Annotated in this window: 100 protein-coding genes (2 of these 100 cut by a window edge); 7 read left to right on the top strand and 93 right to left on the bottom strand. The window is 35.9% G+C overall.

Going from position 1 to position 115,343, the window contains the following annotated elements; genetic code table 11:
• The 7 genes from FG384_RS03310 to FG384_RS03280 form a co-directional block, all read right to left on the bottom strand.
• On the bottom strand, positions 1 to 295 hold the 5' end (the start) of the coding sequence (locus FG384_RS03310) for an ABC transporter permease (RefSeq protein ID WP_142641140.1). 605 nt of this gene lie to the left of the window's left edge; the window shows 295 of its 900 coding nt (coding positions 1–295); the start codon lies at positions 293 to 295; its stop codon lies off the left edge, out of view.
• Between the two features lie 28 nt (positions 296 to 323).
• Entirely contained in the window at positions 324 to 1,244 is a 921-nt protein-coding gene (locus FG384_RS03305) for an ABC transporter permease (RefSeq protein WP_142641139.1), read from the bottom strand.
• Between the two features lie 30 nt (positions 1,245 to 1,274).
• Complete coding sequence (locus FG384_RS03300; protein WP_142641138.1) at positions 1,275 to 2,846, bottom strand: ABC transporter substrate-binding protein; 1,572 nt, start codon at positions 2,844 to 2,846, stop codon at positions 1,275 to 1,277.
• 523 nt (positions 2,847 to 3,369) lie between these two features.
• A complete protein-coding gene (locus FG384_RS03295; protein ID WP_420849938.1) occupies positions 3,370 to 3,927 on the bottom strand; it encodes a hemoblobin-interacting domain-containing protein in 558 nt (185 codons plus the stop codon).
• Between the two features lie 114 nt (positions 3,928 to 4,041).
• Positions 4,042 to 4,284 carry a hypothetical protein gene (locus FG384_RS03290; RefSeq protein ID WP_142641136.1) on the bottom strand — a complete coding sequence of 81 codons (243 nt, stop codon included), beginning with the start codon at positions 4,282 to 4,284 and terminating at the stop codon, positions 4,042 to 4,044.
• Positions 4,285 to 5,132: 848 nt separating this feature from the next.
• The gene (locus FG384_RS03285) at positions 5,133 to 6,479 is read right to left on the bottom strand and encodes a DUF1542 domain-containing protein (protein WP_142641135.1); all 1,347 of its coding nucleotides are present in this window, start codon (positions 6,477 to 6,479) and stop codon (positions 5,133 to 5,135) included.
• 202 nt (positions 6,480 to 6,681) lie between these two features.
• The gene (locus FG384_RS03280) at positions 6,682 to 9,015 is read right to left on the bottom strand and encodes a cadherin-like beta sandwich domain-containing protein (RefSeq protein WP_142641134.1); all 2,334 of its coding nucleotides are present in this window, start codon (positions 9,013 to 9,015) and stop codon (positions 6,682 to 6,684) included.
• A 223-nt stretch (positions 9,016 to 9,238) separates the two neighbouring features.
• Between FG384_RS03280 and FG384_RS03275 the strand changes: the two genes are divergently transcribed.
• The gene (locus FG384_RS03275; protein ID WP_166462366.1) at positions 9,239 to 11,740 is read left to right on the top strand and encodes a winged helix-turn-helix domain-containing protein; all 2,502 of its coding nucleotides are present in this window, start codon (positions 9,239 to 9,241) and stop codon (positions 11,738 to 11,740) included.
• Positions 11,741 to 12,372: 632 nt separating this feature from the next.
• Here FG384_RS03275 and FG384_RS03270 read toward each other — a convergent pair.
• The 25 genes from FG384_RS03270 to FG384_RS03150 all read right to left on the bottom strand — a co-directional run bounded on the left by FG384_RS03270 (position 12,373) and on the right by FG384_RS03150 (position 48,174).
• Positions 12,373 to 14,976, bottom strand: a complete 2,604-nt coding sequence (locus FG384_RS03270) for a bifunctional 2',3'-cyclic-nucleotide 2'-phosphodiesterase/3'-nucleotidase (RefSeq protein WP_166462365.1) — start codon at positions 14,974 to 14,976, stop codon at positions 12,373 to 12,375.
• Between the two features lie 971 nt (positions 14,977 to 15,947).
• Positions 15,948 to 17,522 (bottom strand): BCCT family transporter, encoded by a 1,575-nt coding sequence (locus FG384_RS03265; protein WP_142641132.1) that lies wholly within the window; start codon positions 17,520 to 17,522, stop codon positions 15,948 to 15,950.
• A 68-nt stretch (positions 17,523 to 17,590) separates the two neighbouring features.
• Positions 17,591 to 18,706 (bottom strand): mandelate racemase/muconate lactonizing enzyme family protein, encoded by a 1,116-nt coding sequence (locus FG384_RS03260; protein ID WP_205961735.1) that lies wholly within the window; start codon positions 18,704 to 18,706, stop codon positions 17,591 to 17,593.
• A gap of 157 nt (positions 18,707 to 18,863) precedes the next feature.
• On the bottom strand, positions 18,864 to 20,000 hold the full coding sequence (locus tag FG384_RS03255; RefSeq protein ID WP_142641130.1) for a mandelate racemase/muconate lactonizing enzyme family protein: 1,137 nt from the start codon (positions 19,998 to 20,000) through the stop codon (positions 18,864 to 18,866).
• A 70-nt stretch (positions 20,001 to 20,070) separates the two neighbouring features.
• Positions 20,071 to 20,727 carry a GntR family transcriptional regulator gene (locus tag FG384_RS03250; RefSeq protein WP_142641129.1) on the bottom strand — a complete coding sequence of 219 codons (657 nt, stop codon included), beginning with the start codon at positions 20,725 to 20,727 and terminating at the stop codon, positions 20,071 to 20,073.
• A gap of 583 nt (positions 20,728 to 21,310) precedes the next feature.
• On the bottom strand, positions 21,311 to 23,551 hold the full coding sequence (locus tag FG384_RS03245) for a hypothetical protein (protein ID WP_142641128.1): 2,241 nt from the start codon (positions 23,549 to 23,551) through the stop codon (positions 21,311 to 21,313).
• 220 nt (positions 23,552 to 23,771) lie between these two features.
• Positions 23,772 to 26,024: a hypothetical protein gene (locus FG384_RS03240; RefSeq protein WP_142641127.1), complete on the bottom strand. Its 2,253-nt coding sequence runs from the start codon at positions 26,022 to 26,024 to the stop codon at positions 23,772 to 23,774.
• A 309-nt stretch (positions 26,025 to 26,333) separates the two neighbouring features.
• Positions 26,334 to 27,143 (bottom strand): hypothetical protein, encoded by an 810-nt coding sequence (locus FG384_RS03235; protein ID WP_142641126.1) that lies wholly within the window; start codon positions 27,141 to 27,143, stop codon positions 26,334 to 26,336.
• A gap of 85 nt (positions 27,144 to 27,228) precedes the next feature.
• Entirely contained in the window at positions 27,229 to 27,717 is a 489-nt protein-coding gene (locus tag FG384_RS03230) for a hypothetical protein (RefSeq protein ID WP_142641125.1), read from the bottom strand.
• A 209-nt stretch (positions 27,718 to 27,926) separates the two neighbouring features.
• Positions 27,927 to 28,490: a sugar transferase gene (locus FG384_RS03225; protein WP_142641124.1), complete on the bottom strand. Its 564-nt coding sequence runs from the start codon at positions 28,488 to 28,490 to the stop codon at positions 27,927 to 27,929.
• Positions 28,491 to 28,503: 13 nt separating this feature from the next.
• Positions 28,504 to 29,412 carry an NAD-dependent epimerase/dehydratase family protein gene (locus FG384_RS03220; RefSeq protein ID WP_142641123.1) on the bottom strand — a complete coding sequence of 303 codons (909 nt, stop codon included), beginning with the start codon at positions 29,410 to 29,412 and terminating at the stop codon, positions 28,504 to 28,506.
• Between the two features lie 58 nt (positions 29,413 to 29,470).
• On the bottom strand, positions 29,471 to 30,520 hold the full coding sequence (gene galE, locus FG384_RS03215) for a UDP-glucose 4-epimerase GalE (protein WP_142641122.1): 1,050 nt from the start codon (positions 30,518 to 30,520) through the stop codon (positions 29,471 to 29,473).
• A gap of 6 nt (positions 30,521 to 30,526) precedes the next feature.
• On the bottom strand, positions 30,527 to 31,642 hold the full coding sequence (locus FG384_RS03210; RefSeq protein ID WP_142641121.1) for a glycosyltransferase family 4 protein: 1,116 nt from the start codon (positions 31,640 to 31,642) through the stop codon (positions 30,527 to 30,529).
• A 195-nt stretch (positions 31,643 to 31,837) separates the two neighbouring features.
• The gene (locus FG384_RS03205) at positions 31,838 to 33,082 is read right to left on the bottom strand and encodes an O-antigen ligase family protein (RefSeq protein WP_142641120.1); all 1,245 of its coding nucleotides are present in this window, start codon (positions 33,080 to 33,082) and stop codon (positions 31,838 to 31,840) included.
• A gap of 4 nt (positions 33,083 to 33,086) precedes the next feature.
• Positions 33,087 to 34,148 (bottom strand): glycosyltransferase, encoded by a 1,062-nt coding sequence (locus FG384_RS03200; RefSeq protein WP_166462364.1) that lies wholly within the window; start codon positions 34,146 to 34,148, stop codon positions 33,087 to 33,089.
• A 234-nt stretch (positions 34,149 to 34,382) separates the two neighbouring features.
• Positions 34,383 to 35,570 (bottom strand): glycosyltransferase, encoded by a 1,188-nt coding sequence (locus tag FG384_RS03195; RefSeq protein WP_142641118.1) that lies wholly within the window; start codon positions 35,568 to 35,570, stop codon positions 34,383 to 34,385.
• Positions 35,567 to 36,898, bottom strand: coding sequence for a flippase (locus tag FG384_RS03190; RefSeq protein WP_142641117.1), 1,332 nt, complete (start codon positions 36,896 to 36,898; stop codon positions 35,567 to 35,569). Before FG384_RS03190 ends, FG384_RS03195 begins: the two co-directional genes overlap by 4 nt.
• A gap of 173 nt (positions 36,899 to 37,071) precedes the next feature.
• Complete coding sequence (locus FG384_RS03185; RefSeq protein WP_142641116.1) at positions 37,072 to 38,901, bottom strand: polysaccharide biosynthesis protein; 1,830 nt, start codon at positions 38,899 to 38,901, stop codon at positions 37,072 to 37,074.
• A gap of 17 nt (positions 38,902 to 38,918) precedes the next feature.
• Positions 38,919 to 39,833 (bottom strand): Wzz/FepE/Etk N-terminal domain-containing protein, encoded by a 915-nt coding sequence (locus FG384_RS03180; protein ID WP_142641115.1) that lies wholly within the window; start codon positions 39,831 to 39,833, stop codon positions 38,919 to 38,921.
• Positions 39,830 to 41,377 (bottom strand): O-antigen ligase family protein, encoded by a 1,548-nt coding sequence (locus FG384_RS03175; RefSeq protein ID WP_142641114.1) that lies wholly within the window; start codon positions 41,375 to 41,377, stop codon positions 39,830 to 39,832. Before FG384_RS03175 ends, FG384_RS03180 begins: the two co-directional genes overlap by 4 nt.
• 14 nt (positions 41,378 to 41,391) lie before the next feature.
• Positions 41,392 to 41,898: a tetratricopeptide repeat protein gene (locus FG384_RS03170; RefSeq protein WP_142641113.1), complete on the bottom strand. Its 507-nt coding sequence runs from the start codon at positions 41,896 to 41,898 to the stop codon at positions 41,392 to 41,394.
• 464 nt (positions 41,899 to 42,362) lie between these two features.
• Positions 42,363 to 44,582: a hypothetical protein gene (locus FG384_RS03165; protein WP_142641112.1), complete on the bottom strand. Its 2,220-nt coding sequence runs from the start codon at positions 44,580 to 44,582 to the stop codon at positions 42,363 to 42,365.
• Between the two features lie 1,325 nt (positions 44,583 to 45,907).
• Positions 45,908 to 46,636, bottom strand: a complete 729-nt coding sequence (locus tag FG384_RS03160; protein WP_142641111.1) for an amino acid ABC transporter ATP-binding protein — start codon at positions 46,634 to 46,636, stop codon at positions 45,908 to 45,910.
• Positions 46,637 to 46,656: 20 nt separating this feature from the next.
• Entirely contained in the window at positions 46,657 to 47,316 is a 660-nt protein-coding gene (locus FG384_RS03155) for an amino acid ABC transporter permease (RefSeq protein WP_142641110.1), read from the bottom strand.
• Positions 47,317 to 47,346: 30 nt separating this feature from the next.
• Positions 47,347 to 48,174: a transporter substrate-binding domain-containing protein gene (locus FG384_RS03150; RefSeq protein ID WP_142641109.1), complete on the bottom strand. Its 828-nt coding sequence runs from the start codon at positions 48,172 to 48,174 to the stop codon at positions 47,347 to 47,349.
• Between the two features lie 275 nt (positions 48,175 to 48,449).
• Here FG384_RS03150 and FG384_RS03145 point away from each other — a divergent pair, with 275 nt between their 5' ends.
• A complete protein-coding gene (locus tag FG384_RS03145) occupies positions 48,450 to 49,004 on the top strand; it encodes a helix-turn-helix domain-containing protein (protein ID WP_142641108.1) in 555 nt (184 codons plus the stop codon).
• A gap of 443 nt (positions 49,005 to 49,447) precedes the next feature.
• On the opposite strand, the gene FG384_RS03140 is transcribed toward FG384_RS03145, so the two are convergent.
• From FG384_RS03140 to FG384_RS03010, 28 genes are all read right to left on the bottom strand, one after another.
• Positions 49,448 to 49,828 carry a DUF1761 domain-containing protein gene (locus FG384_RS03140; RefSeq protein WP_142641107.1) on the bottom strand — a complete coding sequence of 127 codons (381 nt, stop codon included), beginning with the start codon at positions 49,826 to 49,828 and terminating at the stop codon, positions 49,448 to 49,450.
• A 2-nt stretch (positions 49,829 to 49,830) separates the two neighbouring features.
• Positions 49,831 to 50,298, bottom strand: coding sequence for an SRPBCC family protein (locus FG384_RS03135; RefSeq protein ID WP_142641106.1), 468 nt, complete (start codon positions 50,296 to 50,298; stop codon positions 49,831 to 49,833).
• A 186-nt stretch (positions 50,299 to 50,484) separates the two neighbouring features.
• On the bottom strand, positions 50,485 to 51,435 hold the full coding sequence (locus FG384_RS03130) for a nuclease-related domain-containing protein (RefSeq protein WP_142641105.1): 951 nt from the start codon (positions 51,433 to 51,435) through the stop codon (positions 50,485 to 50,487).
• A 46-nt stretch (positions 51,436 to 51,481) separates the two neighbouring features.
• The gene (locus FG384_RS19700; RefSeq protein WP_166462363.1) at positions 51,482 to 51,649 is read right to left on the bottom strand and encodes a hypothetical protein; all 168 of its coding nucleotides are present in this window, start codon (positions 51,647 to 51,649) and stop codon (positions 51,482 to 51,484) included.
• Between the two features lie 85 nt (positions 51,650 to 51,734).
• Positions 51,735 to 52,859, bottom strand: coding sequence for an acetylornithine transaminase (locus FG384_RS03125; RefSeq protein WP_142641104.1), 1,125 nt, complete (start codon positions 52,857 to 52,859; stop codon positions 51,735 to 51,737).
• The gene (argB, locus tag FG384_RS03120; protein ID WP_142641103.1) at positions 52,856 to 53,635 is read right to left on the bottom strand and encodes an acetylglutamate kinase; all 780 of its coding nucleotides are present in this window, start codon (positions 53,633 to 53,635) and stop codon (positions 52,856 to 52,858) included. The genes FG384_RS03125 and argB overlap by 4 nt, the downstream gene beginning before the upstream one ends.
• Complete coding sequence (gene argJ / locus FG384_RS03115) at positions 53,598 to 54,812, bottom strand: bifunctional ornithine acetyltransferase/N-acetylglutamate synthase (RefSeq protein ID WP_205961738.1); 1,215 nt, start codon at positions 54,810 to 54,812, stop codon at positions 53,598 to 53,600. Before argJ ends, argB begins: the two co-directional genes overlap by 38 nt.
• Before the next feature lie 101 nt (positions 54,813 to 54,913).
• Complete coding sequence (argC, locus tag FG384_RS03110; protein ID WP_142641101.1) at positions 54,914 to 55,948, bottom strand: N-acetyl-gamma-glutamyl-phosphate reductase; 1,035 nt, start codon at positions 55,946 to 55,948, stop codon at positions 54,914 to 54,916.
• Positions 55,949 to 56,171: 223 nt separating this feature from the next.
• A complete protein-coding gene (locus FG384_RS03105) occupies positions 56,172 to 57,185 on the bottom strand; it encodes an anti-sigma factor domain-containing protein (protein WP_142641100.1) in 1,014 nt (337 codons plus the stop codon).
• Positions 57,182 to 57,937, bottom strand: a complete 756-nt coding sequence (gene sigI, locus FG384_RS03100; RefSeq protein WP_142641099.1) for an RNA polymerase sigma-I factor — start codon at positions 57,935 to 57,937, stop codon at positions 57,182 to 57,184. The genes FG384_RS03105 and sigI overlap by 4 nt, the downstream gene beginning before the upstream one ends.
• Positions 57,938 to 58,023: 86 nt before the next feature.
• A complete protein-coding gene (locus tag FG384_RS03095; RefSeq protein ID WP_142641098.1) occupies positions 58,024 to 58,776 on the bottom strand; it encodes a hypothetical protein in 753 nt (250 codons plus the stop codon).
• Between the two features lie 227 nt (positions 58,777 to 59,003).
• Positions 59,004 to 59,684, bottom strand: a complete 681-nt coding sequence (locus FG384_RS03090; RefSeq protein ID WP_240793333.1) for a DUF4956 domain-containing protein — start codon at positions 59,682 to 59,684, stop codon at positions 59,004 to 59,006.
• 23 nt (positions 59,685 to 59,707) lie between these two features.
• Positions 59,708 to 60,412: a polyphosphate polymerase domain-containing protein gene (locus FG384_RS03085; protein WP_240793332.1), complete on the bottom strand. Its 705-nt coding sequence runs from the start codon at positions 60,410 to 60,412 to the stop codon at positions 59,708 to 59,710.
• Position 60,413: 1 nt separating this feature from the next.
• The gene (gene pelG / locus FG384_RS20120; RefSeq protein ID WP_166462362.1) at positions 60,414 to 63,509 is read right to left on the bottom strand and encodes an exopolysaccharide Pel transporter PelG; all 3,096 of its coding nucleotides are present in this window, start codon (positions 63,507 to 63,509) and stop codon (positions 60,414 to 60,416) included.
• A gap of 6 nt (positions 63,510 to 63,515) precedes the next feature.
• Positions 63,516 to 64,928, bottom strand: coding sequence for a GT4 family glycosyltransferase PelF (pelF, locus tag FG384_RS03075; protein WP_142641096.1), 1,413 nt, complete (start codon positions 64,926 to 64,928; stop codon positions 63,516 to 63,518).
• A gap of 1 nt (position 64,929) precedes the next feature.
• Positions 64,930 to 66,765: a DUF2194 domain-containing protein gene (locus FG384_RS03070; RefSeq protein WP_142641095.1), complete on the bottom strand. Its 1,836-nt coding sequence runs from the start codon at positions 66,763 to 66,765 to the stop codon at positions 64,930 to 64,932.
• Positions 66,740 to 67,657: a hypothetical protein gene (locus FG384_RS03065; RefSeq protein ID WP_142641094.1), complete on the bottom strand. Its 918-nt coding sequence runs from the start codon at positions 67,655 to 67,657 to the stop codon at positions 66,740 to 66,742. Before FG384_RS03065 ends, FG384_RS03070 begins: the two co-directional genes overlap by 26 nt.
• 1 nt (position 67,658) lies before the next feature.
• Entirely contained in the window at positions 67,659 to 69,833 is a 2,175-nt protein-coding gene (locus tag FG384_RS03060; protein ID WP_142641093.1) for an NAD-dependent epimerase/dehydratase family protein, read from the bottom strand.
• Between the two features lie 41 nt (positions 69,834 to 69,874).
• On the bottom strand, positions 69,875 to 71,218 hold the full coding sequence (locus FG384_RS03055; protein ID WP_166462361.1) for a right-handed parallel beta-helix repeat-containing protein: 1,344 nt from the start codon (positions 71,216 to 71,218) through the stop codon (positions 69,875 to 69,877).
• 975 nt (positions 71,219 to 72,193) lie between these two features.
• Positions 72,194 to 73,108, bottom strand: coding sequence for a DMT family transporter (locus tag FG384_RS03050; RefSeq protein WP_142641091.1), 915 nt, complete (start codon positions 73,106 to 73,108; stop codon positions 72,194 to 72,196).
• Positions 73,109 to 73,124: 16 nt separating this feature from the next.
• A complete protein-coding gene (gene panF, locus FG384_RS03045) occupies positions 73,125 to 74,570 on the bottom strand; it encodes a sodium/pantothenate symporter (protein ID WP_142641090.1) in 1,446 nt (481 codons plus the stop codon).
• Complete coding sequence (locus FG384_RS03040; protein ID WP_142641089.1) at positions 74,567 to 74,833, bottom strand: YhdT family protein; 267 nt, start codon at positions 74,831 to 74,833, stop codon at positions 74,567 to 74,569. Before FG384_RS03040 ends, panF begins: the two co-directional genes overlap by 4 nt.
• A 161-nt stretch (positions 74,834 to 74,994) precedes the next feature.
• Positions 74,995 to 76,299 carry an efflux RND transporter periplasmic adaptor subunit gene (locus tag FG384_RS03035; RefSeq protein WP_142641088.1) on the bottom strand — a complete coding sequence of 435 codons (1,305 nt, stop codon included), beginning with the start codon at positions 76,297 to 76,299 and terminating at the stop codon, positions 74,995 to 74,997.
• Positions 76,296 to 76,973, bottom strand: coding sequence for a hypothetical protein (locus FG384_RS03030; RefSeq protein ID WP_142641087.1), 678 nt, complete (start codon positions 76,971 to 76,973; stop codon positions 76,296 to 76,298). Before FG384_RS03030 ends, FG384_RS03035 begins: the two co-directional genes overlap by 4 nt.
• 15 nt (positions 76,974 to 76,988) lie before the next feature.
• The gene (locus FG384_RS03025; protein ID WP_240793331.1) at positions 76,989 to 78,365 is read right to left on the bottom strand and encodes a S41 family peptidase; all 1,377 of its coding nucleotides are present in this window, start codon (positions 78,363 to 78,365) and stop codon (positions 76,989 to 76,991) included.
• Between the two features lie 226 nt (positions 78,366 to 78,591).
• Positions 78,592 to 79,404, bottom strand: a complete 813-nt coding sequence (locus tag FG384_RS03020; RefSeq protein ID WP_142641086.1) for a flagellin N-terminal helical domain-containing protein — start codon at positions 79,402 to 79,404, stop codon at positions 78,592 to 78,594.
• Positions 79,405 to 79,793: 389 nt separating this feature from the next.
• Positions 79,794 to 80,252 carry a transcriptional regulator gene (locus FG384_RS03015; protein ID WP_142641085.1) on the bottom strand — a complete coding sequence of 153 codons (459 nt, stop codon included), beginning with the start codon at positions 80,250 to 80,252 and terminating at the stop codon, positions 79,794 to 79,796.
• A 133-nt stretch (positions 80,253 to 80,385) separates the two neighbouring features.
• Complete coding sequence (locus tag FG384_RS03010; protein WP_142641084.1) at positions 80,386 to 80,763, bottom strand: hypothetical protein; 378 nt, start codon at positions 80,761 to 80,763, stop codon at positions 80,386 to 80,388.
• 167 nt (positions 80,764 to 80,930) lie between these two features.
• On the opposite strand from FG384_RS03010, the gene FG384_RS03005 reads away from it, so the two are divergent.
• From FG384_RS03005 to FG384_RS02995, 3 genes are all read left to right on the top strand, one after another.
• Positions 80,931 to 81,323: a helix-turn-helix domain-containing protein gene (locus tag FG384_RS03005; RefSeq protein WP_142641083.1), complete on the top strand. Its 393-nt coding sequence runs from the start codon at positions 80,931 to 80,933 to the stop codon at positions 81,321 to 81,323.
• Between the two features lie 164 nt (positions 81,324 to 81,487).
• On the top strand, positions 81,488 to 83,068 hold the full coding sequence (locus tag FG384_RS03000) for a hypothetical protein (RefSeq protein ID WP_142641082.1): 1,581 nt from the start codon (positions 81,488 to 81,490) through the stop codon (positions 83,066 to 83,068).
• A complete protein-coding gene (locus tag FG384_RS02995; protein ID WP_142641081.1) occupies positions 83,065 to 85,776 on the top strand; it encodes a DEAD/DEAH box helicase in 2,712 nt (903 codons plus the stop codon). Before FG384_RS03000 ends, FG384_RS02995 begins: the two co-directional genes overlap by 4 nt.
• A 109-nt stretch (positions 85,777 to 85,885) precedes the next feature.
• Here the strand turns inward: FG384_RS02995 and FG384_RS02990 are convergent, their stop codons facing one another.
• Positions 85,886 to 86,284, bottom strand: coding sequence for a single-stranded DNA-binding protein (locus FG384_RS02990; RefSeq protein WP_142641080.1), 399 nt, complete (start codon positions 86,282 to 86,284; stop codon positions 85,886 to 85,888).
• Positions 86,285 to 86,554: 270 nt separating this feature from the next.
• Between FG384_RS02990 and FG384_RS02985 the strand changes: the two genes are divergently transcribed.
• Complete coding sequence (locus FG384_RS02985) at positions 86,555 to 86,992, top strand: YwpF family protein (RefSeq protein WP_142641079.1); 438 nt, start codon at positions 86,555 to 86,557, stop codon at positions 86,990 to 86,992.
• A 48-nt stretch (positions 86,993 to 87,040) separates the two neighbouring features.
• Here the strand turns inward: FG384_RS02985 and FG384_RS02980 are convergent, their stop codons facing one another.
• The 9 genes from FG384_RS02980 to spoIID form a co-directional block, all read right to left on the bottom strand.
• Positions 87,041 to 87,433 (bottom strand): hypothetical protein, encoded by a 393-nt coding sequence (locus FG384_RS02980; protein WP_142641078.1) that lies wholly within the window; start codon positions 87,431 to 87,433, stop codon positions 87,041 to 87,043.
• Between the two features lie 163 nt (positions 87,434 to 87,596).
• Positions 87,597 to 88,037 carry a 3-hydroxyacyl-ACP dehydratase FabZ gene (fabZ, locus tag FG384_RS02975; RefSeq protein WP_142641077.1) on the bottom strand — a complete coding sequence of 147 codons (441 nt, stop codon included), beginning with the start codon at positions 88,035 to 88,037 and terminating at the stop codon, positions 87,597 to 87,599.
• A gap of 21 nt (positions 88,038 to 88,058) precedes the next feature.
• Positions 88,059 to 88,319 carry a DNA-directed RNA polymerase subunit beta gene (locus tag FG384_RS02970; RefSeq protein ID WP_142641076.1) on the bottom strand — a complete coding sequence of 87 codons (261 nt, stop codon included), beginning with the start codon at positions 88,317 to 88,319 and terminating at the stop codon, positions 88,059 to 88,061.
• 26 nt (positions 88,320 to 88,345) lie between these two features.
• Positions 88,346 to 89,185 carry a flagellar hook-basal body protein gene (locus FG384_RS02965; protein WP_142641075.1) on the bottom strand — a complete coding sequence of 280 codons (840 nt, stop codon included), beginning with the start codon at positions 89,183 to 89,185 and terminating at the stop codon, positions 88,346 to 88,348.
• Between the two features lie 70 nt (positions 89,186 to 89,255).
• Complete coding sequence (locus FG384_RS02960) at positions 89,256 to 90,092, bottom strand: flagellar hook-basal body protein (RefSeq protein ID WP_142641074.1); 837 nt, start codon at positions 90,090 to 90,092, stop codon at positions 89,256 to 89,258.
• Between the two features lie 213 nt (positions 90,093 to 90,305).
• Positions 90,306 to 91,298, bottom strand: a complete 993-nt coding sequence (gene mreB / locus FG384_RS02955; RefSeq protein ID WP_142641073.1) for a rod shape-determining protein — start codon at positions 91,296 to 91,298, stop codon at positions 90,306 to 90,308.
• Between the two features lie 223 nt (positions 91,299 to 91,521).
• The gene (locus FG384_RS02950) at positions 91,522 to 91,797 is read right to left on the bottom strand and encodes a sporulation transcriptional regulator SpoIIID (RefSeq protein ID WP_142641072.1); all 276 of its coding nucleotides are present in this window, start codon (positions 91,795 to 91,797) and stop codon (positions 91,522 to 91,524) included.
• A 69-nt stretch (positions 91,798 to 91,866) separates the two neighbouring features.
• The gene (locus FG384_RS02945; protein ID WP_142641071.1) at positions 91,867 to 92,526 is read right to left on the bottom strand and encodes a M23 family metallopeptidase; all 660 of its coding nucleotides are present in this window, start codon (positions 92,524 to 92,526) and stop codon (positions 91,867 to 91,869) included.
• A 10-nt stretch (positions 92,527 to 92,536) separates the two neighbouring features.
• Entirely contained in the window at positions 92,537 to 93,499 is a 963-nt protein-coding gene (gene spoIID, locus FG384_RS02940; RefSeq protein WP_166462360.1) for a stage II sporulation protein D, read from the bottom strand.
• Positions 93,500 to 93,742: 243 nt separating this feature from the next.
• Here spoIID and FG384_RS02935 point away from each other — a divergent pair, with 243 nt between their 5' ends.
• Positions 93,743 to 94,690 carry a nuclease-related domain-containing protein gene (locus tag FG384_RS02935; protein ID WP_166462359.1) on the top strand — a complete coding sequence of 316 codons (948 nt, stop codon included), beginning with the start codon at positions 93,743 to 93,745 and terminating at the stop codon, positions 94,688 to 94,690.
• Between the two features lie 422 nt (positions 94,691 to 95,112).
• Here FG384_RS02935 and murA read toward each other — a convergent pair whose 3' ends face one another.
• From murA to prfA, 23 genes are all read right to left on the bottom strand, one after another.
• Positions 95,113 to 96,408: a UDP-N-acetylglucosamine 1-carboxyvinyltransferase gene (gene murA / locus FG384_RS02930; RefSeq protein WP_142641068.1), complete on the bottom strand. Its 1,296-nt coding sequence runs from the start codon at positions 96,406 to 96,408 to the stop codon at positions 95,113 to 95,115.
• A gap of 325 nt (positions 96,409 to 96,733) precedes the next feature.
• Positions 96,734 to 96,970 carry a DUF1146 family protein gene (locus FG384_RS02925; RefSeq protein ID WP_142641067.1) on the bottom strand — a complete coding sequence of 79 codons (237 nt, stop codon included), beginning with the start codon at positions 96,968 to 96,970 and terminating at the stop codon, positions 96,734 to 96,736.
• Positions 96,971 to 97,034: 64 nt separating this feature from the next.
• On the bottom strand, positions 97,035 to 97,439 hold the full coding sequence (locus tag FG384_RS02920) for a F0F1 ATP synthase subunit epsilon (protein ID WP_142641066.1): 405 nt from the start codon (positions 97,437 to 97,439) through the stop codon (positions 97,035 to 97,037).
• Positions 97,440 to 97,463: 24 nt separating this feature from the next.
• Positions 97,464 to 98,879, bottom strand: coding sequence for a F0F1 ATP synthase subunit beta (gene atpD, locus FG384_RS02915; RefSeq protein ID WP_142641065.1), 1,416 nt, complete (start codon positions 98,877 to 98,879; stop codon positions 97,464 to 97,466).
• Between the two features lie 33 nt (positions 98,880 to 98,912).
• Positions 98,913 to 99,773, bottom strand: coding sequence for an ATP synthase F1 subunit gamma (gene atpG, locus FG384_RS02910; RefSeq protein WP_142641064.1), 861 nt, complete (start codon positions 99,771 to 99,773; stop codon positions 98,913 to 98,915).
• 45 nt (positions 99,774 to 99,818) lie between these two features.
• Positions 99,819 to 101,327, bottom strand: coding sequence for a F0F1 ATP synthase subunit alpha (gene atpA, locus FG384_RS02905; RefSeq protein ID WP_142641063.1), 1,509 nt, complete (start codon positions 101,325 to 101,327; stop codon positions 99,819 to 99,821).
• Between the two features lie 27 nt (positions 101,328 to 101,354).
• A complete protein-coding gene (locus FG384_RS02900; RefSeq protein ID WP_142641062.1) occupies positions 101,355 to 101,891 on the bottom strand; it encodes a F0F1 ATP synthase subunit delta in 537 nt (178 codons plus the stop codon).
• Positions 101,888 to 102,412, bottom strand: a complete 525-nt coding sequence (gene atpF, locus FG384_RS02895; protein ID WP_142641061.1) for a F0F1 ATP synthase subunit B — start codon at positions 102,410 to 102,412, stop codon at positions 101,888 to 101,890. Before atpF ends, FG384_RS02900 begins: the two co-directional genes overlap by 4 nt.
• Before the next feature lie 130 nt (positions 102,413 to 102,542).
• The gene (gene atpE, locus FG384_RS02890; RefSeq protein WP_142641060.1) at positions 102,543 to 102,767 is read right to left on the bottom strand and encodes a F0F1 ATP synthase subunit C; all 225 of its coding nucleotides are present in this window, start codon (positions 102,765 to 102,767) and stop codon (positions 102,543 to 102,545) included.
• 66 nt (positions 102,768 to 102,833) lie between these two features.
• A complete protein-coding gene (gene atpB / locus FG384_RS02885; protein ID WP_142641059.1) occupies positions 102,834 to 103,544 on the bottom strand; it encodes a F0F1 ATP synthase subunit A in 711 nt (236 codons plus the stop codon).
• 26 nt (positions 103,545 to 103,570) lie between these two features.
• Entirely contained in the window at positions 103,571 to 103,945 is a 375-nt protein-coding gene (locus FG384_RS02880; protein WP_142641058.1) for an ATP synthase subunit I, read from the bottom strand.
• Between the two features lie 6 nt (positions 103,946 to 103,951).
• Complete coding sequence (locus tag FG384_RS02875; protein WP_142641057.1) at positions 103,952 to 104,170, bottom strand: AtpZ/AtpI family protein; 219 nt, start codon at positions 104,168 to 104,170, stop codon at positions 103,952 to 103,954.
• Positions 104,171 to 104,442: 272 nt separating this feature from the next.
• A complete protein-coding gene (gene upp / locus FG384_RS02870) occupies positions 104,443 to 105,072 on the bottom strand; it encodes a uracil phosphoribosyltransferase (RefSeq protein ID WP_142641056.1) in 630 nt (209 codons plus the stop codon).
• A gap of 1,936 nt (positions 105,073 to 107,008) precedes the next feature.
• Entirely contained in the window at positions 107,009 to 108,244 is a 1,236-nt protein-coding gene (gene glyA / locus FG384_RS02865) for a serine hydroxymethyltransferase (RefSeq protein WP_142641055.1), read from the bottom strand.
• 20 nt (positions 108,245 to 108,264) lie between these two features.
• Complete coding sequence (locus FG384_RS02860) at positions 108,265 to 108,810, bottom strand: TIGR01440 family protein (protein WP_142641054.1); 546 nt, start codon at positions 108,808 to 108,810, stop codon at positions 108,265 to 108,267.
• A 26-nt stretch (positions 108,811 to 108,836) separates the two neighbouring features.
• Positions 108,837 to 109,277 (bottom strand): ribose 5-phosphate isomerase B, encoded by a 441-nt coding sequence (rpiB, locus tag FG384_RS02855; RefSeq protein WP_142641053.1) that lies wholly within the window; start codon positions 109,275 to 109,277, stop codon positions 108,837 to 108,839.
• A gap of 96 nt (positions 109,278 to 109,373) precedes the next feature.
• Positions 109,374 to 110,684: a methyl-accepting chemotaxis protein gene (locus FG384_RS02850; protein ID WP_142641052.1), complete on the bottom strand. Its 1,311-nt coding sequence runs from the start codon at positions 110,682 to 110,684 to the stop codon at positions 109,374 to 109,376.
• Between the two features lie 2 nt (positions 110,685 to 110,686).
• On the bottom strand, positions 110,687 to 111,127 hold the full coding sequence (locus tag FG384_RS02845) for a low molecular weight protein arginine phosphatase (protein ID WP_142641051.1): 441 nt from the start codon (positions 111,125 to 111,127) through the stop codon (positions 110,687 to 110,689).
• Between the two features lie 59 nt (positions 111,128 to 111,186).
• Positions 111,187 to 111,690, bottom strand: a complete 504-nt coding sequence (locus tag FG384_RS02840; protein WP_142641050.1) for a manganese efflux pump MntP — start codon at positions 111,688 to 111,690, stop codon at positions 111,187 to 111,189.
• A 169-nt stretch (positions 111,691 to 111,859) separates the two neighbouring features.
• Positions 111,860 to 112,888: an L-threonylcarbamoyladenylate synthase gene (locus FG384_RS02835; protein ID WP_142641049.1), complete on the bottom strand. Its 1,029-nt coding sequence runs from the start codon at positions 112,886 to 112,888 to the stop codon at positions 111,860 to 111,862.
• A 68-nt stretch (positions 112,889 to 112,956) separates the two neighbouring features.
• Entirely contained in the window at positions 112,957 to 113,490 is a 534-nt protein-coding gene (locus FG384_RS02830) for a stage II sporulation protein R (RefSeq protein ID WP_142641048.1), read from the bottom strand.
• A gap of 44 nt (positions 113,491 to 113,534) precedes the next feature.
• On the bottom strand, positions 113,535 to 114,392 hold the full coding sequence (gene prmC / locus FG384_RS02825) for a peptide chain release factor N(5)-glutamine methyltransferase (protein WP_240793330.1): 858 nt from the start codon (positions 114,390 to 114,392) through the stop codon (positions 113,535 to 113,537).
• Positions 114,385 to 115,343: the 3' portion of a peptide chain release factor 1 gene (gene prfA / locus FG384_RS02820; RefSeq protein WP_142641046.1), read on the bottom strand. The gene runs 121 nt beyond the window's last position; the window shows 959 of its 1,080 coding nt (coding positions 122–1,080); the start codon falls outside the window, past its right edge; it ends in the stop codon at positions 114,385 to 114,387. The genes prmC and prfA overlap by 8 nt, the downstream gene beginning before the upstream one ends.

Genomic DNA, 115,343 nt, shown 5'->3' with positions numbered 1-115,343 from the left:
CACCGTAAAGCATCCTCGTCCAAATATCTCTTCCGAATTCATCCGTACCTAACCAATGTTCTGTGCTTGGTCCTTGTAGGCTATCTTCAAAATTCATTTCGTTAACCGGATACGGGGCAATAACTGGTGCTAATGCCGAAGTCAAGATGAAAAAAAGTAAAATCATTGATCCAATTAAAGCACCTTTATTTTTCTTTATTTTCTTTAAGAAATTCATAATAGATGATTTTGAACTAGTTTCAATTTCTATTGAATCAGGATATACAAGTGAAGAACGATTGTTTTCCAGTGTCATCTCTCCTCTCAAACGACCATATTGTTAGCTATTCGTATTGAATACGAGGATCTAATTTTGTATATAAGAGATCTACGACAAAATTTACGATTATTATCATTGCAGCCATAAATAAGAGTAATCCTTGTACCGTCGGAATATCTCTAGTAGAAATCGCAGAGACGATTAAACTACCAAGCCCAGGAAGTGCAAACACAGTCTCTGTAACAACTGCTCCTGCCATTAAATAGCCAAATTGCATGCCGATTAAAGTAACTACAGGTATTATCGCATTCTGTAAACTATGCATAAAAACTAACCGAAATAGACCTGCTCCTTTTGCTTTAGCAGTGCGAATATAATCCTGTTTAATCACGTCAAGCATGCTAGATCTAGTCATCCTAGCAATACTACCAGCAGTACCTAATCCCAAAGTAATCGATGGAAGAATGAGCGAGTAAAATCCACTATATCCCGAAATCGGAAAAATACTCAGTTGATACGAAAATAGAAGTATTAAAAACAAAGCAATCCAAAAACCCGGGGCGGATATTCCAACTAATGCGAGTAGCATTGCAAGCTGGTCTAAAATAGTATTTTTTTTAACTGCAGCAATAACACCAATTAAAATTCCTATAATAGAGCCAAAAATAATACTATATAAAGCTAATTGAGCTGTTATAGGTATTCGATTTAAAATCTCTTCCACTACTGTATAGCCTGTAATAAAAGAAGTTCCAAGGTCGCCTTGAATAGCATGAAACATATATGAAAAATATTGGACAAGAATAGGTCGATCTAATCCTAATCTCATCTCCAATTCCTTAATCGATTCCTCCGTTGCATAATCTCCTAGTATATGACTAACAGGATTACCAGGAATCAAATGGATAATCATAAAAACTAGTACAGATACTCCAACAATAGTTATTATCATAGTGGTAAATCTTTTGAATAAATAGGATGACAAGTAAACGCCCCCTTTGCTTTATATAACTATTCATTCACTTACTTTCACACTAGTCCATTCTATTGAATTGTTAATTGGATGTATTTCAAAACTGTCAAAATTTCGAATGGCAGTAACATTTTCTTTCACATATAGTGGTACAAAAGGAGATTCTTCCACTAACATTTCCTGTGCTTTTTCATAAAGCATTAATCGAGCTTCTTGATCCATCTCAATAGCCCCTTTTTCCAAAAGGCTGTATATTTTCTCATTTTCATAATGTAATCTTTTTGATTTGTCTTTACCAAAGAGTAGGAAATTCAATACATCTGCATCTGGCCAACCAAAGCTCCAAAGTAACATTTCATGCGCACCCTTTGGTGTTTGTTCAATGATCGTTGCAGATTCTTTAACTGAAATGGTTATTTTTAATCCTATTTCCATCAACTGATTTTGTATTACTTGCGCTGCTCTTTGATTGGCTGGATCATCATCAACCCATAAGTCTACTGAAAATTCCTCGCCATCTTTCATCACAACTCCATCTTTGTTCGTTTCGCTCCAACCTGCTTCAGATAGAAGCTTTTTCGCAGCTTCCGTATTCCTTGTATATTTTTCGCGAGCCATCGTTTCTATTTTTTCACTGTAACCGAAAACTGTTTTTGGTAATGGTCCAAATACCGCCTGTGCTTCACCCTTTAATGTATTATCAATAATGGAATCTCGATCAATAGCAAGTGCAATTGCTTGTCTTACTTTTACATCCTGAAAAATAGGTAGCTTATTATTCCAACCCAAATAACTTAATGTATCACTTTGGACCCTCTTAATTGTCACTTCAGAATCTTTTTCAAGATCTTCAATATATTGATAAGGAACATCTAATAAGACATCCACATTTCCTTTTTTAAATTCTAAAATTCTTGTCTCTTCATCAGGAATAAATCTGAACTTCACACTATCAAATCCAGGTTCTTGACCGTCCCAAAAATCTTTATAAGGCTCATAAACGAGCGAATCTCCACGATTAATTTTTACTAACTTCAGCGGTCCTGATCCACTAGGATTTTTCTCAAATCCTTCTCCTTTAGCATCCAAAACTGAAACATCTAAAGGTGCTAGGAATGGAGTCGTTGCATTAATGAAAAATGGTGCAAACTGATCCTTCCATTTTATTTTAAATGAGTATTCACTTAACACTTCTATACTTTCTACTTCACCAGCATTTGTACTAAAAGGAGAGGAAGAAATTAATCGTTCAAAAGATAGCTTAATAGCTTCTGCATTGACCGGTTTTCCCGAATGGAATACTGCATCTTCTTTCAAATTGAAAATAACTTCTTTCCCATCACCAATCAATTCATAATCTGTGATTAAATTCGGAACAATGTTACCGTCATTGTCTAATTTTAATAATGTATCGTATAGCGGTATATTCGCTTCACCCGTAGATGATGTTCTATGAATATCTACAGAATCTGGCTCAGAAACCAAGCCAACTACTATTTCTCGGTCATTGCCTTTTTTAGAACTAGAATCTGAATTCCCTGCATTATCGCATGCCGACACTATCAAAGCTAAAATGAGTGACATAATGAAAACTACATATGGTTTTCTTTTCATTTTTAGGTAACCCCCCTTATTTTTTGCATTCAACTTTATTGAATATTTCGATGAGCATTATATATACATAGTCATTCCAACTTCCCCCTGTCGATTTTAAAGCTAGACTTTTATCAAAGTATTTCGAATTATTAAATAATATATTAATTGTTTTATGAAGTTATGTTTCAGTACTGAATTAAATAATATTAGTTACTTCTAAACTTTCGCAGTGAGAAGTCCGTAAGCCTTGAAATTCAAATCGATACTAAAAGAAAAGTCCTTCAATCGATTTCTCGATTGAAGGACTTTTTTCTTTGGACCATTATTCTAGCTCACTGGTTCAGGGAAGACGATTCCTTGAAGTATATCCAATTCTTTCATTAGTGCTTTATAGAACGCATTTACACTAGATAGTTTTGTTACTAATTACGGGATGTCTTCTATCGCGTTTTTCGTCTGCTGACTTTAATTGCTAGTTCATTGTACAGTCAAAACTGTCACTAGAATAAAAACTTTGTAGAGATTTCTCTCCACAAAGTTTTTATTGATTAATAAGTATTGTGTAGTAGCCTATCGTTGAACTATCTTGGGACTTTACATGCAAGGCAACAGAAAGATTTGGATTTATTACACTCCCTGGTGCATATTCCATCATATCATCTCCATCACTATAGACAATCTTATAAGTTTGAGTAGTACTATTATAAGAAATAAGACTTAATAGGATATCGCTCACTTTAGCGTCTTTATTGACGAAAACTAGTGCTCTAGCTTCCTCTACTTCAACTACCTTGCTATTTGTCGTTTTTACCCTTACTTCAGCCGTTGGTCCAATAACAACTTGATTTACAGTAGCGTCCAAATAACCGGTCGCATGAAACTTGATAGTAATTGCTCCTGCAGACATACCAGCAAGTGTGATTTTTCCAGAGCTAACCTGTGCAGGATTAATCGCTGTAGTAGTGAAGCTTATTCCACCGTCTACACTTACTGACATGGAATATAGTTTAGATTCCCAATCACTGTTAGAAGAAAACGTTATCTCTAATTGTTCATTTGTATATTCATTTGTTGAATCTGCTGTTAATGGTGTGGCTATGCTATTCCCGTCTTATACTGCATATTAGCAGCTTTCGGTTCGGGCCTTCACCATGCAGGCGACTTTCATCGCACACGGCGATCTGTCAGTGATGTTGTTTTTATTTCCCTGTTTTTATTGAAAAGTAAATGTCCAAGTCATCTTACCAGTAGCTCCATTACTTCCTGTATAATCGAATGAAACATCAACTGTCCCAGCCGAAACTTTATAAACATTCAAAAATACATGACCTGAAGGGTTTGGACCTGTAATTGTAACCGTTGATATGGATAGATTGCTACTTACCGGATTTGAATAAGTTGCAGTTGTATTATTTTTTCCAGGCAATGCAACAGTCAGGTTTACATTTGTGGACAATTGAAATCCTCCAAAAGTTGCCCCATCTAAAAACGGTGGTGAAATGTTGATATTTGGAATGCTATTCCCGTCTTATACTACATATTAGCAGCTTTCGTTTCGGGCCTTCACCATGCAGGCGACTTTCATCGCACACGGCGATCCGTCAGCTTTTCTCTATTTGACTTATTCCCTGAGAAACAATAAAAGATTTTATACAACTAATTAATATTGGTAGGTATTCAGATCAAGATTTTGTACTTATTTAGGGAAATAAGTTTCATATAAGAAATACCACTGACTGGGTTCCTTCGCTCCTGCTAGTTTTATCCTTCTCACATGTTGCCATACAAGTCCAAACGGCTAGCTATCGACACTACTATGAACCCGCTGCCATCTTGTCAGAGTCATCGGTGCTGAAACACCTCTTCTAACAAGACTTCAAACGTTCCGCTATGTTCATCCCTCTTTTTGATTTCCTTAGGTTCCCACTATCCAGGTGTAAGAACGACCGGTTTAACAGTCAATTCGTCGATCGCCGCTATAGTACTTCGACTATAGGGGAATACAGTGAACTCCTAGCTTCACATTTCACACTGTACACTAGCTTACCCTGCCTACATGGATTCGTCTTCCTAACCATAGAAATCTTTTAAAGAACCCCGCCCCGGTACTACCGGGTACGACTTCACCAGACTTAGCCCCTTCTACGTATCAGCGTATCATTGGACCCAGGAGGATTAGGTACTTGTTATTTAGACTGTTTAACAAGAGTAGGAATTCCACCTACCAATTGAACATAGCAGTTAGAATGGTTTTCATTCCACGCATTTCACTGGTTTTACTCAGCTTATAGCGTAACGTTTCGTTTAGTTTTCTTGAGGAGTGACTGTTACGTTTATAGTATAGGTTGTAGTCGTCTTACCGTCTTCTGAGGTAACCGTTACTTTCCATGTTGTACCTCCATTAGTTGTTGTTACAGTTCCTATTACGGCGTGCATATCTGTTGGCGTAGCCATTATATCCGTAGCTTCTATATCTGCTAAAACAGTTCCTGCTGGTAGTTCCACATTGTACAAGGTTGGATTTGCAGGATCTGCTATCGCAGCTATGCCTTTCACTGTGATTGTACTAACCGTAGAAACTTGTGATTTTGTTTGGATTAGATTAATAGCTGCTTTAGCATCATCTAATGCTTTTGTAACCTCTGTTGTTGTTTTTGCGGCATTGATTGCTTTGTTTCCTGCAGTTTTTAAAGAAATGATTTGCGCCCAATTCGCTGTACTATAATTGTCTTTTACATCTACTTTATAATTCTCTAGCTCTGTATTTGCATTTGTTTTTGCGATTCGTAATGCTCGTTGTACCGAAGTTTCGGATGGCCCTTCATTCTCCCCACTACCGCTAGTTGGAGGCTGTATTACTGGCGGGGTCGGATTTACTGGTGTTACTGGTGCAGGAAAGACGATTGCTAGAAGTCTATCCACTTCTTTCATTAGTGCTTTATGGAACGCATTTACACTAGATAGTTTTGTTACTAATGATGGAATGTCTTCTATCGCTTTTTTTGCTTCTGCTTTTTTTCCTTCAAGAAGTAACTGCTGTGTATTTGTTATCTTCATTATTATAGTTACTGGAATAATCAACTCATAGCGTTTTTCATCTGCTGGCTTTTTATACTTTTCTAGCAATAAATCCCGTGGTGCCTTTCCTGTGAATCGATACAAAATGGATGTTCTTGATTTTAGTTGGACAGATAGCTTGTGATATGCTTTTTCGACTGCCTGAAAGTCATTTTTCGCTTCCGCTTCTTTTATTTCCTTTAGTAAGGGATCTAAGTATTTCGTTGCGTAGTTATAAGCATCGATGTATGGGATAAGCCCTTTTACGATTTTTTCTTCATACAATGCATCTATTTCTTTTAGTTTTGTCTGCTTATCTTTTTCTGAAAGATTAGATGTGAGAATGATTTTTCTTGTTTCTTGATAGTTTTTCTTTACACTGTTTAGCACTGGGTCTAGCGAAGAACTCGGTACAAGATCCCCTTCAAGAGCAGTTTCAATGTAGTACAAAGCGGCTTTTTTCATTTCCATTTTTATGGCGTCGATCGACTGCTGGACGGAAGATGTTTTTCCGTAAGCAATTGGTGAAAACGACCAAATGGACGAAATGAATAAAACGACTACGACTATTTCTTTCCATAGCTTTCTTTTCATATTTTCTCTCCTTTGTTGTATATCTTCTAACATATACAAATTCTTTTTCAGTTTAAATTAATTTCGAACTTTACCATATTGAGGAATGTTAATAGTGGTTGAAATTTTTAACAATTTAGAAAAAGAAAATCCCCTTAAGTAGTAACGAAGGACTTAAGAGGATTTTGTCAGAACTGTGTTTAGCACAGGAAACAGAAATTATTCAGTTTTTCACAAATGTATACAAGGAATTATCTCTCTTCACTGTGTAACCGCCACCTAGATGTAAGGCATCTATATCTGCTTGATATAAACGATATTTCTCTCCTATATTCAACGTGCGCTCAACTGTTCCATCTGGTTTGTAAAGTGGCATTCGTTCCGTAAGTGTAATCCAGCCAAATACATACGTGACTCCATCTTGTACATCAATGAATTCACCGCCGCCAATTGCGTAGCGGTTATCGTCGTAGGAATATACTTTGTATTCCTGTCCTTTTTTAATTGTTCGAATAAATCGTCCGTCTTTATCGTATACATTTACTTCGTCTTTACGAACTTCCCCTTTTCCAATATGTAAGCTTATAGTTGGTGATGGGATAGCGTATAAATTATCGGCTAGTTTATAATAGCCTTTGTAAATATCATAGACTAATAAAGACGTTCCTTTTCTCACTAGTTTTGCTTCCACTAAGTTACTTGCATCGTCTAGTTGATATAATTTAATATCCTCATTAACAGTTAAAGTTGCGACTGGTAAGCCATGTGGATTTGGCAACATTGTATTTGGTATTGCTTTGACTGGTGTTGGATTTTCTGGTTGAACAGGTATCGGATTTACTGACTCTGGGTTAGATGGCTTAGCCCGATTCACTGTAACCGTATATGTCTTCTTTGTCCTACCGTCTTCTGCTGTTACATCTATTCTAATTATATTGGCTGCATAGCTAAGTGGAATTGTTTTTTTATTTCCACTAATCACATCTACTCCATTTACTTTCAATGTAGCTTTATTAATCTCCACAATTGGATACAAATCTATACTACTTACTTGACTAGCAACACTCAATGTATAAGACAATATATTTGGTGTAAATGTAGGAGTAAGCGCTCCTTTGGAAAATGCGATACTTTTTAAATCAGCATTAGAATTTAAAGTTGTATTCAATATGATTGTATCGCTATATTGCGCTGAGTTTCCTGCGCTATCTGTTAGTTTATAGTAAACCGTCTTAATACCGTCCCCATTCGTTAACATCCATGTTTTATTGTTTGTAAAAATTTCCTCTTTACTCCAGGTGGAACCATCGTTAGAAAACTGCATTAGTAATGAGTTTGCATCTACACCTGTGAGATTAAGTGTAACTAACGGAGTATTAGTCTTCCCCGCACCATTTAGAATAGATATACTTCCTTGTGGTGGTGTTTTGTCTATTGAAAAGTTGACAGTTGTTTGATTCGTTGCGTCATCCGTGACTACTAATGTATAGTTACCTTCTTGGGATACTGTCGATCCTGATGTAAATTGGGCTCCATTTAGTGTAGCTGCTCCTTCATTAAAGGTTATTGTTATGTCGTGTTTATACGCTCCACCATTCGTGACTCCAGTTACAAAGGGAAATGTAGTATCTAACAAAATTTCATCATCATAGATCACTGATTGTTCTCCAGTTAAATCTTTTAGCCTCATATAGACTGTCTTCTCTCCATCTCCATTGCTCAGACTCCAATCTTTCATTAAACTAAAGGACTCCCAGCTGCTCCAAGTTGTATTATCATTCGAAAAACTCATTTCAATCCGATCATTATCGGGATCACTTGCCACAATGTTCAACTTAACATTTGTAGAATTTGTAAGTGACGCCCCGTTGTTTATACTAACCGTGCCAGTTGGCTGTGAATGAGGAGAATATATATATTCTAAATATGGCACACCATTGCTTTGTGATTCGCGTTCATCTAACATAATTATATTTTGTTTTATTCCAGTTCCATTATTAACATTAATATCATTTACTGTCGGACCTGTTAAAATAAATGTCGCCTGGTTATCAGTTGCTCCTAGTTGATTTTTAATCATATTTGTAACGTCAAACCTCACCGAAACTCCTCCAACAGCACTAATGGATTGTCTGCCTAAGAAGTCATTGACTTCATCATATTTAGGTATATCACTTAATGAAGTTCCCGCTTCCTGCCAACCATCCATATTCGAGCTATATAGATTAATATAAGGCTCTATTGTCGATTGAGACCGGCTAACATAACCTGGAAGAATAGGTATAACAAGATTTACATTTTCCATTTTTTTACTTTCATTAAGATCTGTCAACGTAAAATGTAGATAAGTCGTGTGCTGTCCATAAGCAGCATCATACCCTATATAATTCAATCCATTTTCTCCATTAAGAATGAAAGTTCCATCATAAAATTTATCCTTGGTGGGGTAAATAGGTGCCTCTATAGCTGAAGCGCGCACAGATTCTAAGAAGTACTTCGGTTGGACTATTGAAACTACTAGCGTTATTACTAAAAGTGTTATTATTTTCTTTTTCATCCTCGTTTCCTCTTCTCTTTGATTTTTTCCTCCATATTTAGCTGATTACAGCCTGCAATGCTATCCAGTTTATATGAATTTTGAACTTTACAATATTGAGGAATGTTAATAATTTCATTGAAAGTTATCTATATTGTCTATATTTTTCAGAAAATTATATAGTCTATAATTATTTAATAGTATAATAGGGATAGCAGAATTCTAATTCGACGGAGGTAAAATGATGCAAATGGTTTGGTTGAGTTCTAAAACAAAGGTACCTCGAACTATGGTTGATGCTGTCGACAGAGAACGTTTATATGAGTTGCTTCGATATGATGAGTCAAAAAAGGTAACAATTGTACGCGCACCTGCAGGATATGGAAAGACCACACTTCTAAGTCAATGGTTTACTCAAAGTAATGAGCCTGTTGCGTGGCTCTCCCTTGATGAAGCTGATAATGATCCTATACGATTTTGGAAATATGTTGTCCACATGGTGTCGAGTATCTCCCAAAGTAATATAGCTCAAGAACTCTCCTCTCTGTTCAATTCGCAGGAAGCTTCTTCATTGGAGTTTTTGATAGACTCTTTTTTGAATGAACTAAGCTTGACCTCGAGCTCTATAAATATTGTTATGGATGATTATCATTTAATAGAAAATGACACAATCCATCAAATGATTATTCAATTTATAGAGTACTTACCAGACAATGTACAAGTCTATTTAACAAGTAGAACTGTTTTACCACTTCCTATTGCCAAGTGGAGAGTAAAATCATGGCTGAAAGAAATTAGCACGGAGCAATTGCGCTTTACCCATGAGGAAACACAACAATTTTATGAAAATAAAAATCTTCACTTTAACGATGATAAATTGCTGCAGCATGTGTTGAAAATGACAGAAGGATGGGCAACTGGCATTCAATTAGCTGGACTTTCGATAAATACTTCCCAAACTGTGGACATAATGGATAGTGCTCATCCGTTTATTACGGAATTTTTATTACAGGAAATTCTAAACACGCTTCCTCCATCTACACAGGATTTTCTTCTTCATACTTCACTTTTACATTCTTTGGAGCCAGCAGTATGTGATAAGCTCACAAATAGATCAGATAGTTATTCTGTTCTATTAGAGCTTGAAAAAAAAGGATTATTTATTGTTCGTTTAAATTCCAATCAGCCTGTGTTTCGATACCATCATTTGTTTGCGGAAGCTCTGCAAATCGAATTAAAAAAACGTTATTCACAAGAAATGGTATCTTCCATTGTTATTGAGACTGCAACTTTACTACAAGATAAGGGAGATTTTATTGCTGCTATTGAAATACTTTTAAACGAGCAAGCCAATGAGTTAGCAGAATCTTGGATTACAACCCATCTCGTTGACATATTTACCTCTGGACAAACATCGACTTATGTACGCTGGGTACAAACGTTACGAAACAATCATTATTCAGTTAGTTTTGAAGTACTCGTTATGTACATTATTACATTAATTTCTGTACAACAAATGGAAGAAGCGGGTAAGTTAATCTTCGAATTAGAACATAGACAGGTTACTGAAAAGTGGATGGATGCAGAGGAGAATCAAGGGATAGCAAGCATTTTTGAAACAGTAAGGGCATATGCCATCATTGCAATTGGCGATGACATTGAAAAAGCGACAGAAATTATCCAACGACAACTTGAGAATGGCCGAGTAAGTTCTAGATGGGATAACATTCCTATGCAATATAATCTATTCGAGCATAAAATTCTTCGTACAAGTATAGGATCAAAGGGCAAGTTTTGGCCACTGGAGAAAGCGATTCCTTTTGCCAAATTATTTCGAGAAACAGAACTCAAAGATCAAAATATGACTGCTTTTAGCTACGGTGCATCAGCTGAAACATTGTATGAAAAAAATTACTTAGAAGTAGCGGTAGTTGAATTAGAAATAGCTCTTCAATATGGGCATAGCTATAATGACCCCGGTCTATTTATTCCTATGTACATACTTAAAGCTCATATTCATGCAATGAACAGTAATTTTGTAGTGGCTCATGCATTATTAGATAGTACGATAGATATTGTCAAAGAAAAACATTGGATTAACTCGTTACGTACAATGAAAGCTCGCTGTTATTTACTAGAAGGTGACATTTTACAAGCGGAAACCGAGCTTTGTAAAGCCGAATCGAGACACCCGTTTTGGTTACTAGTAAATGCCCGTTTGTTATTGGCAAAAGGGAATGCAGAAGAAGCGTTAAAAGCGACTATTCAAGTAAAAACGAAAGCATTACAGGAAATGCAAGTTTCCACGATTATAGAAGCTGCTGTGCTTGAGGCAATTTGTGAAATGGAATTGGATCATGAAGATGCTGCAATGATGGCGTTGCACGAAGCACTAGGTCACGGCGCACCTTATGGATATGTCCGTACCTTTCTCGATGAAAAAGCCATTATTCCTTTGTTGAAAACATATTTGAACGTACAGCAAACGAATAAAAATCTACATTGGAATTTCGTTCCGGCATCTTACTTAGAACAGCTGATAGCTCAGGAACCTACACAAGGAAGTTTACTCGACTCACTTACCCCTCGTGAAAGAGAAGTCTTTAGATTGCTTGTAGATGGTGCGACTAATCGTGAAATTGCGAATCGCCTCTTCCTTACAGAAGGAACGATACGAGTCTACTTAACAACTATTTACAGTAAACTTGGTGTCAATTCCAGAGCAAAAGCGGTGTTGATTAAGTAATCAGGTTCTCTGGGTTACACATAACTCTCTATCCCAATAAATAAGAAAATCGTTGAAATGGCTCCCTTTCCGCGGGCGTTGCCTCAGCCTCCTCGCTTCGCTGCGGGGTCTTCGGCTAACGCTATTCCCGCAGGAGAGTCGCCTTTTTCAACTATTTTCTAGGAATGAAAAAGTATTTATCATACAAAATGATAGTTCTTCAGTGCTCTCGTCTGCCTCGTTTATCCCGCAAGTCGAGCGGACGTTTCTCCAAAACCAATAGAATGCTTCTTTCTACTATTCTATATACTCATTCATTTTTTACAGAAGTACCTTTTGTCTTCAAACTTTTTTATTTTTATACAGGATAGATCAGTTTTCCGAAGCTTACCCCTCGCTTTCCGCGGGCGAGCGTCGAGCCGCTTCGTCGCTACACTCCTGCAGGGTCTCGTCTGTCTCGCTTTTCCCGCAGGAGTCGAGGGGACGCTTCTCCAAACCAATTAAGAGCCTCCTAGTATCGATCACGTTTACTTAATTAAGATTGCGTATATTCAGGATGTATTGGGAGTTCGCTCCATAAGTCAAACAATTAAATAAAAGGCAGTTGGAATGAGATCATTCCAACTGCCTTTTATCTTTAATCTGAAAGCATATTATTTAATAGAGTATTTACCAAATCCATCAGTGCCATCACCAATGTACTTGATGCTTCCATTTGCAGGAATAACTTTCTCTGCTTGTTTAGATGATTCGAATACAACATTTGCATTAGCAGGTAATGCTGAGAACTTCCAGTTGCCATCTGCTGAAGGGTCAATTGTTTTTTCTTCTAAAATGAAGTCAATAATCGCTTGACGGTTTTCATCTGGATATATTTCTATTGCAGTAGCATTACGTACACCTGGGAATGTTCCATTTGCACGATAGTTATTAGTTGCTACGATGAATTCTTGTTTTAAGTCAATTGGTTTTCCGTTGAATTGTAAGTTTTTAATACGTGATGACTTTTCATTTTTCACGTTACCATCTACATCGTATTTAGCAGGTTGTGTTACATCAATTTCATAAGTAACACCATCGATTACATCATAATTGTATGAACGGAACTCTGTATTGATAAGTTGTTGTTCACCTGTTTTTGCTGCATCGATTTGATTGAATTGACCAGCAGACATTTCCAGCCATTCTTTTACGTCTGCCCCTGTTACTTTAACTGTTGAAATCGTATTGTCGTATAGATATAGATCTGCTACGTTTTTGATAGCTAGTTCACCTTTTGGAACAAATGTGTAATATTCTGAATCACTTCTTGTTCCCGCTTTGAAAGGAGCACCAGCTGAAAGAACAGGTAACTTTTCGTTCGCTGTGCCTTTTAGTTTCGCTTTCACATATGCTGTTTGAGCGTTTGTTACGATTTGGATGGATGGGTCATCTTGTACTTGAGAGAAGTAGCTATGAATGTCAGCTGTTGTTGTTCCAACTGCTTGACGAACGTATTTAATCGTCCCTTCATGTGCTTCCTTCACTGCATTGACAACTGTTTGATCTACGTCTGTAGCATCTTTTGCAATCGTTCGCACTTCTGCTTTAGAAGAGGCTACATTCCAGTCGTTTCCTTTTTTCTCAAGAGTTAAATCAATAACACCTAAATGGCTACCGAATTTACCTGGCATCACAACTGGAACTCCATTGATCGTTCCATTCTCCACATCTACATTCGTTAAAGAAGCATCTACTTTACCAGGGAACACTTGGTGAGCGTGACCTGTAATAATCGCATCTACCCCTTTAACTTTCGTTAATAAGTATGTTACGTCCTCTTCTCCAACCTCATGTTTCGTATCTCCAAGTCCAGAGTGAGAAAGAACAACGATTACGTCTGCTCCAGCTTTTTGCATGTCAGGAATGACTGCTTCCACCGCTTGAACAGAGTCATCAACCGTAACTTTTCCTTCCAAATGAGTCTTGTCCCATTTTAAAATTTGAGGAGGAACAATTCCAGTAACTCCAACTTTAATTGTTGTTTTCTTGCCTTTTGCATCAACCACTTCTTTGTCAATTAACACATATGGCTTATAAAGTAATTTCTTTGTAGCTGCATTGCGAACATTAGCATTCACATAAGGGAAGTTCGCATCATCCATGACTTCATCTAAATAATCAAGCCCGTAATTGAATTCATGATTTCCAAAAGTTGCACCATCATATTTTAGTAATTCCATTGCCGTTACAGAAGGATGCTCTTCTCCATCAACAAGCTTGTCTACTGCTTGTTTGTAAGTGCCTAGTGGAGTACCTTGAATTGCATCTCCATTATCAAATAGAAGAGTATTGCTATTTTCTGTACGTGCATTTTTTATTAATGTAGCTGTCTTAGCAAGCCCTAAGTTATTAGACGCTGTATCTTTATAATAATCATAGTTCACTATATTCGTGTGAATATCTGTAGTACCTAAGATTCGTAGAGAAACCGTTTCTCCTGTTGGAGATGGTGTTGAACCTACCCCAGCTGCTTTCATAGCTGCCTCTACTCTTTCAAGTAACTCTTTCACCATTGGCAAACTACTAGTAGAAGGTAGCTTATTTAACAAAGGTTTAATCGTTTCTAAAACTTTTACTGCCTCCGCTTTTTTATCATCTGCTAATAATTTTTCAGCTGCAACTACTTTCATATAAATTGTAACTGGTACTCTTAATTGATCACGCTTAAGATCTGCTGGTTTTTTGTATTGTTCTATCAATAAATCTCTCGCAGCTTTACCTGAAAATCTATAAAGAATAGCTGTACGACTCTTTAATTGGACGGATAGTTTATGATATAACTTTTCTACTTTAGCCCAATCTTTTTCTGCTTCTGCCTTTTTGATGTCCGCCATAATTGGATTCAAATACTTGTCCGCATAGTTGTAGGCATCAATATATGAAATAAGTCCTTTTGAAATGCTATCGTTATATTGGTTGTTCAGATCTTCTAATAATGCTGCTTTATTTTTAGCATTAGATTTAGAAATATCATTTTTTGCTTTTTCGTAATTTGCTTTCACCTTGTTTAGCGCAGGATATAAGTCCTTACTTGCAGCAATGCTCCCCTTTTGAGCAGGCACTACATAACTATAAGCCGCAGCCTTCATGTCTTTTCTCGCCTGATCCACTACATCTTGCACTGAGCTACTAGCAAAACTTACATTTGCAGAAGCCAATAAAGATGTGGCAAGAGCCGCAGCTACTACTGATTTTTTAAACGAATTCTTTCTCATAATTCCCCTCCTGTTTTTCGATCTCTATTTAAAGATAATCAATATAAATATTAAGTACAATGTGAGTTTTGTAATATTTTAGTAAATTTATTATGTAACATTTTACATGGAATACATTACTAAAATATCAATTAGTAGGTATTTTCAACTTCACTATCGTTTGAGAAAGTAGCAATGGTACTTTAGGCAAGTTGCAATTACATAAGAAAAACAGCGCAAAAAGACGCCCGGTCCTTTTAAAACAAGTAGCCGCAGAAGTACGGTTGATTTCCGCTCCTGCGGACGCTTTCCGCCGGCATGGCTTCAGCCGCTTCCCTCGCGTCGCTCAGTCCAGGGTCTTAAGCTCATGCTATTCCGGCTGGAGTCGCCGCCTGCGCTCCAATCAACTAGTATGTAGCTATTCATCATGCAGCTGTTTATTAATAGAATGAGCGAAACTGATAAAAATAGTAGGAATAGCACAACTACTTCTTTTTCTCTATTTCTAAAAAGTGAACGGCTTGTTTTAGGAGATTGGATTGATCAATAACTGTCTACAAATCTTCACTTTATAATGCAGTAGCAAGTACTCCATTCAAACAATGAATAGAAAGCACATGATTACTTTTTTTGTAGAATGGATGGATGCAGTGAAAAGCGGCGACTCCTGCGGGATTAGCGAGACAGACGAGACCCCGCACGAAGCGAAGCGAAGGAGGAGGCTCGTCGCTCGCCCCGCGGAAAGCGTCCGCTTGGAACGGAATCCATCCTATAAACTTTTATACTTTCTTATTCTTTAAAAAAGTCCTACAGAGATTTTTCATCTCCGTAGGACCTCACAACTTTCTTTCACTTAGCATATTTTATTATAACTGAACCATTAGATTGTGATTCTTCTACATCGTGTGCAAGTTGATCTTGGTTTACTATTCCAGAAGTCGCTACAATCATGAGAGAGGCAGAGTTGTGTGCAAAGTTCTATTGAAGCAACACTATTTTTCTTTTAATTCACCTACTTCGGACTTAATATTTCCAGCAGCACTTATTTCTTCAATTTTGTCAGCCGGAACATGCCCAAAGTCTTTAACCATCCATTTCATCCATCCAACAATCATGATAATCATGATAAAGATGACTGGTACACCCGTGATAATGGCACTCGTCTTAATCGTATTCAAATCTGCCCCTATAAAAATCATTGTCAATGGAACTAATGCCAACATAACACACCAGAAAAGTCGATGCATTGGATGTGGATCTTCATTCTCCTTTAACTTCGGAGTTGCTGTAGAAGCCATTGTAAATGCAGCTCCATCCAATGTAGTTGCAAGGAATAAAACAGAAACCGTACAGAATAATAACATGAAAATACTACTTAACGGTAAGGTTTGTAACACTTCGATAATCGCACTATTGTCTTTGCCAGCCCCTAGCATACCCACGACATCAACCATTCCTCGTAATTGACGATCAATCGTCAAGCTTCCAATAACACCAAAGAAAAAGAAACAGCCAACACTTCCACTAACCAATGTATTGGTAATAACAGAACGGAGCGTTCGACCTTTTGAAACTTTTGCAATGAAAATTCCTGTAAATGGCGCGTACGTTATCCAATATAACCAATAAAATATTGTCCATGCTTGTGGAAATCCAGATTGACCGATTGGATCTGTAAATAAACTCATTTGTAAAAAGTTTTGTAACATTAAACCGATGGCATTCGTGCTATTTGCGATGATAAAAAATGTTGGTCCCAGAACTAGAACTCCTATACATAAAACAATCGCCAATTTGGTCGTCCAATTTGAAATCCTTGCCATCCCTTTTTGTAATCCTATATATGAACTTAACGAATACACGATGGAAATGATAAGGATTAACACAATATTCATCGTAAATGATGGTTTAATTCCAAGAACAGAGCTTAATACTTCATTCACCAATGGTACAGAAACACCTAATGTGATACTTAAACCTCCAAAACAGATAAAGATAAACATGATATCAACAATTCGTCCAATAATTCCGTTTTGTTTTAATCCTGTAATTGAGCTAATGATAGAACTTAGACTAAGCCCTTGATTTTTTCTTATATAAATATGGTAACAAATCGGTATACCAACTAATGCATATAAAGTCCAAGCGCTAAAGCCCCAGTGGAACATATTGTAAGGTAATGCCATTTCAAAAGCCCTTTGGGAATTTGGCTCAATACCAAGTCCCGGGGTACCAATATAATAAGCCCATTCGATAAATGCCCAATAGACTGTAGCGGATCCTAGTCCACAAGCGATCATCATGGAAACCCATTTAAAAGTGGAGTATTCCGGTTTTGTATTTCCTAAACGGATTCTGCCGAATTTACTAAATGCAACAAAGACAAGAAGTAAAACTCCAAAGAATGTAAATAACAGCGATACAGAACCAAACCATTCTGTCATTTTCCCAAATATCTTATTGGCTACAGCTTGTGATTGGGTCGGCTGAAAATATAAAACACTAACGACAACAAGGACAAGTGCAACGCTTAAAGAGATTAATAATTTATCGACTTTCTTTGTCATAATTATTCCCCATTCTAGTATCTATTAATCTTAGTGGCGTCACTAAGGTCTAAATCTGGTTATCTTCCTTACACTCTATACATTTCTATTATGGTTTCATCTAACTCGACACCTAGTCCAATTACATCAGGAACTTTTACGTAACCGCTTTCAATTGGAATTAAGTTTTTTACTAGTTTTGTAAATAACGGACTCGTACTTTGCGAATACTCCATTAAGTCACCGTCTTTTGTTGCCGCAAGAAATTGAACCGTAGCAGCTAAAAGTATTCCGGTGCTAAATCCATGCGGAACCAGTTTAATACCGTTCATTACAGCGATATCGTTAATGATGCGCATTTCACTAATCCCACCACAACGAGTAATATCTGGTTGTATAATATCTGGTTGAGCCTGTTTTATAAAATCATCAAATTCAAACCTTGTAGTTAATGATTCCCCTCCAGCAAGTTTTGCTCCTGATAAATTCGCTAACTTGCGATACCCTCTCATATCATCAGCTAATACTGGTTCCTCAATCCAATTTAATTGGAATGGCTCAACTTTTTTAAACATATGAGCTGCATGACTATATGTTCGCCATTTAGAAGCTAAATCAATTTGTAATTCAAAATCATTTCCTAATTCTTCTCTGACTGCTTTAATAATTTCATAATCGGTTTGAGCATCATCACCTAAGATTCCTCCACCGAATTTCAAGCTCGTAAAGCCCTTTTCTTTTAGTTGTCGTGCAATTTTCTTATTCTCTTCAGGGGTATCTGCAGGGATAAATGTACCATATGCTCGAATTTTCTCTCGATATTTTCCTCCTAATAACATATAAATAGGAACTTGATAGAATTGAGAGGCTATATCCCATAAAGCAATATCAATTGCACTCATCGCATGAATCCCTGCTCCACGTCTACCTAAATAATTCGAAGACCAATACATTTTATCCCAAAGTTTTTGAATTTCTAAAGGGTTTTCTCCAATTAATAGAGCCTTTAATCCCGAGCAGTATAGATTTGAGTTCGGTGCTTCGATAACCGCTTTCGCTACTAATGGAGAGGTATCGCTTTCACCAATCCCTACAAATCCATTATCTGTGATTACTCTAACAATAAATGCATCTTCTCCCCACTCACAAGCTTGGTCGATTGGAGGAACCCTAAGCGTAATTACTTCTATATCAGCTATTTTCATTATTAAACTTCCTTATATTAAGATTTTCTCAATCCCTATTGAAATCAATTTTTCTCCATAATAGATTCAATAAATTACAAATTATGTTATAATGCATAATGCAGAATCCTTTAAAGTACGTATGGTTGCCCCCATCTATTTTAATGTGGATTCTGTTTTATTCTGTCCAACCAGTTTCATCAAAAGCCAACTTTAGTACTGCATTTTTACTGATCAGTTCCCAATCCATTTCAATCCCCAATCCATTTCCTTTTGGAGCATGAACGTAACCATCTTTATCCGTTCTGATTGAAGTGATTGCTCCAAATTCCAATGGCTCTACCGGAACCGCTTGCTCAAAATACTTACTATTGTTGCAAGCTAGCATCAAATGTAAATTTGCGGCTTGTGATAAAGTGTACCCCCAAGATTGGAGTTCAACTGTCATGGAATTAGCTTCTGCAATTCCCATAATTTTTTTAGTTTGTGTTATTCCACCCGCTAGAGTAGCATCTACTCGTACACTTGACCAACAACCATTTTGAATCCCTTGTTCAAGTTGGTTTAATTGAAGCAATGTATTCCCAGCTGCAATAATAGGAATATCGACACGGGACCTCAATTCCCTATAGCCTTCCAAATCGGTATCCGGTAGGGGTGCCTCAAACCAAATATAATCATAGCTTCCCAATATCCTTGCAGCCTTCAATGCCTCTTCCCTTGTATAAGCTGTTTCCACATCTAACATAAATTTAAGATTGGAATCCTTAAACTCTTCATGTATAGCTTTTACTAAATTCATATCCTCTTCAAATCTGCACCAAGTATGAAACTTGATAAATTTATAACCTTGTTCTTTAAGGTCATGAACGTGTTCGATGTAATCTTCGATGCTTGGTAAAAACGGTGTACTTGCATAAGAAAGAATTTTCTCCCTTGCTCCTCCTAACATTTGATACAAAGGCATTCCTGCGTATTTAGAAACTAAGTCCCATAAAGCAATATCAATCGGTGATTGAGCCTGTGGTGTCATTTGGACACATCGGCTTGCCATTAGTGCATAAATTTCTTCCCTTTGCAAAGCTGATTTTCCTATTAAGAATGGGATTAGATGGCGGATGGACTCTGCCAGGCTTTTATCTACACCTGCTTCTGTCCAAGAAATTGCCCCGCCATATCCTTCATATCCATCGCTAGTCTGAATTTTGACAATCGTATTTGTAATTGTCAGGTCAGAATAGTGGGAAGATGTCTTATAATTAGCGTTAGGTCCTACTACAACAAACACTTCTACTTTATCAATCTTCAGTTTCATAGTCCTTTCACTTCCCTTTAATTTTTAGATACTGTAAAGCTTATGCATCCCCCCTTTCGATAGATTGATTTTAGTCTAATAAATATACGTCCGGAATATTTGTTTCAACAATATGTTGTCTTAGTGTTTCCACTGCTAGCTCTAAAGATTTCCCGTTAATGAGGATGTCGATTAACACTTCATGATCGTTCAGCCATTTTTCAAAAGTACTGGATTTACTATTTTGATATAAGAAATGGAGTCTAATTCGATGAACAATGCTTTCCCAAATTCGTATCACGTTATCAAGCTGGGATGACATAACAATTAGCTCATGCAATTGAATATCCAATTCAATAAATGTAGACAAATCTTCATATCGTATAGCCTTTCTCATATTTTCACGAATTTTTTCAAGTTGTTCCTTCGTATCATCGCCCCAAGTAGAAAAGCCTTTTTTTAAAGCATACGTTTCGATATGAAGCCGCATAGGAATTAACAATTCAAGCACTTCTTCCTGTGAAATGGTCGTTACCCTTGTATCCTTATATGGCTCAGAAATAAGCAAACCTTCCAACTCTAAAAGCAATATCGCTTCTCGTACAGAAGTTCGGCTAACACCCAAATCTTGTGCCATCTGCGATTCTGTAATTTTTTCACCTTGCTGCAATTCACCTTCAAATATCAATTTTTTTATTTGCTGGGCGATTTGGTATTTTAACGAGTTTTTCGAAAAACTAGCACTCATTTATTTATTCTCCCTTTTAACATTGTCTAATTGTCGACAATGTTTAATTTGTAGTAATTATATTTTAAATATTACTAATTGTAAATACTATTCTGTTAATGAAATTATTAATAACCTTTGGTGACAGTACACAGAAAATGAGGAACCACTAGATTGGTCGGGTAAACAGCAAGCAGAATAGATTTTCTTTTCTAGTAAAGTAATCATCATCCATTGCTAGAAAGGTCTAAACCACCAAAAATAACCCCAACATATATTAAAGAACCATAAAAAAATAAGACTTCCTACACTTTATTAATTAAAGTGTAGGAGGTCTTTTTTGTTCTAATGAAACTAGAATTACCAGAATAGTACAGAATTATTTCTATCACATGGACGAGCTTTATTATTCTTTTTCATAATCAACCTCATGAACCGAATAGCGACTAGGTGGGCATTATTTGAGGCTTTCGTTGAACTGATTACCATTTTACTTGAATTGTAGAGAATTATAAGAATAGCGTGTAATTATCTCTATCTCAGGTACAAGTTTTTTCCACGATAAAAACAGCACATGCGGAAAATTTTTTTACTCGTATAACTTTCACTTAGCGTATTTTATTATAACTGTACCATTAGATTGTGATTCTTCTACATCGTATGCAAGTTGATCTTGGTTTACTATTCCATTAGTCGCTACAATCATGAGAGAAGTAGAGTTGTGTGCAAAGCCAGTCTCTATAGAAACAAAATCAACAACTCTAAGTGTATCAGCGTCTATATACTCAACTTTTACTACCGCAGATCTACCATAACCATCGTTTACCGTTATTGTACCGGTCAAGGATTCCTTAAATCTATGTCCATAGGATGGATTTAAGAAAGTGAAATCTAAAGTATCAAAGAGAGTTAATCCATTCTCAGTTGTATCATTTAACGTTATTTCAGTTGATGCAAATGCACCTTCATTAATGATAGCAGTTGCTGGATTAGTTGGATTTTCAGAACCTTCCCCGTTTTCTCCGTCTTTACCAGGAGCGTATTGGTAAGCTTCAAATGTATTCGCTACATTTTGTATTAAGCTTATGGATCCAAGAGTCCAATCCCCATTGTCATCTACTTTAGCTGTACCAATAAACACACCATTTCGATAAACATGTACAGTAAAGCCTGCTTCAGCAGTACCGCTTATGATGTAGTTAGAACCATCGTATGTTACTGGAGAATGTGCTGGGTTAGTAATTTCCAATTTCGCTGCCTCTGTTACATCAGATGTTATGTTCCAAGTAGAAATATTATCCTCTTTTACTTCATAACCAATTGTAATAGAATCACCGCTAGAAAGTGCAGCTTTGAATACATCTTGTGTTACTAGTTGTCCCCGAATGAAAAATAGATCATTATCATCCCATTTGTATTTGAACCCATTCATATAAATATAGTTATTCTCTATAAATATATTGGAACTCATACTATTAAAATTATAAAAACCGCTTACGTTCTGTAATTGGAAAAAGTGAGTTAATGTTGCTTTTTTGCTTTTTTGATCCCCATCTAGTTTTTGGATTGTCGGTTGTACATAGGTTTCGGAAGTAGCGTTAGCTGGTGCAATAATAAAAGTTAAGTTTCCGTTTTGATCTGTAAATACTGTTGCTTCTTGTCCAGCATTTCCTACCGAACCATTTGCAGTAGTTATTACTGCAGTTGTAGAAGTAGTTTCAGTAGCAGGGTTTGCTTCCGTTAAGTTTATCTTTACACGCCCTATATATGGTGACCCATCTGAGTTAGTTAAATAAGCACGATATACACGGTTATTTGTAGTTTCCAAGTAAGAATCATCGGTATCATATAATACGATACCTGTAGTATCAGCAACCGCTTCTGTTACAAAATTCACCTTATAGTCTTTCCAAGTGACCGTATAATTTGTAGAAGGATCGAGATTAGAAGTTGTTAAGAAAACTGTTTTTTTGTCTTCTGATAATTTAGCCGATTGCACGGTTTCTCCCGAAATTTTATATTGTCCAGCTTCTAAACCTTCTAATGGTATGGAATATTCTTTTGAAAAATGAATATTCACTGTGTTTTGTCCGTCAGACGACACGGCAAGTGGTTGTAACGGTAAAGATTTCATCACATCGTTATAACTTTTCTCCACTTGACTTAAGAAAGTAAAATTCTCATTGTTAAAAGTTAAGTAATATTCTGCTTTTTCTAATTCAGACGCTGCTTCTGCTAGCTTGTTCTCCTTAATAAAAGCAGAAGCATTTTCTATATACATTTTCACAGTTACATCATATTTAACTTGATCAATTAACTTTTCCATAGCTGGTTTCACTGCACTTCGAATACCATCTCGAGTAGATTGCCCATAGACTCGGTCTAATAGTTTTACTTGTTTACGGTATTCCGCAGTAGCTACGTGATATGCATTTTCTACTTTCTCTAGGTCCGCTGATTTAATAGCTTGATCTAGATTTCTTGTTAAATCGGTAATCTTTTCACTTGATGTAATCGCATCGATGTAAGCTTGCGCACGTTTCGTATGTATTTTTGGTTCAACCAGTTTAGCTTGTACACTTATCTGTTCAGAGTTCGTAAGATTAGTTGCTGCTGTTTCTGCTGTTTGAATAGTTTTCTTAGCAACATTGTACTGATTGTAAGGACGGGTTTTAAAATCAGCAGATCCTTCTACTGAAATAGCCCATTTTAATATAGTACTTGCATTCTGTGCGTCAATAACTAGTTGGTTTATATCAGTTGAGGCTTTAGCTTGTTGAGCTGGTGATGCAATGATAGCAGCAATAGCAATTGAACATGCAATTTTAATAGCTTTATTTCTCATAACTTGGGTACTTCCTTTCAACGATAACTCACTCTCTTTTTTACTTTATAAGTGAGAACCATAATCTTCATTAAATAAGTTTAACATGGTGAAGCTATATCCAACGAAACCAAAAAAATCATCTATTTCAATATATAACCACATAAAAGATAAGTATTCCACAATATGTAAAAGCCGTTAAAGGTATATTATCCTTTAACGGCTTTTACACATTATTAAATTAATATCCAGTAATCTGGAACCCTGTATTTACATTCATTCCAAGACCATATGCGTTTTGGATGCCATCGATGGAGATGACTTTTAGTGCTCCTGTTAACAAACTGTCTTTTCCTTGTGACATGATGACTGCGGTACCTTTACCTGGGTCAATTGTGCCGAACTTAACTTGGAAACCATTGCTCACAGGAGTAAATTTAGTATTGTCTTGGTTGTTTGTGAATTTAATTTTTGTGCCATCATTATCTTGTACAACGATTGTCGCATTGGATAATGCGACTACTTGGTCTTGAGCAAGAACTGAGCCGTTTTTATTTTTTAACGGAGCAACTGTAAATACTAGCACTTCATTGGATAAATCATCGTCTGCCGTTGTTCCACCTTTAATAGATAAAAGGTCAAGTGGTCCTTCCACGACTCTTAACGCTTTTGCATCCCAGCCAGGACTTGTAGGAACAGCTTTACCTGCAACTTGTTGAACAAACGAATAATCACTTATTGCGTTTTGGTCCACGTTTGTTGAGTAGCTCCATGTTCCGTTTGTGTTTACTCTTGTTTTTCCTATATACGCACCATTTTTATAAAAGAAGATTTCATAGTTTGGTTGTGCCGTACCGTTCAAGTCAATTCTGCTTCCATCCATACGATATCCAGCAGTACCAGATCTATAGGCAAATTTTGAATCGAGTAATAAGTCGACAAAATAGAAATTCGAAGTAATTTCAAACGTCGAATTAGCTGTCGGTTGGTACGTTCCAGTAATTGTATCTTCCAAGTCTAAAGCAGATTTGAATGTATCAAATGCTACTGCAATACCTTCATTTCGATAAACATCACCAGAAGTCTTCATTTTATATTTCATACCATCAGTAGTGACGAAATAATTATTGTAAATATCCACATAATAAATTTTCTTATTAGAGAAACTACCCGCTTTTGCAGGTGCATAAAAGTTTAGTTTTGCTGAAGACTTCGTTTCTACTACTGTATTACCTTCCATTTTGTTGAAAGTAATCACATTATCAATTGCAGCGACGTTGACATCTTTAGCAGTAAAACCAATCGTTACATTACCATTTTTTTCTGGAGTTACATTGATACTTCTTGCACCTGCTATATTGTTTTCAATACCATTAATGGAAACTACCTTAATACCAGCTGGAATATCAACACGTACTGTAGCTCTAGAAGGCTGATTATATGGTTCCGTAAAATTAGCTACTAAAGAAAGTACTTCCGTTGTTTCTCTATGCTGAATCGTTTGATTTCCTATTTGAATTGGCACAACACTTCCCGGAGCTGTAAAGCTAGCGGAATTCCCTTTGAATTTCATCGTATACTTAGTACCAGGCGTTTGAACAGAAGTGGTTAATGTTACAGTTGTTCCATCATTACTTAGTACAGCTCTCGTAGCTGACAAAGAGTTATCAAATGTAAACTCAGAAAGCTGAATACTAGAAACAGCTCTGCTTAATTTTACCGTTACAGTCGTGCTATCCACTCTTGAAATCGAGACAAGTTGAACTGGTTGAGACGCAGTTACTGCATCGAGATTTTTTTTCAAGAAGTTACCCCAAATCAATACATTTGAATTGACAATAGATTGGGCTTCATATAAATTTTTTGTTGCTTCCTGATATCTACCATAATTGATGTCCGTTGCTGCCTTTTTAGTCAACATGTGTACTGTCACATCGTTCTTTAAATAATTTATTAACTGTTCCGCAGGTCCTTTCACCACATTACGGATTTTATCACGTGTAGATTGACCATATACACGATCCAACAAAATCGTTTGTTTGCGGAATTCTGCCGTCATTGCGTGATATGCAGCTTCCACTTGTTCTAAATTATTTGTAATAACAGCTTCTGAAAGTGCCTTCGTTTTCGCTTCAATCTTAGTGCTTGCGGTAATAGCATCCAGATACCCTTGAGCACGTTGAAGTTGTGTTTTTGGTTCAATTAATAATGCTTCATACTTCAACTTATCTGAGTAACTTGCTCCATTCAGAGCAGCTTCCGCTTTAGCAATCGCCGTTTTTGCAGCATTAAATTGAGTCCACGGTTGAGTTACCCCATCTGCAGTTCCCTCAATAGAAATCGCCCATTTTAAAACAGTACCAGCCTTTTGCGCATCGCTTATTAATGTCTCAATATTTGTTGCAGCATCCGCATTTTGACTTGGTGCTACCGCGACAAATGCTGAAGCAGCTACCGCTGAAGATACGATAATTTTCGTTGTTTTATTGTTCATGAAAATTCTCCCCTTTTTATTCACGAATATAATTTGACTCTACTAGTATTATAATATAAAAACATGGTCAAATTTCAATTATTTTCTAATTTGTTTATTTACACTTTTATTTACTTAATTATTCTAGATTAAATATGTGCAGAATTATTTGGTTTTTCTACCTATTCTTACTAGGTATTTATTAGTACGTATATAATGTTATAAAGTTTCATTACTAATAAAACCTCAAAAACCCGACTACTGTACAGTAGCCGGGTTATCTTTTGCTTTGTTATTTCAAATCCTTCATTCATACGTTTGTCACTTTTATTACTTAGTAGATTCTCTTCTTGTCTCCACTGCTTTGAAATACAGTTTTATTTGCGCTGGGTATGTAATTGATATTAAAGTAAGTACTATAGAAATGATACCTAAAGTATTCCCAAATGATACCACATTATTATCAACTGCCCATTTTACCAAATCAACAAAATATACGTTAGTATTTATTGTATTATCATAAATTAACAGACACATCATTATGTAAAAAACACCACTTAGGTAAATCAATAAATGTAGAATCGTAATAAGTAAATATGAAATTTGAGTTTCCAATGTCATATAGCCTGAAATTTCTCTTAAAGACAACCACTCTTCGTTTTCCATTTTTGTCAACTGATTAGGAAATATCAATTTCAAAATCATTAAGAATATATAATTTAAGAAATATAATAGAAATCCAACTATAAAAAATATGTATATTATAGCTATTATAGTAATCAATACTATAATAGGGTAATTAAAACTTGTTAAGCTATTCCCAAAAGCCAACCCTAGTCCAAATACTATTAGAACTAAGAACTGAATTGAAACAGCCCCTACATATAGCAAAGAAAAGCCATAAACTTTTTTAAATTCTCCACTACTTCTCTTTTCTCTGATACTTAAAAATGCAGAAATAAATAAGGAAATAAAAATTAAATAAAACCATAACTGATACTTTGTATAAACTATCAATGGAAAAATTGCAGTTAAAAATAAAATGATGAACTGCCAGCTATTCAACTTCCCGAATAATGAAATTCTAGTGACATTACTGAAATACATAAATATACTATTTCTTACTAAATTTTTTCCCAATTTCTTTATTACCCCTGTCTCACAATAGTTCAAATTTTCAACAAAAAATGTCCCTTTTATATTCAAAAGATAATTCAATTTAAACCTATTCCTTGCAGCTTAACTTTATTAAATTTAAATAAATGTCTAACTGATTTTTAAGCGAAGTTAAATCCTTTATTTTAGTGAGATATGATCTATACCCCTTATACAAGATATAAATCATAATTATAATACCAATAAAACCAATTATATTTATAACTCCAGATAAGTTTTCGTTTAAAATGTCTCCTGCTAAAAATCTCATCCATGCTAATAGAACTGTGATTGTAAATCCATTAATTGCTAGACCTATTGGACTTGCTTTTTGCTTTTCAATTTGAGAATTTACTTCTGCTATCGTTAATTCGATTGAAAGATCATTTGGTGCATCTGAAATACTTGTTGAAAGAGTTAGTGTACCTCTAAATTCAAATTTATACTGTTCTGTCAACTTATTGATAGATCTAGCAATTTCCTCTATTTCAGATTGACGGTTCTTTAAAAAAAATTGTATCAGACATTGGAACCACCTCCTTATTTGGTGTTTTAACACTTCTAAAAATACATTTTTTCATATTACTATAGACCAAAAGAAATTCTTATTTCATACATTTTCCGCAACTTTATCATTGTTTATTTTACTTACCGATAATTATATATACGTATCCAAACCTCAACAGTTTCGATTAAATATAAATAAGCGTCAAATAATGAGCGAAGTTTGTATGCTGCATTATTTGACGCTCATATTTTTCTAGAAACTCACCCAACTCGTACTCCTTCAGATTTCACAACACTTCTAATAGTCCACAAAATGATTTTTAGATCAAGCCATATACTCATATTATCCAGATAATATTTATCGTACTTTACTTTTTCTTTGTCAGATATGAAGTCCCGTCCCCTTACTTGAGCGAATCCAGTCAACCCAGGACGAATACTATTTACTCCCAGTTCGTCTCGCATCTTTATAAGTTCGTATTGATTATATAGAGCTGGCCGTGGACCAACAATCGACATATCACCTAATAGTATATTGAACAATTGTGGGAGTTCATCAAGGCTAGATTTCCGAAGAAACTTTCCAAGTTTGGTTATGAACTGAGAAGGATCTCCCAATTCTTCCGTTGATACATTTGGTGTATCTGTTCGCATGGTCCGAAACTTGTATATGTTAAAAAGCTTTTTCTCTTTACTTGGTCGCTGTTGTTTATAGATGATTGGACCTTCGGAATCCAATTTTATCAGAATTGCAATTATTGACATTGGGATGATAAATACTATTATTGCAATCATAGATAGTACTATGTCCATTGTACGTTTCATAACATTCAATCCTCTACATCTTTAATTCACTTTTTCTAACTGCCTCTTTAAAATTTACTTTTTGGTAGGAATTATCACTATAATTTGATAGTGTTTTTGAATATGTTAGATCTCCAAACACTTTTAATACTAATTGGTGTTGACGAAATACCTTATTTAAAACGATACCACTAACTCTGCTTAATACAATTTTTCGGCCATGTACACTTGCAATTTCTTTAACCATATCAGAAGTTTGAATGAAATCACGATCTTGAGGATGGAAAATTCCAGCGTCTCTATTTACAATAAGTAGGCGAATGAACTCTGTAAGATTATCAATAAAAATCATACTTCTTGCATTCTGAACATATGGAAACATAAGTGTTTTTCTAGCAAGTTTACTTAACAATGAATAGTTCCCAGGACAATCTAAACCATATACCATTGGTGGACGAATAATAGAAATTATAAAATTGTCATCTTCCATTTCCAATAGTCTTTTCTCAGCCTCAAGTTTAGTTTTTCCATACATAGAAGTTGGTAACAATGGGGTATGTTCATCAATTTCTGTTATATCACCATTTGTTCCATACACAGCCATTGTACTTAAAAATATAAAATGTTTAACCCCTTCAGCCTTTGCTTTAGTTGCTAAAGCGGTAGTTAATTCACAATTTACCTTAAAATAATCTTGTTCCGTGTAGTTGGATTCTTTTTTATGGACTAAGGCTGCAGAATGAATTAAAACTTCGGTACCATTTGGAATTTGAAAATCATTAGGAAAATTCCTAACTGATTGTTTATGTAATTCATAGCTTTCTTGTACACTAGATAAATATCTTTCTAATGAACAAGCGATATATCCTGTAGTACCTGTTAATAATATTTTCATTATTTTACTACCCCATTTTGAATGAACTACGATTACTTTAAAAGTCATCTTCGACTTTTTTCTTAAACAGATTGAAATCTACTTTGTAACAAATAAATAACTATTCTTATTTTAGTAGAGAATCTAATACCAATTCATCGGAATTTATTGTAGTACTATATATGTTCTTCTTTTCCCATTTCCAAGCATTCTCACACATTTCTTTTAATCCTCGCTCTGCTTTCCATCCAAGTTCTTTTTCTGCTTTTGACGAATCAGCATAACTTATTGCAATATCTCCAGGTCTGCGCTCCATTATTTTATATGGAATCTTAATGCCATTTACCTCTTCAAAAGTATTTATTAAATCTAAAACAGAATATCCTTTACCGGTACCTAAATTAAATAGGTGATTACCCGAATGTTTATCCAAATATTTAAGTGCCTTTAAATGTCCGTTCGCTAGATCCATTATATGAATATAATCTCTTACTCCAGTACCATCATGAGTAGAATAATCATTTCCAAAAATATTTAAATGTTCTCTCTCACCACTTGCAACTTGTGTAATATAAGGCATTAAGTTATTTGGAATTCCACTAGGTTTTTCACCGATAGTTCCTGATGGATGTGCACCAATCGGATTAAAATATCTCAGCACTGCAATACTCCATTTTGGATCAGAGTTTGACAAATCCTGAAGCATTTCTTCAATCATTAATTTTGTTCGACCATATGGATTTAATATAGATGTAGGTGCTCCTTCATACACTGGAGATTTAGTTAAATCACCGTATACTGTAGCAGAAGAACTAAAAATAAGTTTTTTAATATCTTTTCTTTGCATCTCTTTTAGTAAATTGATAGTAGAACCAAGGTTTTCTTCAAAATATTTTAATGGTTTTAATACTGATTCAGCTGGTGATTTTACACCCGCAAAATGAAAGACTGCTTCAAATTGATAAGTATCGAAAATACTTGATAGTTGTTCCATATTCATTAAGTCAGCTTGCAAGAATTCTACGTTATTTTCACAAAGATTTTCTAGGGAATTTAAAACTTGAATTTCTGAATTAATTAAATTATCAATCACGATACATTCAAACCCATTGTTCGATAGTTCTACGACTGTATGACTTCCAATATAGCCTAAACCACCCGTTACAAGCACCTTCATGATTATTCATCCTTTTCTCAAAACTCTATCATATATCTTTATATATTCTTTCAATACATTTTCTAACAAATAAGGTTCTACTTCCTTATATGCATTTTTCCCCATTTTTTGTCGCATTTCTTCCTGATTCAACAAAGAAACAAACGAATCTACAAGTAAATCATCATTTCCATGAGGTATAACAAATCCACTTTCACCACTTGTAATCAAATCTCTTAAGCCACGAGTATCTGAAACAACACATGGAATACTTGCAACCATTGCTTCCATAATACTCTTCGGAAGTCCTTCACGATGCGATAACAAACTAACGATATCAGTAATTCCTAAAAGTTCAGCCACATCATTCCGAAAACCTAAAACTTGTATATCTTCCAAACTGTGCTCTTGAACATATTTTTCAATTTCATCTCTATGTTCCCCATCACCGATTAACAACAAAGCAGCTTGAGGGCTCTGTTCTTTAATCCTTTTCCAATTACTTAACAAAAATTGATGATTCTTATTTCTATTAATTTCTGCAACATATGATATAACAATTGCATTTGTAGAAAGTCCTAGTAGTTGTTTAAGTGTTTTCTTATCACTACTTATATTTTTTACTGGCTCAACTCCAACACCATGGACTAGAGAAATATCTGACTCCTTTATCCCAAATCGTAAACCATTTTTATAGTCTTCCTTATTAATAGTAATTAAATGATCAGTCCATCTGGCAGCCATTTTTTCAGCAGTATAGTAAATCAGCCAGTTTTGTTTAGGTGCCCCCGAAAAAAAGTGAAACCCATGTGCAGTATAAATTATTTTCCCATGCTGTGATTTACGAAAAGCGGCCCTTGTTAAAAGAGAAGCAACAGGTGTATGGACATGAACCAATTCAAAAGTTTGTTTTGAAAATACTTTTTTTAGTTGATTATATGCATCTACATTTTGCACACTTAAGGGATTTCTTGAAAAGGGAATATCAACACACTTCACCATCAAATCTTCTAAAATTGCTCGATCTTTCTCGCCTGTACCAGCGGCCCACACATTATATCCCTGAGATTGGAAGTACTGAATATATGGTATATGAAATGCAATTAAATGACGGTAAACAGACGCTACAAATAATATATTCATATAAAGTAGTCCCTTTCTTTTAATACCTCTATTCGTTCACCTCTTAAGAAGAATAGGTTGTAAACTTCATAAGCTTTTCCAATTTATATCATTTCTTAACTTTAGATGAAAGTTTTCATGCCAACCTTACAATATTTGTGGCTATTTAGCCTAAAAGTAGATGTATAATATTTTCAATCTACCCTCTTTTAAGTATTATAAATTATGATCGTTATTATAAGATTCTGCTAAATATAAACCAACAAAAAACCAATAAAAATTAAAAGGAGTATAAGTAGATGCAGTTTGAGTTATTGAAACTACTAATATTGATATCGATATTAATGCAATAGTTAAATTTATATTACTCACTTTTTTCCTTAGAAAAATACCTTTAAATAAAAACAGCAAATAAGATAATAAAAATAGTAATCCACCTTGCATAAATATTCTTACATACTCATTATCTATAAAACTTTCGATTTTTATTTCAGGAGATCCAAATGTTCCTAATGGATATTCATTCAAAAAATGAAAACTATACTTCCATGCATCTACTCTTGCAGCTAAATTCACATCAGCAGAATATCCATAAATGAAAATCTCATATAATCCTCTTAATCTCTCAATTGTAGTTTCTGAAATGAATTTATCCAAGTTTGGTATAATTATTATCAAGGCAACAGAAAATATAAAAAAGATGAATAATTCCCTGTAACTTATTTTCTTAGAATTAAATGTTTTAAACAAAAAATATAAAATATATGACATCGTTAATGATAGAATAGCACCCCTAGACATCGATAAGAACAGAATAATTGTATTCATCATCAGCATCACTAATCTCAGTCTGCCTTTCATCATAAAAAAAGAATACCAAAAGATCATTAATGTAAAAAAGCCTAAAATATTTGGATCTAAGTATGTACCTGTGCTTCTACCTATTAAATATTGATAACTATTAATTTGTTTTGAAAATACATCAAAATTTATGAGTCTATAAAATAAATTTGTTAGTATACCTTTATAATATAGAAAATGAGCTAACGAGAAAAATAGTTGTAGAAAAGTAAATAGGAGAAGATAATTATTTAAAATACTATATTGTCTGTATTTTTTATAAAAATAAAATCCAATTAATATCAAACCCGTAGATATTAACGGATTTAAAACTATTAATAAACTTCTTATTGGATACTCATAAAATAACACTCCAAGTAAAGGGAGAATTAGAGATAGTATGAAAAAAGGGACAAGATACAAAAAAATATTACTCTTTAATATACCTAGTATTTTTCCATTGCTTAGTAATACTAAATATAATGCTAATAATAGAATGATAAAATCAAATATATTTAGTATTCCTTTTCCACCGGTATTTAAGATAAGAACGATTCTGTCATTAAAAAAAAAGTAAACGAATAAGATACAAAGTATAAAATGTAATTTTATTTTATCCATATGTTCACCTTTTACCTTGTCTTATAATATTCTCGAAAAACTCTAATCTTTTCACTTCCTTATTTTCATTGAATATACATTCTATTTCTTCCTTTGTAATCTTCATATCTTTAGAATTCAATATAAAATTTCTAATTACATTAATATTTTCTGAAACATTATTATCTGTATTCGGTAGTTTTAATATAAAGGGATAAGTACTCTCAGCAAAATCACTATCTACATAGCCAATAATAATAGGGAGTCCATTCTTTAAATATTCTCGGACTTTTAAGGGTGATGCCTCTTCCATATTTTTCCTGTGCAAAGCAAGCGTTCCAATACCTACGTTACATTTACTCAAAATAGGTAGATACTCTTCTTGAGACATGTAGCCATACTGTATAAAATTATTAGGTGGATTATCCATATTATTAATCCCTATAATATGAAAAGTACAATTTGGAATATGATTTGCCAAATCAATTAATTTATCAATTCCATGCCACTTTTGATTGGGCGAACCAATAAATATAGCATGTAATTCCTCATTTTTCTCCATAATTTTCTTTTCCTTAAACGGCTCATTTATACCATTTGCAATTGTTGAAATTTTAGATGAATAATTCTCAACTAAACTTTTTAGTTCTCTAGTTACTGTAATAAATCCATCTGCTTGCTTTAATAATAAATCACGTGTACATAGTAAATACAATCTTGATAAATAGGGATAACTAATTCTACTTTCCTCAATATCATTGGAATTAATTTCAATAACGCTTTTATTATGTTTTAATATTTTATAAAAGCTTAATGTAAATAAGTAATACCTAAAGTAAACAATATCAGGATTATAATCTTCCACTATTTTTTTTCCTTTATTACTGAAAATAAAATCTAATCTAGTACTATATTTAATATGTTCAATTTTTACTTTTTTAAAAAGAGGAGAGATAAATTCATTTGAAAAATAAAACAATATTACTTCATGCCCTTCATTTTTCCAAAAATTTATCTGATTTAATATTTTTTTAGAAACGCCATGTTCCTTATCTAACTTTTCCGCTACTATATAAGCAATTTTCAATATTGAATTCACACCAATCAAAGTTTCTTTAAACTTTTAAACTACTATTCATATTTCTATAGTTTTTAAGTAGCTAGTAGTTTAATTTAAACTTAAATGTACTTCTTTACTAATCGATAGAAATTTCGAAGAATATCCATATTTGAAATAGAATTTTATCTCTAATTAATTATTAAGAATTATTCTTCTCCTTCATGTTTCTCTTGTTAAAAAGAGTAAATTTAACTAAACCACTTAATATTTTTTATTTTTAACTGTTGAATATATTTCAATTAATTGTTTGCTAACAGATTCTCCAGCAAATCTTTCGTGACAATCCATTATTATTTCTTTTTCCTTAAAGTTGTTCCGATTTTTTTTCATATTTACCATAGAAAAAGCTAATCCTCTTATATCATCCACTTCAACCAAAAAACCATTTTTCTTGTTTACGATAAAATCAGGACCACCGCTTTTGGTAGCAATTATAGGCTTACCGCATGCTAAAGCCTCTATATAAACTACCCCAAAAGTTTCATCTCTGCTTGAAAGTACGAATGAATCACAATCTTGCATTTGAACTACAACCTCATCTCTTGTAAGTTCACCAAGAAATACCACTTTCTCATAAATATTTAAATCTCGCGCTATTTTTTCTAGATTCAACCTTTCTTCGCCATCGCCACCAATGATTAATTCAACATATGGATCATTATTAAATGCCAACGAAAAAGCTTTTAACAAAACATCCATACCTTTTTTATATGTTAAAAAACCTAATGTAAAAAATCTGAATTTCTTTGTGTTTTTTTCTTTGTGTGAAGTAGGTTTAAAGTTTTGAGTATCTACAATATTAGGTACTATAATAATTTCTTTATCTGTATATTGTTGTAGTTCTTTTTGTAATCCAGGTCCGACCACAATTATTTTATTCGCGATATTTAAACTCTCTTTTATGTAAGGCACTTGCCAATCCCTAATTTTTTTACGAGAGTATAAGGTAGAATGTTCCGTTATGACAAGTGGAATACCATATTTCCTAGCAATTTGTACAGCTGCCCACCCACCCCACAGTATAGAATGTGCATGAATAATATCTGGCAATCCTTTTTCTAAAATAATTTTTTCCACTATTTTCGTTAAACTCTTACTGTAATTGTTTTTTAGTATCTCTCCAAAAAGAGGAATATAACTATAACCTCTAAATAATGGTATATGATTGTACATTCTATATCTATAGGTTTCTATGCCTTTTTCAACACTATGATAAAAACCTGATTTTGATTGTATTTTTTTTCTATCACATAAATCCCAAATTTCTGGATATGCAACAATAACTTCTAATTGCTGATTTTTTAAAGCTATTGCCTGTTCTTTAAAAAAAACGCCTGCAATTTCATTCAATTCATTCGGATACCATGATGGTACAATTAGAACTTTCAAATCTTTCGCATCCTTCTAATCAGTTTAGTAATCAAATTGATAATATATTCTATATCATCAATGTTTATGATTAATATGTGTTTTAATTTTGATTTTGTAATTTTAATATAAATAATTAATTTTATTAAAAATGTTAAACTGTAAGTGATAGAAGTTGCCATTGCCGCTCCTTTTATTCCTAATTTTGGAATAAAAATGATACTCAGAATCACATTGCAAATAATTGTAAATAATGAAGTGTATAAATTGACCTGAGGTTTTCCTCTTCCTGAAATATCACTTGAAAGTATCTTTTCAATAGAGAATAATGTAATTCCAATCATTAATATTCTTATAACCATAGAGGCTTCCATATAATTAATTCCAAATAGAATAAAAACTACATCATCAGATAAAAACCAAAAAAATATTCCAAAAAACAGGGATAGATAAAACACACATTTCGCTGTTCTCGCTGTCAGTTTATTACGTTCATTCTCATCTGTCATAGAAGATATTTTAGGGAATAAAGCTGATGCTACAGGTTGTGAAAATATCCACAACCTTTCAGAAATCGATACTGCTACATTGTATATTCCAACTGCTACAGGATTTAGAAAAAAGGAAATCAAAATAATATCTAAACGATAGTTAAAAAAAGTAACGATATTACTAAGATGTGCTTTATAACCATATTTTACACTGTTTTTAGTTAGGTCTACAGAAAATTCACTGAACTTGAAACGGACACTATCTTTAAAGAGATAAATTACTATAAACACTGTCGGTAATATTGAACCTATAATAAAAGAAATAAGTGCCCACAACAAGCTAAGCTTAAAAATACTGAGAATAACGAGTAGAATAATTACTTGAACAAATTTACTAGATAAGTTTATAGCATTAAAACGTTTAAAATTTTGCGTTCCTTGATATACTGCTTGGAGAAAACTATTAAAAAACAAAAAAGGTAATACAAGTAATACTGACAATAACATCGAAATTGAAATTTCATCAAAAAATGTACTTTTAAATAAAAAAACTGCTATAGTTCCTAATACTATTGCAAATAAACTTATTACTCCACTTAATATAATATTTGTTGAAAATATAGTATTCATACTATATCTATCGCTTCCTATAAAAAAAACAGTTGCTGGTGCGATACCAAAGTTCATAAAAGTAACTAAAATAGTTGGAAGTAGGGTTATAACAGTGAATATACCTTGGCCTTCTACTCCTAATGACCTAGCAATAATAATTGTTACCATTAAGCCAAATATAATGGTAAGTATATTGCTACCAAAATTCATAATACTATTCTTCAAAAAACTACTATTATTACTCATTTAACTCCTCTTTTAAAATCATTTAGTTATAAAAACGATAGTTGACCATTTTTTCAATATTCCTTTTAAACTTTTATATGCTTTAAATCTAATCAATAAACATCTCAATGAGTTGTAACCAATAAAAAAGATAGATTTAAATAATACTTTTCAAAAACTCCCTACCTTTAGAACTAAAGCATTTTCATCTTATTCATCATTTGAAAATTTTCCCTATTAGCTATTCCTACTAAGGCTCTTTTAAGTTCATCAATTGTCATGAATGGTAACATTTCAATCGTATACTCCATCTCTTCTTTACTTATTGGATTTGCCTTTCCAAAATGAATTTTCGGAAAAATATATCCATTTTGAATTTCATCCTCATTTAATAATTCTTCATAGAGCTTCTCGCCAGGTCGGATACCTGAAATTTGAATATCAATTTCTGTTTCACTTAAGCCAGATAATTTAACAAGATTTCTTGCTAAATCTACAATTTTTACTGGTTCTCCCATATCAAGCACAAAAATTTCACCATTATTTGCTAGTGTTCCAGCTTGAATAACTAATCTTGAAGCTTCTGGGATTGTCATAAAGTAACGTGTCATTTTTTGATCAGTTACAGTGATGGGTCCACCTTTTGCAATTTGTTTCTTAAACAATGGTATTACAGAACCACGTGATCCAAGAACGTTTCCAAAACGTACAGCAGCGAACTTCGTTTCACTTTCTTTCGCTAGGTTCTGCACTATCATTTCTGCAAAGCGCTTTGTTGCTCCCATTATATTTGGTGGGTTAACTGCTTTATCCGTTGAAATCATAACGAAATAGCCTATTCCAAATGTATGTGCAGCTTCTGCTATATTTTTTGTACCAAAAATATTATTTTTAACAGCTTCCATTGGATTATGTTCCATTAGAGGCACATGTTTATGAGCAGCAGCATGATAAATAACATCAGGTTTATACTCTGAAACTATATCAAATATTCGACTTCGATCTTGTATATCTGCAATAAGTGGGATAAATTCTGTTTCCAAGGAAACATTTTCATTAAGCTCCATATCTATTTTATAGATGGAATTTTCACCATGACCTAACAAAAGAATTTTCTTAGGCTTGAATTTCAATACTTGTCTACATATTTCAGAACCTATTGATCCTCCTGCACCAGTTACTAAAATAGTTTTGCCTGTTAACTTTTCAGAAATAGCTTCCATATCCAGTTCTACTTCTTCACGCCCAAGTAAATCTTCAATTTTCACTTCTCTCATTTCATTAACAGATAGCTTTCCAGTCATCACTGCTTCAATACTTGGCATTATTCTAACTTTTGCTTTCGTTTTAGAACAATGTTGAAATATTTCTTGTATATCCTTTTTTGTTAATGATGGTATTGCAATAATAATATGATCAATTGCATGGCTTTCCACTATTTTGGGTATTTCTTCAATAGTCCCTTTAACAGGTATATCTAACATTTTTAGTTTTTGTTTATTTGGATCATCATCTACAAAAGCAATAGGTATCAAATCTGAATTAATTGATTGCCTCATTTGTTTTGCTAAGATAGTCCCTGCTTGTCCTGCACCTACGATTAGCGCCCGATTTTTTTTTTGATGCATATTTTGCATTCTTTGTTCACTGAAAACTCTTAAAGTAAATCTAGAACCACCTATTGCAATAATATGTAGCATCCAAGTAACTGCCATAACGCGAAAATACACGTCTTTTTGTACTGCATATTGCATCAAACTTGCTGTACCAATAGAAATAGTCACAGAATATACTATAGTTAGCAATTCACTAACCGATGCTACACTCCAAATCCGATCATACAAATGAAAATAATACGCCGCTATATGATGTGAGATAAGCAAAGTAATAGCACTAAGTATAAGAGTAGGAAGTGAATAAACAGCTAATGTCGGATGTAATAGAAAATAACTAAAGAAAATAGCAGATATCACAATAATGGAATCTAATACTACAAATGTTGTTATTCTTAATCTATATCCCATTACCATCACTCCTCTTTTTATTTATTTCTAGGATTTGTTTCTTCCCAATACTTTCTTATAAATACTATTCCTAAACCAATCATTACTCCGATAACTAAACCTATGGCAATGTTTAATACCGTCTTTGGTGAACTTGGTTCTTTCGGTACAGTTGGTTCAATAATCGTTTTGATTAACGGATTTGGTCTAAAGCTTTCAATATTCGTCAAAACTGACTGATACTGATCTAGTACCTTTCTATATTCTACAGACTTTGACTCAATTCTTGCTTGTAATTGCATTAATTCGTTTTGTATTTCTCCGTCTATATTAACCATTGATTCTTGTTGTTCTTGTGTAAGATCTATAATTAGTTCGTTTCCTACCATAGTTTGTAGAATTAATATTTCTGGTAAGTTGTTTGTTTTAACAGTTGTATTATACAATTTGATTAAGTCTCTAATTTCATTAGATAGCTTTTTACTTTCTTTTGTATATGAATCTGCAAGCAAGGTAAATTCATTTTGAAGGGCATTAGCCATCGCTATCTTTTGTTCATCTATCAGTGTTGTTAAGACATCACTCGATTTCTTCGGATCTCCACTAGTATAAGTAAGAGAAATCATAGATGTTACTGTATCTACAGTTACTTTTAAATCATGGTTACTTACTTCATCATCAACAATTACTTGATCAATAAATGCTTGGCTCTTAATCTTCTCTGCAAACACTTGATTCGTAAACTCACTATCGATATATTGTTTTACAATACCTTCAGCAGCCGTATTCGAAGTAATTTGAACAGTCGCTTTAGACTCATATTTTTTTTCAAGTACAAAAATACTCAAAAGCCCTGCAATTAGCATAGAAGCTATAATTGATACAATAATAATGTACTTACCTTTCCATACAATTTCGATGAGTTCTCTTAAATCAATCGTTTCTTCGTTCATGTTTTCTCCCCTACCAATTCTTCATTTTTGTTTACTGTATATAATATTGTGACTATTAGCAAAGGGGCAGTTGTTAATCCAATGACAGAGTCATTGAATATAGCTTGTATCAAGAAAGCACCAAATCCCATAGAGAGAGCTACAAAATATGAATTTGTTTTTGATGATTTTTTATATATTGTTTTTAGAATAGGTAGAGTAAATATAATGAGCATAATAATAAATGCTAGAAAACCTAATATCCCGGTTCCCCAAAGGATTCCTAAATACATATTATGTGGTTTATCTACTAACCCTTTTTCATCCCAAAGCTCTGCTCGCTTCTCTAGATTATTTTGGGGAAAGTGGAACAATATAGTGTCCATTCCGTATCCATATAATGGTCTTTCACTAATCAACTCTAACATTGTAGACCAAATATATATTCTTCCTGATCCTGCGGCGTAACCTCGTTCTGGTAATACTGGCAACTCCAATTTCTTATCAGCAGCATAAGTCTTGTTATCAAATAGTTCTAACGCACCCTCGATTTTTGTAAAAGGATTTGTTTTTACAAACATCCCTAAAGATTCATTCCATACTTTTGGATTTTTAGTGCTTAATATCCCAATTTGTAAAGAAGCTATCAATAAAAAGCTCATGAATAAAAGAAGTCCTCTTTTTTTGTTTCCTTTCAAAAATAATGCAACTAGCATAAGTAATGTCATCACTGCAACTGAAAGAAAACCACTTGACGACATTGAAACTAATAGAGTTGCAAAAGCTGCTAACGCAGTTAATAAATTGATAATTCTAAGTCTCATACTATCTTGAAAAATTGCCAAAGTTAAAAATATCATCACCATTATTGAAGACATACCGCTCATGTAATTCCACTGATTCAGTGTTCCGGTTAATATCGATCTTTCGTCAAAAGTTACACCTGATTTATCAAATATTGTGAGTATTTTATGTATAGTTTCATTTAACATAATATTTTTTCCATAGAATGTCATTAGAGCTATAATTATATTAATCCATATAAATGGATATAATGCATATGTAACTATTTTTAAAGCATTTTTGGGATACTTTATATTAAGTGCTATAAGCATTAACATCGCAAAGCAAATGTATGTAATCGCACCATCATGTCGATTATGCATTCCCCAAATAGCAATTGTTTTGTACTCTGAGAAAATCACAGATACTAGTAGAAAAAAGATAAATGCATAGATAGCATAAATTACTTTGTCTTTTTTAAACTTATAATTTAAAAATAATAATTTGTATAAAAACAGGATTATTGTCGCAATTGTGAGAATTACTAAAGCAACAAATTTAAAATATGTAAATATATCTGTCTGATATGCTGTTCCACTTACACCTGATCCAGAAATATCAGGACTTACAAATAATGCCGTATGTGCGCCTATTAATAATGGAATTATAGCTATCGCCACTAAAAGGATATAAAATATAAATTTATCGATTGTTTTTATCGATTGTTCGTCTTCATTTATATCTCGAATGACATTTATCTTATTTAATGTTAAACGTGCCACTTATGATTTCACCTCTAATTTTGCTCAATTATTTCGATTAAATTTGTTAGTCTTGCCTGATAAGCTTCATCTGTTGACAGATGTTTTGCGCGATCAATAACTGTTTTCGCATTTTCAGTTTGTTCATTATTAATCAGAGCAACCGAATATTGATACATGAATTCTGGATTTTCCACTAAATATGGATTCAAGTCCATTGCACGTGCATACATTACTGTTGCTGGCTTTATTTTATCCGCACCTAAATATGTATAGCCCAACTGAAACGCAATCATATAATTTTCAGGATACTTTTTTTGGAGTTTTTCATATTGTTGTATTACAGCATCCTTATTCTCACTAAATTCTTGTTTACTTAACTGATCAAGTAAAACATAATCATTCAACAAAACTTCATCCTTTTTAGCAGACATGTTATTCATCCATACAAGTACAACAATTACTAAAATTAAGATAAAAAAGAATGTGTACTTCAAAAAATCAAATTTCTCTGATTTACTTGTAACCGCTAGTTTTTTCATACTATTTCAATCAATCCTTTCAATCTTGTAGCAGAGCAATTATATCATATTTTACTAGAATTAACTACGACATGAAAACTATACCAACTATACTTATTAGCTGTAGATTTACAAGATATGTGTGTATGTAACGAAGTAGCCACACGAAAAAAATATATTTCTACCTACTAGTTTCCTTTATTTAAATACCCTCTAAAACCAGCAAAAACTTTTAAAATTAAACTTTCCCATCAACATATTCGCTTTTTTCTAGACAATTCAAGCATAAGTTGGATAATGTCGTATTTTTTGGCCACAAATACTTATAGCCACTATCATTTGATATAAAGCCTTTACAATAGAGTTCATAAAAATACCACATCCATAAGATGTGGTATTTTTATGAACTCTATTACTCTAAAAAAAAAACTGTCCTAAAGTCGATGATATCGACTTTAGGAACAGCCTAAATTCAATACTACTAATTAATAATTAGCAATTGAATTTGTAATATTAACTTTCAAACCATACTCATTTGTAATACCAGTAACGCCATTTACAGTCAATGCGCCTGATAATTTACCATCTCCACCAGAGATTGCAGATGGAGCACCAAATTTGATTTCAAATCCAGTTGTTGTTTCAGTAATTGAAGTACCGTTCACACCATCTACATAAGTAGCTTTTGTTAAATCACCATCTAATAATACGATTGATGCTTTAGCTGCAATTTTAACATTATTTGCATCTTCAGACTTAACAGAATTAAATGGAATTACATCTCCAGATAATGCTCCGTCTCCAGAAGCTGCATTAACAGCAGTAGCTGTAAATTTACCAGCAACAACGTCTAATTGGTCACTTAAACCAGTAGCTACTGAGTAATTTGGAGCTATTTCGTTAACTGCTACTGATTGACGTGATTGGAAGCTTACTTTTTGTGTAGGATCTACTGAAACTGTAACACTCCATTTTCCATTTGATCCAACTACTGTTTGAGCTACCGGACGTTCTAAAGCAATATTGTAAACTGAAACTGTTTTACCAGCTTCACCAGTACCTGTTAATGTAATTGTATTACCTTCAACACGGAATGTATCAGTAGCTCCCATATAATCTTGATCTACTGAGAAATCAACACCAGCTACTTTATCAAGTGCTAATTTTAGAACAGATCCAGCACCTGGAATATAATTACCTGTAACGATATCACCTTTTGTTAATTTTGCTTTAAATGCATCTAGAGAAAGCACACCATTGTTAGTATCTTGATATACATTTCCAGCTGCTTTTAATACAAATTTATCATTGTTGTTATTTACAAAATAGTTATTAGCTGCATCTACATATTTTACAGTTCCAGAAGCATCAGCTAATAGAGGTGTTTCAGAATCAACTAAATGATAGAAGTTTAATGCTCCTGAGTATTTTGTTTCAGTAACAGAACCTGTAGCACCAGTTAAAGTATCAAATTTAACTTTACCACCAGTAACTTTTCCAGCTGCCGCTTTTACAGTAACAACTAATTGACCGTTAACTGGATAAACAGTATCACTAGTTAATGAAGAGTAAGGAATACCATTTACTGTATTAAATTCATAACCAGCTTGAGTGAAAGAAATTTTCACTGGACCGTTATATGTTGTTCCTTGAGCAGTTTTGAAAGAAGCTGTAACTGCAAGAGTTTGAGTATCTTCTGCATGTAATGCAGTTGCATCTACTCCGATATTTCCAGCACCAGTTGCAGGTGTTTCAAACTGAACTGAAGAACCGTTGTAAGTTACTGTATATTTAGTTGCAGCATCTAATGCTGTAGTTGTTAATGTAACTGTCTTTTTGTCAGCTGCAAGTTCAGCTTTTGTAACTACTGCGCCATTGTCAAGAACGAATTCAGAACCCGCTACTGCAACAACTGGTTTAGTTAAAGTAACAACAACAGTTTTATTGTCTACATAACTTACTGAAGAAACAGCAAGTGGTAATGCAGTTACTACATCAGTAACTGATTTTTGTAAAGATGTTTCCCATTTAAGATCATTAGCATCAAGGATTGCTTGTGCTTCAGCGATCTTTTTAGAAGCATCTGCAGTTTTACCTGCTTTAACGTCAGCAGCTGCTGCTTTTGCAAGCATGTTAACAGTTACTTCGTTTTTAACTGATGCTACTAATTTTTCTATAGCTGGTTTCACTTCGTTACGGATACCGTCACGAGTTGATTGACCATATACGCGGTCTAAAAGAGCAGCTTGTTTACGGTACTCAGCAGTTGCTTTGTGGTAAGCAGCTTCAACTTTTTCGATGTCATTAGATTTGATAGCTGCATCTAAGTTAGCTGTCAATTCTTTGATTTTTACACTTGAAGTGATTGCATCAATGTAAGCTTGAGCGCGTTTCACTTGTAATTTTGCATCAACAAGTTTAGCGTCTACTGCTAATTTTTCAGAAGTTGAAAGACTAGCTGCTGCTTTTTCCGCAGCTGCGATAGCTTTTTTAGCAGCATTGTATTGTGCCATTGGTTGTGTTTTGTAATCTGCAGTACCTTCTACTGAGATAGCCCATTTTAATACTGTACCTGCATTTTGTGCGTCTGTTACTAATTGGTTTACATTAGTTGCTGCGTCAGCTTGGTTTGCTGGTGCTGCTGCAACGAATGCTGAAGCTGCTACTGCAGTTGAAGCTGCAATTTTGATAGCTTTTTTCTTCATAAACTTGTGATCTCCCTTCGCTTGTGTGTTGCTTTTTTTTTTAGTGTGTAACACCGGTCGCTTGATCGCGTCCAATATCTTCACCCTAACTAATATATGAGTATACAAAACTCATATGCTAAAATCAACTAAAATCCTAAAAGATTACCAGTTTTTTTCGAGGATGAGGTTTTGAAAGCACCAAGGACACTATTACACATTCCATATTACAGCAATGTTTCCATTTGCGCCACCTTTTTTTCTGAATAATTCTTACTATTTTTATATTGTTCAAAATTACTTAATATTCTTTTAATAATAGTAGATTTATTTTTCTATATATTTTTTTATTTTAATTAAATTAAATGCGTGCAATTTTAAATATTTGTGTTATGATGTACAGTATAGAAGGTTACTTATAGATGTGTAACGCCGTAAACTTGTTTGTACATTCATTAGTGTGCAGCCTTCTACTTCCTTCGTTTTATCGCTCAAGAAAAGAAGCATCTGAAGATCGGATGCTTCTTTTCTTATTTCAACGCCTTCGGCTAATGCCAAAGGCGTTTTTTCTTTTTTTATATGTTGATAAAAAGATTATTTCCTATTTAATAGAAGAAAAAAGTTTTCGGGAATGCCCCCTCCTGAAACCTTTTAATTTTTTATCCATTTCCTCTTACAATTCCATCAATTTCTCCATGAGGATGTATTTCACAAACACCATGTTATGCATTTACTCTTTCTCGCCAAAGAATTTGTATGTTTTTGGTCAGCATCGTAAACCAACTACTTGACTCAATACGTAGAGGAAAAAGCTGCGAGACTCCTGCGGAAAAACGGAGCGTCCAAGACCCCGCACGAACGTAGCTAGGTGGAGGCTTGGCGATTCGTCCGCGGAAAGCGATTAGCTTTTTCCGAAATTCAATTAGTCTTCACTCTATCTTACAAAGAAAAGATTGAAGACAAAACGTAGATTCTAATTTACGAGCCTAATGACTAAATACTTTTTCATTTCTAGAAAATCGTTGAAAAAGGCGACACTCCTGCGGGAATAGCGTAAGCCGAAGACCCCGCAGCGTAGCGAGGAGGCTAAGGCAACGCCCGCGGAAAGGGAGCCATTTCAATGATTTTCTTATCTATTGGGATATTGTACAACCCCGTCTGCCAAAGCTGGTTACAAGGACTTCCTCTGTGGCCACAGCTCTGTGTGGAAGGGACTTGGTGATTCATCCACGGAAAGCGAGTGTTTTTTCTGAACTCAATAAAATTTTATTTAATAAGAAAAAAGACCATAGGTAAAACTCGAATTTATCGAGTTTGCCTACAGTCGGGAAACATTGGAATAGTTTTTAGTGGTTTAATACTTTTGATAAAAAGTCTTGTGCGCGTTTTGTGTCTGGGTTACTGAAGAATTTATCTGGTGCCGCACGTTCGACGATTTTACCTTCTGCCATGAATACGATTTCATCACAGATTTCTTTCGCGAAGCCCATTTCGTGTGTTACTACAACCATAGTCATCCCGTCTTTTGCTAGTTTACGAATCGCATCAAGCACTTCTGTTACCATTTCTGGATCGAGTGCAGATGTCGGTTCGTCAAATAACATAACTTGTGGGTCCATTGCAAGTGCGCGTGCGATCGCTACACGTTGTTGTTGTCCACCAGAAAGTCTGCTTGGGTACGAGTCAAATTTGTCTCCTAGTCCAAGAGAGGTCAATAGTTCTTTCCCTCTTTTTTCAGCAACTTCCTTCGAAAGTCCTTTTACTTTCATCGGTGAAATCGTCACATTTTCCAATGCCGTTAAGAACGGAAATAGGTTGAAGCTTTGAAATACGAAGCCGATGTTCAATCGAGCTACGTTAATATCCGTCTTTTTATCGTGAATTGACACGCCATCTACAATTATCTCACCAGTATTGATCGGCTCCAATGCATTAATTGTACGTATGAGCGTTGATTTCCCTGCTCCACTTGGTCCAATTAGTGCAACTACGTTCGATTTCGGTATTTCAAGCGAAACGTCGGTTAGGACGTGGTGGTCGCCGAAGCTTTTATTGACATTTTTAATAGATATCATTGGTTACACCCTCCTCAACGTTATGCTTCGCTCTTCAGTAATCGTTTTTCGAAGTATCGAATGATTAACGATAAGCTGAATGTCATGATGAAATAGATTAGCGCAACGAACGTCCATACTTCAATAGAACGGAATGATGTTGCTACTAAGTTTTTTGCGTTTAGCGTTAACTCGGTGGCTGCAATGACAGATACAAGAGACGAATCTTTTATTAGCATAATAAATTGTGATGCAAGTGGTGGTAATACTCGTCTAAATGCTTGCGGCAAAATAATATATGTCATTGCTTTTGCATGAGACATCCCAAGTGAACGAGCTGCTTCCATTTGCCCTTTTGGGACAGCTTGAATCCCAGAACGAACGATTTCTGCGATAAATGCACCAGCAAATATCGCAAGTCCCCAAATCGAACCCCAATAGGAACCAAGCTTCAAGAATTGTCCGAGTACAAAGAAAATCCAAATAAGTAATACGAGCAGTGGAACACCGCGAATAATCTCTACATATATAGAAGATATTAATCTAAAAAACTTGTTTTTCGAAATACGTCCCATCCCAAAAATAATACCGATTGGAATAGCGATGAGGATCGCAAGCGCTGAAATTTCCAGCGTTTTCAATGCCCCATCTATAAAGACGTCCATATTGCGAGTAATAACACTCCAGTCGTAACTATACATCGTTGCTCCTCCTCTAAGTTGCTAGAGTTATTATTCCTCTACTACTTCTGTTAACCAATCAGAAGTTTCAAACCATTTGTGGCGAGAAGCTAGTTCTGATGGGCTTCCAATATAGCTTGCTAAGAATGAGTTAACCCATTGTAGTGTTTCGAAATCATTTTTCTTAATAGCAATACCAAGGTTTTCAGAAGAAATTAAACCTTCTAATGCTCTTACTTCGCCCGCATTTTTCAAATTCCAAACTGCGATTGCTGGTTCATCATAAACAACTGCATCCGCTTTTCCTTGTGCCATTGCTGCTGCTGCAGATGGGAATTCTTCAAAGTCTAATACTTCTGCGTTTTTAAATACATCTTTCGCAAGTAATGCACCAGTTGTTCCAATACCTACAGCGATTTTGTTCCCTTTTACATCAAGTTCTTGCCAAGTTTTCGTTTTTGTATCTGATGATGGAAGCATAACAGCTTGACCTGTTTGGAAATATGGATTTGCAAAGCTTACTGCTAATGCCCGGTCACCACGAATTGTCATACCAGCGAAAACCATGTCAACTTCTCCCGTTTGAAGTGCAGGAATTAATCCGTCAAAAGTGAATTGCTTGTACTCCACTTTAATATCTTTTCCAAGAGCTGCACCAAGCGCGTTTGCGAAATCTACGTCATACCCCACGAAGTCGCCGTTTGGATCTTTCATATCAAATGGGAAATATCCTGGAGACATCCCAATGACTAATTTTTTGTCTTTCAATACTTTTTGGATTGTCGAATTTTCCGTGGAAACTCCACCACCCGAATCATTACTACAGCCTGCGATAACTAACACAGATATCATTAGTATAGCTACTAGCCATTTTTTCATTTATCATTACCCCCATTTATAATTTCTTCAGTTCCCCTTATTTATCTACTGAATTATTAGTAGTATAAGTTATTATTATTCACCTGTCTACATAAAAAATAACTCGTTATAATATTTTTATTATTGATTCTATTGGAAAAAAAGTGCAAAATATAGGATAAGGGTCTATTAATTAGAGTTTATGAGAGTCTTTGTTTTAGTATTAATAAAATATTCAGACGTTTAATTATTCTGTCAAATGAATAATTATTCATACAACGGGAGAGTGTTGCTTAATGGAGTTTCCAAAAACGGAAGTAGGAAAACGAATAAGGTATTTAAGGAAATCACAAGGGTTAACTTCTGAGGAGCTTGCGAAACTTGCAGGAATAAGTCAGAGTATGATTTCTCAAATTGAACGAGGACAGGTCTCTCCATCGCTAGAGACGCTTTGGAAATTGAGCCATAGTTTACAAGTTCCTGTTTTTTCATTTTTTGAAATGGAAGAATCTAATATCGTCAAAATTTCACGGGCAAAGGAAACAAAGGTAGTTAAACGGGTTCGCCCAAATGTTAGCTATGAGTTGTTGTCACCAAGTTCTGGAAAACAAATGAGCTTTTTCAAAATGGTCGTAGAGCCTGGTGAGGATTTAAATGCCCCGCTAATGTATCACGTTGGCGAAGAATGCGGTATTATGCTAAAGGGGAGTTTGCGAATTGAGGTAGAAGGTGAGATTCATATTATCAATGAAGGCGATAGCGTTTACTTTGACAGCTCTCTCCCTCACCGTTTCATGAATCTCGGTGAAGAAAACGCCGTGTCTATTTGGGCGATGACACATAGTTTTTAGAAGAAACACTAGTGGGAAAAGGGTAGCCCATCATAAGGTTTCTCACACCCGAGATTGAAGTAGAAAGGTATCACTTTAATGGTTTGGAGAAGCGTGCGCTAGACTCCTGCGGGATAAGCGAGACAGACGAGACCCTTCAGGAGCATAGCGACGAAGTGGCTCGGCTCTCGCCCGCGGAAAGCGAGCGGTAAGCTTCGGAAAACCAAATCTATCCTATGTAAAAATAATAAGATTGTAGCTAACTAGTTTTTTAGAGTTTGTCTAATAGGCCAAAAAGTAGAGGGGGAACTTTAACAATTCCCACACTCTACTTTTTAATTTCTAGAAAATCGTTGAAAAAGGTGACACTCCTGCGGGAATAGCGTTAGCCGAAGACCCCGCAGCGCAGCGAGGAGGCTAAGGCTCGCCCGCGGAAAGGGAGCCGTTTCAACGATTTTCTTTTATTAAGCTAATAAACTATGCAAAATACCAAGTAATGTAAATATGATTAAATGATCTCCAATTGCGATGACTAATGATTTTTTAGAAATGAGTCCAAATAATGCGTTTTTCACATAAACCATCGTAATAATGATCCCAATAATGAATCCGATTGCCGCTCCTTGCAGCACGCTATCCGAAGACGTTGCTTGAAGGAGAATCGCTACTAAAAATGAATTAATGAATGCAATAATAACAGAATAAATGTATTTGAACGGCCCATTGCTTTGATTGTCTTTTTTTCCAGATAGTAGAACAGAATAATAAATTCCACCATAAATCATATATAATAGCCCTCCAGCAAGAATGGCTATAAAGTTCATATTACTCCAATCGATTGACATGATTATGACTCCTTATTTAAGTCTTTTAATGCTTCCGTGCGAACTAGTTCCACGAATCCATTCACTACTTTTTCGTTTTGTTTTTTTGTAGCTAGCTTAGTCAAAATACGGCCCATTAAATTGATGCCTTCATTTTGGCCAGTATAGATAAATGTTGTTGTTTGATCGTCTACTTTTATTAAGGTGAATGCCGCTTGTATTTTAAACACTTTTGCTAAGGAAAACTCAATCTTGTTATGTTTCTTATTGGGCGTATTCTCGTGCTCTATGTCCGTCACGATGTAAGTTTCCGTTCTTTTTCCTTCTTTGTATGTTTGCTGATAAGTTGAGCCGACTACACCTTCTTTAATTTCTAATGGTTTGTGCTCCACGACGTTTGGCATGATACGCTGGATTTGATCTAGTTGAAATAGATTCCAAACAGTTTCTATCGGTGCTGGGATTTGTATTTCTTTGTGCCAAGTTTGCATGTATTTTACTCCTCCAATTGTCTTATGTAGGATGAGTGTACCAATAGTTTACACAAGTGGCAATGATAATTTGGAGTCAGGGTCATTTACTCTCGGATAAGTGGTGGATTCTCTCGGATAAACTGTTTATTCTCTCGCATGAGGGGCATATTCTCTCGGTTGGCATTCTTTTTCTCTCATAAAGGATTAAAAATCCATTTTAAAGTACTTTGTATTTTTTCCATTCCCGGTTTTCATTAGATTGGATCCATTTAGAATTCTAGTAGCTTCATGTAGATTGTTTAATTGGAAAAATTGTCGGCAGTCTTTATTAGTTATGAAGCCTTTATATAGAAGGAAGTATTCTCTTATCGTTTGCTCATGTGCTTTATGTTCAAATTTTCTACACTTTGGACAGTACCATGTTCTTGGGAGCTTTAACATACCGATAAAGCTACAATTTGAGCATTCTACTCCTGACTTTATTTCAGATGCTGGGATGCTGAAATAGCTACTTAATGGAAAAGGCTTAAATGGAACATCCTTCTTTAGAAGATATTCTTTCAGTTTCTCTAAGTCTGCATCGGAAAGAATAGGATTTTCCCTATTTATTTTTCTAACATAAGATGGCACTTCATTACGCAGTAAAATGGTCGTTTGATTAGTTATTGTTTTAATATAGTTTTTCGCAAAAGCAAATACGATCGCACCACGAATAGGGAGATCGATGTTATGTTCCTTAAATATTCGAGTTAGTTGGTACATGGATTCCTCTAATTGCGGTTCGGGGCTGTCGAACGTGTGGACTTCGCCGGTTTCGAGTGTTCTTTTTAACTGGGATGGATTAGTCAAGAGTTCAATAGTGCCTTTGATGTTTTTTACTTCGAGGATCATTGCAAAGTAGGGTGTGATGATGAGCAAGTCCATTTGGAATAGCGAATCACCGTAGAGAGAAATGTTGTGGAATACATAGTGCTTGCATGGCAATGTTAATGATTCAAGTTTTTTCATAACGGCTTCTTCGCCTGCATCACCTGCTGCTATTCTGTATTGTTCTTCTTTAATGGATGCATATTTTGGATGTAAACGAGGGAGTCGTTTGGATAATGCCGTTAGTGCTTCTGAATATAACGATTGCGAAAATGCTTTTACAATCAATGTTCTATCACCTCCCCGATAGATTAGCACATTCTATTTGGAAAATCTATACAAGGATAAATTCTCTCGGATAGAATGTGGATTCTCTCGGATAGCCCCAAGATTCTCTCGCATAAGGATCTGGTTCTCTCGGATAGCCCCAAGATTCTCTCGCATAAGGATCTGGTTCTCTCGGATAGCCCCAAGATTCTCTCGGAACGGATTTTATTTCCATATAAAAAAGCTGCCTTATCACATAAGACAGCTTTTAAAGGAATGAATAGCGATTCGCTGAGCGCTTTAATTCAAGTTGGATGAAGTTATATTAATATAGAAGAAAGTACATTAACTGCTTGGTCGATTTCTTCGGTTGTAACCGTTAATGGTGGCAGGAGTCTGATAACGTTTGGTCCAGCTGCTACTAGTAAAAGACCCGCTTGTTCTGCTTGCGCTATGTATGGCGCAACTTCATCTGGACAAACGATACCGAGTAGTAAGCCAGAGCCAACAATTTCATAAGCTGGTAGTGCTGTTTTTAATTTACCCATAAAGTAGGTAGATTTTTCATTCACAGCAATTAAAAATTCAGAAGTAAATACATTATTGATAACTGTTTGTGCAACGGCCACTGCTAGAGGGTTACCACCGAATGTTGATCCGTGGGTACCGGGTCCGAACGAATCATGTAACGCACTCGTACCAAGCATAGCTCCAATCGGGAACCCACCTCCAAGACCTTTCGCTAACGTCAAAATGTCAGGTTTTAGGGCGGTTTGCTCGTAGGCATAGCGTGTTCCAGTACGACCGATTCCTGTTTGCACTTCGTCAATGATAAGTAAAATGTCTTTTGAATCGCAAATGGCTGCAATTGCTTGGGCGAATTCGGGAGACACTTTGTTAACCCCACCCTCACCTTGAATGACTTCAAGCATGATTGCAGCTACTCCGTCGTCAATTAATGCTTCGAGTTGATCTACGTCATTGAATGGAATGGTTCTAAATGTGTCTAGTAATGGACCGAATCCTTGACGTACTTTTTCTTGCCCCGTTGCGGACATTGCTCCGAATGTGCGACCATGAAATGATTTTTCGAATGTGATGATGACATGTTTTCCAGTATGCTTTCGAGCTAGTTTGATAGCAGCTTCATTTGCTTCTGCTCCGCTATTACAGAAAAAGCCGCGTGCGAGATGTGTACCCTTTACGAGTGAAGCTGCGAGCTGCTCTTGCTCTGGACTTTCGAATAAATTGGATGTGTGCCACAGCTTTTCGCTTTGTTGTTGAATTGCTTGAACAATTGCAGGGTGAGCGTGCCCAAGACTTAGAACGGCAATTCCACTAGTAAAGTCAAGATAGTCTTTTCCAGTATCATCCGTAACGATTGTGCCTTTTCCTTGTATGAGATGAACTGGACGACGCGCGTAGTTTTGGAATAATGCACTCATGCGAATACCCCCTGTTTTAGAATAGTCGTACCTTCTAGTTTCTCCCCGACAATTTGTACAGATGGAATTCCAGCAGCTAAGCAATCTAGGGCAGCAGATACTTTTGGAATCATCCCCCCGTATATGTCAGCTGTTTCAATCCAACTGTTAATAGCTGAAGTAGATACTAGTTGCAGAATTTCTCCATTGATTTTTATGCCAGGTGTGTCCGTTACAAGGAGTAAGCTGTCTGCTTTCATTGCAAGAGCAACTTTACTTGCCACTGTATCACCGTTTATATTGAGTGGTGTTCCATCTTCTGCGCACCCAACACACGAAATGACCGGCGTAATTCCGCTTGCTATTAATGTGTCGAGTAGAGAGCTGTTTACTTCTTTTATTTCTCCTACAAATCCGTATGTTTCTTTATCTAGTACGTCGCAATCTAATAAGTTCGCGTCGTATCCACTGAGACCTATAGCGGTTATCCCGCTTTTATTCAGTTGGTGGACAAGAGTTGGGTTTACTTGGCCGATTAATGTTGTTTGGACAATATCGGCAGCTTCTTTTGACGTCACTCGGAAACCGTTAATGGTTGTGGAGGTTACACCGTTTTTTTCAAGTTGCTTATTTATTGCTTGGCCACCGCCATGAACAATAATAAGTTCTGTTCCTTGTTGTTGCAGTTGTTTGAAATTGGCTATATGCTCTTTATTCAACCGTTCAAGCATACTGCCACCTAGTTTAATGACGATTCGCTTAAGAGCGGTAAGTTGCGTTGATTTGGACGTAGTCATACGTTAAATCGCACCCCCATGCTATTCCTTCGCCATCCCCTTGGTGAAGCTCCACGATGATTTTCACTTCATGCTGTTTTAAATAAATAAACAAATCTTCCTCTGAAAAAGGGACAGGCTCGCCATTTTCTACAACTTTTGTTGTACCGATATATATTGTAATTGCATAAGGATCGAGCTTCGCACCACTATATCCAACTGCCGCAATGATTCTTCCCCAGTTTGCATCTGCACCAAAAATTGCTGTCTTGACTAAGGGTGAGCCAACAACTTTTTTAGCAACGATGCGTGCTTCTGCATCTGTAACTGCCCCTTGTACTTCGACTTCTATAAGTTTTGTTGAACCTTCCCCGTCTTTGGCTATCATTTTTGCTAAGTCTTGAGAAACGGCATGCAATGTTTGCACAAAGTTCGCCCAGTCTAGGTGCTCAGGTGTTAACGTGTTGTTCTCTGCTAAACCATTTGCCATGACAATGACCATGTCATTCGTGGACGTGTCTCCGTCAACTGTGATGGAGTTAAAGGTTATGTCTGTAATGGATTTGAGTGCTTCTTGCAGATGGTTTGATTCGATGTTCGCATCTGTTGAAATAAAACCAAGCATCGTCGCCATATTCGGCTCGATCATCCCGGATCCTTTTGCCGTCCCTGCAATGATTACTTCTTTGCCGTCGATGATTGTTTTGTACGACGTGTTTTTCGTTACCGTATCTGTCGTCATAATCGCTTGAGCGAACCCGATTGCTCCTTCTAACTCGTCGATCGGGTTTAACTTTTGGATGCCCGCTATGAGTGAATCCATTTTCATCATTTCCCCGATAACCCCAGTTGATGCGACACCGACTAAATTTGGCTCAATCCCTAGTTTTTCAGCAGTTTTTTCTTGCATCGTATAAGCGTCAATTATCCCTTGTTTACCCGTACAGGAATTTGCAATTCCCGAATTGATGATAATTGCTTGCATTTTTCCTGTCTTCTGCACAACTTCTTTTGTCACGATAAGTGGAGCACCTTGTATGGCGTTCGTTGTAAATACACCGGCTACGCTTGCTGGTACTTCGCTAACTAGTAGTGCTAGATCTTTTTTCTTGTGCTTAATACCACAGTGGATGCCTGTCGCTTTAAACCCTTTTGGCGAAGCGATGTTTTTATATGAAATCGACTTCATCGTTGTCATTGTTGTCAAATGGACTCCTCCTAATATCAAATTCACCTTGGCTTTTTAGGTGCAGCGCAAGCTCATTGGTGCGCCGCCAAGATTTTGAATTACACTTATGTTTAAATGAAAAGCGGGACTTGCTGGAGTCCTGTTATTTGATCGAAACCGAACTGAACGTTCATGTTTTGAATCGCCTGCCCGGCTGCTCCTTTTACTAAGTTATCGATTACTGAAACGATTGTTGCTCGATTCGTACGCGGGTCGACTTTTACGTGAATATCACAGAAGTTAGAACCGTATACTTGGTTTGTTCCGAACTTATTTGTTTCTTTGATTATTCGCACGAATGGGTGATTTTTATATGTTTCTTGCAATGACTCGATTAACTGTTTTTCGGTCGTTCCTTCGTTTAAGGGTGCATAGCTTGTTGCTAAAATGCCCCTTGTCATCGGAACGAGATGTGTTGTAAATGTAATCGGCGATGAATGATCGGCAAAGCGGTTGATTGCTTGCTCAATTTCCGGTATATGCTGGTGCTGATGTAATTTATAGATGGCGGTATTTTCATTCGTTTCACTAAAATGCGTCATTTGACTCGGCTTGTTGCCTGCTCCTGAAATTCCACTTTTCGCATCGATGACAATTTGTGTCGCGTCGATTAGGTTTTCCTTTAATAGTGGAAGTAAAGATAGCAGGACCGCAGTTGGATAGCATCCCGGGTTAGCAATGAGTGGTGCATGCTGGATTGCTGTTTCATTCCATTCCGTTAAGCCGTATACACTTTTCTCGATAGCGTGTATGGGGGCAGGCTTTTTCTTATACCATTGTTCGTATTGCGACGGATCTTTTAGACGGAAATCTCCAGATAAATCGATGAGCTTTGGACCTCTTCCTATTAAAGGAGGAAGTAACTCGCTTGTTACACCTGACGGAGTACTCGCAAACACAACATCGAAATCTGCCAGCCTATCATTCTCTATTTTAAGAAGAGGCTCGTCATGAATATTTAGTAAGTGTGTATATTTATGCGAAAAGATAATTCCTTCTTCTGAGGACGTGAATAGATCTATCGTCTCTACTTCAGTATGGTTGTGTAGTAGACGTATTAGTTCCAGACCGCCATATCCTGATGCACCAATAATACCTACTTTCATGCGAATCACCTCAACTTTAAGATAGAAATAATTATATTACTGCATATTTATAAAGTCAACTGTATTTTTATATATAAAAATATGTTTTAAACACACGAATTATGAAAGTATTGTCACTGGTGCCTGGGATTGTTACTGGTGCCAGGCACCAGTAACAATCCTGTCATATAAAAAAGAGCGACGCTGGTGGCTGTCGCTCTTTTTAGGAATTCTTTATTCATTTCTAATCTTGATTATCTTCGTTATCGTTGTCTTTATCATCATGGTCATCGTTTTCTTCATGTTCATTTTTTCTTTCCCATTTATCTCTGTTCTTCTTTTCTTCCTCTTCTTCTTTTGCTTCTTTAGCTTGTTGTTTTTCATCTTGTTTTTGTTTCTGTTTTTCCCATTTTTCCTGTTCTTTTTCTTCTTGCTTCTGTTGCTTTGTTTTAGGTTGTTTTTCTTCTTTTGGTGTGTCATTTGTTTCTTTAGGTGGTGTTTGTTTCTCTTTATTGTTGTGCTCTTTTTCCAAGTTGTTTTCTTGTTTGTTTGATTCATTTTGGTGATCAGATTGATTTGTTGGAGTTGGAGTTGGCTTTATTGGCTCCTTCTCTTCCTCTTTCACTGGTGCTTTTTCAGTTTGTCTAAGTTGTTGGATAGTTTGGTTGTTTTTATTTGCTTTATCTCTTTCTTCTACTGTGCTCTCGGACACATGCCAAGATCGGTCCGTATGCTCCTTTTGAACGGTACGGACTGCTTCTTCAATAAGTTTTTTCGTATCTAGTTGCTCGTTACTTTTATACACTGTTATTAATTCAAGTTTAGCTGACTCAGGACCCATTTGTCTTACAGCTTTATCAAGCACCGTGACTAAGGAAAGTCCTTCCCACTCGTCTATATTCAGCAATGAATATTCATCTAAAGACCGGAGAGACACTACATTGCCTTTCTGATTTACTCCCAATTCTAGTGCGGTTTCTCCTTCTAATTGAACATAAGCTAATGCACTATTGGTGTTAGGAAATAATGATGTCACTATAAATACAAGTAGCACTGCAGCGATTAGAGCAGGAGCGATGAAAAAAGGTTTTAATCGTTTTTGACGAGGGCTTGCTGCTGATACGACATGAAATTCTGCTTCCTCACCCACATTAGGGCTACCAAGGGGAATACCACGTAGAAACTCGCCTTCCTTCGTCAGAAAAACCATATATTTATTTTTCTTTTCGCAAACAATGCCTCTATATGTGCGCATCATATGATTTCTCCCTTGACATAATCTTTTATATAAACGAGGTCACTGTTTAAGAGTAATACAACAGCAATCATATACTTACGATGCCGTTCCAGCGTTTTTCGCGATACCTCAACTAGTGCCTCAATTTCTTTCATAGGTAATCTTTTATTCTTTAGTAAATAATCATAGAATTCTTCCGAATCTGCAATAATTTGAGCTATTTGAAAAGCAGTTTTTCTCGCATCTGCATGTTTTGGAGCCGCCTTTGTCAGCTCTTCAAATGATAAATTATACACGACTAATATTTCACTGAATCGTATAAGTTCCTCTCGTCTCGCAGCCGTTTGTTGGTTTTCTGTATATGTTGTAATTGATTGTTTATCTAATAAATAATGTTGCTCTGATATGTATTCTTCTTCACTCGCTGATTGCATTAAAAAAACTTTTTCTTTTCTAGCACTCTCTTTCCGAATATAATCGACCATTCGTCTTTTTATTATGAGATGCGCAAATGTCTGTAAAGAGGCACTTTCTGTATGATCAAAAGCCATCACTGCTTCATGAAATCCATTCATTGCTATACTAAACTCTTCATCATGCTCGTCTATTGGTCTTTTACAAATAAAGGAGGCAGTTTTTTTCATAAATGGTGTAAAGGCAAAAAGGAGGTCACTAAGAACCTCCTCATCGCCTGCTTTTGCCTTTTGAGCAAGCTCGCTCATTGTTTGTTTTGTTTTTGTTTTGAATATCCCTTGAATAATGGACAAAAGCATATATACCCCCCGTTCTCACTTTATCCGCTCGCCTATCATTGTAATAGGGTTAGCAGAAAATGAAAAGCGGTTATTCTACGAAATGATTAATCTTCGTTTTCATTATCATCTTCGTCGTCTTCATTGTCATCGTCGTTTTTGTTCTTTTTGTTTTCGTGTTTTTCAGCTTTTTGTTCTTCTTTTAAAGCTTTACGTTCTTCTTTTTGTTTTTCTTTTATTTCTTTATGATTCTCAACTGCTTCTTTTTGTTCATCGTTATCGTTGTCGTCATCGTAATCATCGTCGTCATCATCATTGTCTTCTTTTAATGCTTTGCGCTCTTCTTTTTGTTTCGCTTGTAGCGCTTTACGTTCTTCCTTTTGCTTTTCATGAAGTTCTTTACGTTCCTCTTTTACAGCAGCTTTTTCTTCTTTTTTTGTAGTATCTTCAGCGTCTACTTGTTGTTCTGTTGTGTTCTCCACTTCTTTTATAGAAGCTTCATATTTAGCAATAGCACTTTCGATATTACGTTTAATAGCGGCTTTAGCAGTAGGACTTCCCGCATTTTCATATGCTTTATACAGTGCTTCTAGGTTTCCGGCAGTGTATCCCTCAGGAATTTCAGGAAGATCACTTTCTTTAACAGCTGCTTCTGCTGTTGTAGGCTTTACTGTGTTTTCAGGAATCGTTACAACAGCATTTACGGAATTCCCTTTTGTTTCTTCTGGATTTTTTGAGTTTAATTTACTTAAGTCTACAGTATCGAATAAGTTTTCATTTGCCCATGCATATCCAGCACCTGTTAATGTCATTCCAGCTACTAATAGCGCTGCTCCAGTTTTCTTCCATTTCATCTGCATTATCGATTCACCTCGGATAAGTTTTCGTCCGTATTCTTGTTCGGACACTCTATTATTCGTATAGGCATTTCTTTTTTGGGGGGTCAAATTGAAAATAATATATTACAGATATATTACTGGTGCCTGGCACCAGTAATGTATCTGTAACATAGTGTCCTGACAAAAAGAGAGCTACCTTTTATAAGTTAGCTCTCTTTGGTATTCAAGTTTGTTAGTTGGTTATTTTGTTATTGTGCATAGTCTCCTGTGTAGTTGACTAGTGAGCATTCTATGACACCATTTATGTTGTTAATGGTTGTCATAAATGCGGTATTGTCGTCACGTAGGTTTATTTCTACGGTTAGTTCTGTGAAATTATTTCGGATTGATTTGGATTTTAGTTTTGTATTTAGTTTTCTTAGTTGGACTCTTAATTCGTCTGTTGCTTCATCTGTATGACGAATGATCATTAGATAAGCTTCATGCTTCGTTTTCTTTTTAGACAACCAAGCTAGTGTTGCACCAAGCGCTAGAGAACCGATTAATGCTAGTGGATACATTTTCGCACCCGTGGCAATTCCTGCTGCTATTGCCCAAAACATATAAACAATGTCTAAGGGATCTTTCACAGCGGTTCTAAATCGCACAATACTTAACGCCCCTACCATCCCTAGTGATAGGATGATATTTGTACTAATAGTCATAATGATTAATGTAGTAATCATCGTCATTAATACAAAAGAAACATTGTAATTGTAACTATATACAACTCCACGGAAATATTTTTTATATACCCAGTAGATAAACATACCAATTGCAAATGAACATGCTAGTCCTAGAAATATGTCAATATAGGACACACTTCGAAATGCTTCAAGATGTAGTACACTTTTTTTTATCACATCTTGAAAATTTATTGTATCATTCATCATTATACCCCTCTATGAACCTATTATTTAAAACGTTTTATATTTACTTCTCTACAAATCACGTATTTAGATATTGCAGAACGAACAAATCTTTCTGGTTGTACAAGCTGACGTATGTTATCTGGCAAATATTGATCGAACTTGACCTCTAAAATCGTCTGCTCTGGTTTTAAAGGTTCTTCAAAAATTAAGTTTGAATCAAATAAATCCACATTGCTTACTCCAGCTGATAATCTTTTATCAAATGTAATACGCACATTTCCAGGTTCATAAATATACGCTTCTCGGACATAATCGACAATAACAGATGGAAGAAAGTTTCGGTATTTTAGTGCAGCATAGAAATCAACTAATAATGGATGATCCTTTTGGGACAAAACATCTATATCTCTATTTAGAATTGCCTCATATTCAGCGCGAGTAATAGGGGCTGCTTCTTTGCAAACATAATCTCCATACTTACTCTTTCTTTCTAAACTTATTTTTTGATCACTGCCATTATAAATACGAATACGATATTTCTCTCTATTAAAAACGCCATTGTTTTTATCATAAATAGAATGGTTGTGTATACCATCAAAATACAAACTACGTATTCCATATCCTTCTTCATTTAGCGAATTTTTATCTAACGTCAGAACAGCCGAAACCTTTTGTCGAAGTGAGAGGTAATCAAAAACATGTAGATAATATTTCATTTCATGCCTAAACTTTTTATTGTGTATCACATTACTTCACCTCAAAGTCTCTGATTCCAAAGAACTCATTACCTTCCTCGTCAATGTGCATATCAAACGATGTTTGTTCGTTCCCTTTACTATCTACTACAGTGACTTTCCAGTAATACTGTCCATTTGGAGGTTTTTTCATTGTAAATTCATTTTCACGAATATCTTTTTTCACTTCTAAAACCTCTGTAAACAATGGATCCCGAGCAACAGTTACAGTATAAAAGAGGTCATCTTGTTGAATATCAAATGAAATTTGCCAAGTGAACAATAGCTCCGTGTCTGTTACGATGACATCGTCCGTAAAAAAAGGTTTAGGCTTCTCAATGTCTTCATAAAATCTTTGTTTTGCTCGTTCGGGTGTATCCTTTATCTGTTGCAAGTTTTCTTCAAATGAAGTGTTCAATTCAGGTAAAAACTTCATATCCGGTTCTCTAAATAGAAAGGGTTTAACTATTTCTGCATACTTATTTATTTGTGCACCAACAGTATCTGCATTAATTGTTCGAGAGAGTTCTTCCACTTTATCGATAAGTTGTTGCACATTTTTTTCATTGCGGAAATAACGATTATGCAAAGTACTTCCCCAAAAGTTACTTATACCAGCTTGATAAGTCCTTATTGAATTTTCGCTTCTTTGTAATTCCCATGCCCCGTCATAGTCCCAAGGTAAAATAAACCATTTATCTGAATTTAACGGTGAATAAAGGTAGAAATTATTAGCGTCAGTATCCATGTTGTCCATCAGAATATTCATAGCAGTCCATGTTAAAAAGTTATCTAAATCAAAATGCTTCTCCATTACTTCCTCAATCGGTATCTCCATATTATTAAGGTCGTCCAACATTGCGATTAATTTGTCATGTTCTTCCCTTCCCTTTATCTCGAGAATTGTTTCGAACATTTTTTTATCATAAGTTGGATCTGTTTGTGATTTGATTTCGTTTGGATAGCGTTGAAATTCAAAAAAATTGACTTTGTATAAGTATCCACCTGGATCTAACCAATGATTTTTTAAAAACATTTCGTTTGGTTGTTCGACCTGTGTATACAATCCATAATCTTCATACGTTGTTTTATCACCATTTGTCTTATCTTTCACATATAAATGAACAAACTGCGTACGAAGACTCGTTATATTAGACATATTTTCCATCAAATCAAAACTTAACTTATTACGAATTCGGCTTAAATCCCCGATGTGTTTGTTTAAATTTATTGTTCGCTGATTTTGCCATAGGCCCGCATTATCAAATAATTTAATTTTGTATGATTTCTGAGCTGCGTAACGTGCAGTATTACCCCTTAGACTAATTTTAGCATTCGCATCTACTGCTCCATAACCAAACATTCCTTCTTTTGGTCCTGTACCGTCCTCGGTACCTTCTGAAAAAATAATATCCATTTTTTCTTCGCTATATCTATCCGTTATTCTATTTAAGGAATACCAATCTAAATTATCTTCATCAGGTAAAATAGTGATATATAATGATTTTATTGAGCTGTCCTCATCCCGCTCATATAGTCTTTTATCCTCTACTAATTTTTCATTACTGGAACTTTCTTCTACTACTACATTTTGTTTTTCTTGTTCTGGATCTTCTGTTTTTACTTCATTGGTGCAGCCAGACATAATAATGCTAGAAGCTATAATGATAGCTAGCATCGTAACAGGCTTTGAAAAAGAAAAATATGATTTTTTCTGTTTTTTCCTCGAGTACATTGGTTGCGAACAAAACGTATAATAATCAATGTTAGACAAAACATACAATAGTCTTCCTATTGTTATTAACAATACTATGAACGAAGCGATGAACATTCCTAATCCATTTATCCCTAGTTTCATCGTTATAAAAGTTAGAATACCATTTAAACCAAAAAACAATGCGCTAATAAATATCACGCCTTTCCGATCATCAAAATACATTAGCGCATGAATTATTACAAACATAATTATGAAGAAAAAATAAGCTAGACATAATAAAATAAACAAATCTAATTGCTCCATTGAAAATCCAATCTTCGGTAAAAAGATAATTCCTATCGCGATAGCTAAAGCAGTAAATAGAAGCTGAACTTCTACTAAAAAACCGATACGATGAAGCAATACTTTTTGCATTTTTTGCTTTGCAATATTCATACTTTTATATGTACCACCATCTACTACATTCTTATAATAATTTAAAAAACGCTCATAAAAATCGGTTTCTACTATTACTACAAACATGACAAGCGAAGGTACAACAGAAATATAAGCATAAAAGACTGGTAAGTCATAAAAAGGCATTAATCGGAATCTCTCTGATACGATTAAACGATCTTCCGAAAAAAACCAATAGATCAAGTTATGAACATATACACCTGAGTAAACAAAAAAACCACTGAAGAATACAGTTGGATATTTTCGGAAGTAATGTACAAAAGAAAAATAATTTCTTTTTTCATTACGAGGAAATACTTGTTCAAAATGGTACATAGACATCCCGACAATAATAGCAAAACCTACATCCATCCCAATTAAAGCAATAGTAGTTGGGCTAATGGTAGTTAAATGGAATAATAAATAGCTCATAATAATAGATACTAATACCCCAACTAAAAAGCCACGTACAATCCTTTTGTAATCTTTAAGTGCTGACAAGTACACACTTTGAATCCAAATAACCACAAGCTCCATAAAAAATAAATAGGCTGCTATTTTGTACCCTATGCTCTCCTGAACACCATATAAGAAAACTCCTGTAACAAGCCCCCCAATTGGTAAAATGATAATCAAAGCTCCGTAAAACGATGAAATAATTTGTTCATATTTGTTTTGATATATCATGTCCGCTATGAATCTAGTTAAAACCATAGAGAGTCCAGAGGTCAAAATGATAGAAAAAATGAAACAATAAGTCATTGTTGATATAAATAATTCATTATCTAAAAATCTACTTCCATTAGATAGCATCATATTTTGTTGTACAAACACTAAAATTATACATAAAACCATTGGACCAATCGTTGTCAAGGAAGAGTATGCATAAGCTTTAATATTTTGAAGAATTCCTTCTTCTCTATATAATTTTCGCAGTTCAAAACCTATACCTGCCATTCTATTTTACCCCCCTACTGATTGATACAATTCTCGATAGCTTGAAATAAATTCACTTCGTTTATAATCATTTTTCACTCGACTATACCCATTTTCACCCATTTTTTCTCTTAGCTTTTTGTCCTTGCATAATTGAATTACGTAATTTGCAATTTCTTCATAATGCATAACTGGTGCAATAAAACCTGCACTGCCGTAGTCATCATCCGCACTACCATTTATCAACTCTTTACAACCACCAACATTTGTAGATACAAATGGTTTCGAACTAGCTAGACCTTCTAAAATTGCTAAAGGTTGTCCTTCACTAATACTTGTTAGCATCAGAATATCCATTTGACCTAAATAATCTTTTACTTGTACCATTCCAGTAAAAGTTATACGTTCCACTCCTAATGCTTCAACCATTTGCAAGCATTCTTCATAGTAAGCATCATCTTCTTCTGATGGTCCCATAATGTACAACTCTACATTTGGTACTTCTCTCTCTACTAAAGCAAAGCTTTGGATCATTGTTTTAATGTCTTTAATTGGAACGACTCGAACAATTGCTCCTATGCGAATTATGCCATCGTCAGGAGCTTTAGAAAGGTTGCTGTAATTTGTCACTTCTACCCCATTCGGAATAATAAGGATTTTGTCTTCTGAACATCCCAATTCTACTTCTATTTCTTTGTTTCGATTAAACAATGTTATCACCTTGTCCGAAGCATCATAAATGGAATTCGACAAAGTGTAAAAGTAGTTAATCCATAAATCCTTGAAATATCCTTTTACCCAATCCGCCTTAATAATTTCTTCTTCTCTTTCTCGAGAATAGATACCATGCTCTGTCAGTATGAGCGGTTTTTGATGTAGATTCTTCGCAAGGGTTCCTACTACTCCGGCATAACCTGTAGATACGGAATGATACACATCGGCTTTCGGAACATCGTGGCGAATCGTTAAAAATAGGGGTAATATCATTGAATTAATAGTCCAGAATAATTCTGTAAAAGGAACTTGGCTATATTCGTTTTTCCCTAAATACTCTACAAGATCAAAATAATCTTTACTTGCTAAAAACTCACCAACGTTTTCAAATTTTTTGCTCCTAATTAATTCAAATAATTCTTTCCAATTAACATCAATGCTTCCACTTACAAGAGAAACAAGGTTATCCCTTTCATTTGATGTAAGATTATATCGTTTCCCCCATTTTTTCTCTTCTAACAAATATTCATCTAAAAAGATTTCTTTTATCTCTATTAAGTTTTGAGGCAGCTCATAACGAAATTTCCCTCTTTGTTTTGTTTCGGCTCCAATAGCATACACAATGAATTCATGCTCTTTCATCTCTGTAATGAGACTATGAATCCAGCTTGATACCCCTCCAGTGACATAAGGATATGATCCTTCAGCTATCAAACAAATTTTCATTCTAATTTCCCCCAAATTCTATTTTGAATTTAGATGCATTTGCTGTTACTAAGTAAACATTGTCGCCTATTTTTTTAACAGTACAATTTTCTAAGCGCCCCAGTTTTCTTTTTGAACGTAAAATATAGGAAGTCTCCCCATTGTATTTGTCCATATTACCTTCAACACTATTTTCCCCGTTCTTCCAGCTTACTTGAGTATGAATATTTGTAGCCATATCTAGCGCTGCTTCAGTAGCAGGTAACGCTCGAAGCCAAGGATACGTCTTTTGCACGCGGGACATATAATCATTGAATGACTTATAGATTTTTTCCCACCCCATATTGTTGCTTCTATCACTACTTATTACATCATCTGGATGAACAAAGTGAGAAAATACACCTACCCCTGTCATCGTGTTCGCTTCTGCCCAGCGGTCGTACTCTCTCTCAAAATAACCAGAAGTAATACGGGGCATTTCAATAATTCCATCTTCCGCTACATCGAATTCTTGAACATAAGCTACTCCACTTTCATCTTCTCCATATAATGAGGAGATTACAGTTAAGTCTGGCCACACCTTTTTCATTGCTTCTCTTCCTTCTTTAGAAAGAACATTGGAGGGAGGCACATAAGATGTAACTGTATATCCAGGAAATGCACTTTTCGTATAGGTAAGAAGCTCATCAATTGACTCGGACATGTCTTCTTCTTTTCTCCATTCTTTATAACCAAATTGGGAAGATACCTCTTTATCAAGTACTAAAGATTGATGGTTATAACCATGAAAGCCCAATTCCCCTCCACTTTTAATAAGCTCACGACCATATGAGATAAGATAATGACTATCCTTATCTTCTGTATAATTAAAAGGAGGCTCCACACGATCGTTGTATGACTCAATAATTGCACCGGTATATTTCATATCATATTTTTTGGAAGTTTTCAGCATATTTGGCCACCATACTTCTTGGTAGAAAGCAGATATATCTCTCTTGTACTCTTTATAAATAATCGGATTAGTTCCTTTTGCAATGGGCGAAGGGAAATCATCAATGAAAAATACCTTCAAATTAAAAATAGAATATATAAAATTGGGTTCCAATAAACTTAATGCACCAGCAAAAAAGCCTCGATTTATTTTTTCTTGTAGCATAGTACCGTTAAAATTCATAAATGCGCCTTTGCCATATTCATTTTTCCATAATAGTGGTATTCCATTTGCACTTTCAGCAAGTAACTCTGTTCCATCATCAAGCCCAACACTTATGGAAGAATTATGGATAAAATCATCGTCAATAAAAAGATCTTTTTCACCAATTAATACATCTGAGGTTAAATGAATTCCTTTTGCATCTACTGATTTATCGAAAGAGGTAATACCAAATTTACGATATAGTATTTGATAATCTGTATCTATGTCTAACACAGACATAAAAAAAATATATCCTCCTTGAAACACATATTGCTCAATTTCCTCTGTATTACCAATATCTTTTAACTGATCAGTAGTGAGAAGAATTACATCACAACTCTTAAAATCAACCTTTGTTTCATTCACTTTAACTTCTGTTGACTTTTTTTTCATATATTCAAGCGTTTTAATCGCATTTCCCTTTAATTTTTCGCTGTATTCATCTGTAGGATTATATAGTATGCAGTAATTACTTCCACTCGGTTCTACTATATTCTCTTTAGAAATATCCGCTAAAATTTCATCTCTCTTTTCAATTAAACTTTGATTTTGTTGAAATTTTAATATAAATTGCGAACGCGAAAACTCCAATAAAATACCAAATAGTAGAACGAAAAGGATTATAATGTATATTTCTTTAGAGAAGTTCCCTTTTACCTTCATATCCAGTTCCTCCCGACCAATACCTAACAATAGTAAGCGCTTGATTGGAAAGTTTAATCGTTGATCTTTTTAATTCATCCAATGTACTTTGCATTTTTATTGTAGATTTAGTAGTGTAATATAATTTCAATAAACAAATATAAGGTTTTTCTGAATTTGGATATTTCCTTAAATATTCTAGGCAAGTATTTTCTGCAGTGGAATATTCACTCAACTCCATTTCAGTTGTCACCTTTTCTTCAAAAGTTTCCCCATCTCCATCATCATTTTGAATAAGTTGATTTAATACATGAATATAAGTAAATTTGTATTTTCGAATAGTTTGATCGTCCAAAAATCCACTATCCATGTACTCCTTCAAAACTTGTGCGTACGCGCGAGCTATGTGAGTATCACTATTATTCTGATCAAATTTAACAGAAAGCTCTTGCAGTGAAATAGATAGTTTTCTTTTTATCTCCATCACTGCTGTAACAGCATAATGAGAAGTTTCTGTATCTTCGTTTAGTACCGCTGTTTTAATTACGTCCATGTATTGCAATGTATCCTCTTTTAATACATCAATCATTACTTTTCTTCTTGCGGAGTAATCACTCACTACTAAAGCTTCTTCAATCGGAACAATATTCAGCTCTTTTTCTTTTTCTATTTTTTCTTGAATAGCTAATAACTCTACAGAAATATCCTCGTTTTGTTTGTTTATATACTTACCAAACATATCACCTTTATTTTTTATAAACTTCTTTGCCCATATAACAGGCAAAAACCATCCAATTATCGGCAAAAATGATACTACCGTCATTTTTAATAGCCACTCTTTTAAATTTTTGTTCGAAATGAATAAAAGGACACATGCAGATAAAATAATATACAGCATATACATGTACATCATTTTATATCTCTCCTTCTAACAACTTGAAATTAATTCCTTTTTCTTTAAATCTAGATAAAACAACTTCTCCATCATTTCTTGTTGTGTTGGATAAGAGAACTAAGATGTTGTCTTTTTTACTTTGTCCTATATAATCCGTTTCTCGCAAAAGTCCTGAAATCACTCTAGAATATTCAGCAATCGATTTCCCTTCAAAAAGGCCTTCTAATAATAAGAAAGGAGTTTTATGCATTTCTTTCGCTTCTTTTTTACTAGATAGAATTTCTTCAAACACGCTGTACTTCAGAATATTGGTGTTTGGAATATATCGATTCATTTCAGTTGCTTCAATATAACTGAATGCTCTTCCTAAAGCAGACTCAACTAAATCTGCTGTTACTTTAAAAAGATTTTCATGATAAAGTGAAAATTTCTCAAAATCAAGGTCGTTTATTGTAATAATTGCTGCAACTTTATTATCATGATAAATTGGGGCTGCCATTAAAGGTATATCGGAAAGTAATTGTTTATTAACAAATACTTTTCCATCTTTTAATATATTTTGAACATATTTCACTTCATCAACTTTAAGTGAGTTGATACTAGACATGTCTGGTTTATTTGAATTAGCTATTAACCTTAAAAATGAGTTATTTTTATTTAAAATATAAATGGAGACGTTTTTTACATTCATTATCGTTTGTACAACGTTAACTGTACTTGTAAATACTTTTTCAGGCTCTAGTCCTTCTAATTCCTTCAAGATTGAATGGATTTTTCCAAAACTATCTCCACTGTTTAGCATTCGTAACTGTAACTCTTCCTTTACTTCTCTCACTTCCGCATAGACTCCATTTAAAAAGTCATATCGTTTATCCAATTCTTCTATTTTGATCTTTTGCTCTTTAAGCATATTATTTTTTCGTTGTATTGAGTAACCTACAACTAAACCAACAAATAAAAAGAGAGCAATTTGGAAAAAGAAAGTAGTATCATATAATAAAGAAATAATTTCGCGACCTTCAAATAGTTTTTCAGCAACAAGTAACCACACGGATAATCCTACTGCAATAATTGATTGTCGATTCCCATAAATGACCCCTATTATCATGATGTAAAATATACCTACATCAATCGTATCTAACATACTTACCTGATTCGTTAATATCAGCCAGCTGATAAATGAAAATACTAATAAGTTTTCAATATAAGGTTGAATTTTTTTATAAATAACGGTGGTCTTACTCTTTGATGGAGTAATTGTAACGGCACTTTCTTTACTAGCTTGATTTGTAATTGTCCAATTATACGTACGCTCTAAACCTTCATCCAAATCATACATGGGACTCCAATCAAGCTCGTCCTTCACCTTTTGGTTACTTAATACAGATTTATAGATATCCCCTACTCTACCTGACTTGTAATTTGTTTGAATATCCCCATGAATATTTTTCATTTTATCTATAACATGATTAATACTGTACTCCGTATTGGTGGATAAATTGTAAATTCCCTCTATATTAGAATTAGAAGCTCTAAAGATAGCATCTGCAACATCTTCCACATAGATAAAATCCCTCGTTTGTTCTCCATCCCCAAACAGATCTATTGGTTCGTTGTTAATGATTCTATCCAAGAAGATAGATATTACCCCACCTTCTCCATCATTATTTTGTCTAGGTCCATATACATTGGAGAAACGAAAACATACACTCTCAAAGTCGTGTATTTCTTTCCACTTATTGCAATATTCTTCCCCTATCCATTTACTAATTCCATATGGAGAAATCGGTTTAATAATTTCATCTTCTTTTAATGGAATGACTTCATTTACACCGTAAACAGCCGCTGAGGAAGCAAAAATAAATTTCTTTACTTGATACTTCTGAGAAAGCGTTATGATGTTAACAAGGCCAACAACATTTGCTTCTATATCTTCTCTCGGATTTACGATCGATTTTGCAACACTAACTTGTGCAGCTAGATGAACGACTACATCAAAGTGATATGACTTAAAGATCTCCTCGCATTTTGGATCCTCTACTGATAGTTTGTAATTTTTATGTTTAAATGAGATATTTTCTTTTTTCCCTGTTGAAAAATTGTCTATAATAAATACTTCATAGCCTTCTTTGTAATATCTATCGGCTATATGAGATCCAATAAAACCGTACCCGCCTGTAATTAATACTCTCATTTACTTTCCCTTCCTATCCCCATCAATTTTACTATTTTCTTCTAATCGTCATCTTTTTCATTGAATATATTTTTAATTTTAGTTGTAATTCTTTTAGTAAGTGAAGGCTGCTTTTCAAATGCATAAATACTATTATTAATAAATAAATTACTATTTTCATTTGGATCATTTTGTTGAATAATATTTTTTTTATTTTTGCTGTAAATAACGTTATTAATAAATTGATTTTCTGAGGCATTCCATTGAACTGTTATTTCGCCATACCCTTCCTTTAATTGATCATTAAAGCTAAGAATATTATTTGTTACTACATTTTTATAAGCTCCACCATTTGAAACACTTGCTCCACCAATAATTATTCCCGCACCATTATTGTTGTAAACAACATTATTTTTTGCAGAGATATAGCTTGTTTGTTTTCCATAGTTTTCGCTTGCCAATTCAATCCCAAAATCATTGTTATAAATGAAATTGTTTTTAATCTCTATATTTGTTGAACCATCGGCGTATATTCCTGCTGCTGAATGACTACCCCTATATACAGGATTCTTTCCAGAGCTGTTATCGTAAACCTTGTTATAAGAAATAGTTCCATTTCTCACTTGATCAAGACAATTCGTTTCACATGCATCATAAAATCCTGCTACATCAATTCCTATATTATTGTTATGGTGTATACTGTTTCGCGAAATAGTAAAACCATCAATATTTCCGCTAAGTGTAAGTGATTCACTACTACCTAGCGTTAAGTGATGTATGTTATTATTTTCAATCTTTATATCACTCATTTTTTGTGATGAATTACCATAGAAAAGAATTCCGTGTGCATTACCTTTTTTAGACATATTTTTTATATGATGAACATGATTGTTCAGTAGCTGTATATTACTTCCACCCTCACTTACAAGGATGCCCGTTGGATATTTCTTAGAATCATCTGTACTTAGGTTTCTGATTTCAAAACCTTTAAGAATAATATAGTGAGTGTTTTCTAAATGAAATAAGGCTCTATTTCCACTCTTTATTGTAAGATTTTCGCCTTCTAGCACCGGAATTTCTCCTGGAAATGCTTTAAATGAAATATAGCCTTCCTCTTTAGAACCAGAATTTGTTATACTTACAAATTCAGCGTAAGTGCCCCCTCGAACATAAACAGTGTCCCCTGGTTTTAAACTATCCGCTGCTTTTTGGATTGTTCTCCAAGGAGCGTCTATCGTTCCATCGTAAGAATCACTTCCATTATTTGATACATAGAATATACTCTTATCTAAATTTGCTGCATCCGTATGTTGTGAAAATGCTAAAAATGCAAATGTACTAAATAGAAATGCTTTTATAACATTCTTTATATATATGTAAGACAATAAATTTCCTTTTACATTCAATTCAAGCAACCTGCTTTCATATGTTTTGCTACTCTTACAATTGAAAAATTAACCATTGATATTATTTGTCGGTATTAAAATGATAATTTCATTTTTTTTGCCAATACATTATCAAGGACTTTTTACACATAAATAGTTATCCAATCAACTATATTATTATTATAATGATACTTAAGTCATTATAACATTGAAGAATGTTAATGGTTTATATAAAATAATTATATACTTTTTCCAAATAATAGTCTTTAAATAGTATTTTGTATATATAAATTTTTCACTCAATTCGAAAAATGCGCAAGCATCCTCTAAGTGCATCTTCTCTTCATCGTTTCTAGCATGCTTTGGACAGTATGTCGGCCATCTTATTACCGGATAAGTTTTAAGAGGGACAGGAAGTAGCAAGCCACTTCCTGTCCCTCTTTTTCGGTAATCCTATAGCTGTCGTTTGTCCTTCGCCCGCTTGAAACGGTTATAGTCAGGTGACTTTTGCTTTAGGTTAATGAAAGAATAGATACTATCTACATGGAGAGCAGCGCCCGAAGATACAATTTCGTGCGCTCTTCGCTTCTCAATTTTAGTTGCTGCTTTTTTTTCAACTATTAATGCCATAAAACATATGAACAAAAACGAGGATGGTATGAAATTAGTACTTTGATAGGAACTATTTACGGCATCCTTTTTTATATAAGAGAATTTAGCGTGGCGTATGAGACTACTGCGGGAAAGCGAGGAGGGCACTAATAAAGTCCTTCTAATCAGCTTTGTCAGATGGAGTTGTACAATACCTCAGTAGATTAGAAAATCGTTGAAACGGCTCCCTTTCCGCGGGCGTTGCCTTAGCCTCCTCGCTCGCTGCGGGGCCTTCGGCTAACGCTATTCCCGCAGGAGTGTCGCCTTTTTCAACGATTTTCTAGAAATGAAAAGACTGTAAAATTCAATTAATGAATTTTACAGTCGTATATTATTGTTTGATTCCTAAGATATCTTGGACTTTTGTCTTTTTTTCCACATGTCTTCTGCTGCTCCTGAACCAAGTATTACGCCAGCTACAATAAGGAATAGGCCGATGAAGTGACGGATGTTCAGAATCTCACTTAAGAAAATAGCAGAAAGAAGCATCGAGAATAATGGATTTAAGTTCATAAATATTGCTGCTTTTGTTGCTCCCGCTTTGCCTACTGCGTAATTATACATAAGGTGACCAATCGCTGTACAAATGATGGCTGATGCTAAAAATAGCCCCCAAAAGTATGGCGTTGTTTCCCCAAACTTAGAAAATCCTCCTGGCTCTTGTACAAAACTGATCGCAATTAGCACAGGTGCACCTACTAGCATCATGTATGCTGTTAGAAGTCTTGGATCGAGCGTTTTTGCTGCTTTACTGACGACCATATAACTTAGTACTTGCGCTAGAATAGCGAGTAATACATAGAAATCACCAATATTTGCTCCATTAGATTCTCCACCACCTACTAAGATGGACACGCTCACTCCCGCAAGACCTAGTAATAATCCAAGCCACTGGATTCGCGTTGGAAAGTATTTTAATATAATGGCCGCAGAAATCGCCGTTAGCATTGGCCCTGTTCCTAAAATGAGTCCTCCATGTGTCCCACTAGTAATAGAAAGTCCGATATTTAGAAAATAGTGATGTGCCACCACATTGGTAAGCGCTCCTAATAATATGTATTTCCATTCCTGCTTTGTTGGCTTCCGAAGTAGTTTCATTTGCCATAATATCAACAGTACAACAAAGCCAGATGAGAGAACTCGAAATGCAGTGAGTGTAACTGGGGGAACGATGGTAACTAAATATTTTAGTATGGGTAGGTTGGCTCCCCAAACGAACATGACGAACACAAGCATTAAGTAAATATTCCATTGTTTCATCCGAGGAACTCCTTTATTAAAATACGTATTTTGTTTTTTTGATTAATAAACTAAATGCTACATATGCAAAAAGAGATAAAATGACTGGCACAACTACAGTGTGCACGCCGAATAGATTACCATATGATTGGTTATAAAAGTGTAACGCAATATAGGAAATAATTCCAGTAAACATTGATGCAATTGCACCGTATTTATTGCCATAAGACCAGTACAGACCTAACACAACAGGCCAAATAAATGCAGCTTCTAATCCTCCAAATGCAAATAAATTTAAGAAAATTAGTAAGTCAGGAGGATTTAATGCTAATAAAAAGACAATCGATCCTAGAAGAGTTGTTACTCCAAAACTCATCCGTTTCACTGTTTTCTCGCTTGCATTCGGTTTCATATAATTGATATACACGTCCTTCACGATGGAAGAGCTGACTAAAATAAGTAATGAATCCACTGTCGACATAATTGCCGCAAGTGGTGCAGCCAAAACAATTCCTGCTAGCCAAGCCGGTAGAACCTTTAGTGCAACTAGAGGAATAACTGTGTCCGCGACTTCCACACCTGGTAAGATAGGACGAGCAAATATACCAATGAGATGCATATTTAGCATAATAAAACCTGTAACAATCGTTCCGATTACAAGCGCTCGGTGCATAGATCGAGTATTCTTATACGACATTGCACGCACCGCCATTTGCGGAAGCCCGACAACCCCTACCCCAACAAGTATCCAAAAAGATGAGACATATGCTGCGGATAAATTTCCTTCATTGCCGTATGGCGTCACAAGCTTTGGATTTTCAGCAAGCAAATCTTGCATAATATTCGGTACGCCACCACCTGCAATAATAACCGCGATCAGTAATATGAGGGTCCCAACAACCATGACCCCACCTTGTACAGCATCTGTCACCGCAACTGCACGGAATCCACCAATTACTACATAAACAAGAACTGATACAGCAAAAATAAATAATGCAGTAGTATATTTCATACCGGTTAATGATTCGATTAAACGGCCACCACCAACCCACTGAGCCGTCATAGCAGAAAATAAGAAGATAATCATACTAATAGCGGCTAGCAATACAACCGCTGTGCTGTTATATCGCACTTTCAAGAAGTCAATTAACGTAATGGCGTTGTAGCGACGAGCTAAAATAGCAAACTTCTTTCCTAAAATAAGGAGTACAAAATAACCTGTAACGACTTGCGTCATCGCAAGCAGAACCCAACCGAATCCCATCGTATAAGCAGTTCCAGGTCCTCCTAGAAAACTTGATGCACTTCCATACGTAGCCACCATCGTCATCGCAAGTACAAAACCACCAAGTTCTCGTCCACCTAAAAAATACTCTTGTAGGAATCCACCTGTGGACGTCTCTAGCTTTTTACTCGACCAAAAGCCGATAAAAAAGATGATCCCAAGAAAGATAATCATTGGGATGATAACTTGAATATTCATACCTCATCCCCCTCATCTTCAAAAGAAACATCCTTTAATATAAATTTGGCCAGTATAATAACCGTAACTGCCACTAAAATAAATCCAACAATACAGCTATAGAAAAACCAGGAAGGGAAACCGAGTATATACGTATATTCCTCTACTGGTCGAGAGCCAAGTCCATACGCAAATCCGAACCACCAAAGAAAGTGAACGACTGCAAGTCCAACACCAATAAGTGCCTCCCGATGAGCGATTTTAAATCTAGGATCCATATGCATCCTCCCCTGCACTAAATAATTATTCACTTCAGTATAACAAAGTTAAAATCATTACAGAAGTGTTACTGGTGCCTGGCACCCAAACAAACACGAAAAACGTGAAAAACGTGTTAAACATGAAATTCATGAAAAACATGAAAAATAAAACAATCGTGAAAGTTTTAGTTTTCACGATTGTTTGAATTGACATGAATGTTTGGGTGCCAGGCACCAGATAGAGAATATTTCATATAGTCTTTCCAACTAACTGCTTTGATGCTGTTCCATGTTGGGAGATCTAACGGGAATGGCAGGAACGCAAGTGAATTGTCTTTTTTAGGTTCGGCATTTAGTACGACACTTTCCTGTTTTATTCCTTCTGACAAAATGGCGTATTGATTCAATTCGAACGGAACCGTAATCGGTGCGCGAACGATTCGTCCCTCATTCGTTAGTGTGTATACTTCTGCTTGCTGTTCATTTCGTTCAAGTAGCCATTTCGATTTTACGCGTACAGCATTTTCTACTTCATTCGTCGTAATGACCGAATTTGTATTTGCTGCATACGGCAGTTTTTCTAGTTGATCGTCTAATTGAATACGAACTTCGTATAAAGGTACTTGCTCATCATTTCCAAAATGTTTGTACGCTTTTAGCCAATCCGTTTCGTTCGCTGGCACTTCCGTTTTCGTCGAGACGGTTCCTTCAGCAACACCTTTTTGATGAGTTGAATAGTTCTTTACTTTTTGACCTTCTTTTAACTCATGCCATTCAACTTCATTTGCGAAAGTGACGACTGATTTTTCATTCGAATAAAGTTGAATGAAATATTTACCGTTTCGTTCCTCAATGTTCGCCACATTTCCATCAATTGGACTTAGTAAAGCTAAGGCTCTTGTTTCTTGACCAAGTTGCGTGCTTACGATTTGTAATTTTCGTTCCACTTCCGCTAGTTTTTGCTCAGCTTCGGCAATAGCTTGAGCATAATTTCCATCCTGAGCAACATTTACATCTACTTGAACATTGACGTCGATGACATCATCTGTAGTGTTTCCTGTAGTGGAACCACTACTAGATGAAGTAGATTCCGCTCCTGCACGCTCCGATTGGAGTGAACCGATAATTTGCTGTAGCTGGGATTGTTCCTGCGAGTACGCTTGTTGCTCAGCTTCCCAAAGTTCACGCTGTTTATCGGCAGCATCAGATTTTAATTGGGCAAGTTCTATTCCTTTTTGCACGGTATCTCCAGGCACAATATTAAACTCACTCACTGCCTCTACATCAATCGTTACAATCATTTCTTGTGAGGGGACAACGACTGATTCTTTCTCAAGCTGTTGTGCATACGTGTTTTCAAAAACACGGTCGTATTCATTCACATAATACGATCTAGTAATGATACTTTTATTTGTGAACAATAGAATTGAGTTTATTGCAATAAATGTCGATATGACAATAGAAATACAAATTGTTAGCCATTTATTCATGCCGGTTGTCCCCCTTCAAACCATGTTTCTAATGGGAGTACATACATTCCTGCTGTTATTAGTGCGAGAATGATTTGAATTGCTATTAATAGGCTTAGTAGCTTACCCGTTGACATCGTTGTAAATGTACGCAGGAATTGAAATTGAATTGCAATGATTAGTCCCGTTACGATTGTTAATTGATTAAAGAAATAAATAATAAATTCATTGTTTAAGTAAGTTGCTGCAAGTGGACCAAACGATAAAATTGAAAAATCAGTCGCATAGCCCACAATTGCATACATGAAAAAGATAAGTGCTTTTTCCATTAATAGTAACGCAACAACAAATAATTGCAGAACTGCTACTTTGGACAGTTCCACGTTAATAATTTTATGTAAAAGAAAGGCAATTCCAAAAAAATGAAACGCCATATATAGTATGGATGCAATAACTGCTCCTATTAATGAAGTGATTCTTGCCACCGTATACGTGTCTTCAAAGCCATTTACAAATATGGATGTGAGTGCTTCCGTATGCATCCCCCAAATATCTCGAAGTGCAAAAAGAAGTACTCCCAAAAATGCTACGATGACGACTCTCTTTTCAAAACCCCGCATCGTAGCTTCCTTCAATGAATCCATTAAGTTACCTTGGTGAAAAAGGTATTTCCAAAATCGAAAATCAAAAAACATTTTAGTGTTCCCCCTCTATGGTTGAACAGTTACTTCCACATAAGCACCGTTTTTCATCATCATTCCATTTTGTGATTGGAAAGTTGGATGAATGAGTAGTAAATAGGCTGCTTCTTTTTCTAAAGGTGCATTTGGTGTAACTACGAATTGCTTCTGCGATTTTTGTTTGATAGTAACAGGAATGCTGTTCGTTTCGCCTAGCTTTACTAATTCAACCTTTTGCTGCTTATTGTCTACTACGGCATTTGAAAATGTAACTGTAAATTCCTTGGTTGTTGGCACATTTTGTAGTGCGGACAATTTTTGATATTTATTCGTTCCGACAATTGTATCTAAATGTGCTTTAGTCAGTTCCTCGCCTATTTCTGTCACTACGTTTGGCTTGACCCCTGTTTTATTGATTATTGTTCCTTTTGGGCCAGTAAAATTTGCAATTGTTAACTTTAAATAGGATCCATCAGACAAATTGTAGAAAGTTTGCATGGAGCCCTTTCCGTACGTTTTTTGTCCATATAAAGTCGCTGATTTTTGGTCAAGTAAAGCTGCTGCAGTCATTTCAGAAGCACTTGCACTGTAGCCATTTACGAGTATTTTTGTGTTTTTTGGAAATGAAGAAGACTGTTTTACAGACTTTACTAAACCTGATTGGTCTCTCGTTTGAAGACGATAAGCATATGGGCTATTTGGAAATAAACCAATCAGCTCTTCAGCTGTATGGACGTAACCCCCACCATTATTTCTTAAGTCAAGTATAAATGAAGTTGCCCCCTGCTTTTGAAGGTCTTCCTTTGCTGACTTAACTAAAGTCGCCCCATCTTCTGAAAATGAATTAATCGAAATATAGCCCGTGTTTCCATATAGAAGTTGTTTTGTTACAACTGGTACATGAAACTTCTTGCGTGTTAACTCGTAAGTTTCTTTCTGATTCGTTGTTTTTAATACTTCCAATTTTACAGACGTACCTTCTTTGCCTGTTATAAGGGAGGACGCTTGCTGAACGGACATGTTTTCAGTAGAGACGCCGTCTACCGAAAGAATAATATCTCCTGGTGCAATTCCAGCACTGATCGCTGCTCCGCCTTCGAACGTATTGACAATTTGAATACCATTTTTGTGTTCTTCAATCACAATGCCAATTCCAGTAGTCGTATTATCAATTGAATTTGTGTAAGCTTCAAATTCTTCTTTTGTAAAATAAGTAGAATATGGATCTAGTAGTTCAATAATCCCATCGATGGAAGTGATATTTTGCAAGTCGGCAGGAATCTCCCCTTTGTAATCCTCGCTCACAATTTTTTTCACTTCATCTAGAGTCGACCCAAATGCAGAAACTGGAACAGCAAAAATGCTAAACATCATCACCAATAAAGCTAAAACCGAAAACTTCTTCATTACAATTCCCCCTTAAAACACATATAAACCTATCATAACCGAAAAACTACCAATCTGCCGATTTTTTCATAGTGCATGTTACAGAAATGTTACTGGTGCCAGGCACCAGTAACACATTTGTAATACTATGAGATTGGCTCGAAGATAGATGCAATAAGAAAAACAATCGTGAAGTTGATGTTCACGATTGTTTTTTTATTTGTACGTATGTTTTTCAAACATCCAATTACTTCAATAGTTGTAGGATGGATTGTGCTTGTTGCATATGCATGCTTAAAACGTATTGGCTTGCTTGCATTATAATATTGGCTTTCGTAAGAGCCATCATTTCTTTTGCAATGTCCGCATCTCGTATTCGTGATTCAGCCGCAATTAAGTTTTCTTCCATGTTGACTGCATTATTGTATGCATGCTCTAGACGATTAGAATACGCACCCATTCTAGCTCGTTCACTGGATACTTTATTAATAGCTTTATCTAGTTCACCAATTGCTTTTTCTGCATCTTCTCTTGTCAAAATTGATAAACTATCTAGACCGAGTGCTGCTGATCCCATGTCACCAAAGGTTAGTTCAATAGACTGACCTGCATTTGCCCCAGCTTGAATTTTCACAGAGTTTTGGGAACCGTCTAGTAATTTTTTTGTATTGAACTCTGTATCTTTTGAGATTCGGTTGATTTCTTTTTTCAATTCTTCAAATTCTATAGTTATTAGTTTTCGATCATTGTCTGTTAATGTACCATTTGCTGCTTCTACGCTAAGCTCTCGCATGCGCTGTAAGATAGAGTGCGTTTCATTCAATGCGCCTTCCGCAGTTTGCACGAGTGATATTCCATCTTGAATATTTCGAGCAGCCTGTCCCAAACCACGAATTTGCGCACGCATCTTCTCGGAAATGGCAAGTCCTGCTGGATCATCTGCTGCACGATTGATACGATAACCTGAGGTAATTCTCTCCATTGATTTATTCGCAATAGCCCACTGTGCATTCATATTTCGAATTATGGATAAACCGGTTGAATTCCATTTTCCAAGCATCTATATCATCTCCTAGTACAGTTTTACTATTAATATCGACTTACTTTTTTATCTTTACATAAATTTGTTACAAAAGTATTACAGGTGCCTGGCACCATTTTGAATAATTTTGGGGAATTTTGCTGATACTAGATGAAACTTTTCATATACTTGTCCGACTTATTCATAAATCGTGGTATTTCCCGGGAAATTTACAAGATAGGAGTGATATAGCGCATGAAAATCGACAAGCTACTAGGATTTAATTGGGGGGATATTTTGTTTGGAGTACTTGGTTCAAGTGGCTTTATTTTATTCCTCTACTTATTTACATCTTTTTTTAACCTATAGCACGTAAAAACACCCTTCGAAATTTCTTTTCGTTAGGTGTTTTTAGTTATTAAATAATATCAAAACAGACATCCTCCATTTAAATTCTTATATTGTAGAAGCTCTTTAAATAGTGATTCATTTTTATTACACAATGCATAATCAATCATTCGTTCATAATTTACTTGTTCTAATTGGTGGATGATTTCTTCTGTTCCATCAATTAGTGATTGGGGTGAATCTTTTAATTCGGTTGTTTCAATAATCGATTGTAAATGAATATGAATATCCGAAACTAGTAAAAGCTGATAAAGAGGTAATCGAATAAACCGATTTCCTTTTTGGAAAACAAATACTTCCGCTAAATTTTCTACTTGTAATGTTTTAGCATTAACAATGATTTCTTTTCCTTCTACTGGAATAAAATGAAATAGTTCATCGTCTTTTCGAATGGAAAAATATTGATAAGCAAATACTAATTTTATCCTTCCATCTTCTTGCTTTGTATAAAATGGTTTCATTAATTGAACAAGCAACATCGCAACCCCTCCTTTTATTTTGAATTTTCTGATTAATATTATTTTATCACATTTACGAAATTTCGTGTAGTGTATACATTCAAAAAAAAAGCGAACACCTTTATGTATTCGCTTTACAAATTTATGTTATTCATCAACGTATTTTAATCTTTTGTGGTCTATTTTTGCCAGACGAATACAGAAGAAAAGCTACTTCCTTTGGACTGTATCTAACCGCAAAGGTTTGAAATACTTTCTGAAGTATGACTGATTTTGGTAGAGTACCTTTACTTTCTAAATAAAATGAAAGTGTTTTAGAACGAAAATCTAGTTGTAAATCGTGAATCGTAAAATCTTCTGCTACTATTTGATTAATATGTGTCGCTTCTTGCGTTGGATATCCAATAAAATACTTGATATTACTTGTTTTAACACCAACGATTGATACTTCTTCTAGTTTCAATATAGTATTGTAATCTACAATATCCAATAAAGAAGGTATATAAAACTGAATTTTATCTACGATAATCACTTCCTTTCTATTTTTTATTTCCTAATATTTTCATAAATGTGATAGGATGTATATTCCTATATACAACAAAGTTCGACTATATACTTAAAAATCGCTATTTTGGCGATAAAAATATTACTTATGTAGTTATTCGATATTGTTGTCACATTGATGAGGGAGGTAGTCATATGCCTTTTTATGAACATATTCGTGCATATCGAGAGCAATTAGAGATCACACAAATCGAGGCAGCGAATCGTTTGGGTATTGACCATTCTGTTTTGTCTAAATATGAGTTAGGTAAGCTTGCAATTCCACTCGATTTGCTACCAGAGATTAGAAGGGTCTATGCTATTCCTAAAGATATTTTTATTGGTATGCTAGAGGATAAGCGTATTAGAAGTAAAAATCCTGGAGCAGAGGCAAAAAAAAGCAGATCGCAATATGCTGGGGAGTTTCAAAGCGAGTACTTGTCAAATATGATTGAGTTAAAAGAATTTCGCAATTTTATTAGTTATTTATCTTCTCTAGATGAGAAAACTATGAAAAAACTCCTTGTAAATGCAACAAAAAGGAAGTAAAGCTTTTGCAATAGCAATGGCTTATTTTATATTAAAATATTGGCAAGCGACATTTGAAAGCAAACAAACATATGTTTTTTCGAAAGGTTTCGAGCTGTGCCTTTAAATCGCCACCATTTAAACGTATAATGGAAGGAAATCCTTTTTTCTTAGGAGAGATTCGTTTGAACCTTACATCTTATCAAAAACTAGCAGCGCATTATAAACAGTATATTGATCAGTCGATGCAAACGATTGAAAAGAAGTTCCACCCTGCTATTTTAGAGGATGAGGAGCTTATTCGACGTGCAGCATTTTTTGTGCGCAATGGCGCAGTATCAATAACTAATTATTATCCCCAAGAGCATCGCATTGATTTTATCGTTCGGGATGTCAGTAATATAGAAGTTTCGTACAATATTTTGACAGATACTTTCCATTGCCCTTGCCCTACGCATAAGCCGTGTCGACATATTGTTGCGACGGTTTTTTATTTGTACCAACAATATGAATCCTTATCTACTTGGATTTCAAATTGGCGCTCAACGGCGGATCAAACTCAAATGAAATTACTTAGAGATGAGCGTAGTCCAAGAAGCTGGGATATACTAATAGAAAACTTCTTCCGTAAGTTTGTTTCTAATTATCCACCTACAAGCTTTTATCTTTTAGAGTTTGCAATACATGATTTACAAACCCAAATTCGGAAATCTCGTCCGTTTGAACGTGAATGGCAACCTATTTTTGATGTGTATGTAAATTTTTCAATACTCATGAAATGTTGGCCATATTTAGAACCATTTGCAGAATCGAATATGCGGAATCGTGTGTTTCATTTTCTAGATGAATATGTTGCTGAGTTAGATGATCAGTTAGCACAACTTGCTTCCAAGCCAAGATTATTTGCCGCAGATACGTTTTATGATGAAATGATGAAACGTGTTCGACATTTCTATTTTGAAATGGAGACACTTTTAAATTATAGGAAGCAAATTTATCTATCTTTTTGGGATGCCCTTGTGACCGATAAAGCGACTCGTGAAAATGAAGTTGCCTATTTAAAAACGCTTGAGAAGACTGAAGATGATGTTCCGTTAAATATGGTGCTCCCTTATTTTTATCTCACGCTGTCTATGACAGACGAATTATTAAAAGCTGCGGACCAACTAGAAAGAGAACAGCTTTTAGAATGGATTGAAGTTTGTGAAAAAGCACTTCATTCTACTAATAAAGAAATGGTTAGTCAGCTTGCACGTAAATTATTACCCCATATTTCGTACTATTTAAATGAAGTTGCCCAAACACCATCCAGGGTAATGCTCATTCGTAGATTGGAAATGCTATTTGATACGATTCAGTTAAAATCGGAAGAGCTGGAAGAATTGTACCAATCATTTGGGCTGTATGGAATTCAGTCATACTCCCATTTATTAATAAAAGAAAAACGATATCGAGACTGGATGGCATTGCATCAGTCAGCATATTCGTCATTGGAATATGCAGAAGCTTGTGGACTTCCGATTGTAAAAGAAGAAGCACCAGAAGTTTTACTTCCGCTTTACCATCATTACGCAATGCGATTTATTCTGGAAAAAAATCGGTATAGCTATAAACAGGCAGTTCGGATTTGGAAAAAAATGAAACAGATTGCTAAAAAAACGAATGATACAGATCATTGGAATGATTACGTAGAAACTGTTCGTGAAAAATATCGACGTATGCGCGCGTTACAACAAGAAATAGAGAAAGGAAACTTGCCGTTATGACTCAACCTTTGTCTATTACAAAAGTACTTCCATTAATAATAAATAGTACAGATGCAGGAAGCTTTCGCTTAATCTCAGTTGGGACACCTGCAGAACAATGGGTGCCTAGTTTATATATAGACCACCGCGAAAGTTTTTACGGTCTGCTCGCTCAAATAGAAGAAAATGCATTAATCGCAACTCCCGTAGAAATGATGGAACTATTTTCAGGAGCTCCACATCCTTTCATTTCATTCACTGGTGCTAATATAGATTCTGAAAACTGGTTAAGTACATTTAAAGAAGCTGCTGCCGTCTGGTCTAACGCTGATTTATGGAGTCTTTTAAAACTAGACGATAACACAATTCAAGTAGATGCTCCTTTAGATGAAAACGGGAAAGCTATTGTAGCGAATGCTGTTAAACAAAAGTTATTTCAATCAGGGCTTACAATGGAAGATGCTGTTTCGCTTGTTCCATTTTTTAAACAAGGTGGATGGCCAATAAAATCTCAAGCTACTCACCCGAGTTTATTAGTCGCATTAAGGCTATCCGAACCAGAAGAATTCGAGGATACATGGTTGTTAGAAACTGTCGTTCGTGGTAAGAAAAGCAGTGTATACTGGACTCCGGCTTTCCGAAAAAAGTCTTTGCCAATAATGGAGGCATTACCAGACAAATGGAATGAATTTGGTGATTATATTACCGAAACTCAAGCGAAAATGTTCTCGCTTATTTCTTCTGTCGATCATATAAATCCCAATGCATTCTTCTCCGCTACACTAATGGATGAGGAAGTTCGAGTTTTTCTTCGGGACGACTTAGTGAAATTACAGGCGCTTGGGTTCGAAGTAGTCCTTCCCGCTTGGTTAAAAGCAGTTAAAGAAACAAAAATGCGTGTCAAAACAATTGCCCAAACGTCCAATACGTATAAAACTACTGCAGGACTTAATGAAATATTAAAGTTTGACTGGAGTTTCTCATTGAATGGGCAAGAGATATCTTCAGAAGACTTTCAACGGCTAGTAAACGAAAATCGTTCCTATATACAAGCAGGAAATGAGTGGTTCCGAATAGATGCTGCCTGGATGCATGAAATTCGAGAATTAATGAAGAAATCCGAAGATGAAAACTGGACGGTTAAGGAGCTACTTTTCAGAGAGATTCCCGAAGAAATTGCACTAGCTTTAGATGATGAAGAATCTTCCAATGAAGATCCATTATTTCAATTTGAACTTCAAAAATCACTTCAAACACTGATGGAGCAATTATCGGAGAAAAAAGGATTTCCTGCTGTGGAAGTTTCACCGAATTTATTGACATCACTGCGTCCTTATCAACAGCTAGGTCTCGAGTGGCTAGTATTTATGAGAAATGAAAAATTTGGAGCATGCTTAGCAGATGATATGGGACTTGGGAAGACAGTCCAATTAATTTCTTATTTACTACATGTACATGAAAAGGAGCCGCAGTTAACTCCATCGCTTATCATATGCCCTACTTCTGTCCTTGGAAATTGGCAAAAAGAACTAGCAAAATTCGCACCATCTTTAAAGGTACAGACGCATTATGGATCTGCTCGTACGAAAGAAATCGATCAAACTGCAGATGTTGTCATTACAACTTTCGGTACTGCAATGCAAGATATTGAATCACTGGAAGAAGTTGAGTGGTCTAGTATTACGTTAGATGAAGCTCAGAATATTAAAAATATGCATACGAAACAATCTCGTGCAATACGGAAGCTATCAGGTGCGCATCATATAGCTTTAACTGGTACTCCTGTTGAAAACAGATTATCAGAGCTATGGTCTATTTTTGATTTTATTCATAAAGGCTACCTAGGTTCATTTAATAAGTTTCAAGAGAAATATATTGTCCCGATTGAGCGTGATAACTCGGATTCTTATAAGCATAAATTGCGCATTAAGATTCAGCCTTTCTTATTGAGAAGAACAAAACAAGATCCAGAGTTACTTCTCAACTTACCAGAGAAATTAGAGCAACGTGAATACTGTGCATTGACGACTGAACAAGCTGCACTGTATGAATCGCTCATCCAAGAAACAGTAAGTAAACTTGATACACTTTCCGGATTTGAGAAAAAAGGTCTTATCTTGAAAATGCTTAGTAAGTTAAAGCAGCTTTGTAATCATCCTGCCCTCTATTTGAAAGAGCCATTTGATGATGCGGAAGATATGCTGGAGCGTTCTGAGAAACTAGCTCGTATTGTCTCACTCGCAGGTGAGATTGCCTCACGTGGAGAGCAATGCTTGATATTCACGCAATATATTGGGATGGGACATTTACTACAGCATTGTCTAACCGAAATATATGATATTGATGCTCCTTTTTTAACAGGCAGCATGCCGAAAAATCAGCGTGATCATTTAGTCGAAGCCTTCCAAGCAAAGGAGTTCCCTATTTTCCTTTTATCATTAAAGGCTGGTGGAACTGGATTAAACTTAACAGCTGCAAGTCATGTGTTGCATGCCGATCGTTGGTGGAATCCAGCGGTAGAAAACCAAGCAACAGACCGAGCATATCGAATTGGGCAAACCAACTTTGTCCATGTCCATAAATTCATCACAATTGGTACCATTGAAGAAAAAATTGATAAGTTGCTTGTCGAAAAACAAGCGTTGTCAGAGGAATTAATCCATTCTAGTCAGTGGATTACCGAAATGTCTGATACCGACATAAAGGATCTGTTAAAGTTGGAGATTTGATTGGTTATATTTGCTCTTCCGTAGTAAATAATATATAAAGAACTGGCCGTGCTTCTTCGGCCAGTTTTTCTCTTTTATCAGCGGTTTATTTTTGCGGTCTAGTAAATAATTAAACTGGTAGTTGATTTGAATGTGTTGCTGGAAATTCGAAATCTGTTTCCATTTTCTTTTCGTGTCCTTGTTGCTGTTCTTCCTCTTCCCGTTTCTTTGTTACTAAAAATCGGATATCCTCCACACCTACTTCTGTCACGAATACTCTTGTTCCATCATTTTTTTCGTAAGATCTTGTATTTAGCCTACCTGTAATCCCGACAAGTGAGCCTTTCCCACAATACTTCACGGTAGTTTCAGCGATCTTTCCCCAAATTGTGCACAGCACAAAGTCCGCTTCGTCCGTTTTATATCCTTTGTTAACTGCAACTACAAAACTTGTTTGCACTCTCCCTTCAGATAAATATTTGAGCTGTGGAGCTTTTGTCATTCGTCCGATTATCGAAACAGTGTTCACTTTTTCACCACCTTCCCTTTCATTGGCTTTATCATAAGGCCAATTTTAATTGATAGCAAAAGTCCATAATTTCATTTTGGAGCATATTTAGTATGCAAAATAAAAATTTGACTTCTGAAATTAAAGTAAACCCATCTAAATTCATGTTCCTAAAAATCCAAAATATAATTTTGGCATTTCCGCTATTAATTTTACTGTTAATAGACGCTTCCAAATTTCTAGTTATGCTATAATGATGGTGAATCAACTCCTTTAGAAGGGTGAATACAGATGAAAACTTTTAAAATGATTTCGATTGATATTATTCGTGAAGATGAGATTTATCCAATTTCTATTGAAGATGGGATTATTATAAATCAAGAAAATACTAGTCGATCTTGGATATTGGAGCTTTTTATTAAACAAAAATACGAAGACTTTTTCAAAGAATTTCAATCGACTAATGAATTAGTAAATGCCAAAGTAATTATTTCTTACCCAGAAAATGAACCCGCCCATTTTGAAGTAGCAACTTACTCCGTCAAGAAAATTGGTGAGCATATTTCCGTATTGCTTAAAGGGACTTTGAAACGTCAAAGAAGGAAGTACGCAGAGTCACTGCTTGCAGAATTGATAGAAGATGGTTTAAGTGGCGATGAACTATTGTCTAAATTCGAACATGGAATGAAAACAAGGCCTTCTTTAAAAAATGATAAAACACCACATTAAAAGAGGTTGACTCTATATCCCGAGTCAACCTCTTTCATTTAGAAAAAATTATTTTTTAATTATTACATCTTCTTTAATAATTTCTTCTTTTGTGTTCGCTGGTCCATTCATGATGTTACCATCATTGGGAACAATGTCATCTTGTACTTTCGGTTGAGCATCTTCTATACCATCATAAACACCATTGTTATCGTTGACGCCATTATTAACCCCATTGTTATCGTTAACGCCATTAAAACCATCGTTAGTATTATCGTACATACCCTCTTCATTTGTTGGCGATGGTGTATTCACTCCCGGATCCGGCATGATCTCATCTACTCCTTGACGAAGATCTTGCATTGGGGTCTCGTTATTGGAAGGAATCGTGTCATCCGTATTATTACATCCGACTAATAAAAGAGAACACAATGCCACAGTAGGAATGGCTTTTTTCCACATAAAAAAAATTCCTCCTTTCTTAGTTATCTTATCTTCATCACACTAATGTGACTTACGATAGGTTGTCCAAGAAAAGAAGGAAGTATCCTATGGCAATAATGCCTGTTTTTTCATTTGAAAAATGAATGAAGCATATTCAACTTTCTTTAAGTGAATACTACGATTATACACTCTCTACTACTGGTCCTAATGCAAAAAGAATGTCTGCTTCGCAAACAAGCTCTCCATCTACAGTAGCAATACCGTGACCTTTACCCATTGCACCACGTAACTTAACCAGTTCTACTTCCAGTCTTAATTGATCACCTGGCTTAACTTGACGTTTAAAGCGACAGTTGTCAATTCCTGTAAAGAAAGCAAGTCTTCCTTTATTTTCTGGAATTTGTAAAACTGCAACTGCTCCAACTTGTGCAAGAGCTTCTACTATCAATACTCCAGGCATTACTGGGTATCCTGGGAAATGCCCATTAAAAAAGTCTTCATTTATCGTTACATTTTTTAGCCCAACTGCTCGTTTTCCTTCTTCTAATTCTAATATACGATCAATCATTAAGAACGGATAACGATGAGGTAAAATTGCTTGTACTTGTTCTGTTGTTAACATTCATTTTCCTCCGTTCTTTTCCTATTTACCATCTTTTATATCTAAAATATGTTGATACGTTTCCCATTTGAGTGCATCTGCTGGTGTTCCATTACCGAGAACTCCATAGCCAACCATTAGTCCGCCCGCAGCTGCTCCACCAAAAAGAACAATGACTAATAGTATACGCAGCCAAATAGGGAACATACGGATTTGCACCCAATAAGTTTGCTTCGCCTCAACTTCTTTTGCTTTATCTAGTTTTCGTTGTCGTCTGCCAGAAATATTAACTTCTTCTGTCATAAACTTAACTCCTTATTGAGGAAATATTATCTAATCCCATTAATAAGACCCATCATTTGGTCTGCAATTGTAATGGATCGAGCATTGAACTGATAAGAACGTTGCGCTCCCATTAGATCAGTCATTTCCTTTGACATGTTTACATTAGATGTTTCCAGTACTTGATTTGTTAATGCAATTTGATCGCGTCCTGCACCTTGAAGGTTTGTCATAACGTCTTGTGCATTAACACCTAATTCTGCTAAATTATTTGGCAAAGCAATATACGTTTCAGATAGATGTTCCATCAGCTGTGGTTTTTGCAAAACGGAAACCGCTAATTCTCTTTGTACAGTAGATCCATCTGAATAATTTGCAGTTAATATCCCTCTTTCGTTTACAGAAAAGCTGGAAGCATTATCTGGAATCGTAATGGCTTGACCATTTGCATCAGCAACAGGGTATCCGTCGCCAGTAACTAACATAAGATTACCATTCTCCAAAGGTGAAACATAGAAAGCACCTTGACGAGTGTAAGCTGTTTTTTGCCCATTTTCACCATCTGGCATTAGAACATTAAAGTATTGTTTTGGCTCTTGAAAAGCAAAATCTAAGTCACGTCCAGTAGATTGCAAGCTTCCTTGCTTCCAGTTCATGGTTGTCTGCGCAAGAGCTGCTCCAACACCATATCGAATTCCTGTTGGAGATTGACGATCTACTTTATCTAGCTTATCGTTATTAAATTGTTGATAAAGTAACTCTTGAAACTTTACTTCTTTCGCTTTATAGCCATGTGTACCAGAGTTCGCAAGATTGTTTCCGATAATATCCAATTGGCTCTGTAGCTGCGACATTGTATTTGTTGCTGTAATCATTGTTCGTAACATTTCAGTGAACCTCCTCGCTAATCGTCACTTGCATTTCAGCTAGTTAGCGTCAGCTATTTTTATGATTAATTCACACGCGTCCTACTTCATTCACTGCCTTTTGCATGCTTTGATCGTATGCTTGTAATACTTTTTGGTTTGCTTCAAATGCACGGTAAGCTGTTAGAAGGTCGGTCATTGTTCTTGCTGAATCTACATTAGAACGTTCAATAAAACCTTGTCGCATGGAGAAGCTAACATTTCCTGCATTATACGCGGAAGGTAAGTTAGTACCATCGACTGTTTTAAATAACCCATTATCTTGTTTTATTAACGTTTCAGGCTGTGCTGAAAATGAAACACCAATTTGTGCTACAGCAGCATTATCGACATAAATTTGCCCGTTATCGGCTACTTGGAAATCATCATTTGGAAGCAAAATGCGCTGTCCATTCGAATCAAGGACGTATAACCCTTGCGGATTTGTTAAATACCCTTCCGCGTCTAATGTAAAGCTACCATTACGTGTATACGCTTCACCTTCTACTGGGTGCTGCAATCGATAAAATATTGCTCCTGTTTGTCCAGTTTGTGCATCAACAGGCAATGCACCATCGATTAAAGCAATATCAGTATTTAACTCCGTTTCTTGAAGTTGTCCTTGTTGCAATAATGGAATGGTTTCTTGCATATAAATTCCTGTCCCTAATGCTCCAACACCTGTTGCATACTTTCCATTCACAGGATCTTTCGTAGGAATACTTGATGGGCCAAGACGAGATAAAAACATTTCTGGAAATGATCTAATTACTGATTGTTCTGCTTTGTAACCAGGTGTGTTTGCATTTGCCATATTATTTGTAAGTAATTCCGTTCTACGTTGTTGTGCAATCATTCCAGATGCAACTGTATGAAATCCACGATACATAAGAAGGCCTCCACTCTCTTTTTATCCATTGATGCGGTGTCTCCCGCTTTTCTATCTGTCCAGCTGCAGTGCCTTGCTCCTGCGCACAGCTCGTCGCAGAAGAACGTTGCCCCTCGGGGTCAAATGGTTAATTTCTCCGGTGGCTGAAGAACTGCCTCCTCGAAATTCCCCATTTGCCTGTCGGGGCATACATAGGCACTTCCGCTTTTCTATTTATCTTCTTGAGATTCTATCAATGTTATCCAACATGATGCCAGTTCCAACTGCTACACAGTCCATTGGGTTTTCGGCTACCAATACTGGTACTTTCAGCTCTTCTACTAGAAGATGATCCATACCATGCAGTAGTGCTCCCCCACCTGTAATAATAACTCCACGATCAATAATATCTGCTGATAATTCTGGAGGAGTTTTTTCGAGTACATTTTTTGCAGCTTGTACAATTACGGAAACTGATTCGCGTAATGCTTTTTCTACTTCTTCCGAACGGATAGTAATAGTTCTAGGGAGACCCGTGACCATATCACGTCCACGAATATCCATTTCTTCATGACGACTTTCTGGGAACACCGTACCGATAGTAATCTTAATACTTTCTGCTGTACGTTCACCGATTAAAAGCTTATACTCTTTTTTAATATACTGAAGGATGTCATTATCAAATACATCTCCAGCAATTTTAATAGATTCTGAAGTAACAATATCACCCATAGAAAGTACTGCTACATCAGTTGTACCTCCTCCGATATCGACAACCATATTACCACTAGGTTGGAATATATCCATACCTGCCCCTATTGCTGCAACTTTTGGTTCCTCTTCTAAATACACTTTTTTGCCGCCAGACTTTTCTGCTGCTTCACGTATTGCTTTTTGCTCTACACTAGTAATGTTTGTAGGACAACAAATTAAAATTCGAGGTTTCGATAGAAATCCTTTTACGTTTAATTTGTTAATAAAATGCTTTAACATTGCTTCTGTTACATCAAAATCAGCAATAACACCATCTTTCAGAGGTCGAATTGCCACAATATTACCCGGTGTTCTACCAACCATTTGACGAGCTTCTTCTCCAACAGCAAGCACTCTATTAGTACTTTTGTCTATTGCAACAACGGAAGGTTCGTTCAAGACGATCCCTTTACCTTTTACATGAATTAATACATTTGCAGTACCTAAATCGATTCCTATATCCTTCGCAAACATTAACAGTGTTTCTCCTTCCCTGTTAAACCATTTAATATGTATTTTTTCGATATGTCTCTAACTTATAATTTTAGCATAGTTTTGTCATAAATACACTTTTTTTTAGACATTTGTAAGGTGGTTACAATTACCTAGATTAATAACTAGATTTGCTGTATTTGCATCTGCGTGGGATAAAATCCTTCTAGCATTATATGAGGCAATAAGAAAAAGCCGTGATTAGTTACAAATCACGACCTTTCCCATCTTCCTTTTTTGTTTTCCATTTTCGTTTCGTTGCTTCTCCACCTCGCAAATGCCTGACCGATTTGTGATACGCAAGTATTTCTTTGACTTCTCTTGCTAATTGCGGATCAACTAAATGGAGTCTCTCTGTCAAATCCTTATGAACAGTACTTTTAGAGTGACCGGTTGTGCTCGCGATGGCACGGACAGTTTTCTTTGTTTCAATAACCATTTCACCTAAACGTATGCATCTATGACGTATCGTTTCGTGCACTAACTCTTCCTTTCGTTAGTAAAGGAACACTTTTCATCACTTTATGCATTCGTATAAGCTTTTATGAATTTAAAACGCTAACAATGATTCCGGATTAACTAGAACGCCTTCTTTTAGTACTTCAAATTGCAAGTGAACACCAGCAGTAGGATTGTACTCATTTTCTGTTGCTGTACCAAGAGCTTGTCCTTGATCTACTTGATCTCCTGCTTTTACTAGAATGCCAGTGACAGAGCGATATTTTGTTTGCATACCATCTACGTGAGACAAGACAATTTCATCCCCCATAAATGGATCTAGATTTACTTCTTCTACTTTTCCACTCATTGCTGCTACTACTTCGAATGGTTCGCCATTCATCGACAACGATACACCAGTACTTGCTTTATATGTTTGATCAAATACAAGTAAGGATTTTTCACGTGTCGCTTCGTCAGCTTCCATGTCGTAAAAATGCTGTACAATCTCCATACTGTCTAGCAGAGTTTCCTTAAAAGGATATTTCATTGATTCTGCTTGAGCATTAGTTTCGATTGTAACCTTGTCGGGGTCTTTTCCGGCGTCGGTCCATTTCGATTCTCCAGCCGTGTCAGTGTCTACATACACATTGTACCCCCAAATCATTCCAATGAATGCTACCGAAAATCCCGCATAAATTAGTGGCCAAAACCATGGTTTTTTCGGATTTTTATTCTTCTGAGAAGGCTTGTTTGATTGTTCTTCTCTCATTTTCATCACCTCAATTGCTATTCTTTGCATTTGTAGGAGATTTTAAACATGCTGAGAAACTTTTTATTTCTGTACCTTTATAATAATGAAGTAGAATGTCATGGGCCCCTACCGAATCGTTAGCTAACACTTCAGCACCGTATTGGCTCATACCTACACCATGTCCATATCCAACTGTTTCTACTACAACCTTTTCTTCTTGAAATGAAATCTTGAAATCTGTGGAAGGTAGTCCAAGTAAAGTTCGCACTTCTCTGCCTGTCCAAGTTTTTCCTACCATTTCAATAGACTTAATTCGGTTGGAGTCTGTTTTCGTAAAACGATATGTTTTTGCTATACCTTCTGTCCATTTAAGTCCAAAAGCATTTGCCCATTCCTTTTTCGTAAATTCAAATTGTTTATTAACGTTTGGCGCATACAATTCTTCTTCTTGACTCGGAACGGAAACTAAATAGGGAATCGAATATCCACTATAATTCTTTGCGCTTTCTGTTTGCCCATTACTTGTTGAAAAAAACATTGCAGTAATAAGTTGATCTTTGTATACGACTATTTCTCCTTCTGTGGATGCTACAACTTTTTTGAGTTTTTCTTCGTATTCTGGGAAGGAAGCCCCCCACCTTTTCTTACGTTCTTCCTCACTCGCATACACTTGCTTTTGCACCGTCTTAGAAATTGCCTTGTCCCCGTAATTCGTCTCTCGCAACACATACGTCCTAGCAGCTATAGATTGTGCCTTTAAGGCCTCCTCATGGAATGAAATCGGCATCTCCGCAGCTACTACTCCTAGTACATATGTTTCGAGAGGAATACTCTTCTGTTCCCCCTTTACTTCAATTAGTATTGGACAATCTACTTCTACGTCTAATTTCAATTCGGGTGCATTTTTTGTGTCATGCTTTTCTTTGATCAATAAAAACGGTAAAAACAAGAGGCCAATGCAAATTAATAATAAGAGGATGTTTTGTTTCATAGGGGTAATATATGCGAGAAGCGGATTGATAATGAGAGATTTAGTTTCTAAGTTACAAGTAAGAGAACACATATTAATAATTTTAAACAAATACATAAATTCAATTTTATATCAATAATAGAGAGCAAAATTGAGTTTTTAAGTGCAAAATTCAATTTTGAAACTTATTAATTCATTAAAATTTTGTTTTAAGCATTTGAGTATAATTTTACAGCTATGCTAGTCTTTACTCGAGGTGATAGTATGATAGCGAAAAAATATTCCGTTTCACTTTATTTTGATGCGCTTCGAGCACTACATAAACGATTACCGAAGAACCATTCAAAATTTTTCATGATTCAAAATGAATACCGGCAAAAAGTAGCTGGCGAACTAGGTGAAGAAGCAGTTATGCAAGTCATGGGGCAAGTAAAATTGCCATACAAATTTTATGTTTTTCACAATCTATCTTTATACTCTGAATCTCTTTTTCAAATGGATGTATTAATTATCAGTCCATATTACGCTTTAATTTTTGAAGAAAAAAATATAAAAGGAGAGATTACATTCACAGAGCAACAACTCACTCGAAAACTAGATACGAACGAGTCCCATTCCTTCGATAATCCAGTCATTCAACTAGAGGAATACGAATATCAACTGAATCTACTCTTTCAAACAAGAGGTATCTCTATCCCAATTTATAGTGCCTTGGTGTTTGCTTTTGCATCAAGGTATATTAAAACACCTCCAACTCATAAAACCGTTTTGTTTCGAAAAGGAATTAAACCTTTTTTAAGGAACATCAAAACGGGCACTCCACTATTAACAGAAGAACAGCTTAATACTCTAAAAAATGATATTTTACATGCAAACGAAGATTTTAATCCATTTCCCTTATGTGAGCACTTTCAAATACAGCCAGAATCTCTTATCAAAGGTGTTGAATGCGTTCAGTGCGGCTTCATCGGAATGAAAAAAGTAAAGCATAACTGGTTCTGCCCTAGATGTAAAATCTATCATAAAAGAGCTCATGAACAATCTTTAAAAGATTATTTCTTAATCTGCAAAAGCACAATGTCTAATATGGAATGTCAGCAGTTTTTACAATTAAACAATAAGCATGAAGCAACTCGAATATTAAAAAATGAAATGCTACTTAAAACCGGTCGATCTAGAAACACAAAATATAGTGCAATTTTTTTGAAATGAAATTTGCAGTATATGGCTGTTCGAAACCAATTTAGCTACAAACGAGACCAAATCTAGTTTAACCGAGACTAATTGAACCATATTCGAGACCATTACCCGTCAATTTGAGACAGAACTACAAATCCACTCTCTAAATGCGCAAGCACCTTTCCTGCCTCCAGGAGCAAACTCTATTGCCTGCCCAGGAGCAACTCTAAAAACCGGTTGTTCTAGAAACACAAAATATAGTGCAATTTTTTTGAAATGAAATTTTACAGTATATGTCTGTTCGAGACCAATTTAGCTACAAACGAGACCAAATCTAGTTTAACCGAGACTAATTGAACCATATTCGAGACCAAGCCCCCTTAAATCGAGTCCAAACCAAAAATTCGGACAAAAAAAGCACCATGCATGTATGTTTGCATGGTGCTTTACATATATTATACAAGTTGAATTGACTTTTCTGAGCTTTCTGTACCGATACGTTCAATATCCGCACCTAGTGCTGCAAGTTTTTTATCGAAGTTCACGTATCCACGATCTAAATGATATAGTTCTGTTACGCGAGTTATACCTTCTGCTACTAGACCTGCAATAATTAACGCAGCTGCTGCACGTAAGTCCGTTGCAGCTACTTCCGCACCTTGCAAGTTAGACGGTGATTCCATAATAACAGAGCGACCTTCAATTTTCATATTACCGTTCATTCGACGGAATTCTTCCACATGCATAAAACGGTTTTCGAATACTGTTTCCGTAATGATACCTGTTCCATGAGCCGTCATCATTAACGCCATCATTTGAGATTGCATATCTGTTGGGAATCCAGGATGTGGCATCGTTTTAATGTCCACTGACTTAAGTGGACCAGTAGAACGCACACGTAGTCCTTGTTCTTCTTCCGTCACTTCTACTCCCATTTCTTGCATTTTAGAAACTAGAGCTGTCATATGTTCTGGAACTGCATTCTCAATGAGTACATCGCCTTTCGTGATTGCTGCAGCAACCATGAATGTACCAGCTTCAATACGATCAGGAATAATGTGATGTTCAGTACCGTGCAACTCGGACACACCTTCAATACGAATTGTGTCTGTACCTGCACCTTTTACCTTTCCACCCATTTCATTTATGAAGTTAGCCAAATCTACTATTTCTGGCTCTTTGGCAGCATTTTCAATTGTTGTAATACCATCAGCTAGAGCAGCAGCAGTCATAATATTTTCAGTAGCTCCAACACTTGGAACGTCTAAATAGATTTTTGCTCCTTTTAAACGACCATTTGTTTTTGCCTCCACAAAGCCATGTCCGAAAGAAATTACTGCACCCATAGCTTCGAAGCCTTTTAAATGTTGATCAATTGGACGTGAGCCAATTGCGCAACCGCCTGGAAGTGCAACACGTGCAAATCCATTACGCGCTAAAATTGGGCCCATTACAAGTATAGAAGCACGCATTTTACGCACATACTCAAATTGGGCTTCACTTGAAAGTGGCTCCTGTGAATCAATAATTACTTCATTATCTTCCGGACTATACTTAACTTTAGTATTCAAGCTTTTTAAAACTTCATTTATTGTCAAAACGTCTGCAAGTGTTGGCACGTCTTTTATAGTATTTATCCCTTTTGTGGCAAGTAAAGCAGCAGCAAGTACTGGTAGAACAGCATTTTTCGCACCCTCTACACGTACTTTTCCTTTTAAAGTTTGACCGCCTTTAACAACGATTTTATCCACTTCTTTCCCTCCGAGTTCATTATCCTCATTTGCGTATATAGATGAATTATATGTGATGTCATTATTAGGAATTCAAAACAATATACATCATACAATGAATTTCGACTATATACAAGCATCTAAAACACTATTTTTAACGGTAAATTTACCGTTTTTTGTTCCTATAGTATACGTAATACCCAGTCTTTTCGTGTAGATAATCTTAAATTACCCCAGTGTGCTTAACATAAAACCTATTCGACAGATTATTTCCTAGGAAATATGAGGAGATTCTACATGCTCATACAAACTTAACCATTATTTGCATCAGCATATAGAATCTATTTTATTCAAATAAGAATGGTAGTTGATTTGACCAGGCAGTTAGATTCAAAAAGAAACTAGCCACAGAAGATCCAATCATGATACTAGCCAATATAAAGAATAACTGAGCTTGGAAAACATGATTTTTTTTGATGAATTTTTCCACCATAATAGCTCTTAATGCATAAAAGGAAATACCTATAAAAAATACATTTGCTAAAATTGCAATAATAGCCTGTTGTCCTGTTAAAAAGCTCATTTTCAACCTCCTCACATGATAAAAAACGGGCAGAACTTGTTCTGCCCGTTGATAATCATACAAATTAAATGTTACCCTCATAAACGTTGATACGATTCATCGCACGTTTCAAAGAAAGTTCAGCACGACTAAAATCAGTCGTATCTTGCTTACCTTGAAGACGTTCTTCTGCACGTTTCATCGCTTCTTTTGCACGAGCTAAATCGATACTTGAAGCAACTTCTGATGATTGTGCTAAAATCGTTACCTTTTCAGGTCGAACTTCCACAAAACCACCGTTTACTGCTACGTACTCTGTTTTTCCATCTTTTTTCAATTTAACTGCACCGATTACAAGTGGCGCAACCATTGGAATATGGCCAGGTAAAATACCGATTTCACCGGATGCTGTTTTAGCGATAATCATGTCTACTTCAGAATCGTATACCGGGCCGTCGGGAGTGACAATATTGACTGTAAGTGTCTTCATATTTTTACCTCCTGGTCCGATTTATTATACTTCTACGCCCATGCTTTTCGCTTTTTCAACAACCTCTTCAATGCGTCCAACTAAACGGAATGCATCTTCTGGAAGGTGGTCATATTTTCCTTCAAGAATTTGTTTAAATCCTTGAACTGTTTCTTTAACTGGAACATATGAACCTTTTTGACCTGTAAATTGTTCTGCAACATGGAAGTTTTGAGATAGGTAGAACTGAATACGACGAGCACGGTTAACCGTTAGCTTGTCTTCGTCCCCTAATTCATCCATACCTAAGATTGCAATGATATCTTGAAGCTCTTTATAACGTTGTAAAGTAACCTGTACTTGACGAGCTACTTTATAATGCTCTTCTCCAACGATTTCTGGTGAAAGCGCACGAGAAGAAGAAGCTAAAGGATCTACCGCTGGGTAAATACCCATCTCAGATAATTTACGCTCTAAGTTTGTTGTCGCATCTAAGTGAGCGAAAGTTGTTGCTGGAGCTGGATCCGTATAGTCATCGGCTGGTACATAAATCGCTTGGATAGATGTAACAGAACCAGTATTAGTAGACGTGATACGCTCTTGCAATTGACCCATTTCTGTAGCAAGTGTTGGTTGGTAACCAACGGCAGATGGCATACGACCTAAAAGAGCCGATACCTCAGAACCTGCTTGTGTGAAACGGAAAATGTTATCGATGAATAAAAGTACGTCTGCACCTTGCTCATCACGGAAATATTCAGCCATTGTAAGACCAGTTAAAGCTACACGCATACGTGCACCAGGTGGCTCATTCATTTGACCGAATACCATTGCTGTTTTCTTAATAACGCCAGAATCGCTCATTTCATGGAATAAGTCGTTTCCTTCACGTGTACGCTCACCAACACCAGCGAATACCGAAATACCACCGTGTTCTTGTGCGATGTTGTTAATAAGTTCTTGGATAAGAACTGTTTTCCCTACTCCGGCACCACCGAATAGACCGATTTTACCACCTTTAATGTATGGAGCAAGAAGGTCTACTACTTTAATACCTGTTTCAAGAATTTCAACTTCTGTTGAAAGATTTTCAAATGTTGGTGCTAGACGGTGAATTGGATCACGACGGTCAGCTGTAGAAATCTCTTCTCCTAAATCAATAACCTCACCAAGTACGTTGAATACACGTCCAAGTGTAACGTCACCAACTGGAACAGAAATTGCTTTACCAGCATCTGTTACATCTGCACCACGCTTAAGGCCATCTGTTGAAGCCATTGCGATCGTACGAACAGAGTCGTCTCCTAAGTGTAAAGCTACTTCTAACGTTAACGTAGTAGGCGCTTCGTTTGGACGTTCAATCGCTACAGTTAATGCGTTATAAATAGCTGGTAATTGGCCGTTGTCAAACTTAACGTCAACAACTGGACCCATTACTTGTAATACTTGTCCTTTGTTCACTACTGTTCCCTCCTGTCTTACTTTTCTTCCAGACTATTCTAGAGCCGCTGCTCCGCCAACAATTTCCGTAATTTCTTGCGTAATTGCCGCTTGACGTGCACGGTTATAAACTAATGTTAAATTACTAATTAATTCAGACGCGTTGTCTGTCGCACTCTTCATGGCAGACATACGAGCAGCATGTTCACTTGCTTTTCCATCGAGTAAAGCACCAAAAATAAGGCTTTCCGCATACTGTGGAAGTAACACTTCTAGAATTGCTTCAGCTGAAGGCTCAAATTCATAAGAAGCAGTTGTGCCCATTTCTACTGCAATATCCGTAAGTGGCAGTACCTTTTTCTCAGTAACTTCTTGAGAAATGGCACTGACAAAGTGGTTGTAGTACATATAAAGTTCATCATATGTACCATCCGTGAACATACCAACAGCTTTCCGCGCGATTTCTTTAATGTCAGCAAAAGAAGGCTGATCTGGTAATGCAACTACAGATTCAATAACATTCGAACCACGTTTCACGAAGAAGTCGCGTCCCATACGTCCAATTGCAAAAATAACATAATCATCACTAGAAGTGTGTCGCTCGTTAATCGCATTTGTAACAGCACGTAAAACGTTACTGTTGTATGCTCCAGCTAAGCCACGATCCGAAGTGATTACAAGGTATGCAGTCTTTTTAACAGGACGTGATGTTAACATTGGATGTCCGCTATCATTTGTGCCTGTTGCGATTGCAGCAACTACTTCCTGAATTTTCCCCATATATGGAACATATGCTTTCGCATTTTCTTCCGCACGGTTCAATTTAGAAGCAGAAACCATTTGCATTGCTTTTGTAATTTGACTCGTTTTCTTTGTTGACGTAATTCTGCTTTTTATATCGCGTAATGATGCCACTGGTATTTCACCACCTTATCGTTTTATTTCACTTAGACTTTAGAATTATTCAGATTTAGCGAAAGTCTTTTTAAATGCATCAATTGCATTTGTTAAGTCTTCATCTGAAGGAAGAGCTTTAGTCGTGCGAATATGATCTAAAACGTTTGTGTGGTTTGTATCTAACCAGCTATATAACTCTGCTTCAAAGCGACTGATATCTTTAACTGGGATATCATCTAAATGGCCACGTGTTAGAGCATATAAAATCATAACTTGTTTTTCTACTTTAATTGGAGAGTTCAAGTCTTGTTTTAATACTTCTACAGTACGAACACCACGGTTAAGTTTCGCTTGAGTTGAAGCGTCAAGGTCAGAACCGAATTGAGCAAATGCTTCAAGCTCACGGAATGCAGCTAAGTCAAGACGTAGTGTACCCGCAACACTCTTCATTGCTTTAATTTGAGCTGATCCACCTACACGGGATACGGATAAACCAGCGTTGATCGCTGGACGTACACCAGAGAAGAATAAATCAGATTGTAAGAAAATTTGACCATCTGTAATCGAAATTACGTTTGTTGGAATGTAAGCAGAGATATCTCCCGCTTGTGTTTCAACGAATGGTAATGCAGTGATTGAACCTGCACCTAAAGTTTCATTTAACTTCGCAGCACGCTCAAGTAGACGGCTGTGTAAGTAGAATACATCCCCTGGATATGCTTCACGACCTGGAGGACGTTTAAGAAGTAATGAAAGTTCACGGTAAGCAGCAGCTTGTTTAGATAGATCATCATAAACAATCAGTACGTGCTTTCCTTCGAACATGAACTCTTCACCCATTGTTACACCAGTATAAGGAGCTAAGTATAATAATGGAGCTGGTTGAGATGCAGATGCAGTTACAACGATAGTGTAATCTAATGCACCTTTTTTACGAAGTGTTTCTACAACGTTACGAACAGTCGATTCTTTTTGACCGATTGCAACATAGATACAAATCATATCTTGGTCAGCTTGGTTAAGGATTGTATCGATCGCAACAGTAGTTTTACCTGTTTGACGGTCACCGATAATTAACTCACGTTGACCACGTCCGATTGGTACAAGTGCGTCAATCGCTTTAATACCTGTTTGAAGTGGTTCATGAACAGATTTACGTGCCATAACCCCTTGTGCAGGACTTTCGATTGGACGAGTTTTTGTAGTTGCGATAGGACCTAGTCCATCAACTGGTTGGCCAAGTGGATTAACAACGCGGCCAATCAATTCTTTACCAACAGGAACTTCCATAATACGGCCAGTTCGACGTACTTCATCGCCTTCTTTGATGTCTGTGTATGGTCCAAGGATAACGATACCAACGTTGTTCGCTTCCAAGTTTTGTGCCATACCTAACACACCAGTTGAGAATTCTAAAAGTTCTCCAGCCATGACGTTGTCGAGGCCATGAGCAAGAGCAATACCGTCACCAATTTTGATAACTGTACCCACGTCGCTAACTTTCATCTCAGATTCATAATTCTCAATCTGCTGTTTAATCAAGACACTGATTTCTTCAGCTTTGATGCTCATGTATGTCACCTCTCTAAATTCATAATATTAACCGATCAGATTACGTTTTAAACGATCTAATTTTGTGCTTAGACTGCTATCGTAAATGCGGTTTCCGATTTGAACACGTACTCCACCAATAATAGATGGATCTATAATGTTTTCAATACGTAAGGATTGTTTTCCTACATTTTTTGCAAACACAGTCGAAATGTTAGTACGCTCTTCTTCTGTTAATTCGCGAGTTGAATATACTTTCGCTTCTGCAACACCTTGTGCTTCGTTCGAAAGTGTCATAAATTCTTCGATGATTAATCCGACTTCGCCTAATCTTTTCTTATCAATAAGCACTAAAAGTGTATTGACGACGATTGGATTTGCGTTTGCGAAAATTTGACGAATAAGCTCTTTTTTCTTGTCTAGAGAAAGCTTTGGAGAAGTGAATAATTCCTTCAATTCCTTATTACCATTCCATACAATTTTAAGCTCACGTAAATCTTCTTCTACTGAACGAAGCTCGTTTTTTTGTTGTGCTAGTTCGAATAAAGCGATTGCGTAACGTTTTGCTGCAGTTGAATTACTCAATTAACTTCGCCTGCCTTCGCAATCGTTGCCTCGATTAGCGCACGATTATCTTCTTCCGAAACTTCTTTTTCAAGAACTTTGGACGCTGCAAGTACTGATAGTGAAACGACTTCTTCACGTACTGCTGCAATCGCTCTTTCTTTTTCTGTATCAATTTCACGGATAGCAGATTCTTTCAAACGCGCAGCTTCTGTACGAGCAGTCGTAATAATTTCTTCACGAGATACTTCGCCTTGCTTCTTCGCATTTTCTACAATCGCTAATGCTTCCGTACGAGCTTCTTTTAATAAGTCACGTTGTTCTTCAAGTAGACGCTCAGATTCTTGGCGGCTATTTTCAGCTGCTTCGATTTCGCTTGCGATCAACTCTTCACGTTGATTCATAATACCCATAAGTGGACCCCATGCTACTTTCTTCAACAATACTAAAAGTAGGACGAAGAAAAATAATGTAGCTAAGATATCCAAAATATTTAACCCATCATGGCCACTCGCGCCAAGTACAAGGTAATCAAAAAACACGATTGTTTCACTCCTTTCAAACGCTATTAAGAGAACTTGCTTCTATATTGTAAAGTTGTGTTCATTGTTTTCTAATTCATAAATAGAATGGCGGATAGAAACCCGCCATTATAGACTTATTAAGATGTTCTTATTTGTTTAATACGATGAATGCGATAACAGCTGCGATGATTGGAAGTGCCTCAACTAATGCTACCCCGATGAACATAACTGTTTGTAAAGCTCCACGTGCTTCTGGTTGACGAGCGATACCTTCTACTGTTTTTGAAACGATTAAACCGTTACCAATACCTGCACCAAGTGCACCTAAACCGATTGCTATAGCTGCTGCTAAAAGACCAACTGAACCTACCATTGTGTAATTTCCTCCTTGGAATGTTGTTTTTTATTTATTTCTGCTTAGAATTTCTAAACAGTTATATTAATGGTCTGTCGACACTTTGTGCGACATATAAACCATTGTTAACATAACGAAAATGAACGCTTGGATTCCACCGATAAATATGGAGAAACCTTGCCAAGCCATTGCTGGGATAATTGCTCCAACAAAGCCAAAAATGCTAGATGTTGCTAAACCTGCCAGTAATCCTAATAGAACCTCACCTGCATAGATGTTTCCGTAAAGACGAAGACCGAGTGTCAACGTGTTTGCAAATTCTTCAATAATTTTCAAAGGTAATAGGAATGGAAGCGGCTTTAAGTAGTCTTTTCCGTATTCTTTAATACCCTTCATTTTTATACCGTAATAGTGCGTTAATAGAAGAATCATAACTGCAAGTGTCATTGCAATCGTTGGATCTGCTGTAGGGGATTTCCACCAGAGCACACCATCGTACGATATGGAAAACGGAAGACCTAATAAGTTTGCTACTGCGATAAACATAATTAATGTAATTCCAAGAATATGGAATCTTCCACCTGTTTGCCAATCGAAGTTACTTTTGATAATCCCTTTCACGAAGTCCATAATCCACTCCATGAAATTTTGCATACCAGTTGGCTTTAGTTTCAAGTTTCTTGTCGCAATAAACGCGATCAAAAATACAATTAGTGTAGTAACAGCAAGCATTAAAATGTTTGACCAGTTACCATACATTCCTAGAAACTCAAATGTGGGATTTGCATGTTCCACGATTCATTCACCTCTCTTTCACATTCTCATAGTTGGTGTCTTGCATAATACATAATCCGTTCTACTAAAAGTAGAACATAGGGAATCATTAAACCGATAACTGTGCTTATGAGATGAAAGTACTCAGGCATGGCAAGTGCTATTGCAACAGCTGCAACACCCGAAGCAAATCGGAATGTTGTACCGAGACCTGCTCGTCCTTTTTCACCAGATAACACACGATCAAATTTCTCCATTCTACGTACTAGAATCCAGAAATTATACAGACCAAATAAAGAACCGAGGGCTAATCCTGCAAAAATTGTCGAATACGGGGTAAATCCCCAACCTAGCACACATACTGCTAGCAAAAAAAATATGTACTTTTTCTGCTTCGTATAGATACGTTGCATTTCTAGCATTGGTCTTTAGTCTCCTGAATCATATTTTCGAATGGTAGTAATCATTGCAAACACACCGACTGAAAGGCCAGTTAGTAGGCAAATTACTAAAAAAATTGGAGTGGTTCCATAAGTATCATCCATCCACATTCCTGTGAATATACCTATTAAAATAGAACCTACAAGCTGTGAGAGAATCGCAGTATACATTGCTATCCCTTGTAATGGACGTCTATTTGGACGCATAGTGAATCTCCACGTTTTTCCTTATGAAGTAAAAACTGTGAATCTAGTAGAAAGTTGATACGACAAGTGTTTCAAGCATGAAACCCCTATCATGATTATCCTTTGTAAGCATACAATAGGGGCAAAATGATGTCAATTAGTAGAAGTGAAAAACTTCACAATTAGAACACAATTGACATGTTATCGACAAATTTAAAAAACTTTCTTTTACGTGATAAGTTCGTCACTTCTAAGTTAGAAAAACGAAAACCACTTTCGCTAATGAAAGTTTCTTACTTCGTTCCGAATAAACGGTCTCCAGCATCACCTAAACCTGGCACAATATAACCATGGTCATTTAACTTTTCATCCAAAGCAGCAATGTAGATATCTACATCTGGATGTGCTTTTTGTAATGCTTCAACGCCTTCAGGAGCAGCAATTAAGCACATAAATTTAATATGTATAGCTCCGCGTTTTTTCAATGAGTTCACCGCTTCTACTGCTGAACCACCTGTTGCAAGCATTGGATCCACTAAAATAAAATCGCGCTCTGCAACATCTGCAGGAAGTTTCACATAATATTCCACTGGTTGTAAAGTTTCTGGATCACGATAAAGCCCAATATGCCCTACTTTTGCTGCTGGGATAAGCTTTAAGATTCCATCGATCATTCCAATGCCTGCACGTAAGATAGGAACAATCCCAAGTTTCTTTCCAGCTAACACTTTCGATTTTGTTAGTTGTACAGGAGTTTCCACTTCTGTTTCCTCTAATGGTAAATCACGAGTAATTTCAAAGGCCATTAAAGTCGCAACTTCATCTACAAGTTCACGAAATTCTTTTGTTCCTGTGTTTACATCGCGAATATATGTAAGTTTGTGTTGAATTAGGGGGTGATCAAATACAAATACTTTTGGCATGTTGTTTATCTCCTTCTCGATTTATTTGCAATTCTATTAATTATAACAAAAAACGTTGGTTACATACTAGTAATCCCACGTTTTTAATATTGCGTCTATTTACCCCAACGCCATCGGTTTGTAAAAAAAAAATACTTGACCTACAAGGACAATGAAAGTTTATCGCAATGTACAACTACTATATTACCCAAAAGGTAATACTCCAATTCGAAAAAATAAAAAACCACTAAAGTGTATCTTGTCTTCATCTTTTCTAGCGTGCTTTGGACAGCATGTCAGCCCGGATAAGTTTTAAGAGGGACGGGAAGTAACAAGCCACTAGTCCTTATAATCAGCTTTGTTAGACGGAGTTGTAGAATACCTCAATAGATTAGAAAATCGTTAAAACGACTCCCTTTCCGCGGGCGTTGCCTCAGACTCCTCGCCTTGCTCCGGGGTATTCGACTAACGCTGTTCCCGCAGGAGTGTCGCCTTTTTTAACGATTTTCTAGAAATGAAAAAGTCTCTATCATTCGAAGGTGCCAGATGGGCTTGTCCAATATCCTAAAAGATTAGAAAATCGTTGGAACGGCTTCCTTTCCGCGGGCGTTGCCTCACCTCCTCGCTTTGCTCCGGGGTCTTCGGCCAACGCTATTCCCGCAGGAGTGTTACCTTTTTCAACGATTTTCTAGAAATGAAAAAGCCTCTATCATTCGAAGGTGCCGGATGGGCTTGTCCAATATCCTAAAAGATTAGAAAATCGTTAAAACGGCTCCCTTTCCGGAGGTCACTGAAAAAGTCACTTTTTTTCAAAAAATAAAAACGAAATCCCATAATTCCTTCACTTTTTAGGGTGTTTATGGGGACGTCATGCCAATTTTGATACAAATATACTTCTCAAGTGGTGACTTTATTTTCTGAATTTTGGTTTTTCAGTGGCCTCCCTTTCCGCGGGCGTTGCCTCAGACTCCCCGCCTTGCTCCGGGGTCTTCGACTAACGCTGTTCCCGCAGGAGTGTCGCCTTTTTTAACGATTTTCTAGAATTGAAAAAGTCTCTATCATTCGAAGGTGCCAGATGGGCTTGTCCAATATCCTAGTAGATAAGAAAATCGTTGAAAAGGCTCCCTTTCCGCGGGCGTTGCCTCAGACTCCTCGCCTTGCTCCGGGGTATTCGACTAACGCTGTTCCCGCAGGAGTGTCGCCTTTTTTAACGATTTTCTAGAAATGAAAAAGTCTCTATCATTCGAANCCAGATGGGCTTGTCCAATATCCTAAAAGATTAGAAAATCGTTGGAACGGCTTCCTTTCCGCGGGCGTTGCCTCACCTCCTCGCTTTGCTCCGGGGTCTTCGGCCAACGCTATTCCCGCAGGAGTGTCACCTTTTTCAACGATTTTCTAGAAATGAAAAAGCCTCTATCATTCGAAGGTGCCGGATGGGCTTGTCCAATATCCTAAAAGATTAGAAAATCGTTGGAACGGCTCCCTTTCCGCGGGCGTTGCCTCAGACTCCCCGCCTTGCTCCGGGGTCTTCGGCTAACGCTATTCCCGCAGGAGTGTCACCTTTTTCAACGATTTTCTAGAAATGAAAAAGTATTTATTCTAAAAATAGACAGTTTTCCAGTTCCCTCAAGCGAATCGAAGGAGGAGGCTTGTCGCTGACCCGCGGAAAGCGAATGCTAAAGCGCTAAATTCTCGTAGCGGCTATTTGTATAGATAATTTGTTGGAATTATGAACCCTTTCAGCCCCTTACAAGTCTTTCCTAATCCTAGTAAAGTACTATAAACCCTGGGTTCATAGTACATCGATTTTATATTTTTTCTTATCTTTTTAAAAAAGCTTCCTATATAATACAACAAACTTTCCACTTGCCTTTTCTCCTCAATAGAAGTAGCTATCTAATTTCATAAAAAGAAGCTACCTTCTATAAGAAGATAGCTTCAATTCCATACTGTTCTATTAATTGTATAGTGGGAATTTATCAGTTAATGCAGCAACTCTATCTTTCGACTCTTTTAACACCGCTGCATCTTCATGGTTTTTCAATAGGTTCGCAATAATAGAAGCAATTTCTTTCATTTCTTCTTCTTTAAAACCACGAGAAGTAACTGCTGGCGTACCTATACGAACACCAGAAGTGATAAATGGACTTGCCGTATCAAATGGAATTGTATTTTTGTTCACTGTGATACCAACTTCATCCAGTACATGCTCAGCCACTTTACCAGTTAATCCTAAAACAGAAACATCTAGTAGCATTACATGGTTATCTGTACCACCAGATACAATGCGGATACCTTCAGATGTTAAACTGTCAGCTAGTGTTTTAGCATTTGCAATAACTTGTGCTTGATAATCTGTAAATTCAGGTTTTTGAGCTTCACCAAATGCAACAGCTTTAGCAGCGATAACATGCATTAATGGTCCACCTTGAATTCCTGGGAAAATTGTTTTATCAATCTTTTTCGCAAACTCTTCAGTCGTAAGGATTAATCCACCACGAGGTCCACGTAAAGTTTTATGTGTTGTAGAAGTTACAAAATGTGCATGTGGAACTGGGTTTGGATGAAGACCTGCAGCTACTAAACCAGCGATATGTGCCATATCAACAAATAAGTAAGCTCCTACTTCATCTGCTATTTCACGGAATTTAGCGAAATCAATTGTACGTGAATACGCACTAGCACCAGCTACGATCATTTTTGGTTTGTTTTCTAATGCGATAGCACGAACTGCCTCATAATCGATCATTTCTGTTTCTTTATCTACTCCATATTCAATGAAGTTGTATTGAATTCCACTAAAGTTTACTGGGGAACCATGCGTTAAATGTCCACCATGTGACAAGTTCATCCCTAAAATTGTGTCTCCTGGTTGTAAAGCTGTCATGTATACTGCCATGTTCGCTTGTGAACCAGAGTGAGGTTGTACATTTGCATGTTCAGCTCCAAAAATTTCTTTCAAACGATCACGAGCAATATCTTCTACAACGTCTACATGTTCACAACCACCATAGTAGCGTTTACCAGGGTAGCCTTCTGCATATTTGTTTGTCAGTACGGAACCTTGTGCTTCCATAACTGCTTCAGATACGAAGTTTTCTGATGCAATTAACTCAATATTTGCTTGTTGACGCTTCTTCTCCGCTAGCATAGCTTCGTATACTGCTGGATCTTGTGATAAAATTTTCTCCACTATTTGTTCCTCCTCCAATATCATCCGTAAAATGCACGTTCTCCGCCAATTAGCTTTGGACGTGTTTTCGCAATCGTAACGATCGCTCCCCCAATTTGCTTAATGGACACGCGAATTGGCACAGCTACAGGTTGTAATTGCATGCCAATAAGGGTTTGTCCTATATCAATGCCTGCATGTGCTTGGACATGCTCGACAACTACAGGGTCTTGAAATTGAGTGTACGCATAAGCAGACATCGAGCCGCCTGCGCGAACAACTGGAATAACGGCAACTTCCGGTAATCTATATAGCAGTTGCGTTTTTCTTTCTATAGTTAATGCTCGGTTTATATGTTCACAGCCTTGAAATGCCAAATGAACTTTATTTCTCTCGGCAAATGCTTTCAATGGTTCGAATAGCACTTCTGCTACTTCTAGACCACCTGCAGTTCCAATTTTCTCGCCAATAATTTCAGAGGTTGAACAACCAATGACGAATAAGTCATTCTCCTTTAAAAAAGCTTGTTGCTCTACTTCATGTAGAAGCTGTTCTATTTGGTGTTTCCACAAATTTTTTGCTTCCATCTGAAATCCCCTTCTCCTTTGAGAAATTATGCGTTTTCGATTTCTGAAATTTTTTCAACACGGCGCACGTGTCGGCCACCTTCAAAATCTTGAGCTAGCCAAGTCGCAACGATTTCTCTTGCAAGTCCTGCTCCAATTACTCGTTCCCCCATCGCAAGGATGTTGGAATCGTTATGACATCTTGTAGCTTTTGCAGAAAATACATCATGCACTAATGCACATCGGGTACCTTTTACTTTATTTGCTGCAATGGACATTCCAATACCTGTACCGCAAATTAATATTCCACGATCAAACTCTCCTGCTGCAACACCTTCTGAAACTGGCTTAGCATAATCTGGATAGTCGACTGAATCATCGTTTTTTGGACCAAAATCCTCGTAGGTATGTCCAAGCTCCTCTAGTTGCTGAATAATTTCCTTGCGAAGATTATTACCACCATGGTCGGAAGAAATAGCTATTCTCAACTCGTTCCCTCTTTTCTGTATCATACTATAATTCATCATACCATTTTTCAGATTAAAAAAATACAATTCACACGAAGTGAATTGTATTTGAAGAGACTAATTTGACGAATTTCTGTCAAATTGCGAAATAACCTTGAATAATTCTTCCGATTCTTGCTTTAATCCGAACGATAACTGCTCAATTTGCTCTATTGATCGTGCTTGTTCATCAGTAGCGCTTCGCACTTCTTCTGCTCCCGCTGAAGTTTCTTCTGCTATTGCGGCAACCTCCTGTGATTGTCGTGCAGTACTTTCAATATTAATTAATTGCTTCTCTATTAATGTTGAAATTTCTACAACGGCTTCAGCCATATCGTGGATTTTATTGGACATACCTTCGACTGCCTCATTTGTCTCCGATACACGTTTTGCTTCTCCAACCGCAAAGCTTACCTGGTTCGTCATTTGATGTACAACTGTTTGTACGTCCGTTTGAATGGCAAGAATAAGTTCCGATATACCTTGAACTGCTTTTGCACTTTCATCTGCAAGTTTACGAACTTCTTCAGCCACGACTGCAAATCCTTTTCCATGCTCTCCTGCACGAGCTGCTTCAATTGAAGCGTTTAGTGCAAGTAAATTTGTTTGTGCAGCAATATCTCCGACAAGTTGAATAATACTCTCTACTTTTCCTGCGTTGTCTTCTAGTTGATGCACGTTTCCAAGAGCAGCTTCACTTCCAGAAGCAATTTTTTGAATGCCATTAACTAGTGATTGAATGACTTCCGTAGTTTGTGCTAGCCCCTGGATCATTTCTTTCGATTGGACAGAAGAATTCTCTGCACGTTTATTTACTTCAGAAGCAAGTACTCTTACATCTTCTACTGATTCAGCAGTTTCTTGTACTGCAACAGCAGATTGTTCTGCTCCTTCTGAAATTTGTGCAATCGTATGTGCAATCGCTTCGGCTTGTTCAGAAGCTACAGACGATTCTTTCGATAATTGTTGCACGGTGATATTCGTTTTTTCGAAGTTATCTTCAATACTTTGAACCATTTCTCTTAAGTTCACAAGCATCGATTGGAATGCAATTGCGACAGACTGAATTTCGTCTTTTGACTTTGGAACATTCACGTCCACGCCAATTTTCCCTTTTGAAGCAAGCGTTGCCACTTTTTCTAAATTATATAGAGGTTTAATAATTAGTCCGCTGAAAAAATATGCAAGTATCGCTGACCAGATAATTCCTAATGCATATGTAGCGATTTCAAATTGAATTGATGCATTTACATTTTCAAAAAACACTGGAACATAATGGATAAAAATTGCACTTGATGAGTAGGTAATAATAGCTAAAACGGTGACGAATAATACAATTTTCTTTTGTAATCCGAATGAGTGTCTTTTCTTTTTTTCTTTCTCTCTCATGCCTAATCCCCCTGAAGTTTTTTCACTAGTTCATCTGTTAATGCATTTAATTCTACAAACGTGCTTTCATATGTACGTAAATCTCCACCATATGGATCTGATACATCTTGTACATTTTCTGGTGTTACAAACTCTTTGTACATATACACTTTCGATATTGCATGTGGAAATGCATGAATAATTGCTTGCTTATGGGATGCAGTCATCGTCAATATGATATCCGCCCATTCCACGTGCTGTACTTCTAAAGAAGCTGATTCATGTACAAATGGAATAAACGCATTATCTAATACTATTTGCCCATTTCTTGACATACTCCCCCCGTTTAAGGCATAAATACCTGCTGAACGAACTTCTACATTTTCTAGATTACGAGCTTTTAGAATTGCCTCTGCCATCGGACTTCTACATGTATTTCCCGTACAAACAAATAAAATTTTCATCGTTCCATTTCCCCATCTCTAGTATATATTAAAAAGTCCTATAAATGATTTAAAATTTGTTAAATATTTCGTAAAGTTATAATTCCCATTAAAAATAAGAGGACTCCTGCTAATTTCAAAATGATAACTCTATTCATTAAAGAATGATTAAATATTATTTTTTGAGCAATAAAAACTGCAAAAAAAGAAAATATGCCTGAACTTAATATAAATAAAAGTTTTTCCACTTTAAGCATACCAAACGAAATACTTACTGAAAAGGTGTCAATGCTCGCGACAATGGCTAGAAGAAAAGGAGAGAATAGCGGAACTTGTTTAGGAGATTGTGTCAGAATCATTTGCAGCCCTACTAAGGTAAGAAGAACTCCCGATAAATAAGGACTCGCATGCTCTAAGTAATTTTGCACGATTGTCCCCGCATAATATCCGATTAAAGGAAAAAGCATATGTAATACTGCCACCCAAGCAGCTAGTGTAAAGATTTGTTTTCTATATGAAACAAGTGAAAATAATATAAGAACATCTACAGACATTAATGCGCCTGCTAATATTTCACGCCACAAAAAAATCTCCCCCGTCCCATTTGCATAATTAACTATATGCAAAGAAATAAGAGAGAATACAATAATTTACTTAGACCGTTTCAAATCGCTTTCATTCTACGTTAGCCAAAAAAGCAGTGTTTGTACATTAGAAGAGTATCTGTGATATTCGTCTTCGATATTATATTCCTTAGATCTTATACCAATTTCCATTTGCCGCTTTTTCTAGACGATTCATAATTGCGGTTCCAACACCTTGTTTAGAGAAAATAGGAACTAGCACTAAATCTGCTTCTGTTTCATCACAGCTTCTAAGAGCTTCGTATAAAAGGTGAGCCGCATCTTCGAGTTGATTTTCTTTTCCTAGCGAAAAAAAGAAATCTACTTCTATCCCATCGAATTGTTCACTTGCAATTAATGCTACTTTTTCATGATTACTATGTATGCTTTTCACTGCATCTTGTACTGCTTGTATAGAGGCATCAATTAGATAAACAGGAGCATTTGGTGCATAATGTGCATATTTCATACCTGGTGCACGAGGAGCTTCTGCATTGTCTGTCGATTTGGATTCATTGACGGGCCCTATTACTTTTTCAAGCATTTCTTTTGTAACTCCACCTGGACGAAGAATTGTCGGAATTTTGGAAGTACAATCTAATACTGTCGATTCTAAACCAATCCCAGTCGCTCCACCATCGACGATGAAAGGTATTTTACCACTCAAATCATGCAAAACATGCTCAGCTTTTGTCGGACTAGGTTTTCCACTTCTGTTAGCACTCGGAGCGGCAACCGGTTGCTTTAAGCGTCTAAGCAATTCCAGTGCTACTGGATGTTCTGGCATTCGAACACCTACTGAATCTAGCCCAGCTGTAACATTTTTTGCAAGTGAATTTGGCTTTAGAGGTAAGATAATCGTTAATGGTCCTGGCCAAAAAGCATCCATACACACCTGTGCTATCTTCGGTATATTAGCCGTAAAAGCATTTAGCTCTTCTTTTTCAGCGATGTGGACGATAAGTGGGTTGTCTTGCGGTCTACCTTTTGCTCCAAAAATTTTACTTACTGCTTTTTCATTAGTAGCAACAGCCCCTAGACCATACACTGTTTCAGTTGGAAATGCTACGGTTTCTCCTGCATTTAAAAAAGCCACAGCTTGTGTATAACCCAACTCTTTTGTGGATAAGTTATCCACACTCACAATTTCTGTTTTCATGTCGTTTTTTCTCCTTTCTACCGTACTTGTCCACAGTTTGTTAGTAACTTTCTGAATTTTGTGGGTAATTATGTGTAAAACTTCTTTTTCAACCATTCCCAAACCCAAAACTTTGGTTTTTCATCTTTTTTTGGTTCTTCCTTATAACAAGCCTTCGGAAATAGTGAACACCACCAATTGTCCCCTCGACCATTTCCGATTGTAATGACAATGGAATCTATATATGATTGCGCTGTAATACCTTGATCCCATACTTTCGGTGGAAATAATGCTAGTCCTGTGGATATACTAATTTTTTCATTTAACTTTTCTGACAATTTATCCACAACCTGTTCTAATTCTACATATGTTTGCTGTGGATTGTTTTCATATTGCATTAAAATAGGCTCGATATTCTTTTTTATTTCATTCTTTATATGTTGATCTTCTATAGTATTGCTATTTGCAACTAAACGAAATCGCATACCTTCAGCTTGATCATTTTGTTGAAATAGGAAAAATAAGCAAAATTGAATAATTAACAGCATCCATACAAAGAAAATAACTGCATCTAACTGTTGCGTAAAACGTGGTACTCTTTTTATCTCGTAATCTGGTAACATGTAACATTCCTCCTTAGGAACATTGTTACCAATAGATTCATAACTTATTCAACGATTGTACAAAAAACAAAACGATTTTTTTGATTAATATCTTTCACTACTTCTACTAAAGCAGTAGGAAACGCTGTTTGAAGCATTTTTTGTACAGCCGGACCTTGTTCATATCCAATCTCAAATCCTATGAAACTAGGTGTATTCATTATAGCTGGAAGCTGTTCTGCCATTTTCCTATATAATTGTAAACCATCTTCTTCTGCAAACAGCGCAAGATGAGGTTCATAGTCAATCACTGTATCTGAAAGTGATACCGCTTCTCTTTTCCCAATATAAGGAGGGTTAGATAACAGAACATCCCATTTTTGATCGGCAATTGGTTTAAGTAAATCGCCTAATTTGAAATCTATTTCTGCATCTAATAGCTTTGCATTTTTCATTGCCACTTCAAGTGCTTTTGGTGAAATATCAGATGCTGTAACTTTAGCGGTTGGCATTTCTTTTTTGATTGTGACTGCAATTGCACCGCTTCCAGTTCCAATATCAGCGATCTGTATGATTTTATTAGTATCGAACAATCTTAATGCACGTTTTTTTACATCTTCTATTAATTCTTCTGTTTCAGGGCGAGGGATTAAGACGTTTTCGTTTACTATAAAATCTCTCCCATAAAACGTTTCCTGTCCAATAATGTATTGAAAAGGACGACCAGTTGCATGCTCCTCCACGTATGCCCAAAATGTTTGGAAGTCTTCTTGGGATATTTCTTCATACATAGCCATCATCAATTCGGAATAATTTTTCTTTAATACATGCTGCAACAAATAACGAGCCACTTCTTTTTCTCGATTATTCTCTTCTAAAAAAGAAGAAGCCCGGGTTAGGGCCTCATAAGTTGTTTTACACATTGGTATCATTCATTCTTTCTAATTTTTCTGCTTGATCCTCCAATATTAATGCATCCACTATTTCATTCAGCTTTCCTTCTAAAATCTGGTCAAGCTTTTGAATTGTTAATCCGATGCGGTGATCCGTCACACGATTTTGTGGATAATTATATGTTCGAATTCGCTCCGATCGGTCACCAGTACCTACGGCAGATTTACGAACAGCATCATATTCGGCTTGTGCTTCTTGACGGAATTTATCCGCAACTCGAGCTCGTAGAATTTTCATAGCCTTTTCTCTGTTTTTAATTTGCGATTTTTCATCTTGCATTGAAACTGTAATGCCGGTTGGTAAATGTGTCATACGAACAGCTGACATGGTCGTATTAACGGATTGTCCACCCGCTCCAGAAGATGCAAATGTATCCACACGTACATCCTTTTCATGGATATCAACATCCACTTCCTCCGCTTCCGGAAGAACAGCAACAGTTGCAGTAGATGTGTGAATACGTCCACCAGACTCTGTTTCTGGTACGCGTTGTACACGATGAGCACCGTTTTCATATTTCATTCTGGAATAGGCATTCGTTCCATTAATCATGAAAATGATCTCTTTGTATCCACCAAGTCCAGTAGGAGAGGATTCCATAATATCAATTTTCCAGCCCTGTGTTTCTGCATATCTACTATACATTCTGAATAAATTCCCTGCAAATAAAGCCGCTTCGTCTCCCCCAGCAGCTCCACGAATCTCCATAATAACGTTTTTATCATCATTCGGATCCTTTGGAATCAATAGAACTCTAAGAAGTTCTTCAAGCTCAGCAATTTGGATCTCCAAATCATTTACTTCTTCTTTTACCATATCACGCATATCCGCATCGAGCTTTTCCTCTAACATCAGCTTTGCGTCATTATATTGACTTTTTGCATCCTTGTATTCACGGTACGCATCTACTGTCGGCTGCA

The organism is Psychrobacillus vulpis (assembly GCF_006861825.1).
In the GTDB taxonomy this organism is placed as follows: domain Bacteria; phylum Bacillota; class Bacilli; order Bacillales_A; family Planococcaceae; genus Psychrobacillus; species Psychrobacillus vulpis.
This window is presented reverse-complemented; position numbering and strand designations above follow the sequence as displayed.

Excerpts from the sequence above, each read along its gene's own strand:
- FG384_RS03275 (WP_166462366.1), top strand. The coding sequence starts at position 9,239 with ATGCAAATGGTTTGGTTGAGTTCTAAAACAAAGGTACCTCGAACTATG.
- FG384_RS02850 (WP_142641052.1), bottom strand. The coding sequence starts at position 110,684 with ATGAGAGAGAAAGAAAAAAAGAAAAGACACTCATTCGGATTACAAAAG.
- FG384_RS03095 (WP_142641098.1), bottom strand. The coding sequence starts at position 58,776 with ATGCAGATGAAATGGAAGAAAACTGGAGCAGCGCTATTAGTAGCTGGA.
- FG384_RS03285 (WP_142641135.1), bottom strand. The coding sequence starts at position 6,479 with ATGAAAAGAAAGCTATGGAAAGAAATAGTCGTAGTCGTTTTATTCATT.
- FG384_RS02880 (WP_142641058.1), bottom strand. The coding sequence starts at position 103,945 with ATGCTAGAAATGCAACGTATCTATACGAAGCAGAAAAAGTACATATTT.
- pelG (WP_166462362.1), bottom strand. The coding sequence starts at position 63,509 with ATGGCAGGTATAGGTTTTGAACTGCGAAAATTATATAGAGAAGAAGGA.
- FG384_RS03015 (WP_142641085.1), bottom strand. The coding sequence starts at position 80,252 with ATGTTGCTTGTTCAATTAATGAAACCATTTTATACAAAGCAAGAAGAT.
- FG384_RS02965 (WP_142641075.1), bottom strand. The coding sequence starts at position 89,185 with ATGTTACGAACAATGATTACAGCAACAAATACAATGTCGCAGCTACAG.
- FG384_RS03225 (WP_142641124.1), bottom strand. The coding sequence starts at position 28,490 with ATGAAACGTACAATGGACATAGTACTATCTATGATTGCAATAATAGTA.
- FG384_RS02835 (WP_142641049.1), bottom strand. The coding sequence starts at position 112,888 with ATGAAAACAGAAATTGTGAGTGTGGATAACTTATCCACAAAAGAGTTG.
- FG384_RS02995 (WP_142641081.1), top strand. The coding sequence starts at position 83,065 with ATGACTCAACCTTTGTCTATTACAAAAGTACTTCCATTAATAATAAAT.
- FG384_RS03300 (WP_142641138.1), bottom strand. The coding sequence starts at position 2,846 with ATGAAAAGAAAACCATATGTAGTTTTCATTATGTCACTCATTTTAGCT.
- FG384_RS02970 (WP_142641076.1), bottom strand. The coding sequence starts at position 88,319 with ATGACAGAAGAAGTTAATATTTCTGGCAGACGACAACGAAAACTAGAT.
- FG384_RS19700 (WP_166462363.1), bottom strand. The coding sequence starts at position 51,649 with ATGGAAATAAAATCCGTTCCGAGAGAATCTTGGGGCTATCCGAGAGAA.
- atpA (WP_142641063.1), bottom strand. The coding sequence starts at position 101,327 with ATGAGCATCAAAGCTGAAGAAATCAGTGTCTTGATTAAACAGCAGATT.
- FG384_RS03040 (WP_142641089.1), bottom strand. The coding sequence starts at position 74,833 with ATGCATATGGATCCTAGATTTAAAATCGCTCATCGGGAGGCACTTATT.
- FG384_RS03155 (WP_142641110.1), bottom strand. The coding sequence starts at position 47,316 with ATGTATAGTTACGACTGGAGTGTTATTACTCGCAATATGGACGTCTTT.
- FG384_RS03125 (WP_142641104.1), bottom strand. The coding sequence starts at position 52,859 with ATGAGTGCATTATTCCAAAACTACGCGCGTCGTCCAGTTCATCTCATA.
- prmC (WP_240793330.1), bottom strand. The coding sequence starts at position 114,392 with ATGTGTAAAACAACTTATGAGGCCCTAACCCGGGCTTCTTCTTTTTTA.
- FG384_RS03205 (WP_142641120.1), bottom strand. The coding sequence starts at position 33,082 with ATGGATAAAATAAAATTACATTTTATACTTTGTATCTTATTCGTTTAC.
- sigI (WP_142641099.1), bottom strand. The coding sequence starts at position 57,937 with ATGCTTTTGTCCATTATTCAAGGGATATTCAAAACAAAAACAAAACAA.
- FG384_RS03270 (WP_166462365.1), bottom strand. The coding sequence starts at position 14,976 with ATGAGAAAGAATTCGTTTAAAAAATCAGTAGTAGCTGCGGCTCTTGCC.
- FG384_RS03050 (WP_142641091.1), bottom strand. The coding sequence starts at position 73,108 with ATGAAACAATGGAATATTTACTTAATGCTTGTGTTCGTCATGTTCGTT.
- fabZ (WP_142641077.1), bottom strand. The coding sequence starts at position 88,037 with ATGTTAACAACAGAACAAGTACAAGCAATTTTACCTCATCGTTATCCG.
- argJ (WP_205961738.1), bottom strand. The coding sequence starts at position 54,812 with ATGACAACGATGAAGTCGATTTCATATAAAAACATCGCTTCGCCAAAA.
- FG384_RS03005 (WP_142641083.1), top strand. The coding sequence starts at position 80,931 with ATGCCTTTTTATGAACATATTCGTGCATATCGAGAGCAATTAGAGATC.
- FG384_RS03020 (WP_142641086.1), bottom strand. The coding sequence starts at position 79,404 with ATGCTTGGAAAATGGAATTCAACCGGTTTATCCATAATTCGAAATATG.
- FG384_RS03030 (WP_142641087.1), bottom strand. The coding sequence starts at position 76,973 with ATGTTTTTTGATTTTCGATTTTGGAAATACCTTTTTCACCAAGGTAAC.
- FG384_RS03090 (WP_240793333.1), bottom strand. The coding sequence starts at position 59,684 with ATGAATGATACAATAAATTTTCAAGATGTGATAAAAAAAAGTGTACTA.
- FG384_RS03265 (WP_142641132.1), bottom strand. The coding sequence starts at position 17,522 with ATGACAAAGAAAGTCGATAAATTATTAATCTCTTTAAGCGTTGCACTT.
- FG384_RS03035 (WP_142641088.1), bottom strand. The coding sequence starts at position 76,299 with ATGAATAAATGGCTAACAATTTGTATTTCTATTGTCATATCGACATTT.
- FG384_RS03165 (WP_142641112.1), bottom strand. The coding sequence starts at position 44,582 with ATGAAGAAAAAAGCTATCAAAATTGCAGCTTCAACTGCAGTAGCAGCT.
- FG384_RS03280 (WP_142641134.1), bottom strand. The coding sequence starts at position 9,015 with ATGAAAAAGAAAATAATAACACTTTTAGTAATAACGCTAGTAGTTTCA.
- FG384_RS02980 (WP_142641078.1), bottom strand. The coding sequence starts at position 87,433 with ATGTGGAAAAAAGCCATTCCTACTGTGGCATTGTGTTCTCTTTTATTA.
- FG384_RS02935 (WP_166462359.1), top strand. The coding sequence starts at position 93,743 with ATGATAGCGAAAAAATATTCCGTTTCACTTTATTTTGATGCGCTTCGA.
- FG384_RS02845 (WP_142641051.1), bottom strand. The coding sequence starts at position 111,127 with ATGAAAATTTTATTTGTTTGTACGGGAAATACATGTAGAAGTCCGATG.
- argC (WP_142641101.1), bottom strand. The coding sequence starts at position 55,948 with ATGAAAGTAGGTATTATTGGTGCATCAGGATATGGCGGTCTGGAACTA.
- FG384_RS03185 (WP_142641116.1), bottom strand. The coding sequence starts at position 38,901 with ATGGGATATAGATTAAGAATAACAACATTTGTAGTATTAGATTCCATT.
- FG384_RS02960 (WP_142641074.1), bottom strand. The coding sequence starts at position 90,092 with ATGTATCGTGGATTTCATACAGTTGCATCTGGAATGATTGCACAACAA.
- spoIID (WP_166462360.1), bottom strand. The coding sequence starts at position 93,499 with ATGAAACAAAACATCCTCTTATTATTAATTTGCATTGGCCTCTTGTTT.
- FG384_RS02875 (WP_142641057.1), bottom strand. The coding sequence starts at position 104,170 with ATGCGTCCAAATAGACGTCCATTACAAGGGATAGCAATGTATACTGCG.
- argB (WP_142641103.1), bottom strand. The coding sequence starts at position 53,635 with ATGACTACGTCCAAATCAACGCAACTTACCGCTCTTAAGCGAATCGTC.
- FG384_RS03240 (WP_142641127.1), bottom strand. The coding sequence starts at position 26,024 with ATGAACAATAAAACAACGAAAATTATCGTATCTTCAGCGGTAGCTGCT.
- FG384_RS03250 (WP_142641129.1), bottom strand. The coding sequence starts at position 20,727 with ATGAGTGCTAGTTTTTCGAAAAACTCGTTAAAATACCAAATCGCCCAG.
- FG384_RS03180 (WP_142641115.1), bottom strand. The coding sequence starts at position 39,833 with ATGAACGAAGAAACGATTGATTTAAGAGAACTCATCGAAATTGTATGG.
- atpE (WP_142641060.1), bottom strand. The coding sequence starts at position 102,767 with ATGGTAGGTTCAGTTGGTCTTTTAGCAGCAGCTATAGCAATCGGTTTA.
- FG384_RS03260 (WP_205961735.1), bottom strand. The coding sequence starts at position 18,706 with ATGAAAATAGCTGATATAGAAGTAATTACGCTTAGGGTTCCTCCAATC.
- FG384_RS03220 (WP_142641123.1), bottom strand. The coding sequence starts at position 29,412 with ATGACTTTTAAAGTAATCGTAGTTCATTCAAAATGGGGTAGTAAAATA.
- FG384_RS03210 (WP_142641121.1), bottom strand. The coding sequence starts at position 31,642 with ATGAATATATTATTTGTAGCGTCTGTTTACCGTCATTTAATTGCATTT.
- FG384_RS02920 (WP_142641066.1), bottom strand. The coding sequence starts at position 97,439 with ATGAAGACACTTACAGTCAATATTGTCACTCCCGACGGCCCGGTATAC.
- FG384_RS03070 (WP_142641095.1), bottom strand. The coding sequence starts at position 66,765 with ATGAAGGTAAAAGGGAACTTCTCTAAAGAAATATACATTATAATCCTT.
- FG384_RS03145 (WP_142641108.1), top strand. The coding sequence starts at position 48,450 with ATGGAGTTTCCAAAAACGGAAGTAGGAAAACGAATAAGGTATTTAAGG.
- FG384_RS03065 (WP_142641094.1), bottom strand. The coding sequence starts at position 67,657 with ATGATGTACATGTATATGCTGTATATTATTTTATCTGCATGTGTCCTT.
- panF (WP_142641090.1), bottom strand. The coding sequence starts at position 74,570 with ATGAATATTCAAGTTATCATCCCAATGATTATCTTTCTTGGGATCATC.
- FG384_RS02925 (WP_142641067.1), bottom strand. The coding sequence starts at position 96,970 with ATGAGCTTTTTAACAGGACAACAGGCTATTATTGCAATTTTAGCAAAT.
- FG384_RS03245 (WP_142641128.1), bottom strand. The coding sequence starts at position 23,551 with ATGAGAAATAAAGCTATTAAAATTGCATGTTCAATTGCTATTGCTGCT.
- FG384_RS03170 (WP_142641113.1), bottom strand. The coding sequence starts at position 41,898 with ATGAAAAAACTAGCGGTTACAAGTAAATCAGAGAAATTTGATTTTTTG.
- FG384_RS02945 (WP_142641071.1), bottom strand. The coding sequence starts at position 92,526 with ATGAGAGAAGAACAATCAAACAAGCCTTCTCAGAAGAATAAAAATCCG.
- FG384_RS03060 (WP_142641093.1), bottom strand. The coding sequence starts at position 69,833 with ATGAGAGTATTAATTACAGGCGGGTACGGTTTTATTGGATCTCATATA.
- FG384_RS03025 (WP_240793331.1), bottom strand. The coding sequence starts at position 78,365 with ATGAAGAAGTTTTCGGTTTTAGCTTTATTGGTGATGATGTTTAGCATT.
- FG384_RS02985 (WP_142641079.1), top strand. The coding sequence starts at position 86,555 with ATGAAAACTTTTAAAATGATTTCGATTGATATTATTCGTGAAGATGAG.
- FG384_RS02830 (WP_142641048.1), bottom strand. The coding sequence starts at position 113,490 with ATGTTACCAGATTACGAGATAAAAAGAGTACCACGTTTTACGCAACAG.
- upp (WP_142641056.1), bottom strand. The coding sequence starts at position 105,072 with ATGCCAAAAGTATTTGTATTTGATCACCCCCTAATTCAACACAAACTT.
- pelF (WP_142641096.1), bottom strand. The coding sequence starts at position 64,928 with ATGAAAATTTGTTTGATAGCTGAAGGATCATATCCTTATGTCACTGGA.
- galE (WP_142641122.1), bottom strand. The coding sequence starts at position 30,520 with ATGAAGGTGCTTGTAACGGGTGGTTTAGGCTATATTGGAAGTCATACA.
- FG384_RS03140 (WP_142641107.1), bottom strand. The coding sequence starts at position 49,828 with ATGTCAATCGATTGGAGTAATATGAACTTTATAGCCATTCTTGCTGGA.
- FG384_RS02860 (WP_142641054.1), bottom strand. The coding sequence starts at position 108,810 with ATGGAAGCAAAAAATTTGTGGAAACACCAAATAGAACAGCTTCTACAT.
- FG384_RS03150 (WP_142641109.1), bottom strand. The coding sequence starts at position 48,174 with ATGAAAAAATGGCTAGTAGCTATACTAATGATATCTGTGTTAGTTATC.
- FG384_RS03190 (WP_142641117.1), bottom strand. The coding sequence starts at position 36,898 with ATGAGTAATAATAGTAGTTTTTTGAAGAATAGTATTATGAATTTTGGT.
- FG384_RS03255 (WP_142641130.1), bottom strand. The coding sequence starts at position 20,000 with ATGAAACTGAAGATTGATAAAGTAGAAGTGTTTGTTGTAGTAGGACCT.
- FG384_RS03135 (WP_142641106.1), bottom strand. The coding sequence starts at position 50,298 with ATGCAAACTTGGCACAAAGAAATACAAATCCCAGCACCGATAGAAACT.
- FG384_RS03160 (WP_142641111.1), bottom strand. The coding sequence starts at position 46,636 with ATGATATCTATTAAAAATGTCAATAAAAGCTTCGGCGACCACCACGTC.
- mreB (WP_142641073.1), bottom strand. The coding sequence starts at position 91,298 with ATGTTTGCGAAGGATATAGGAATCGATTTAGGTACTGCAAATGTATTA.
- FG384_RS03105 (WP_142641100.1), bottom strand. The coding sequence starts at position 57,185 with ATGATGCGCACATATAGAGGCATTGTTTGCGAAAAGAAAAATAAATAT.